This window comes from Janthinobacterium sp. FT14W (assembly GCF_009208755.1).
Classification (GTDB): domain Bacteria; phylum Pseudomonadota; class Gammaproteobacteria; order Burkholderiales; family Burkholderiaceae_D; genus Janthinobacterium; species Janthinobacterium violaceinigrum.
Window position 1 is genome coordinate 1 of sequence record NZ_WFLL01000011.1, and the last position, 115,343, is coordinate 115,343.

Consider the following 115,343-nt stretch of genomic DNA (forward strand, 5'->3'; position numbering starts at 1 on the left):
ATCAGAGTTAATCGGGCATTCTTATGGATGTTCATTCGGTTGGTTTCCTTGAGAACTGGGGGTTTGGCGATTTCCAGTGTCTCAAATCCAATCCGAATGAACCACAACAACCTATTGAAACATCACAGCTAGGCCACGTCCGCCTTCCCCTGCGGCGGGACGAAAAAAACCGGCACCCAGTGCCGGTTTTTTTATGCCTGCGTACCCCGTTTAAAACTTGTACGAGGCATTCAGGTAGCCCGTGCGGCCGCGCGGATCGTAATAGCGGTCGTCATAGCCGAACTGCTGGCCGCGATTCGCGCCCGCCGTCGATGGCACGAATGGCGGGCTCTTGTCGGTCAGGTTCAGCACGCCTGCGGTAAAGACCCAGCTCTTGCTTGGCGTCCACACGGTTTGCCAGTCAAGCGTCGAATAGAAACCCACTTGCATGCGGATCTTTTCCTGCCCCGTCACGGCGCCCGAAGCGTCAAGCACGTCGACCGTCGTTTCCTGGTCCTTGTAGCCGGACAGGAAGTTGACCGTCAGCGAGTTGGCCCAGTTACCCGTTTTCAAGGTATTCGTCCACTGGCCGCGCGTGCGGAAAGTTACCGTACCCAGATCGGCGAAGTTGCCCAGCGCCGAATAGTATTGGCCGTTGCGTTCCAGCTGCACATCCTCGCGCAGCATCCGCGTCGCGTTCAGCTGCGACGTGAACAGGCCGATGCCGGAGCGGTAGCGGCCGCTGATATCGATGTCGACGCCGGTGGCAAACGATTTACCGAGGTTCTGGTTATCGGCCAGGAAGGCCAGGTAGGTCGTCCCCGTGCCCACATCCTTGTTGACGCCCCAGGATTTCGGGAAGTTGGCCGGATTGGCGAACACCAGCTGTTCCGTCAACTGGCCGAAGGAATCGCGGATCTGCACATGCCACAGGTCCGCGCCCAGGGTGATAGCGCTGATGGGCTCGTAACGGAAGCCGATGGTGGCCTGTTTCGATTTCTCCGGCTGCAGGTCGCGGTTGCCGCCGGCCAGCTGGTCATATTGGCGATTGCCTGGCTGGCATTGGGCATTGAGGCGCGTGGCGATGGCTTGCAGGGCCGGCGTACACGTGTACTTGTCGCTGGTAACGCCATAGCCGCGCTGCAAGGCATTGACTTGCGGCACGGTCGGTGCGTGGAAACCGTTACCGACGGAACCGCGGATCAGCAAGGTGGGCGCTGGCGTCCACTTGAAGCTGGCCTTGGCCGTCGTGGCGCCGCCGAAGTCCGAGAATTCGTCGAAGCGCAGGGCCGCGCCCAGTTCCAATTCTTTCAGCACGGGTGCGATCAGTTCGCCAAACACGCCTTTCGACGTGCGGCTGGCGCTGTATGGCTGGCTGCTGGCCGCGTCGCCGAAACGCTGGTCGCATTCCAGACCCGTCGTGCCGCCGCACAAGGTGCCTTTTACGGGATCGGCCAGGATGCCCTGCGCAAACGGACTCGGCTTGGCGGAGAATTCCTCGCGGTTGATGTTGGCACCCACGCCCAGCATCATGGCCCCGCCCGGCAAGCGCCGCACTTCCGTCGACGCATTCAAATTGATGGTTTGCAGGCGCGACGTGCCGCCATCCCAGTAGCCGGAGAAGGTGGCCGCCTTGATCGCCTCCTGCGCTGCAGTCGATTGCTTGCCCGGGCCGACGAAGGGATCGAGCAAGCCGCTGGACGTGAGGTTATTGACGGCGATGGCGCCAGGATAGCCGGAAATACTGCCTTTTACGCGGCTTTCAGAGAAATTGTACGACGCATTGTAGTCCCAGCCGGCGGCCACGCCGCGCGTGCCGACCACCACGCTGGCGAAGTCCGCCGTATCCTTCGAGGTGCGCTGGCCCATGTCGAACAGCCGGTAAAAAGCCGTACTGTCGCCAGTAATGCCAATTGGCAATAAATATTTGTTATGCAGCGCCGTGCCCGCGTCGACGGCGATGGCACCCGGCACGGGCGCGATGCGCGACGTCTGCTTGGTGCGCGACAGCAACACGTCCGCATACACTTCCTGGCCGGCGATCTTGAAGGTGCCCGAGGCCATGAAGTTGTCGCGTTTGCGCTCCGGATAGATTTCCAGATCCTTCACAAAATCATAGCCGCAGTAATCGTCGACCAGGCCGCTGCCATCATTATATGGCTCGATCACGCGGAAGGTCTTGTCGGGGCAGGAGCCGTTGGTCTTCTGATAAGGGCTGATCAATTGTCCCTGGTCATCGGTGGCGTTGGCGGGAATCGGGCTGGCCGAGAATTGCTGTTTCTGATAGCGCTTGCCATTGGCCGAAAACTGCACCTTGCCCGTGCTGGCGAACGAGCGGTCGACCGAGCCCAGCTTGTCGCGCTCGTCGTGGCCGAAGGTCAGCACCACGTTGTAGCCATCGTCCTCCAGGTTGCCGAAGCCCTTGGTGGCGCTGATGCGTTTCTCGCGCGCGCCGTTTTTGGGCGCCGAATAGCCGATGCTCACGTCGCCTTCCGTCGTGTCGTGCTTGGTAATGAAGTTGACCACGCCGGCAATGGCGTCGGCGCCGTACAGGGCGGACGCGCCGTCGGTCAGCAGTTCAACGCGCTGAATGGCGGAAATCGGGATCGAGTTCAAGTCGAAACCGGCGGCAAAGCCAGTCAGGGTCTGGCCGCCGAACTGGGCCAGGCGCTTGCCGTTCAGCAAGACGAGCGTACGCGTCTCACCCACGTTATGCACGGAAATACCGGAGAAACCGAAAGTGCTGCCCCCGACCGAGGAGCTTTCCGTCGTTGCCCCTTGGGCGGACGAGAGTTTCTTGACCAGGTCGGTGACGGACGTGGCGCCCGAGGTACGGATGGCTTCGGCGGTCAGGATGGTGACCGGCAAGGCGCCTTCGGCGGCGATGCGCTTGATCGACGAGCCGGTGACTTCCACACGCTGTATCTGTGCATCGGCCCCTTGCGCATCCTGCGCGATCGCCGACTGTGACGCGACGGACAGCGCCGCTGCCACGCCACCGGCGCAGACGATGCGCACGGCGTGGGAAATGACGGTTTCTTTAAGCATGGTGAACCCTTCTCATTGTACGTTATACAAGCAGCGGATCTGGTGTCCGCACTGTTGTCGTTCACATCAAGGCACTCTTTGCACCGCACAGTTTTCAAGCCCGGGCTCCGGGCCGGAGCGCCACGCTACCTGTGCGGAAGGCAGACACTGGACAACTAAAAGTTAACTAGGGAATCACATGGAATCACAATGCCAATCTGAGTGTCAACAGAACTCAGCACCTGTATGGCGCGCATACAACATTGCAATAAATATAGAAGTCGGATAGGCATGCCACCCGGAGACGGCGCAAACGCAGGCGTGGTCAGCTGGCCAACGGCAGTCTGATCTGTATATGGCAGCCGGGCGTGCTGTCGATGGCGCACACCTGGCCGCCCAGTTGCTGCACGATCGTATAGACGATGTGCATGCCCAGGCCGGAGCCGCCCTGGCCCCGCTTGGTGGTGAAGAATGGCTCGAACATATGCTCGCGCACGGCTGGCGCCAGGCCGATGCCGTCGTCGGAAAACTCCAGCAGCAGCCAGCGCGCATCCGCGTCGTCGCCGTCCGCCTCGATGCGCGCGCGTATCGTGATGCGCCCAGGCCCGCCCTGCGGATAGCCGTGGCGGGCGCTGTTCATCAGCAGATTCGACAGGATTTGCGACAGCTTGCCGGCCGCCAGGCGCACCTGGCAATCGGGCGCGATATCGAGCTCCACGCCCAGCGCCGCCTTGCGCAGTTCCGGGCTGTGCGCCGAGACCAGGCCGTGCACATAGTCGTGCAGCGCCAGGTCGGCCACGTATTCGCTGACCTGGTCCACGGCCAGCTGCTTGAAATTGCCGATCAGGTCGGCGGCCCGCGCCAAGTTGCGTTCAATCAAGGCGGCCGCCCCTTTCAGCGATTCGGCCAGGTCGATCAGCTCGGCGCGGCTGACCTTGGCGCCGCCCAGCAGCTGCACCAGCTGGTCGGCATAGCTGCCCATGCTCGACGCGGCCGTGAGCGCCACGCCGATGGGCGTGTTGACCTCATGCGAAACGCCGGCCACCAGCGAGCCGAGGGCCGCCATCTGCTCCTGCTCGATCAGGTTGGCCTGCGCCGCCAGCAGCGATTCGGTGCGCACGCGCACGATCTCTTCCAGCTGCTGCGTGCGCTCCTGGTGCTGCAGCTCGGCCGCGCCGCGGGCCGAGAAGATCGACAGCAGCAGCAGCGCCAGCAAGCGCTTGTTTTCATCGATGGGACGCGTGTCGATGGCCGACAGGATGCCCAGGGTCTTGCCATCGGTATCGATCAGCGGCATGCCGACATAGCTTTCCGCCTGCATGTCGACAAGGAGGGTATCGAATGGAAAGCGACGCTGGATATCGCTGCCATGAAAACACATGCTTTGGCAGGTTACATCCTGGCAAGGCGTGTGCTGCAGGCTGTATTCGATATTCGGCTGGTAGCCGTCGCCGCCCCACAGGGCCAGGGTGCGGATGCCTTCGCTGCCATCGTCCATGCGCACCAGGCGCCCGGCGATCACATAGTGCACGTCGAGGGCTTCGGCCAGGTCCTTGACGAGGATGCGCAGGAAGTCGTCGCCACGGGCGTGCGCCGTCGAGGCGGTAATCGAGCGCAGGGCCGCCTCCGCCAGGGTGCGCCGCTGCTCGGCATCGAACAGGGGTTCTTGCGAATTCACATCAAACAACGGAATACTCATGAATGCTCCTGCACGGCACCGGCAGCACAGGCACACCTGCCGGCGCGGCGACTCTCAGCCATGGCCCGCCCCAGCGGACCTGCCGCGATTGTACCCCTGGACATTGTTCAATAATACAGATGTACAGGAATTTTTTACAGCCAGCCGGAACGCTTGAACAAGTAATACATATAACCGCAGACACAACTCATCAGTCCCACGGCGACCGGGTAGCCATAATGCCAGTCCAGCTCCGGCATGAACTTGAAGTTCATGCCCCATACGCCGGCAAACGCCGTGAAGACGGCGAAGATCGCAGCCCAGGCCGCCAATTGCTTGTTCACTTCGCTCTCATCGATGGCCACCATCGACAGATTCACCTGGATGGCCGTACTGATGGTATCGCGGATCGTGTCGAGCGTGCCGTTGATGCGCGCCAGATGGTCGTGCACATCGCGGAAATACTCCTGGGTATCGTGGCACAGGGGCGGCACGCGCCCGCCGTGCAGCTTGCCCACGGCTTCCATCAGGGGCGCCACCACGTGGCGCAAGACCATCACCTTGCGTTTCAACTGGTACAGCCGTTCGATATTGTCGCGCTCGGTGCCACGGTCGAAGATGCGGTCCTCGATCAGTTCCAGTTCCGATTCCAGCGCGTCGAGCACGGGAAAGTAGCGGTCGACGACGGCATCCATCAGTGCGTACAGCACGAAGGCCGAGCCCTGGCGCAGCAGGTGCGGTTCGCGCTCGGCGCGCGCGCGCACGCCGAGGAAACCTTGCGAGCTGTTGCTGCGCGACGAGAGCACGTAATTGGCGCCAACGAAAATGTCGACTTCGCCCAGCACCAGTTCGTTCTCGACCATTTCCACGGTTTTTACGACGGCAAACAGCGAATCGCCATATTCCTCGATTTTCGGGCGCTGGTGGCCCCGCTGCGCATCCTCGACGGCCAGTTCGTGCAGGCAAAATTCGTGCTGCATCTGTTTCAGCTCGTCCGGCGTGGCGTCGAGCAGGGCCACCCAGACGAAACAATCGGGGCGCTCGACGTAGTCGCTGATGTCGTCGATCGGCAAGTCGGCCAGTTTTTTGCCATCCTGGTAGGCCACGCAGTTTATGAGCATGCTATTCCACAGTTCAAGTTAACACCGGACGAAACAGTCCGGCAGGCGCCAGCTTACCTTATCGCCTGCAGTGCGTGTTGTGGCGCGCGAGGGACGCCGTGCGGAAAAGCGGACGGGGGAGTCCCCGTCCGTTCATGCGTCAATCGTCCTTGGCGCCGTCGATGCCCAGCTCGGAGATCTTGCGGGTGATGGTGTTGCGGCCGATGCCCAGGCGCACGGCGGCATCGTTCTTGCGCCCGTGCGTATGCTTGAGCGCCGTCTTGATCAGGGCCGACTCGAATTGCCGTCCCAGCACGGCCATGACTTCCTGCTGCCCCGCGCCCAGCATGCCGGCCGCCTGCAATTCCAGCAAGCCGATCCAGCCGGGCGGCGCGCCATTGGCGGGCGCGGCCGCTTCAAACACCTGGCCGCCGTGCGGATGGGCCACGGCCGCCGGCGCAGCTTCAGCGGAGACGGCAGCGGCGCCATCGCCCTGCCCTTGCGTCAATTCCAGCGGCAAGTCCTTGATTTCCACCGTCTGGCCCGGCGCCATGACGGTGATCCAGTTGCACAGGTTTTCCAGCTGGCGCACGTTGCCGGGCAAATCGAGACTGCTGAGGAACTGCATCGTCGGCTCGCTCATGCGCTTGGCTTCCACGCCCAGCTGGCGCGCGCTTTGCACCAGGAAGTGGCGCACCAGGATGGGGATATCCTCGCGCCGCTCCCTCAAACTGGGCAGGCGCAGGCGGATCACGTTCAGGCGGTGATACAAATCTTCGCGGAACAGGCCGTCGCGCACGCGCTGTTCCAGGTTCTGGTGCGTGGCCGTAATGACGCGCACGTTTGCCTTCATGGGCTGGTGGCCGCCGACGCGATAAAAATGGCCGTCGGACAACACGCGTAACAGGCGCGTCTGCAGGTCGAACGGCATGTCGCCGATCTCGTCGAGGAACAGGGTGCCGTTCTCGGCCTGCTCGAAGCGGCCCCGGCGCGTCGTCTGGGCGCCCGTGAACGCGCCCCGTTCATGGCCGAACAGTTCGGACTCCAGCAAATCCTTCGGTATCGCCGCCGTGTTCAGGGCGATGAACGGCTGCGCCGCGCGCGGGCTGTGCTTGTGCAGCGCGCGCGCCACCAGTTCCTTGCCGGAACCGGATTCGCCCGTGATCAGCACCGTCACATTCGATTGCGACAGGCGGCCGATGGCGCGGAACACTTCCTGCATGGCGGGTGCCTGGCCGAGGATTTCCGGCGTTTCGGACGGGCCTGACTCGACGCTCGTTTCGCGCAGGCTTTCTTCCAGCGCGCGGCGGATCAGCTCGACGGCCTTGTCGATATCGAAGGGCTTGGCCAGGTATTCGAAGGCGCCGCCCTGGAAGGCCGCGACGGCCGAATCGAGGTCGGAAAAGGCCGTGATGATAATGACAGGCAAGCCGGGAAAGCGCGACTTAACCGTCTGTAACAGTTCCAGGCCGGACGCGCCCGGCATGCGGATGTCGGACACGAGCACTTGCGGCGTGTCGAATTCCAGTGCGGCGATGGCGCCGCGCGCATTGGCAAAACTCTTGGTGGCGAGATTTTCCCGCGCCAGGGCTTTTTCCAGCACCCAGCGGATTGATTCGTCGTCGTCAACTATCCAGATTGGCTTCATTAGTGTGTGCGTCCCGCAATGGATTTCATGGGTGGGATACTGCCTCGCTTATGGCAAGGGGAGAACGATCCTGAAATCGGTGTATCCAGGCCGGCTTTCGCACTCGATCACGCCCAGGTGCTGTTGCACGAAGGTTTGCGCCAAGGTCAGCCCCAGCCCGCTGCCGCCTTCCCTGCCCGACACCAGCGGGTAGAAAATCCGGTCGCGGATCTGGGGTGCGATACCCGGTCCATTGTCAATGATATGCAAGTCTAATGCCAGGTTGTAACGGACCTTGGCCAGGGTCACCTGGCGCGCCACGCGCGTCTTGAAAATCAGCTCCGCATCGCCCGCCTCGATGCGCTCGGCCAGGGCCTGCGCCGCGTTGTGCGCGATATTGAGCACGGTCTGTATCAATTGTTCCTTGTCACCGCGAAACTCGGGGATCGAGGCGTCGTAATCGCGCGAAATGGTCAGGCCGCTGGGAAACTCGGCCAGGATCAGGCTGCGCACCCTTTCGCACACTTCGTGGATATTCACGTCGCCCACGATGTGCGGGCGGCGGTGCGGCGCCAGCAGGCGGTCGACCAAGGTTTGCAGCCGGTCCGCCTCCTTGATGATCACTTGCGTGTATTCGCGCAGCTCGCTCAGGTGCAGGGCCGGCAATTCCAGCTCCAGCAGCTGGGCCGCGCCGCGGATGCCGCCCAGCGGATTCTTGATTTCATGCGCCAGGTTGCGGATCAGCTCCTTGTTGACCTGGCTCTGGTCGAGGATGCGCTCCTCGCGGTCGAGCTTTAACTGCTGCACGTTCTCGCGCAACTCGATCAGCACGCCGTCGCGCGGCGCGTCGAGCGCGCTGATGATGCTGTGCACGCGCAGCGGCTCGCGCCCCAGGCGCTCCAGCGTCAGGTCCTGGCGCAAGTCGGAAAACTTGTGTTCGAGCGCCTGCGCGCAGATGCCGGCCAGCTCCTCGGGATTCAGGAACAGGGCCGTCAGCTTTTGCCGCGACAGCGCCTTCAACGAGCTTTCCAGCAGGTTTTCCGCCGCCGCATTGGCATAGCCGATGCGGCCATCGCCATCGAGCAGGATCACGGCCGAAGCGAGCAAATCGAGGCCGGCCAGGTGGGCGGGACGGGTGGAATGGTTGTCTATGGTCATGGTCTCGTCATCTGATATTGGCGATCTCGCGTTTCAGGGCCTCGACGTTCTGCTGCGTCCGGCTGATGTTGTCCTTCAACTGCGCCACTCTTTCCTGGTATTTCGCATAGTTGCGCTCGTTACCCTGGCGCTCAGGCTGGCCGCCGTTAAATTCCAGGCGCTGTGCCGCCAGTTTCTGCTCTTCGCTGCGCAACTCGTCCTGCAGGATCTGGCGCCGGTCCAGGTCGCGCGCGCGCTGCTCGGCGCCATCGACCTTGGGAAACGCGCCGGCGGCGGGCGCCGCCGTGGCCACCGCCTGCGTGGCGGGCCGTGCCGGCGCGCCCGCCAGCGGCGCCGTCTTGCGCGGCGGCTCCGTCATGGCGCCCGGCAAATCGAGCAGCTGGCAATGCTTGCCGGCACTCCTGTCCGTGTACGTCTTGTGTCCCTGCGCATCGGCGCACACATACAGCTGCCCGTGCGCCTGTGCGGCCGCGCCCAGCAATCCTGCCATCAGCGCCATTCTGTAATGCTTGCTCAATCTCCACTCCTGTCGGCGCATGCCGCAACGTTCCTGGGCCGACTATACAACACCGCCCTGGCGCCGCACTGGGCCGCGGCATAAAAAAACGCGGGCAAGACCATCGCCTCACCCGCGTTTCTTATTCACTACCGGCACCTTGCCGGCGTGGCGCCATTACAGCGAGTAGTACATGTCGAACTCGGCTGGATGCGTGGTCATGCGCATGCGCTGCACATCCTGCATTTTCAGTTCCAGGTAAGCGTCGATCATGGAATCGCTGAACACGCCGCCGCGGGTCAGGAACTCGCGGTCCTTGTCCAGGGCGTCCAGTGCTTCTTCCAGCGAGGCGCACACGGTAGGGATCAGTGCGTCTTCTTCCGGCGGCAGATGGTACAGATCTTTCGAGGCGGCTTCGCCCGGATGGATCTTGTTGGCAACGCCGTCCAGGCCTGCCATCAGCAGTGCGGCGAAGCACAGGTACGGGTTCGCCAGTGGATCCGGGAAGCGCGCTTCCACGCGGCGGCCTTTTGGATTGGCCACGTGCGGGATACGGATCGAAGCGGAACGGTTTTTCGCCGAGTAAGCCAGTTTCACCGGCGCTTCGTAGCCTGGTACCAGGCGCTTGTACGAGTTGGTGCCCGGGTTGGTGATCGCGTTCAGTGCCTTGGCGTGCTTGATGATGCCGCCGATGTAGTACAGGGCGAAATCGGACAGGCCGGCATAGCCGTCGCCAGCGAACAGGTTTTTGCCATCTTTCCATACGGATTGATGCACGTGCATGCCCGAACCGTTGTCGCCAACGATAGGTTTCGGCATGAAGGTGGCGGTCTTGCCATAGCTGTGCGCCACGTTCCACACCACGTATTTCAGGTTTTGCGTCCAGTCGGCGCGCTCGACCAGGGTCGAGAACTTGGTGCCGATTTCATTCTGACCGGCGCCGGCCACTTCGTGATGATGTACCTCAACCGGGATGCCCAGCGATTCCAGGATCAGGCACATTTCCGAACGCATGTCCTGGAAGCTGTCCACTGGCGGCACGGGGAAGTAGCCGCCCTTGACGGTAGGACGGTGGCCGCTGTTGCCGCCTTCGATGTCCTTGCCCGTCGACCACGAACCTTCGTCCGAACCGATTTTGACGAAGCAGCCCGACATGTCGATCTTCCAACGCACGCTGTCGAAGATGAAGAATTCCGGCTCAGGGCCGAAGTAGGCGGTGTCGCCCATGCCCGACGATTTCAGGTAGGCTTCGGCGCGTTTCGCGATCGAGCGCGGGTCGCGGTCGTAGCCCTTGCCGTCCGACGGTTCGATCACGTCGCACTGCATGAAGAGGGTCGTTTCTTCCATGAACGGGTCGATATTCGCCGTGTTTGGATCCGGCAGCAAGATCATGTCGGAGGCTTCAATGCCTTTCCAGCCAGCGATCGAAGAACCGTCGAAGGCGTGGCCCGACTCGAATTTGTCCATGTCGAAGTGCGACACGGGAACCGTCACGTGCTGCTCTTTACCACGGGTATCGGCAAAGCGGAAATCAACGAATTTGACTTCGTTTTCTTCTACCATCTTCAAGACTTCTGCGGCTGTCATTGCCATGCGTATCTCCTAAATGAATGTGGGGTGAGCCGACCTAAGTGCGTCCGGGCTGATGAAGCGAAGCAAACATTGCGTGCCACCAAAACTCATAAGGATCATAGCAGATTCCATGCCAGCTCCCGGAGCGCCCTGGGGCAGGCAGCAAAATTACGGCCATCCCAGTGAAAGTTTTCATGCCCGCGATTTCCACGCGGCGTTTGCGTCCAATCAAGAATGCACTAAGCAAGTGCAAAAAACGAATAACGCACCATTATCGTGCATTTTATGTGAATTCCTGAAAAACGCCTCCTTGTGGTGCAGGCGCCGTGCACCATGGATTCCCGTTTGCGGGGCGCGGACGGCGCACTATAATCGTACACACCTGCCCACTTTCACCGAGGACGCCATGACTACCGCCGCCGACATCCTGACCATCGCCCGCAGCCGGGCCAATGAAGGTACGCCGTATGCCGGCGCCGTCACGCCGCAGGAAGCATATGCGCTGCTGCAAGGCGATGCTGCCGTCAAGCTCATCGATGTGCGCACGAATGCCGAGCGCGACTGGGTCGGCCGGGTCGACATCGCCGATACCCAGCATGGCGCGGTGCAGTGGGCCACCTACCCGGGCGGCGTGCCGAATCCCGACTTCCTCACGCAACTGGCGGCCCAGGCGGGCAAGGACGAGGTGCTGCTGTTCCTGTGCCGCTCCGGCGTGCGTTCGCGCCATGCGGCCAAGCTGGCCACCGAGCACGGCTATATCAACTGCTTCGACATCCTCGAAGGCTTCGAAGGCGACAAGGACGCCGACGGCCACCGCAAGCAGATCGGCGGCTGGTGCAAGGCGGGCCTGCCCTGGCTGGGCGCCTGACGCTGGCCGCCTGACTATCTGAACAGTGTTTGATCTGGCGGGCCATGCTGCGGCCCGCCATCGGCTACAACCATCCATGCGCGCGCGATTTTCTCCAGAGCGGCGCAGATTTACCTTGCGAACATGTACCTTATATAGTACAACGTAGAGGTGCGTCATGGATGCTTCCGGCTTGCGGCAAATTACCCTGCTGTTCTATGCGAACGACCATGGCGGCGAACCCGTGCGCGACTGGCTCAAGTCTTTACCCATCGAAGAGCGCCATGTGATCGGGCAAGACTTGATGCATGCGCAATGGCGCTGGCCCGTGGGCATGCCCCTGTGCCGTCACCTGGGGCAAGACTTGTCGGAAGTGCGCAGCAGCTTGCCCGGCAACCGCATTGCACGCGTGCTGATCTGCCATCACGGCGATTGCCTGGTGGCACTGCACGGCTTTATCAAGAAAACCCGCGCCACGCCCTACGATGACTTGGCCATCGCCCGCAAACGCTTGAAGGAATTGACATGAACGCCACCGTTCCCCACCTCGGCAGCAGTCTCGACGACTTCCTCAAGGAGGAAGGCATCTTCGAGCAAACGCAAACCCGCGCCATCAAGGAAGTGATCGCCTGGCAACTGACGCAGGCGATGCAGGAACAATCGCTGTCGAAGACGCGCATGGCGGCCCTGCTGCAGACGAGCCGCTCGCAGCTCGACCGCCTGCTCGACCCCAGCAGCGACGTCACGCTCTCCACCCTGGAGCGGGCCGCCGCCCTGGTGGGCCGCAAGCTGTCGATCACCCTCGTTTAGGCGAGTTAAGCGCTCAGGCCGGCTCGCCTGCCTCGGGATGTTCGCCCATCAGGGTCAATATGCGCTTGCGCACGAAATTGATGTGGCTGCGCAAGCCGTACAGGCCGTCCGCAAACGACAGCGGTATCGAGATCTGGTTGACCATTTCCTCGATCTGGTCCAGCCGTCTTAATTGCTCGGCATACACGTGCGCGCGCTGCTCTTGCGGCACGTCTTCCAGCGCCTGCTCCACCGTGCGCAACTGGCCATACCAGCGGTACACGCGCGAGCGGATGCGCCACACGTACAGGGGCGGCACCACGCGCGACAGGGGCAGGATCAGGGCGCCCAGGGCCACCACCAGCACCCACATGCGGTCGAAGAAATTGGCCAGCCAGAAACTCATATAGCGCTGCAGCACGGGCGCGCCATCCTTGTAGAATTTCAGCGCTTCGGGCGCCACGGGAATTTCCGTGTAGCGCGCGGACGGGAACTGCCCCTGCTGCTGGAACCAGCCCGTGCCCCCGTGGATGCGGGCCGCCGCCTGCACGAACAGGTCGACCAGGGCCGGATGCAAGTCTTCGCGCGCCACCAGGGTGGCCGTCGGCGCGATCAGGTGATAGTCCTGCGGGGGGATGTTCTGTCCCAGGTCGACGATGCCACGCGGCAAGACGACATGCGTGAGGAAAGGCAGGCGCCGCGTGTACGCCTCTGCCTGCGAAAAATCAAACAGCTTGATGCCCGGCGTTTGCAGCAGCATCTGGATCAGCGGCGCTTCCGGCGCCGAGCTGAACACGAGGCCGTCGATGCGCCCTTCCAGCAGCTCCACCGTGGCGGGCGTGTTCTGCAAGTCGCTGACCGTCAATTCCTTCGCTTCCACGCCATTCACGGACAGCAACTGCCGGAACAGGCTGGGCACGCCCGTGCCTTCCGGCCCCAGGTTGATCTTCATGCCCTTCAATTGCGTCAGTTCCGTCACCGCCTTGTCTTCGCGCATGAACAGCCAGACGGGTTCCGTAAATAGACTCCCCAGCGAAATGAGGCCATGGCGCTCGGCATCCGCGTGTTCCGTCGAGCCGCTTTGCACGAAGGCGATATCGGTCTTGCCGCTGTTTAAGCGCTGCAGGTTTTCCTGCGAGCCCAGCGACGGCTGCAAGGTCACCTTGATGCCGTGCTTGGCCAGGGTGGCCGCATATTTCTTGCCGAACTCTTCGTACGCGCTGTTGTCCTGTCCCGTCGACAGGCTCACCTGGCGCGGCGGCGCCGGGTCGACCAGCCAGTACGCCAGCGCGCAAAATGCGCCCACCAGCAGCAAGGTAGGGCCGGCGGTGGCGAGGAAATCGCGCACGGAAAAGCGGCTGAACGCGAGGATTTTGGACATGTGATGGCGCATAGGTTTCATGGGTGGCTACGATGCCAAGAAAAGCGCAACTATGCAAGGCACTTTCACAGGCGCGGCGTGGCCAAATCCGCTACAGTGGCGGATCAACCACCTGCCCCCGGAGCCCTGCATGCTGAAAATTCTTGGAAAAGCCGCCTCGATCAATGTCCGCAAAGTCCTGTGGACGTGCGAGGAACTGAACCTGCCCTACGAACGCGAAGACTGGGGCAGCGGCTTTCGCAGCACGGACGACCCGGCCTTCCTGGCCCTGAACCCGAACGCCATGGTGCCCGTGCTGCTCGACGGCGACCTGGTGCTGTGGGAATCGAACACCATATGCCGCTACCTGTGCGCCCAGGCGGGCCGCGACGACTTGCTGCCAAGCACGCCCCGCGCCCGCGCGGAAGTGGAAAAATGGATGGACTGGCAAATGGGCGATTTGAACAACAGCTGGCGCTACGCCTTCATGTCGCTGGTGCGCCACAGCCCCGCCCACCAGGATGCGGCGCTGCTGGCGGCAGGTATTGCCGGATGGAACAAGATGATGGGCATCCTGGAGCAGCAGCTGCAGCGCACGGGCGCGTATGTGTGCGGCGAGCAATTTACCTTGGCCGATATCGTGCTGGGCCTGTCCGTCAAGCGCTGGCTGATGGCGCCCATGCAGCGTCCCGACTACCCTGCCATTGCCGCGTATCACGCGCGCCTGGCCGGCAAGACGGCAGAATTTGCCGGTTAATCGAGCTCCACAGCCTCGACCGTGCCGCCGATGACGTAGCAATCGCCATCGCGGCGCACTTCCTCCAGGGTCGCCGGATCATCGTACGTGTACGTGCCGTCGACATCGACGCACCAGACGTCGCCGAAACGCAGCAGCTTCACGCCGCAGCAGATGCGGTTGATGAAGTTGCCCGGCATCCTGACCAGCACTTCCCGCACGTCGCCCACCGTGATGGCCACCTGGCGCCAGACATTGCCTTCCAGCCCATGATTCCTCGCGTACAAGACGATGCGCACGGCCTGCACGCCCTGGTAACCATACACGTGCTCGAATGATACGAGCGCCCCATCGTCAAAACGGTGATATTGCGCAAAGAGCTGCTGCGTCCTGTCCATCGTCACGTTTTCCTCCATAAAAAAACCGGCCATGCAGGCCGGCTTTTAAGTTACAGCAACGATTTAATTCGTGCACTGCTTGGCCACGCCTTCGGCTGGCGCCTGCGGTTCGATCAGCGGCATCAGGCTCGGCGCCAGCGACACCAGCAATTGCACGGGCAAGGCGCTGGTGAAATCGTAGTGCTTCGATTCCGGCCCCCGCACGTACGCCGTCATGCTGCCATAGAAGCGCTCGCCGATATTGAAGACAAACGTGGCCGAACGGTTCACGTAGCGCGACTCGATCAGGCGGCCGCCCGCGCCATACACGTCGAAGCGCTGGTCGCCCGTGCCCGTCTTGCCGCCCATGGGAATGGGCACGCCGTCGGCGCCCACGAATGCCGTCTTGGCCCGTTTCGCCGTGCCGTCCGACACCACTTCGCGGATGGCCTTGGCCACGGCCTTGGCCACGTCCGGCGACAGCACTTGCTCCGCCTCCACCTTGGTGCCCCGCTTGAGCATGGTGTCGTACGGCGTGGCGGCAGCGAAATGCATGGAATCGATGCGCACGCTGGGCTTGCGCACGCCATCGTTGATGATGATGCCCATCAACTCGGCCAGCGCGGCGGGACGGTCTGCCGACGCGCCCAGGGTCGTCGCGTAGGACGGCACCAGCGAATCGAAGGGATAGCCCATCTTCTTCCACTGGCGGTGGATTTCCAGGAAACCCTCCACTTCCAGCAAGTTGGCGATGCGGCGGTCCTGCGCATGCTTGCGGTGCGTATTGAACAGCCATTTATACACTTCCTGGCGTTCCTTCTCGCTGGCCGCCACCATCTGCGACAGGGTGGAACCCTCGTGCTGGCGCAAGTACGCCACCATCCACAGTTCCAGCGGATGCACATTGGCCAGGTAGCCCCGGTCGGCCAGGGACCAGTTTTCCATCGCGTACTGCTGGTACATCTTGGCCACGCGCTCGGGCGGCACTTCGTTTTGCGACGGCAGGTTGGCGTTGAGGAAATCGCCAAATTCCGCCACCGTGCCCTTCGGATTGATGGTGCGGAAGATATTCGCCAGGCGCACGGGTGTCGGGCGGATACTGGCCAACAGGATCTTTTCCTGCTCGTCCACGCTCTTGCCGCGGTACTTCTGGTAGAAGCGGTGCAGGAATTCGCGCCCTTCCTTGTCGGCAAAACGGCTCAGGTACTGGGCGCGGCGCGGATCGTCCGCGTCCGCCAGCAAGGAAGCCGACGAATCGGGGCGCGAAAACATGTAGTAGCGGGCCACGTCGCGCATCAGGCGCACGAACACCAGGTTGGTCGACTGGCGCAGCGCCTGCTGCACCGTCATGATGCGGCTGTCGTCGAGCTTGGAGAAGTTGCCGAAATGGTGCAAACCGCCGCCCGTGAAGAAGCCTTCGCCCGGATTGCCCGAATATTTGCGCTCCATGGCGGCGGCCAGCATGGCGGGCAGCTTGCGCGCCTCGCCGAGCGGCAAAGGTTTCAAGTAGGCAATCGCCCACTGCGACAGCATGTCCTTGGGATCGACGGCGATTTTGTTCAGCTCGGCGGCGCCCATGCCGCTGTAGCGCTGGTGCAGCTGGTCGATGATGTCCAGGTAGGTGACCAGGGTACGCAGCTTGGCCGTGGAACCCAGGTCCAGCTTGGCGCCTTCGTTGATGTCCAGCGGCTGGTCAAAGTTATCCGTTTGCACGCGCAGCAAGTTGGCTTGCTCGCCCTTTTGCAACAGGGTAAAGCTGTAGACCACGTTGGCGGGGTCGCCATTGCCCAGCATGCCCTTGCCCGTCAAGCCGGCCGCTTTCGCCACTTCCGGGTCGCGCAGCTCGCGCAAGACCTTGGTGACGGCGTTTTGCGCCTGCGCATCGAGCGTGCTGACCACTTTCAGGTCCAGGCGGTCCAGGTTGTACAAACGGGGATCGCCCAGCATGCTGGCCAGGTGGTTGCGCACGGCATTCGACGCCTTGCGCGTGACGAACGAGGTGGACGCTTCCGATTGCACGCCCGAGGCCGTCGACGGACGCAGCTTCTCGGCGATGGCCGCATCGCGCAGCTGCGGCGAAATCACGCCCGCCTGCGCCAGCAGGCGCAGATGGCTGTTGGTCAGCACTTCCAGGTCGGCGCCGCCCGCCACCAGGTAATGCGAGGGACGGCGCTGCGCGATCAGCAGGCTCAGCGCCTGCTTGTAGGCCAGCGCACTGCCCGGCTGGTCCATATTTCCTTTGAGCAAAGTCTTCACGTCGGCAAACGGACGGCCATACCAGACCCACATGCCGTCGCCAATGCCGTTGACCTCGCCAAAACCGCTTTTCGCCGACAGCGGCACCGTATTGAGGTAGTTGACGACGATCTTGCGCCGCGCTTCCATGGTGTTTTCGCCATCCTGGTACGAGCGCAGGCTGGCCGACAGCATCTGCAGCAGCTTGTCCTGCATGGAGCTGGTGCGGCCGTCTTCCGAATGCCGGTATTTCTCGATCTGCGTGGCCAGGGTGCTGCCGCCGCCGCCGCGGTGGCCGCCGAACAGGTTCAGCGCCTTGTCCAGAATCGCCTTGCTCAGGCGGTCCCATTCCACGGCCGGATTGCGCCGGGGCGTGCCAGGGTCGAGCAATTCGCGGTTTTCGATGAACAGCAGGCTTTGCACGAGCGCGGGCGGCGCTTCGGCAAAGCCGTCGAACATGCGCTCGGGATAGCTGGCCGCGAACAGGGGCGCGGCGCGGCAATCGAGGATGCTCAGTCCCGCGCGGTTTTTCTCGTGATAGGTGGCAAAGATGCCCCGGTCTGCCAGTTGCACCATCTTCGGCGACATGCGCGCCTGCGCCGTGACGGCATAGTCGCGCGCGTTCAGCTTGGTGATGAAGTCCGGCAAGCTGGCATAGCCGAGCCGCTCGTCATACGGGCCGTGCTGCGGATAGCGGATGGCGCCCGCCGGGGCGGGACCTGGTTCGACCTTGAACGTCAGCTGGCGGTCCAGGCGCGTGAAAAACTCTGCCTGCAGGGCCGAGGTGCGCACTTCGCGCATGACGAACCACGCCACGCCGGCGATCAGCGCCAGCACAATGATGGCAAAGATGGGCCAGATGCGCGAACGGCGCTTCTTCGGCGGGCTCGCCGGCGGCGGCGCCTCGGCAGCTGGATCGGATGGGGGCCGCTCTTGCGCGGCCAGGTTGACGCCTGTGTCTTTCATGGGATGCTGGGGTAAGGTTGGTTTTGGACGGCGCGGAAAATGCGGCAGCGATACCGCTCCGCGCAGGGTAAGACGAGAGCCAGCCAGGGCCGGTCACAACAAAGCTTGCTTAACATGATGTCCATACCGGTAAATCGAAAAAACACGCTACTGCACAGGCAGGCGACCCCGCGTCTGACACGCAAGGCCCCTGTTCACCATTCCACCACATCGGCATGAAAACGACTGACGAGCGCGCACAAAAATCTTGCTTCATTAAAGATTTTCGCAAAAAAACAACGTCTTGGAACGTACGCTTGCGTGCATGGATGCACGGCAGGCGGGACGCCGGCGCAAAAGCCGCCGGCGCCGGGCCGGCAGCACCTCAGATGGTGGTGTATTGCGCCTGCATGGCGTCGAGCGTGGCGCACATGTCGGCAAAGGCGGCCGCCGCCTGCGCCGGCTCGCCCTTGACGCCCAGTTCGATATGCCGGCGCGTCTGCGCGTCGCCCACGCTGGGCAGGCTGAAAACCTTGATCAACGGAAACTCCGCTTCCAGGCGCACCATCAGCGGCGTCAGCAGGGATTCCGCCGTTTCATACACGAGCAAGGCGTGTTCCGCATGCGGCACCTGGTTGAACAGGTGCGCATAATGCGTGTCGAGCACCCATTCGATCATGGGCCAGGACATGATGGGAAAGCCCGGCACGAAATAATGCTCGCGCACGGCAAAGCCGGCAATCTTGTTGTACGGATTCGGAATCAGCTCGGCGCCTTGCACGAATTCCGCCATTTTCAGGCGGTGCAGGTTTTCCGGCGAGTGCAAGTCCGCCGGCACGCCCGCCTCCTCGCCCATTTCCGTGATGCGCTGCTGGATATTCTGCTTGCCCTGCGGATGCAGCACCAGCGGCAAGCCCAGCGCATCGGCCGCCGCCTGGCGCGTATGGTCGTCCGGCGTGGCGCCGATGCCGCCAAAGCTGAAAACGATGTCGCCGCTGGCAAAGCTGCGCTTGAGCAAGGCGACCAGGCGGGCCGGCTCGTCGCCCACGTATTCCGCCCAGCTCAGCTGCAAGCCCCGCGCCTTGAGCATGTGCACCACTTTCGGGAAATGCTGGTCCGTCCGCTTGCCCGACAGGATTTCGTCGCCGATGATGATCAATCCGATAGCCATGGAACTTCCTCGTTCGATTCAATTAATAAGGTCAGGCGTCCGCCGGCGCCACGTCGGTCATGCCGCGTACGCCCCGCAAACGCGCTAGTGCTTCCAGACAGTAATACTGGAACCACAGCCCCGTGAAGATAAAGATCAGTACGTACAGCCAGATGGCGAACGCCGCCAGGAAGGGGAAGAACACCACCGACATCACGCCGCCCATCCACAGCATGCCGGGTACGGCGCCGGCCGCGCCCGAGACCATGCCGATGGCCAGCAGGGGCCAGCGCTGCGTGCGCATGATGGCGTGGCGCTCGTCCACGCTGGCGTAATCGGCCATGGCGTCGTACGCCATCACGCGGTAGGTCAGCCAGCCCCACAGCAGGGCCTGGCCCACCAGCGCGGCGGGCGGGAACGCGTACAGGGGCAACATGAGCACCCAGACGATGATGAACAGCAGGAAGGTGGCCAGCGAGGTGCCCACGCTGCCCAGCAGGCTGCCGCCATGTTTCTTTTCCAGTTGCGGAAAATGCCGCCCGCCAATGTGGCGGCCGATGGCCGGCATGGCGAACAGGCCCATGAAAATGAGCGCCGTCAAGATCATCAGCGGCAACAGCATGAACATGGCGATCAGGGGCACGATCACGGCTTTCAGCACGCCCAGGCCGAAGGCGGCCAGCACCTGGCCGCTGGTGCGGAAGAAATCGTACTCGGTAAACAGCGCATGCAGGCTGTCGATCAGCGGCTGCAGGCCCACATACAGCAGGGCCCCCCACAGGATCAGCGACAGGATGAACGGCACGACGCTCAGCAGCAGTATCTTGCCGTGCAATTGCGACAGCAAGGCGCGGCCATACGAATTCAACACATTACGCATCAGCGGCGTCCTTTTCGTTTCAATCTTGCAAATTCCACCATGCGGCGCAGGCCCAGCCATTGCTGTTGCCAGAAGCCGCGGCCATAGTTGCGTCCCGGCCGGCCAATACCGTTGCTGTCGATGCGGGCCAGCTGGTCGCGCACGCCCGTGCGCGCATAGCCCGCCGAGAAGTTCGCGGTGCCCAGCAGCATATCCCAAATTGGCAGGACCACGCCGAAGTTGCAACCGCCCATGCTGCCCTTGCCTTTCGACTCATGCCCCACGCCGATGGCATGGTGCGTGCGGTGGAAACGGGGCGAGATCAGCAGCCGCTCGCCGATGCGGCCGAAGTGTATCCTCACATTTGCATGCTGCAAGCTTTGCAGGATGCGCGAAATCGACACCAGCAGCACATATTGCCCAGGCGGCACGCCGATACCGAGCGCCACCAGCGCCATCACCACGTCGCGCAGGAAGTCGTCGAGCAGATGGTTGCGGTCATCGCTCCACAAGTTCATGTTTTGCTGGCTGTGATGCAGGCTGTGCAAGCCCCACCACCAGCCGAAATGGTGCGAGGCGCGGTGGTAGCAATAGTCGACGAAGTCCAGTATCACAAAATAAATGATAAAACTGAGCAAGGGACTGATGCCGGGCAACAGCGACTCCAGGTTCAGGGGATGGATATTGTCGAAGCGCAAGGCGCCCGCCAGTGCATCCATCAGCGGATCGAGCGTGAAGAAGACCAGCACGGAAAACAGGCCGACCCGGTGCAGCACGGTATACAGAAAATCGTTCCAGCGGGCGCGCGGATCCGTGATCTTTTGCGCGGGAATCCAGGCTTCGAGCGGGCGCAGCACGAGAAACAGCAGCACCAGCTCGCACAGGCCGATCAGCAGCCACTCCGTGCCCTCGAACGCTTCTTCCGTGAATTCGCCAAAGCCCAGGTGGTACACGAGGGGATTGACCACGCTCTGGAACAGCCAGCCTTGCGCCACGCCAAAGGCGTCGACGACAGTGTCGATGGCGGCAGCGGCGAAGCTGGCGATATCGGCGGCGATCATGGCTGACCCTTCTTCTGCGCGTAGGCAGGATGCGCGCGCAGGGTGGCAAAGCAGAAACCCTGGTCCTGCAAGCCCGCGATCAGCGCGTCCAGGTTGGCGGGCGCCCACGCATCCTTGCGCGACCAGATGCCCATGTGTGCAATGAAGATGTCGCCGCTGCGCAAGTTCGCCAGCGCTTTCTTCAGCAGCATGGCGTTCGGATACTTATCGCTGGGCAACTCATCGCCCGAATAGCCGGCCGGCGCCCAGCCCGCGTGCTGGTAGCCGCAGGCGCTGCCGGCCGCCAGGGTGCGTGGCGACGTGTAGCCGCCCGGCGCGCGCCAGAACGGGTCGAGCTTGCGCCCGGTCAGTTCCTGGAAGCGCGTATCGACCCGGCGCAATTGCTCGCAGAACTGCTTATCCGTGAACGAGGCCAGCTTGCCCCCGTCCTTGCCGAACTGAGGCTTGACCTGGATCAAGCCGTTGGCCAGATCTTTCTTCCAGTACACGTGGTCAAACGTATGCGTGCCGAACGCATGGCCTTCGGCCACGCGGGCTTTCCAGTACGGCGCCCAGGACGGGTCCAGCGAATAGTCGCCGCGCGTGGTCTTTTCATTGGCCAGGAAAAACGTCGCCTTCACATGGCGTTTATTCAGCACGTCGGCAATCAGCTGCGCCTGCGACTGGCTGCCCGTGTCGAACGTCATGTAGATGGTGCCCTTGCAGGCGGCCGGCGCGGCCGCGGGGGTGGCAGAGGCGGCGGCAGGCGTGGCGGCAGACGCTTTGGCAGCTGCGGTGACAGGTGCAGCGACAGCTGCAGTGACAAATGCGGCGGCAGGCGCGCTCGCCTGCGCGGACGCGGGCGACCACATGGCGCTGGCGCACAGCAGCATGGCGGGCGCGTGGCCCGCGAGAACGAAGCGTGTCATCATCAATGGCGCATCACATGCGCGGCGAGTGGGTGGCGAAATACACGCCATGGGGCGAGCGGCCCACCGGTATGGTCTTGATCACCTTGCGCGTGGTCAGGTCGATCACGGCCACTTTCTTGATCCAGCGCAAGGTCACCCACATGGTCTTGCCATCGGGCGTGATTTCCATGCAGTCGGGGCCGCCGGGCACATTGATGGTGCCCACGTTTTCCAGGGTTTGCTGGTCGATGATGTTGATGGTGTTCGACACGCGGTTCGACACGAACGTCATGCGGTTGTCGCCCAGCGCGCGGAAATTATGCGTGCCGGCGCCCGCCTTGATGCGCTTGACGGTCTTTTGCGCGCGCCAGTCGATCACTTCCACGTAATCGCTGCCCATGATGCCCACCAGCAAATGCTTGCCATCGGGCGTCATCGTGATGCCGGCCGGCGCGGGGCCGACGGGCATGGTCCACTTCACCGTCTGCGTGGCCAGGTCGATGGCGCTGACCTGGTTGCTGCCCTGCTGCGTAATGAAGGCCATGGTGCTGTCGGCCGTGAACGCCATGTGGCTGGGCAGTTTCGGCAGCGGGATGCGCTTGGCCAGGGTCAGGTTCTTGCCGTCGTAGCGGTACAGGTCGATGCGGTCCAGGCGCAGCGAGTTTGAGATGAACCATTTCTGGTCCGGCGAAAAGCCGATCTGGTAGGGGTCGAGGATATTGCTGATGCGGCGCTGGATCTGGCCCGACACGGGGTCGAGGAAGATCAGCTCGTTGCCCACGGAACTGGCGACGATCAGCGACTTGCCGTCCGGCGTCTCCATCAGATGATGCGGTTCCTTGCCGACGGCAAAGGTGGACAGGGGCGCGTAGGTTTTCTGGTCCAGCAGTTGCACCGTAGCATCACGGGAATTGAGCACCACCACCACTTCGGCTTGCGCCGTCGATATTGCGGAAACCAGGCACAGCGAGGAAAAAACAAGGCGGCGTAGACTGCGGAACATGGGAGAAATCACTGTTAAATACAAAACATGCATTTTACGTGGAACACTGTATTTTTTGTATTAAATCCCCCCTTAAATGCGAGCAACAGTCACACATCGCCGTAATCGCCTCTTTTTCCCCGTCCGGGGCCTGGAATGGCGCTTTGCAACTCATTGCTCTACAATCTGAAGCTTTCATCGCCTACACAAGGATTATCATGACCACCACCACTACCGCTTCCGGCCTGCAATACATCGACACCACCGTCGGCGAAGGCGCTGAAGCGCAAGCCGGCAACAATGTTGTCGTGCATTACACGGGCTGGCTGCAGAACGACGACGGCAGCGCCGGTGCGAAATTTGACTCGAGCAAGGACCGCAACGACCCATTCGAATTCCCGCTGGGTGCCGGCCGCGTCATTCAAGGCTGGGACGAAGGCGTGCAAGGCATGAAAGTGGGCGGCAAGCGCCAGCTGATCATCCCGGCAGCCCTGGGCTATGGCGCACGCGGCGCCGGCGGCGTGATTCCACCGAACGCCACCCTGATTTTCGACGTCGAACTGCTGGGCGTATAAGAAACCGGCCGCGTTCGCATGACCGCGCCAGGCGCCGCCCCTCGTCACCGAGCGGCGGCGTTTTTGTTTTGAGTATGTCCTCTAATGCACGGCGCCCTTTTTTCACTATGATGTCAGGCATTGCAGCACGCACGGCGGCCACTCCGCCGGGCCTGCCGCACTTTTCCAGCGATTCCATCAGCACACAGGAGCCATCATGAGTTTACAAGAGCAATTCGAACAAGCGCAGCTCGATTCCAAGACCCTGTCCGAGCGTCCGGACAATATGACCTTGTTGAAAATCTACGCCTTGTTCAAGCAAGCGTCGAGCGGCGACGCCACGGGCGAGCGTCCTGGCATGACCGATTTCGTCAACCGCGCCAAGTTCGACGCCTGGGCGGCCCTGGCCGGCACCTCGAAGGACGAGGCGCAACAGCAGTACATCGACCTGATCGAAGACCTGAAGGACTGATGGCTCCCTGCCCCGGCGCCTGCCGGGGCAGTATAATTTCTGCATGACACCATCACCGATTCCCCAGGTTTCCCTGGCGCACGCCGCCGACCTGCCCCGCTTGTTCGACGTCTGGCACCTGTCCGTACGCGCCACCCACGATTTCCTCGCCGACAGCGATATCGGCGTCCTGATGCCCTTCGTGCGCGACGAGCTGGCCAGGGTCGCCGCCGAAGGCTTGCTGCACGTGCTGCGCGCTGCCGACGGTGTCCCCTATGCCTTCCTGTGCGTCGAGCACGCCAAGATCGAGATGCTGTTCGTCCATCCCGACCGGCGCGGCAGCGGCGCCGGCCGCACCCTGGTCCGGCATGCCATCGGCAGCCTGCACGCCACGGCCGTCGACGTCAACGAGCACAACACGCAAGCGCACGGCTTTTACCGCCACCTGGGCTTTATCGAGGAAAACCGCTCGGAACGCGATCCGTTTGGCCAGCCTTTCCCCATTTTGCACCTGAAACTGGCCAAAATGGCCTAAAAACTCACGAAAAACCACCAAAACAGGCCGTTAACGCAAAAGTGGCTACCGAATCGGTAGCCACTTCTTTCAAAGCCGGAGAGCGCTGAAACTTACTGCTTCGCTGCCGCCAGCGCTTGCGCGATCCAGCCGTCGAACGTCTGCTGGTGGAACTTGATCCAGCCGGCCGTATGGCGCGCGATATCGGCTTGCGTGTTTTCGCCGCGGCGCATGCGCTCGTTCTGCGCATTGATGTCGGCCACGGGCAGTTGCATCACCTCGAACAGCCTGGCCGCGGCAGGGTTCTTCTCCGCCCAGGCTTTATTCGACACGATGCGCGCCGTGTTGACGGCAAAGCCGTAATCGCTGCCATCGTCGAGGCGGGTATTCACCTTGTCCGGATTGGCCGAAAACGGCACTTTGAGCCAGATCACATCCTTGCCCGGCACCAGCACGCCGCTGACCCAGTACGGCGTCCACGTGTAATACAGGATCGGCTCGCCACGCTTGTAGCGGCCCAGGGTGTCGGCGATCAGGGCCGCATAGCTGCCCTGCACGTGCGTCACCGTTTCGCGCAGTTTATACGCATCCATGTGGTTCTCGATCAGCGCTTCGCAGCCCCAGCCGGGGTTGCAGCCCGTCAAGTCGGCCTTGCCGTCGCCATCGTGGTCGAACAGCTTGGCCAGGGTGGGATCGCGCAACTGGTCGATATTCGTGATGTTGTACTTTTCCGCCGTCACCTTGTCGATCAGGTAACCCTGCGCGGCAGGCCCCGCATACTGGCCCGTGCGCAGCAGCTTGGCGTCGCCGCCCGCATTGTTATAGAAATCCTTGTGCATGGGGTCCCAGTGCACGGCCATGAACGTGGCGTCGCCGTTGGCGATGGCGATATGCGCGGTCGGGTATTCCACTTCCTTGATCGGCTGCACTTCATAGCCGAGCTTTTCCAGCGCCTTGTCGACCAGCATGGTCTGGAAGGTTTCTTCCGCGATCGAGCTTTGCAGCGCCTGCACCTTGACGCCCTTGCCGGGCAGCGCATCGGCGGCCGGCGTCTGCGCCATGGCCAGGCTGGTGGTCAGGGCCAGGGCGGCAATCGCCAGGGCGGAATACAGCTGGAACTTGCGTTGCGATTTTTGCGTCGCTTTAAAATGTTCGATTTGATGCATGGGTATCCTTTATTGTGCGTTGGCCAGCGTAGCTTGCTGTTCAACATTATTTTTCTCCGCATTGCCGCGCACCAGGCGCAGCACGCAACCGACGGGCCCCGTCTGGTACCAGTGGCGCACGCCACGGCGTGGCTGGCCCATCGCCTGCGTCAAGCGGTCCAGGGTGATGGCCAGCAGCACGATGCCCAGGCCGCCCACGGTGGCCAGGCCCATGTCCAGGCGGCCAATGCCGCGCAATACCATCTGGCCCAGGCCGCCCACGGCGATCATCGAGGCAATCACCACCATCGACAGCGACAGCATCAGCGACTGGTTGATACCGGCCATGATGGACGGCATGGCCAGCGGAAACTGCACGCGGCTCAGCAACTGCCACGGCGAGGCGCCATACGCGCGGGCCGCTTCGATCAGGTCAGGACGCACCTGGCGGATGCCGAGGTTGGTCAAACGCACCAGCGGCGGCAGGGCAAAGATGATCGTCACGATCACGCCCGGCGCATTCCCGATACCAAACAGCATGACGACGGGCACCAGGTAGACGAAGGCCGGCGTCGTCTGCATGGCATCCAGCAGGGGGCGCAGGATGTTCTGCGCGCGGTCGCTGCTGGCAAGAAAGATGCCCAACGGCAAGCCGATGGCCAGGCAGAACGCCAGCGACGTCAAGACCAGCGACAGGGTCGTCATGGCTTCCGGCCAGATGCCCAGCATGGACACGAGCAGCAGCGCCAGCACGGTGCCGATGGCCAGGGTGCGGCTGGTAAATTGCCATGCCAGCAAGCCGATGATGGCGATCACCGTCAGCGACGGGGCGGCCAGCAGCACGCCTTCCACGCCGGACAGCACGCTGTCGATGGGCGCGCGCACGGCCTGGAAAAACGGGCGGAAATGCGCGACGACCCAGCCCAGCCCCTGGTTGATCCAGCTTTCCAGCGGCAGCGAGCCGTCGAAAATCTGCGTCAGGTGAAAGCCGGCCGCGTGTTCCGGCTGCACGGCAAGCGCGGCGGCATCGAGCCAGGCGGTGCTGGCGTCGGTGGGCGGCGTCAGCGCCCAGGGATTGATCTGGGCGGCCTGTTCAACAACAGGTTCTACTGTGGAAACGGTGCTTGGGTTCATGCTTGTCCTTTCTGTTGTTGTGGCTCGGCAATGGCTGGCGTATCGCGGTCGAGGAACTTCAGCAAGGTTGTCTTGCTGATGGCGCCGCGGAAGCTGCCGTCGTTGGCCACCACAGGGACGGCGTAAGGCAGTTGCGCCACCTGGCCGAACAGGCCGGCGACTGGCTCATCTGCATTGATGGTCTGCACGTCGGGCAGATAGGCATGCGCCAGGCCCAGCGGGCCCACATGGCCGTCGAGCGCATTGCGCAGCGAATCGGCCGAGACGACGCCGAGGAACTTGCGCTGCGGATTGACGACATACGCAAACGCGCGGTCCTGCTCTTCCAGCATCGACAGCGCGGCGCGCGAGCCGCGGCTCGGCGATTCCGACACCACGATCTGGCTCTTGCGGGCGATATCGCTGGCCTTGAAGACGGCCGCCGCATCGACGCCGCGCACGAAGTTGCGCACGTAATCGTTGGCCGGCTTGCGCAGGATTTCTTCCGGCGTGCCCACTTGCACCACGTGGCCGTCTTTCATAATGGCAACGCGGTCGCCGATGCGCATGGCTTCGTCGAGGTCATGCGAAATGAAGACGATGGTGCGGCGCTTGATCTGCTGCAAGCGCAGCAGTTCCGATTGCATTTCCGTACGGATAATCGGATCAAGCGCGGAAAACGCTTCATCCATCAGCAGGATCGATGGATCGCAGGCCAGGGCACGGGCCAGGCCCACGCGCTGCTGCATGCCGCCCGACAATTCGTCGGGATAGCTGGCGCCGTAGCCGTCCAGGCCCACCTGGGCCAAAGCTTGCTGGGCCAGCGCATGGCGCTCGGCCTTGGGCATGCCGGCCAGTTCCATGCCGAAGGCGGTGTTGTCGAGCACGGTAATTTGCGGCAGCAGCGCGAACGACTGGAACACCATGCTGATGTCCTTGCGGCGCAGGGCGCGCAACTGGGCGTCCGGCAGGGTATTGATGTCGTTGCCGTCGATCAGGATGCGGCCGGCGGTGGGCTCGATCAGGCGGTTCAGCATGCGCACCAGGGTCGACTTGCCCGAACCGGACAGGCCCATGATGACGAAGATCTCGCCCGCTTCAATGGTAAAGGTGGCGTCGAAAACGCCGATGGTGCAGTCGGTCTTGGCCAGGATGTCCTGCTTGCTGGCGCCCTGGCGGACGAGTTCAAGTGCTTCTTCTGGCTTGTCGCCGAACACTTTGAACACATGGTCGATAATGATTTTTTTTGCCACGATGTGGTTCTCCCTCGATTTGACGAATGGAATGAAACCCAGCAAGCTGCCAGCTTGCGGCGGGAATCAGCAAACCCTGTTGCGTCGGCTACGCCACGGCGCAACAAGCGCACGGGAGCGACAGAAAACAGGGGGTGACACGCGTGTGACCAGCGGATGGCCAAAGCCGGTGCCGGGGTGCCGTGTGCGTGCTAAAAGAGGCTGTGGTTCAGGACTTTTAACAACGCTAGCGCCATGCAAATACATGGCACCAAATGTATTTGACCGAAAAAAAATCGACCAAGCTACTTAACTGGATGCGGGTGCAAAACCCGAAGAATTATTCACCACTCAGCGAGTGGGAGTACTGCGAAGCAGAAGGTGAAACGCGGTGTAGCTGTTGTAAATATGACTCAAGTATAACGCAAAAAGCCACCAAAGTCCAATGGCTTTCCAAATAGAAATGTGCTAGCAATGTTCGCCAGCGTACCGTCAAGCGCAAAACAAGGGGGTAAAGGGGCGAAAAGCGACCTGCCTGCATCGTCTTTTCGCCCGCCACCCGAACACGATCCCTACCACCAAAAGCGGCGGCAGACAAGCGGGGGCAACGCCATCAAACGGACTCGGCAAACACCTTGCGCATCTTCTCGGCAATCTTGCCTTCGATCGTGGAAGCAAAGGCGCTGAGCATGAAGCCCAGCTTGATTTGCAGTTGCGCCTGCTCTTTTTCCAGGGTCAGCGAACCATCGACGCCGCTGCGCTCGAAGCGCAGCACATCGCCATCCCAGGCGCACGCCAGGTCATATTCCTGGGCCAGCTTGTCGGCCACCTGTTGCGCCGCTTCGCGCGCCTTTGCTGCTGTCAGCTTATGTTGCTGAACTATATTTATATCCGCCATCAAACGATCCTTTTATTAAAAACGGGGGCAATACGGCCAGCATCATACCAGCCGCCATGCGGCGGGCACGGCGGCAGCCGGTGCCGGGAGAACGAAAAAAACCGCATCTTCCCACGCGTCGTTTGCGCAAGATCAAACCGGACGTATCGAAGCAGTCCGACTATTTCAGTTCCAGTTGCGCGTTTTTGGAGAGCTACCATGGACCAGAAAGTCATCGTGCCAGTCGAAGCCGTGCTGACTAATGGCATATCCCTGCCAGTCGGCTATGTTCCCACCCCCTCGGCGCCATACCGGCAGCACCGCAAGAATGCGCAGCTGACCCTGCAGCCGGGGCCACCCCGCCTGCTTGACGCCGTTACCCGCAAGCTCGAAGCCGTGCCCGTCGGTTCGCGCGTGCTGATCTGGAAGCAGGACCCGTCCGTCACCGAACTGGGCACGCGCAAGGCCTTCCTGCCCGGGCTGATCCTGCAAGGCCCGCGCGACGCGCGCATCACGTTTGGCGCACCGGGCATTCCCCAGGTCAGCCCGAATGCCTTCGGCGACTTCATCGTCTCGCCCAACACGGACCAGTTCGACGCAGTCCACACGTTTTCCATCGTGCGCATGACGCTCACCATGTACCAGCGCGCACTGGCCAGCAACGACGCGGCACCGCCCCTGCCGTGGCAATGGAATGGCGCCAGCAACACGGCGCCCCTGAGCGTGTTTCCGCACGGTTTGCCCAATGTCATGAACGCGTATTACAGCCGCAGCGACAAGGCCCTCAAGTTCGGCGACTTCATTCCCAACGGCGCCACCGAACGCGTCTACACCTGCCGCTCGCTCGACATCGTCTCCCATGAAACGGGACACGCCGTGCTCGACGGCCTCAAGCCCAATTGGCTGCTCAGCAACAATCCGCCGCAAACGGGCGGCTTGCATGAATCGTTTGGCGACCTGACCGCCATCTTCCTGGCCCTGTCGCAGCTGGACCAGGTGGAAGCAGTCATTGCCCAAACGAAGTCCGACCTGCACGACAAGACCTTTCTGTCCGACCTGGCGGAGCAATTCGGCCTGGCCCTGGGCCGCCCCAACGGCTTGCGCAATGCGGACAACGACATCAAGCTGTCCGAGGCTGGCACGGAAGTGCACGCCATCTCGCAGGTATTCACGGGCGCTATCTACGACATCCTGGCCGACATCTTCGCCCACGAACGCCGGCCCCAGCTGGAAGATGACGCGGCCGTGCTGCACCGCTGCGGCGACTACCTGCGCAGCCTGGTCCTGCGCTCCCTGGTGGCGGCACCGGACCAGGCCGCCACGTATGCCGACGTAGCCGGCCAGATGCTGAGCATCGCCCAGGCCGACGGCAATACTGCTTATCTGGACTTCATCCGCAACAGCTTTACCGTACGCGAAGTGTTCAAGGCCAATGCCATGGTGACGGCGGACCAGATCACGTTTGCCGCCGACGTCGTCGACGAGGATGGCGCCGTGCAGGACAGGCGCGCCTGCTGCGGTACCATGAACCACGCAGAATACAGCAGCGAATCGGAACAATTGCTCGAGGAGGAGCGCGCTGCGCTGGCCGCCTGGTGCCGCAGTTACGGTCCCCGATCATAGACTAGACGCCGTGCGCTGCGGGCCCGCCCGCAGCCAGCCGCAGGCGACGGCATGCTGCATCATGTCCCCACCACCATCGACAGCAAGGAGCACCATGAAAATTTCAGCCCGCAGCAGCGGCGGCTTTGCCGGCCTGAGCGAACAATATGACATCGATACCCAAGCCCATCCGGCTGGTCCCGGGCTGGAAGCAACGCTGGCCAGTAGCGGTTTTTTCACGCACCAGCAAGCCACAGGTCCCCAGGTGGGCGCCGATATCCCCCAATGGCAGATCACCGTCGATGCGCCCACTGCACGCCGCACCATCACGTTTGCCGAGGATGGCAGTGCCGAAAATGCACACTGGCAACAGTTACTGAAGCAAATACGCGCCAGCGCCTGATGTTTCTGGCACTTATTTTGTACCGGTCTTGATTTGAGTAAAACAAAAACACCACACGACAAGACAGTCCCCCGCCCGCCCAGCCCCCCCGCTGCGGCGGGCGACTGTCGCTTTCTTGCCGCGTTCTTCATGGCAACGTCCCGGATAGTCGCTGAATTGCCCGCTCTGCGCGGCAAGGACAACGCGAAAAAATGAATTTGCTTATATGTATTGTATATAAGCGGGATTTGTGAGAAATAGCGAATTGCCTTAAAATACAATGCTTTGCTTTAGTATGCGCCGCCGAGGTTCCTGCAGGCGCTACAGCACCTCCCCCCATATTGATAGGACTGTTATGACCCACGTTGTCACCGAATCCTGCATCGCCTGTCGCTATACCGACTGCGTCGATGTCTGCCCGGTAGATTGTTTCCGGGAAGGCCCGAACTTCCTGGCAATCGATCCGGACGAATGTATTGACTGCGCAGTCTGCGTGGCAGAGTGCCCGGTGAACGCGATTTTCGCGGAAGAAGACGTGCCGGGCGACCAGCAAGCGTTCATCAAGATCAACGTCGATCTGGCCCGCAACTGGCCTTCGATCACCAAGACGAAGGCGGCCTTGCCGGAAGCCGAGCAATACAAGGACGTCAAGGACAAGCTCGACATGCTGGTGCGCTAAGCGCACGGCATCTGCCGCGGCCATTGCGGCGGGGACATCCGTCCCCGCAGGGGCGTAGCAGCAAAAAAGAGCCACAAAAAGCAGCGGAAACGCTGCTTTTTTACCTTTAAAACATCATTGCAGGTCTATCCACGCAAATGTGGCGCGCAGTCACAGCAATGCGCAAAGCGTGGACCTATGCGCGGTAAAGCACATTTTGTCCTCAACAAATATCGTAAAATTGGATTATGATATTTGAGCCGACATTGGCGCTTGGAATTAAACAAGGACTCTATATGCTTTACCAACTGCACGAACTGCAACGCTCTTTCCTCACTCCGGTGATGCAATGGGCAGACATGTCCTCCAAGTTATTTACCAACCCGGTTTCCCCACTGGCCCACACCCCGTTTTCGCAACGCATCGCAGCCGGCTACGAGCTGATGTACCGCCTTGGCAAAGACTACGAAAAACCACAATTCGACATCAAATCCGTTCTCGTCAAAGGCGAGAGCGTCGACATCCGCGAACACGTTGTCGTGACAAAACCGTTTTGCCGCCTGATCCACTTCAAGAAAGAAGCCACTGGCTTGCAACAGCCCAAAGTTTTGCTGGTTGCCCCCCTGTCCGGTCACCACTCGACCCTGCTGCGCGACACCGTGCGCGGCTTGCTGGCCGAGCATGATGTCTACATCACCGACTGGACGGACGCGCGCATGGTACCGCTGACGGAAGGCCCGTTCCACCTGGACGACTACATTTATTATGTGCAAGAGTTCATCCGCCTGCTGGCGCCTGATTTGCACGTCATTTCCGTCTGTCAACCGACCGTGCCCGTGCTGGCTGCCATCTCGCTGATGGCGACGGCAAAAGATCCGCACATGCCGAAAACCATGACGATGATGGGCGGCCCCATCGACCCGCGCCGCTCGCCTACGCAAGTCAACAACCTGGCGACGGAAAAGAAATTCTCGTGGTTTGAAAACACCGTGATCTACGCGGTGCCGCCGAACTATCCGGGCTTTGGCCGCAAGGTGTATCCCGGCTTCCTGCAACACGCCGGCTTCATCGCCATGAACCCGGGCCGCCACGCGCAAAGCCACCGCGAGTTCTACATGCACCTGGTGACGGGCGACGACGAGCCGGCGGAAGGCCACCGCCAGTTCTACAACGAGTACAACGCCGTATTGGACATGCCGGCCGAGTACTACCTGGAAACCATCAAGACTGTCTTCCAGGAATTCAGCCTGCCGAAGGGCACGTGGAAAGTGGGCGGCCAGCTGGTGCGTCCGCAAGACATCACGAATGTGGCGCTGTTCACCGTGGAAGGCGAACTGGACGACATTTCCGGTGCCGGCCAGACGCAGGCGGCGCATGACTTGTGTTCAGGTATCCCTGCCGACATGCAGCAGGATTTCGTGGCACCAAAATGTGGTCATTACGGCATTTTCTCGGGCCGCCGCTGGCGCGAAATCATTTGCCCGAAAATCGGCGAATTCATCCAGAAACATTCCTGATCCACAGTGTTTCCGTCAAAACGGCACGCCAGGCAACCCTGGCGTGCCGTTTTCTTTTATGCCTAGGTCATGCGCGCTCGATTTTCACCGTCGGGCGCGTATTGACAAAAATTTGCTCCACTCTCGGCTCGCCCGGCCCCGGCTTTTTCATCGCATAGCCATTCACGGGCTGCGAGCGGTTCACCCACAGCGCGTAATACAGGTGGTCGGCGCGGGGATCTTCCGTATTCGGGTGGATCAGGATCGTCAGCCCCAGGCTGTTCAACTGCAGCCACGGCACGATCACGGGCAACAAGTCATTGGTAAAGCCGAAATAAAACGAGGGCGTCACGTGCGGGCCCCGCGGTTCCAGGTTCCAGTCGCCCAGTTCGATCTGGAAGCGCTCGGCCGCCCATTTGCGTATCAGCGCCGCCTTCTGGTAGCTGTCTTCGTCAAAATAGATGTGCGCGTGATAGCTCTCGATATCCGTGTAGGCGCGCGGCTTCGAGGGCAAGCTTTCCTCGCCGGGCCGCACGCTGACGGGGCGCGGCGTGGGCGCCGTATCCGTATGTTCGCCCCACGGACTCTTGCCGGTTGCCGCTGGTTGTTCGTCTTTTACGCGTTTGACGGCGCCATCCTGCGCGAGGGCGGAGCCCGCCAAACCGGAAGCGGCCAATGCCGCCACCAGGCCGCCGCCGCGCAAGACCGTGCGGCGTTGCGGCGACAGCAGGTTCGCCCATTCCAGATCGATGGCCGCGTGTTGATTGTTGTCAGACATAGGATTTCCTGTTCTTGATTATCAGTATGGAGAGAAGGCAGATCAAAAGTGCACAGTGGCACGGGCGTAGTAATAGCCACCCAATACGCCGAGCGGGCCCGAGTTGTCATACGCGCCCGTGTACTGCGCCAGGCTGGCGGCGCTGCGCGCCTCGCGCGGCACCTGGCCCGGTTTCTGGTCGAAGACATTGTTGGCGCCCACCGTCACGTTGATGCGCTTGCTGATGTCGTAGCCGACGCTGACATCCGTCACGAAGGCCGCCTTCAGCTGGTAGTCGCCGCCCGTGATCGCGTTCAGGCGCTTGAGCTTGCCGTAGCGCGTCTCGCGCAGGTTGAACGTCCAGCCCGCCTTTTCATACGCCACAGTGACGATTTCCTTGTCGCGCGGCGCCCGGTACAGCAGGTCGTACTCGGCCGATTTACTCAGGGTGCCGATGTTCGGCAAGCCTTGCAGCACGGCGGGCAAGGCCGCCTTGCCCACCAGGCTCGTGTGGTTGAAATTCGCGGCCGCCGTCCAGCGCAGCTTGCCATCGGCCACGCGCAGCACATCCTCGGCCGTCAAGTCGATGCCGCGCGTGCGCGTGTCGCCCACGTTGGCAAAATAATGCGCTACCAGGCCATTGCCGACTGTCAATCCCGCCGAGCGCAGCAGGTTTTCAATCACCATGGCTTGCGCGGCCGTCAGCGGACGGCCGCTGCCGTCGAGCGCCACGCCCGAGCTGCGGTCGATGCCGATGTTCGACGACACGCCCAGGCGGTCGCTGACCTTGATTTGATACGCGTCAACGGCAAAGCGCAGGGTGGACGCAGGATTGAAGGTCAGTCCGGCCGACAGATTCGTCGATTTTTCCGGTTTCAACGCTTGCGCGCCCAGTGCCCGCGCGGCAGCCGAATTCGGCTGCGCCAGGGTATAGGGCACGCCCGCATGATCGGACGTATTCGAATACGATTGCGTCACCAGGCTGGGCGCATGGAAACCATTGCTGACGGTGCCGCGCACGGCCACGGCGGGCGTAACGTCATAACGGGCGGACAGCCGCCCCGTCGTCTTGCTGCCGAAATCCGAATATTTTTCGGCACGCAGGGCCGTATCGAGCAGCAATTGCGGCGTCAGTTTCGCGCCCAGGCCCACGTACGCCGCGTAGCTGTGGCGCGCCGTATCGGATGCATCGACGGGCAGGTAGCCGGCCAGCGCCGACGAGCCGCTGCCCTGCCAGGAAGCGGGTTCGCCGGGGCTGCGCTGCTGCGTTTCATGCGAGTACTCGAGACCGACGCTCAGGTCGGCCGGCTCGCTCAATCCCAGCGGTACGGGACGGCGCGCGTCGGCGTTGGTGGTCGAGCGGCTGTAGCGCTGATTGCCGATGCGGAAGTCGGTCTTGCCACCCGGATAGGTCAGCGAGTAATTGGCCGAGTTTTCCACGCCCACGTCGATATCGTCGCGGCCGTAGGTGCTGCTGACATCCCAGCTCCAGCCAGCCGTCTCGCCCTTGATGCCGCCCGTCAGCGCAAAATCGTTTTCGCTCGTCGTTTCATACGGCGTGAAGCCATCCGGATACACGGACAGCAAGCCCCGGTTGTTATTGAAAATGGTATTGGGCAGGCGGAAATTCTGCGCCGAACGGGCATTGCGGTGGGCGTAGGTACCGAAGCCGTACAGCTGCACCTCGTTCGACAGATCGTAGCCGAGGTTGGCGCTAAGAGAGGCGGTCGTGCTTTGCGGCACGCCCGTATTGCGCCACGGATTGCTGTTGCGGTTCGCTTCGGCCGGGTTCGGCGAAGCGCCCGCTGGCAAGCTGTTGTTCGCGCCCAATTTCACCAGCTGGCCATCGCTGTTGCGTACAGCCGGATACGACAGATAGCCGGGATTCAGGCCGAAGTTGCGCACGGCAATACCCTGGCGCTGGACTTCAGCGCCGAAGTGGGCAAAGCCATGCTCGCCCAGGCGCGTGCCGCCGTCGATGCGCGCGGAACCGTTGGTGCCGTCGCCATCGTAGGTGGAACCGAGCTGCGTGCTGAAACTGCCCTTGTCATCGGATTTCAGGATGATGTTGATGACGCCCGCAATGGCGTCGGAACCGTAGATGGCCGAAGCGCCATCGCGCAGGATTTCCACGCGGGCAATAGCGCCCGTGGGAATCAGGGCCAGGTCGGTGGCGACGGACCCGGGGAAGCCATCTTCGTTGACGATGGCCGTCGTATGACGGCGCTTGCCATTGACCAGCACCAGGGTATGCGAGGGGTCGAGGTTGCGCAGCTGCCCGGCGCGCACGATGCTGCCCAGGTCCGGTTGCACGCGTGCGGGCAAATTAAACGATGGCAAGGCCGTGTCCAGCGCGTCGAGCAAGTTCAGTTTGCCCGTGGCCAGCAGTTGCTGCGCGCTGATCACGTCGACGGGCGCGGCGCTGTTGGCCACCGTGCGGCCCGTGCCGCGCGCGCCCGTGACGATGACGGTATCGGGCGGGGTGCCGGCCAGCGCGCCAGCGCCGTCCGGCGCGGCTTGCGCATACGCTGCGCCTGGCACTCCCAGCAGCAGCACGGCGGCCGAGACGGTGTGCGCCAGTTGCCGCAGGCGCGGAGCAGGATCTTGCTTGTGAATCGGTTCCGGCATACGAAAACATCCTTTCAAAGTCGTCAACACAGTGGCTGCAGACTAAAGGATGGACAAACAAACAAGAACGAATGGTTTCGTATTTAGATATTTCGTTTTGGCAACTAACAACAGGGCGCGGGGTGTCAGGGACCGGGAGGAGCCGTCGCCAGGCTCTGGTCGAGCCGTTTCCAGTAGTCGCGCTCCAGCCTGGCCGTGTCGATATCGCGCGCCGCCTCGTTGAAGCGTTTTTGCTGCGCGGCACCTTCGTCATCGCGCTTGAAGCACACATGCACGGGGCGCTCCTTGAAGACGGTGTCGATGATGGCGATGCGCTCGCGCTCGGCCTTGCTGAAGTTGCGCCCCATCAGCAGGTGCTGCAGGACATGGCGCTCGATGACGATCACGCGGTAGCGCTTGATGAACAGCTTCTTCAGGTTCGTGGCGTCATTCAAGCCTTCTTCCGTCTTCAGCTCGCCGCGCGCCACCATGCCATCGAACTGTTCCCCGTTCGAATAGCCGGCCACGGTACCGATGCGCAGCTTGCCCAGTTCCGCCAGGGTAGCGCCGGGCGCGCCATCCTCTTTCAGGTAGGCCAGCACCCCCTGCGTGTTGCCAACGGGAGCAGAAAAGTGACAGAGCTTTTCCCGTTCCGGCGTGCGCCAGACGGCCAGGAAACCCGCATAGCGGGGACTGGCCAGGCCGAACTGCATGGCGCGCTTCCAGGGGAAATATTCATATTTGACCGTGTAGCCGAGACGCTCGAAGACGGCGCTGACCATGGCGCCCGACATGCCGTCGGCAGGCAGGCTGCGGGAAATGAAGGGCGGCCAGTCCTCCGCCGCGAAGCGGACGATGCGCGAGCCGGCCGCGCCCGGCGCCGCCATGGGAGAGCCAGCCTGCCCGTGCGCCACGGCAAGTGTAGAGTGCATGAACAAACAGAAGGGCAAACCAACTGTCCGGAGGAAACGCATGTTTTGCTCCTATGGCCTGGCGCGCCTTGCAATGCAAGCGCAGCAACAGGACTGGCGGTCGGCTTTTTGATTACAGACTTGATCAAAATCATGCTCCCACAAAAAAAAGGAATTGCAAAGTTGTTTATTTGCACTTTGACATTCCCGTAGGAAATAAAATACGATTGCGGCGCGCCTGCAACAAGCCTGCCACGGCAGGCGCTATCCCCTCTCAAAAAACAGGTTTTTACTTGTGCGCGGCCCAGATGGCCGATAATGACGTTTTACCGTATTGAAGATGACCGTGCCGCATCCCGCCTCTCCCTCACTTGCCGACCAGATCGAAGACTTGCTGCCGCAAACGCAATGCACCAAATGCGGCTACAACGGCTGCCGCCCGTATGCGGAAGCGATTGCCGCAGGCAGCGCCGACATCAACCAGTGCCCACCGGGCGGCGCGCAAGGCATCGTGCGCCTGGCCGGCTTGCTGGGCAAGAAAGTCATTCCGCTCAATCCCGTCAACGGCCTCGAACGTCCGCGATCGGTCGCCTACATCGACGAATCGCTGTGTATCGGCTGTACCCTGTGCATCCAGGCTTGCCCCGTGGATGCCATCGTCGGCGCCGCCAAGCAGATGCACACGGTGGTAACGAGCTTGTGCACGGGCTGCGACCTGTGCGTGGCGCCCTGCCCCGTCGACTGCATCGTCATGTACCCGGTCAGCGGCGACGCCACGGGCTGGGATGCCTGGAGCCAGGCAGAAGCCGACGACGCGCGCGCGCGCCACGATTTCCGCACGCAGCGCCTGCGCCGCGAAAGCGAGGCCAACGACGCCCGCCTGGCTGCCAAGGCCGTCGCCAAGATGCAGGAAGTGACGCAGGAAGTGCCCGTCACGCCAGATGCACTGGCCGAGAAAGAGCGCAAGCGCGCCATCATCGCCGCCGCCATGGAGCGCGCGCGCGCCAAGGCCGCTGCCGCGGCCCAGACCGAACCGCCCGCCCCCGCCACCCCGAAAAAAGACGCATGAACACCGCCAAACGCCTGGAAATCTTTACGCGCTTCCGCGCTGCCAATCCTTCCCCGAAAACGGAACTCGAGTACACGACGCCGTTCGAGCTGCTGATCGCCGTGCTGCTGTCGGCGCAGGCGACGGACGTGTCCGTCAACAAGGCGACCCGCTTGCTGTATCCGGTCGCCAATACGCCGGCCAAGATACTGGCCCTGGGCGTCGACGAGCTGGCCAGCTACATCCGCACCATCGGCCTGTTCCGCACCAAGGCCAAGAACGTCATCGCCACCTGCCAGATCCTGCTCGAACAGCACGGCAGCGAAGTGCCGCGCGACCGCGCCTCGCTGGAAGCCTTGCCCGGCGTGGGCCGCAAGACGGCGAATGTGGTCATGAACACGGCGTTTGGCGAACCGACCATGGCCGTGGACACGCATATCTTCCGCGTCTCGAACCGCACCGGCATCGCACCAGGCAAGAATGTCGATATCGTCGAGCAAAAACTGCTGAAATTCATCCCCAAGGAATTCCTGCACGACGCCCACCACTGGCTCATCTTGCACGGCCGTTACACGTGCACGGCGCGCAAGCCCCAATGCTGGAACTGCATGATTGCCGACCTGTGCGACTACAAGGACAAGTCGCCGATGCCGGCCGTGGTGTAAGGCAAAAAAAAACGGCCTGCAAGGGCCGTTTTTGTCATTCGCAGCAAGCGGACGCCTACAGCAAAACCATATTATCGCGGTGGATCAGTTCATGGCCTTCCATGTAGCCGAGAATCGCCTCGATCTCGGTGGAGGGCTTGCGCATGATGCGGCGTGCTTCGCCGCTCGTGTAGTTGGACAGGCCGCGCGCCACCGGATGCCCGTCGGCGTCCACGCAGGTGATCACGGCACCGCGGCCGAATTCGCCATTCACGCCCGTCACGCCGATCGGCAACAGCGACTTGCCTTCCTGGCGCAGCTTTTGCACGGCGCCCGCGTCCAGCACGACGGCGCCTGCCGTGTGCAGATGATCGGCCATCCACTGCTTACGCGCCGTCAACTGCCCCGTTTGCGCCCGCAACTCCGTGCCGATCGCTTCACCCTGGGCGAGCCGGCTGAGCACATCGCTATCGCGGCCCCAGGCAATGATCGTATGGGCGCCGGACTTGGCGGCGCGCTTGGCGGCGAGGATTTTCGTCAGCATGCCGCCACGGCCCAGGCTGCTGCCGGCGCCGCCGGCCATCGCTTCCAGGGCCGGATCGCCGGCGATGCCTTGCGTAATCAGGTAAGCGTTGGGGTCCTTGCGCGGGTCGGCCGAGAACAGGCCATGCTGGTCCGTCAGGATCACCAGCGCATCGGCCTCGATCAGGTTGGCCACCAGGGCGCCCAGGGTATCGTTGTCGCCGAACTTGATTTCATCGGTGACGACCGTGTCGTTTTCATTGATGATCGGCACCACCCCCAGGCGCAGCAGGGTCGTCAGGGTGGAGCGGGCGTTCAGGTAGCGTTCGCGGTCAGCCAGGTCGGCGTGCGTGAGCAGCACTTGCGCCGTGCCCAGCTGGTGGGCGCGGAAGCTGCTTTCATAGATTTGCGCCAGGCCCATCTGGCCAACGGCGGCGCAGGCCTGCAATTCGTGGATATCGGTGGGGCGCTGCTCGAAACCGAGGCGCAGCATGCCTTCGGCAATGGCGCCGGAACTGACCAGCACGACTTCCTTGCCCAGGGCGCGCAAACCGGCGATCTGCGCGGCCCAGCGGGCGATGGCGGCATGGTCGAGTCCGCGGCCATCGTTGGTGACCAGCGAGGAGCCGACTTTGATGATGATGCGGGTAGCTTTTTGAATCACGGAATCCATGGGGCGGCGCTCTTCACTTAATAGACGTCAGCGCGCAGGACGCAGCAGCAGCAAGGCCAGCCCCGCCGTCAGCTCCATCGCGCACATGAACAACACAAAACCCTGGGGCAAGCCGAAGCTGATGGCCGCGAACAAACGGCCGGCGGGCTGCGCCAGGACCAACATTGCAGTGATATCGCCGAGGACAGGCGGTTCGCCCTGCCGTGCTGCGAACAGTGCCAGCAGCGCGGTAGCGCCCCAGACACCGACATGGGAAGCGTAGAACTGGCTGTAGCCGTTGACGCCATTGAGGAAGATGCCCATGCCGGCCGCCATCTCATCGGCGAACAGCAAACAGGCGACCGCGCTCAGCCCGTAAGCATACGCGATCAGATGCAATACACGGCGCTGCCACGCTTGCTTGCGCGCTGACGCGACAGCGGCCGCCTGGTAAGACATCGGAGTAAAGCCTTAGTCGATGATCTTGAAACGCGGATCATCCGGGTCGATCGACGAGATACCGCGCGCTTCTTCGGTCATCTGCGTTTCTTCGGCACGGCTTTCGCTGTGTTTCTTCTCTTCCAGATGCTGGTAGATCGCATTGACCAGTTCCGGGCAGCCCTGATGGTTCAGCGCAGAGATCTCGAAGACAGGACCTTTCCAGGCGAAACGCTTGAGGAAGTCCTTGACGATCTTCTTGCGCTCGTCTTCCGGCACCATGTCGAGCTTGTTCAACACCAGCCAGCGGGGCTTGTCAGCCAGCGACTCGTCGTATTTCTTCAGCTCCTTGACCAGCGCCTTGGCTTCCTTGACAGGATCGACGTTGGTTTCGAACGGCGCCAGGTCGACGATGTGCAACAGCAAGCCCGTGCGCTGCAAGTGGCGCAGGAATTGATGGCCCAGGCCCGCGCCTTCGGAAGCGCCTTCGATCAAGCCAGGAATATCGGCGATCATAAAGCTCTTCTCGTGCGACACGCGCACCACGCCCAGGTTCGGGTGCAGGGTGGTAAATGGGTAATCGGCAATTTTCGGGCGCGCGTTCGACACGGCCGAGATGAACGTCGACTTGCCCGCGTTCGGCATGCCCAGCAGGCCCACGTCGGCCAGCACTTTCAGTTCCAGGCGCAGTTCGCGGCGTTCGCCTTCCTTGCCCTCGCCTTTTTGGCGTGGCGCGCGGTTGGTCGAGGACTTGAAGTGGATATTGCCCCAGCCGCCTTCGCCGCCCTTGGCCAGCAATTCGCTCTGGCCGTGTTCGGTCAAATCGGCCAGGATTTCGCCGCTCGCGTTGTCAATGATCAAGGTGCCCACAGGCATGCGCAGGTGGATGTCATCCGCGCCCTTGCCATAGCAATCTGCGCCACGGCCAGGCTCGCCATTGCGAGCCTTGTGCATTTTGGAAAAACGGAAATCGACGAGCGTGTTGATATTGCGGTCGGCGACAGCCCAGATGGACCCACCCTTGCCGCCATCGCCGCCATCGGGACCGCCGAAAGGCCGGAATTTTTCACGGCAGAAAGAGGCGCAGCCGTTGCCGCCATCGCCCGCGATGACTTCGATTTTTGCTTCGTCGATAAACTTCATAATTTTGCCGCCATAAAACTAAAAAGGCTCTACCTTGGGCAGAGCCTTTCGATTGAAGGCTTGCGCCTTACATCATGCGATCATTGCGGAGCGAACTGGCGCTCCGTGTATGAATTACGCTGGTACTGCTTCGTTTGGTACAACGGTCACGAATTGCTTCGAGCCAGCACCTTTGACAACGAACTTCACTTTGCCCGCGATCAGCGCGAACAACGTGTGGTCCTTGCCCATGCCTACGCCTTCGCCGGCGCGCACTGGGGTGCCGCGTTGACGAATGATGATGCCGCCAGCATTGATAGCTTGGCCGCCGTAGACTTTAACGCCCAGACGTTTTGATTCTGAATCACGGCCGTTTCGCGTTGTGCCGCCGCCTTTTTTATGTGCCATTTAAGACTCCTTGATAGCTGATTAATTCAAACAGCGGCGATTAGCCGTTGATCGAAACGATTTGGATTTCGGTAAAATTCTGGCGATGGCCTTGATGCTTCTGGTAGTGCTTACGACGACGCATCTTGAAAATTTTGACCTTATCATGGCGACCATGCGCCACAACCGTAACCAGTACCGTTGCACCTTCGACCAATGGAGCACCAAACTTGATGCTGTCGCCCGCGCCTACTGCGAGAACTTGATCGATGGTGATTTCGGAACCAATGTCTGCCGGTATCTGTTCTACTTTAAGTTTTTCGCCAGCGACAACTTTGTATTGTTTGCCACCGGTTTTTATGACCGCGTACATGATTTGAAACCTCATCAAATGTTGAAAGAATTTGTCCCTTTGCCGTGCAAAGCAAGCCGTACACAACAGGGGGAACCAGCGATTATACACGGCCTGAGAAATTGCGTCAAAAAGTATTCACAAAGCTTGACGATCGTGGTATGTCGACAACCTGACCATCGTGTCAGGCTTGCGCCAGGCGGACAGAAAAGCGCGCGCCAATGCCAACCAGGTCAATCAATTGCTCTACAGCCATAGGCAAACGTCACGCACGCGCAAGCCTTGTCGTATAATCGCGGCACCCACAATCTAATGCAGGTTCGCCTTGTCTGACGCTAACAAACACGTTAACCAAAACACCATCGTGCAAACGATTGCCGCCGATATGGACGCAGTCAATACGGTGATCCGCCAAAAGTTGCACTCCGATGTGATTCTGATCAATCAGATCGCTGAATACATCATCAGCGCAGGCGGCAAACGCATCCGTCCCGTGCTGATTTTGCTGGTGGCCAATGCCCACGCCTATCGCGGCACGGCGCACCATGAACTGGCCGCCGTGGTCGAATTCATCCACACCGCCACCCTGCTGCACGACGACGTCGTCGACGAATCGTCGATGCGCCGCGGACGCCAGACGGCTAACGCCCTGTTCGGCAATGCCGCCTCCGTGCTGGTGGGCGATTTCCTGCACTCGCGCTCGTTCCAGCTGATGGTCTCGCTGAACAATATGCGCGTCATGCAAATCCTGTCCGACGCCACCAACGTGATCGCCGAAGGCGAAGTGCTGCAGTTGCTGAACATGCACGATCCGGACGTGACGCAAGAGAGCTACCTGAACGTCATCCGCTCGAAGACAGCCAAGCTGTTCGAAGCGTCGGCGCAACTGGGCGCCCTGATCGCCGGCGCCAGCGAAGCCGATATCGAAGCGGCTGCCGAATACGGCCGCTCGCTGGGCACGGCCTTCCAGCTGATCGACGACGTGCTCGACTACGCAGGCGACGCCGCGGAAATCGGCAAGAACGTGGGCGACGACTTGCGCGAAGGCAAACCGACGATGCCGCTGATCTGGCTGATGGAAAATGGTACGCCAGAGCAACGCGAACTGGTGCGCAGCTGCATCGAGCAGGGCGACGAGCAGCATTTCGACGCCATCCTGGCGGCCATCACCAATAGCGGCGCCCTCGACTACACGCGCAAGCAGGCGGAAATCGCCGGCCAGCGCGCCGCCGACGCCATCGCCGGCTGGCCGGACAGTGTCTACAAGCAATCCATGCTGCAACTGTGCTCGTTTGCCGTGGACCGCAATCACTGATCGGGATTGATCTTGCAGCAAAGACAACGGCGCCGACGGCGCCGTTTTTTATGTGCTGCAGAAAAGCTAGGTGCGCTCGTGTTCCATTGCCGCGCCCGCCAATTCCTGCACGATGGCCGGCTCCGCTTCCAGCCGTTCGCTGTAGCGGCTGCCCAGGTAGTCGCGCCGGTCGCGCACCAGCAGAGTAAATTTGTAGAGTTCTTCCATCACATCCACCAGGCGCTCGTAATACGGCGACGGCTTCATGCGGCCGTCATCGTCGAACTCCTGGTACGCCTTGGCCACCGACGACTGGTTCGGAATGGTGACCATGCGCATCCAGCGTCCCAGCACGCGCAAGCCGTTGACGGCGTTGAACGATTGCGAGCCGCCCGACACTTGCATCACAGCAAGTGTTCGTCCCTGCGTGGGCCGCACGCTGCCCGTTTCCAGCGGCAACCAGTCGATCTGCGACTTGAACACGCCCGCGACGGCGCCATGGCGCTCGGGGCTGCACCAGACCTGCCCTTCCGACCACAGCGACAGCGCGCGCAGTTCCTGCACTTTCGGGTGTTCGGGCGACACGCTGTCGACCATGGGCAAGCCGTGCGGGTCGAACACGCGCGTGTCGGCGCCAAAGTGGCGCAGGATGCGTTCCGCCTCCAGGGTCAGCAGCTTGCTGTACGAGCGCTCGCGCAAGGAACCATACAGCAGCAGGATGCGCGGCGCATGGGTGGACACGCTGGCCGGCGCCAGCTTGTCCAGGTCCGGCACGTCCAGGTGCGCGGCGCTGATGTTGGGCAACTCGTTGGCAAGCTCTGCCATCTCAGGCCACCGGCTTGCCGTCGGCGCCCACCACGGCCTGGCCATCTTCCTTGGCAAATGCCCCTTGCTGCGGCAGCGGCAGGATCTCCAGCACCTTTTCCGATGGCCGGCACAGGCGCACGCCCAGTTCCGTGACGACGATGGGGCGGTTGATCAGGATCGGATGGGCTTGCATGGCATCGAGCAGGGCCGCGTCGGGCAAGTCCGGATTGGCCAGGCCCAGCTCGTCGTACAGGGCGCCCTTGTCGCGCATGACGGCGCGCACGGACAGGCCCGCGCGGGCGATCAGGTCCAGCAATTGCTCGCGCGTGGGCGGGTTCTTGACATAGTCGATGATGACGGGTTCGACGCCCGTGTTGCGGATCAGGGCCAGGGTATTGCGCGAGGTGCCGCACGCCGTGTTGTGGTAAATGGTGATCGTCATGTCGTGGTTTCCTTCGATAAAGTGGTGATGTCCGGCACGCAGCAAGGTGCGCCCGCGCAGCAGTTTTCCGTCAAGAAGGCCAGCAAGCCATTCATGCCCGCATAGTTGGCGGAGTAGATGATGGAGCGCCCCGCCTTGCTGGCCGCCACCAGGTTGGCATGCGCCAATTCCTTCAGGTGGAACGACAGCGACGACGGCGCAATGGCCAGCGCCTCTGCGATTTTCGTGGCGGCCATGCCTTCCGGCCCCGTCTGCACCAGCAGGCGGAACACGGCCAGCCGCGATTCCTGCGCCAGCGCCGCCAAGGCCGCGATGGCTGCCGTGCTCGTCAGAGGCGCAGCCTGCACTGCGCTTGTAGTTTCGTTTTCCATACTTCAATAATAATCGAATTATGGAATCAATGCCAGCGATCGCGCTGCGTACGTAACCTGGCGCACCGACCGATATGGCCTGTCGGTCTACCTTGATGAAAAATCACTGCGATCGGCATCCCATGACACGCTCGACACCCCTGAAGATCCTCGGCTGGAGCCTGGCCGCCCTGCTGGCCCTCATCGCCATCATGCTCATCCTTGTGCTGACCTTCGACTGGAACCGCGCCCGCCCCTATATCAACCGCACCGTTTCCGAAAGCACGGGCCGTAGCTTCGTCATCGGCGGCGACCTGCGGGTGCAATGGCGGCAGGGACTGACGACGGAACCGGGCTGGCGCCGCTACGTGCCGCGCCCCTTCATCAGCGCCCAGGACGTGCGCATGAGCAACCCGGATTGGGCGACGGCCGGCCCGCAGATGGCCAGCGCCAGGCGTATCGACGTGGCCATCCATCCCCTGCCCCTGCTGCAACACAGGGTGGTGCTGACGGACCTGGCGCTCGATGCCCCGCAGATCGCCCTGCAGCGGCGCGCCGACGGCAGCAACAGCTGGACCTTGAAGGACAACGGCCCCTCGCCATGGGAAGTGGAAATCCAGCGCATGGCCTTCGGCGACGGCGCCATCCGTTACCTGGACGAGGGCATCGCGCTGGACCTGCGCGCCAAGGTCAGCTCGACGGCGCCCGACGCCACACAAGGCGATGCGTCAGGCAGCGCGCCCATGGAAAAATACGGCATCGAATTCACCCTGGGCGGCACCTATCGCAAGGCGCCCGTGACGGGCGGCGGCAAGGCGGGCGCCGTCCTGTCCTTGACCAACAACAACACCGTGTATCCCGTGCAGGCGCACGCCGTGCTGGGCAAGAACAAGGCCAGCATAGCCGGCACCTTGACGGACCCGCGCTCGCTGTCCGGCATCGATTTGCAGCTGAGCCTGGCCGGCGCCAGCATGGCCGACCTGTACCCGCTGACGGGCGTGCTGCTGCCGGAAACGCCCGACTACGCCACCAGGGGCCGGCTGCTGGGCAGGAAGGACGGCGCCAGCTGGGACTGGACCTATCAGGATTTCAAGGGCAAGGTGGGCCAGAGCGACCTGGCCGGCACCTTGCAGTATTTACCGCGCCAGCCCCGTCCCCTGCTGCGCGGCGAAGTGACATCGCAGCAATTGCGCCTGGAAGACCTGGGCCCCACCATCGGCGCCGACAGCAATGCGCAGAAACAGGCGCGCGGCAAGGCTCCCGTGCAGCCGGACGATAAAGCGCTGCCCGTGGAACAGTTCAACACGGCCAAATGGGATGCGCTCGATGCCGACGTAAAGTTTACTGGCAAGAAACTGGTGCGCACGCACGACATTCCATTCAACGACATCGTCGCCAATATCCACATGAAAGACAAGGTGCTGAGTTTGACGCCGCTCAACTTCGGCGTGGCTGGCGGCGACATCACCTCGAATATCACGCTCGACGGCCGTCAAAAGAGCATCGCCGCGCAAGCCAAGGTGGCGGCGCGCCACCTGAAGATACGCGAACTGTTTCCCAAGCTGCAATCGATGCAAGCGAGTTTCGGCGAAGTGTATGGCGACGCGGCCCTCACGGGCCACGGCAACTCCGTCTCGGCCATGCTGGCCAGCGCGAATGGCGAACTGGCGGCCACCGTCAGCGAAGGCTCCGTCAGCCAGTTCATGCTGGAACTGGCGGGCCTGAACCTGGCCAATGCCGTCTTCGTGAAGATCTTCGGCGACAAGCAGGTGCACCTGAACTGCATGGCCAGCGATTTCGCCGTGACGAACGGCCAGGCCGACGTGCGCCGCTTCGTGCTCGACACGGACAGCGCCGTCGTCAACGTCACGGGCAACGTCAACCTGGCCCACGAAACCCTGGACCTGGACGTGCGCCCCCGCACCAAGGGCGCCCGCATCATCACCCTGCGCACGCCGCTGTATGCGAAAGGCACGTTCAAGAACCCGGACGTGGGTCCGCAAAAAGGCCCGCTGGCCCTGAAGGCGGGCGCCGCCGTGGCCCTGGCCACCGTCGTCACGCCGCTGGCCGCCCTGCTGCCGCTGGTCAGCGTCGACAAGGCCCCCGACACGGACTGCGCCGCCGTCATGGCACAAGCAAACGCCACGCGCAAGGCGCCCGCTTCGCCGGCGACGAATGCACCGGCGAAAAAAGTCAGCGAAGCGGACATCAGGAAGGCCCAGCAAGAAAAGAAGAAATAGACCTTGATGCCGCCGCTTGAAACCCGTTCCGCCATCTGCTGTAATGAAGGAAAGCGGGGTGTGGCTCAGCCTGGTAGAGCGCTGCGTTCGGGACGCAGAGGCCGGAGGTTCGAATCCTCTCACCCCGACCAAGAATTCCCTTATCAATCAAGGGTTTTTCAGGTTTCGACAAATGTGGTTTTGACAGTTTTTTGCCCAAATTAGTGGCAAATTAGTGGCAAAGCTTGCGGTTTCGCCGCAAAACATATAACCCCACGTCAATAGACTCTGTTCCATAACACCCAGGAGCACAATCTCATGGCATCTATTGAAAACCGGTCCCGCTTCATCGTCACTGTTCAAACTCGCGAAGACCTGACCCAAACCTTTGCTTGCAACCGCGAAAAGCAGCTGAAGCTCTACCTCGCGGAGCTGAAGGCAGGCAGCTACCAACCCAAACTGGGCCGCACCGACGACAGCTTCGCCATCCGCGTGCGCGAGGCCGTCCAGCGCCCCCAATGCCTCTGTGCGCTTAGCGAAAAGGAGGCCATCGACATCAAGCAGCGCCTGGAACTAGAACGTCGCAACGGTCTGTTCGTGGACTATGCCAAGGGCCGCAGCGTGACATTCGCCGACCTGCTGGCCCGATATCTTCGCGCGGTGTCTCCCCTTCACAAAGGCTTCAAGGTCGCAGGCTCCATAATCAATACCCTGTTGTCCGATGCAGGGCTTGCGCGAGTGGACATCGCCCAGGCATACGCCGACCATAAGAATCCGCACCCTAGCCTGGAAGGCAAGACGTTCCACAAGCCTTCGGGCAGGAAAATGCGCGTACCGTCACCTGCTTCGTGTTTCATTCGCAAGCCCTTCGCGGCTATAGTGCCAGACGATATTAGTCAGTGCGATGGGCTCAGGTGAACCCACAGTCAAGCACTGCAGATCATCTGCATTGGTCCTGAAAACTGAATTTTTGGCTAAAAAAAACCCGCCAACTGAGGGCGGGTTGAATCCAATTCTTGGAGGAGTTGGAGGAGACAGCTAAATTATGCTGCACTGCGCCATATTTCGCCAATCATCATTTGTAATGAGATGTATCACAGGTGGGAATGACACTCTAATCGGTGATGGCGAAGAACTCCATCCGCAGTTCTGTGAAGGTGCTGGGCGCATAAATGGCTATCGCCTGGGCCTTGATCATCGCCTCGTAAAGCTCACCACGGTTATCAATCGAAAAATAATAAGCGTTCGGACGGACCGGTACTTCCATCGGCACCTGGGCCATGTGCACCAGTTGCAGGCCGGGCAAGGCGCTGCGAATCAAGGCCTCAATATCATGCGGCGACGCGATTTTTAACTGACGTGGCACTTCCGCAACCAGATTGAGCGCCGGCATATTGGCGGTGACGGCGAGGTACAAGCCGGCTTTCCGGTCCGTCAAGGTGGCGTCGATTTTCCCCTGATGGTAAGGGCTTAGGTCCTTGTCAAAAGTAAGGGGAATGACGACGTATCTGGACGACACCACCGTATCGAGCAGTTCGCAAATGATGGCGTTCAGCGCGTCGAAACCGGGAGCCGGATTCTCATGGTCGTAGGCGGGTAAATCTGATACCGAATACTTGCGGGAAAACGCCATCAGGCCGCCCGCGAGCACCATCAGTTTGTCGAACAGCCGCTCCGGATGGCAGTGTCCCGACTTGGCGCAATGGGCCAGGGACGCGTTCGCGGCGCTGACCGTGCTGAGCATCCAGAATGAAGACACGTCGCCACTGTGCGCCTCAATGGCGCTTCCCCGCGGCTGCCGTTGCAGACGGTAGAGTGCCTCGGCTTTCGCGGCCAACTTGCCGAGCAAGCCGCGCAGCATTTCCCGCATGGCCGGGTCAACGTCGACCGACAGACTCGGTGCCATGAACGTCGGGTCGATTTCAAAGGTGCTGTCCTCCTTGCGGCGCACCTTGACTAGCGGGATGCAGTCGTAGGCATCACGCACATCGAGATGCGACAGCAGCCGCAGTTTTTTTCTCATATAGGAAACGTTGGTGCTGAGCGCGTCGGTGTAGAGGTCCAGCGTTTGCGCATCGAATGGCGAGTACCGGGTGTCATCGTACGGAGCCTCGCCGCTGGCCAAATTGCCGCCATGTGCCTTGACGACAGGCAGGGCCGCATAAAAGACAAAGCTTTGCTCATCCGCGGGCAGCTTGCCCAAGTCTATCGCCAAGGGCAATTCATCGGCCAGCGGTGCCTGGTAGATTTCTCCGTCCTTGAAAATCAGGGTCAGCGCCTGCGCATACAACGTGTTGCTCGTTACGCCTTCAATGCTCCAGCGTGCAAGCTGGACGCCCCAGGTGTAGGGATTGATGGCAGAGGCGATGTGCCGCAAGCGGGCCTCGTGATACCGGTCCAACTGCTGGAAATGCTGCGCATCGAGCGTGAGACCTTCGGCCCACAAGACTTTTAATGAGATGCTCATGTCCTCTCCCTTGAAATGCATTGCTCGTCGATAGAGTTTGACGCTGCATTTAGGAAACTCATTGAGTTTTCACAAGAAAGGTCCCAAGCCCGGTCGTTGCCACGATGACGAGCACAAGCCGCCACTGTCACCAGTATTGCGTAACCGCAACATATTCGCCATCGCTTGATTAATACTTGAACATCTGCACACGGCTTTCGTCCGTGAGGGGCAAGGAGAGCTTGATGGAAGACCTGCTGCCGTATTTCGAGCGTGAACTGGTGTATCTGCGCCGCCTCGGCCGCGAATTTTACGAGCGCTATCCCAGGGTGGGCGGCGCCCTGCAGCTGGGCGACGACACTTGCCCGGACCCGCATGTCGAACAATTGATACAGTCCGTCGCGCTGCTTTCCGCGCGCGTGGCGAAGCGGCTCGACGACAGCTATCCTGAATTGACCGAAGCGCTGCTGGAGACACTGTTTCCGCACTACCTCAGGCCCTTCCCCTCCTGTTCGATAGTGCGCGCCACGTATCCTTCCATCAAGTCGGCGGGCGAGGCGCCGGTGATGGCCATCCCGCGCGGCACCGAGATGGACTCCAGCGCCGTCGACGGCGTGCGCTGCAGTTTCAAGACCGCCTACGGCATCGTGCTCTCGCCGATGACGCTGGCCGCCGCCCGCTTCGACCCGGTAGTACGCGCGCCCTCCTGCGTCACCTTGCCGGCGTCTGCCAGCGCCGTACTGAGCATCGTCATCGACGGCGCCGCGCCGACGGACCTTCCCGCCCTGCGCGTGTTCATCGACGGCGAACCCTCGTTTTGCGCGGCCCTGCGCGACGCGCTTTTCATGCACGCCGTGTGCGCCTATGTTGAAACCGAGCCGGGGCGCTGGACGGCGTTGCCGGCCGTGCCACTGGCGCCGGTCGGTTTCGCCGAGGACGAGGCGCTCATCCCGTTTGACGCCCGCTCGCACGTGGCATACCGGGTGCTCAGCGAGTATTTTGTCTTTCCGGAAAAGTTCAATTTCTTCGACATCGACCTGGTGGCGTTGCGGGCCCTGCTGCCACAGGGATGTCGTCGCTTTACGCTCCATGTGGTCTTGGCCGGACTGCGGCCGGATTCCTCGCGCGCCCGTATGCTGGCGAGCCTGTCGGAGACGAATTTGCTGCTCGGTTGCAGCCCGGTGGTCAACCTGTTCCAGCGGCCGGGCCAGCCGATATCCGTGACGCAGTTGACTGCCGACTATGCGGTGGTGGCCGATGCCGCGCACGCCAAGTCGTTCGAGGTGTACACGATAGACTCGGTCAAGATGGTGCGCCGGCGCGGGCAGCAGGAGGCAGTGACCGAATTCCGGCCGTTTTATTCGCTGCGCCACGGCGAGGACGCGTCCACAAAGAACGGGCATTACTGGATGCTGCGCAACGATGCCGAATTGGCCACCCTCAGCCCCGGCCATGAAAAGCGCATCACGCTGATTGACGGCGACTTCAATCCCATGGAGGTCGAAAAGACCAGCCTGTCGATTGCGCTGAGCTGCACCAACAGAGACTTGCCCAATGCGCTGAAGTACGGGCAGGCCGGCGGCGACTTGACACCCTTGCGCGACGCCGACAGCTACTCGGTTCGTCTTCTGCGCCGGCCGACCCGCACCTGCCGTTTTGCCAAAGGGAGCCAGCAATGGCGTCTGATTTCCCATCTGACGGTGAACCACCACGCGCTGTCGCAAGGCGGACTCCCGGCTTTCCGCGAAATGCTGGCCCTGTACGACCTGCCGCACTCGCCGATTTCGCGGCGTCAGATAGAAGGCATCACTGACTTGCAACAAGCGGCGACGGTGACCTGGATGCGGCACAAGCATGGCGCCGCGCTGGTGCACGGAACCGAGATGCGCATGACACTCGACGAAGAAGCGTTTGTGGGCAGCGGCTTGCTGCTGTTTGTGGAGGTCATCGACCAGTTCCTGGGCCTGTATGTGCAGGTGAACAGCTTCATCGAATTGGTTGTTCTATCCAAACAATCCGACAAGGAACTCATGCGATGCAAGCCAAGAAGCGGCTACCTGACGTTAGCGTAATCCAGGGTTTAATGGATGAACCCCAGCGGTTCCATTTTGTCCAGGCTGTGCGCATCCTGGTACGCTGGCTGCGCCAGGCCGGCCTGTCTTACGATGACGAGCAGGCACTGTCCCAGGTACTGCGCTTTCAGAACAGCCTGTCGCTGAGCTTTCCTGCCAGCCAAATCGAGGCGCTGGGGCCGCAGCCGGCGACGTGCGAGACCGATATCGAGTTGCTGCGGGCCATGCGGGAAGCGCCGGGCACGAAGATATTCCTGACGCCCGCGTTCCTGGGACTCCTTGGCGTGAACGCTGGCCTGCCTTTACATCACACGGAGCGGATGAGCGCCGCGCAGCGCTGGGACGGGGACGACAGCGCCCACGCGTTTATCGACCTATTCTCCCAGCGCATGGTGGCCATGTTTTTTCAAGCCTGGGGCAAGTATCGCCTGGAGCACCGGCTCGACATGGGTGGCGAGGATGGCCAGTTGGCGCTGTTGACGGCATTGGCGGGTATTCGCCGTGACGCGCTACCCGGCGGCGCAGACGATGCCGCCTGCGATATGGCGGGATTCCATGCCGCATTGTTGCGCACCCGGCCGGTGGCGGCAAGCTCGGTCTCGCGCGTGTTGACACATCACTTCGGGGTGCAGGTCGAGCTCGAACCTTTCGTCGAAGTCTGGGACGTCATCCCGAAAAACAAACGCAGCAAGCTCGGCGGAAGGGTCGCCAGGCTGGGTTTTGGCGCGGCGCTGGGCGGGCGCTTGCGGCGCAAGGACCTGCGCGTCCGCTTGAACATCGGCCCCATCGACAAGGCCGATGCCGAGCGTTTTCTGCCACGCGGCAGCGCCGCCGTGGGGCTGGCGCAAAGGTTGGCAATGTTCGGACTGCCCAATCTGCAATTCGAGGTGCGGATCTTATTCAAGCCGTCATGCCTGCAACGCCTCATCCTGACGAGCAAACCCGGCGCGGGACGGCGTCTGAATTGGGACGCCTTTTTGTTGCGACAAGATGGCAAAGTCTCCAGAGACACGGCCGGCTACCTGTTGCGGTCCATGGATGCAGGCTCCTGCGGCGATAGTGCACGCGGACCGGTTCACTAGTGATGAGCTCCCTTGACTCCCCTCAATACACTCACCCCGACACGCACCTACAGTGGCGGATACAGGATAAATAACGACCCATCTCATCCGCCGTCGGCGGGAAGCACATCGGAGGCTGCATGATACGCAACATCGTCGACGCTGGCATGGCGGCGCTATCCGTATTCGGCACCCAATCGCAAGCCAACCGCCTGATGCGCATGGATTTCCCGCAAAAAGATGGTCCCGCGAACACCGTCATGCTGGTCAACAAGGTGCGCATGGGCGAAGAGTTATCGCGCGACTTCCGCATCGAGGCCGAGGTGCTGTCGGATGACGCCGGCATCCCCCTCAAAAGCATGATGGGCAGGATGATCACCATTTCGCTGGTGCGCGAGAACGGCAGCCTGCGCTACATGAACGGCTACGTCGGCAGTTTCCGTTTTGTCCGCACCGACGGCGGCTTCGCCTACTACCAGATGCTGCTGTCGCCTTGGCTGGCCTTCGCCAGGCTGCGCAAGGACAACGTCTCCTTTCACCACCGCAGCACCATCGAACTGACCGAAACCACCTTCGCGTACTACCGCCAGCGCGACTGGAAGACCAGGCTGGAGCCCGGTTACGACGATAAAAAACTGAGCTGCGCCAACCAGCACAACGAGACGGACTACAACCATCTGCACCGCCGTTGGGAAGACGCGGGACTGTATTACCACTACGAGCACCGGGCCGATGGCCACACGCTCATTCTCAGCGACAATTCCACCCTCGCCGAAGCCATCGACGACGCGCATGTCGCGGATGGCGCAGACCAGATGCACTTTCACGCCCAGGCCGGGTCCGAGGAGGCGGACGGGATTGACGACTGGCAAGCGGTGCGGGAACTCGGCTCCGGCAAACTGACACTGGCCAGTTTCAACTACAAAAGCCCGCATCCGCAACGGGTCCAGGGCAGCTCCCTGAACGCGCAGGGCGACGTGGACGGCTACGAACTCTACGAAAACACCGGCGCCTACGGCTACCCGAATCTGCGTGACGGCGAGAGCCTGGCGCAGCGCCGCATGGAAGAACATGACCAGCGCACCCAGTATTTCGAAGCGGGCGGCAACGACCGCGCCGCGCAGCCAGGCCGCACGTTCAAGCTGAGCGGCCACTTCAGTGCGCAAGTCAAGGCGCCGGCACCAGGCGAAGACAGGAAACCGGGCATCGCTGCGCGCGACTACCTCATCGTGTCGGTTGAACATGTCGCGAGCAACAATTATCCCGCCGGCCCGGACGGCAAATCGGAATACAGCAACAGCCTCGTCTGCATACGCCGCGACATACGCTGGCGTCCAGGTCGGCACTACAACAGCGAGCCGTGTGACAATCCCGGCGTGCAGACGGCCATCGTCGTCGGCCCGCCCGGCGAAGACATTTATACCGACGCGCTGGCCCGTATCAAACTGCAGTTTCACTGGGACCGGCTGGGCACATTCGACCAGGCCAGCTCACCGTGGATACGCGTCATGATGCCCATGGCCGGCCAGTACTTCGGCCAGATGTGCTTGCCGCGCGTCGGCCAGGAAGTGCTGGTGCAGTTCCTCGATGGAAATATGGACCACCCCATCGTCGTCGGCGTCGTCTACAACCGCGACAACATGCCGCCCTGGCATTTGCCGGCACAACGCTCGCTGGCGGGATTGCGCAGCCGCGAATTGAACAGCGGCGGCGACGGCAACAGCAACCATCTGGTGCTGGACGATACCAAGGGTGCTCTGCAGGCCCAGCTCAAGAGCGACCACGAGCACAGCCAGCTGTCGCTGGGTAGTATCACCCGTATCGACACGTCCGACGGGCGCATGGACGCGCGCGGCGACGGCTGGGAGCTGGCGACCAATGCCTGGGGCGTGGCGCGCGCGAACCGGGGCATGCTCCTCACCACCGAGGCGCGGCCGAACGGCGCCTCGCACATGAAGGACATGGGGGAGACACAGCTGCGTCTGAAGGCCGCTCATGCCCGGCAAGAGGCGCTGGCCGGGCTGGCCGCGCAATCGGGCGCACAGGACGGCGAGGACCAGGCCAGAGCAGTGGCCGCCATCAAGACGCAGAACGACAGCATCACGGGCGGCGCGGGCGCCAAGGGCAGCTTTCCGCAACTGGCCGCGCCGCACCTGGTACTGGCCAGCCCGGCCGGCATCGAGACCACGACCCGCGGCAGCACCCATCTGGCCAGCGACCAGCATACGGCAATTACCACCGGACAAGACCTTTCCATCGCCAGCGGCGCCAGCCTGTTCGCCAGCGTGCGGCAAGCATTGCGCCTGTTCGTGCAGCAGGCCGGCATGCGGCTGGTGGCGGCAGCCGGCGATATCGATGTGCGGGCGTTGAAGGACAGCATCAACATCCTTGCCAAGCTCAACATCACGCATACGGCCAACCGCATCACCATCAGCGCCAAGGAGGAGGTGCTCATCAACGGCGGCGGCAGCTACGCCAGGTTCAGCGCCGGCGGCATCGAACAAGGCAGCAACGGCACCTTTGTCGCGCACGCAGTGAGCCACAGTTTGCTCGGCCCGAAGAACATGCAGATAGCCCAGGTGCAACCGCCACAAGCCCAGCTAAAGGGCGCGGGCACGTTTCATTTGAACAGTCATCCGGCGGCGGGCGGCGCCCTCAATGCCGGCTTGCCCTACAAACTCTATAAGGATGGCGCGCTGACGGAGCAAGGGGTGTTTGACGACGATGGCAACATGACTTTCCAGCACGAGCTGGAAAAGCAGTCCACCTACGAGTTGGAGCTTCCCAACGGCAACCGCTATACCGTCGCGTCGAACCCACATGACGAGAAACAGGAAATGAGCGCTGGCATCGGCTACCACGGGTACGCCAATTCGGGCGGGGCTGCCAACGAGGGCTACGCGACGCTGGAACAGAGTCGTGTGCTGTCAAATCCTGCATTGGACGACGGCGAAGAGTCATCCGAAGCATGACGCCATCGCTGACTTTTTAAGGACTGCACCATGAGTGGCATGAACAGCAACGTAGACCTCTACAAGCAAACTCTATCCTATCGCGACAACGACGCGCCCTACCAATGCCTCGCTCAGCCTTGGTTTGTTCATGTTCCATATCCCGTCCATCCGCCACGTTATCGCTGTTTTATTGAACCATTGATTTGCGGAGAAACGGTCTTTAGGAAAATAGCGAAGGACTTGGAAAGCGCCAAGCATAGCGTCGACATCATCACATGGGGATTCGACCCCGGCATGGTGCTGGTGCGCGGGAAGAGCGCCGAGGATGGCATACGTTATGGAGATTTGCTGAAGAAGATTGCCTCGCGCACGCCCAATCCGGTCAAAGTTCGTTTGCTGGTATGGCACGACAGCGCCGTGACGCAAAAGTTAATGAAAAATAATCCAGGCTACTACGGCAGACGATTTCCATATATCGGATGCGCCATGGGCGGTTATTTTAGCGAATCGCACCAAGCCTATAACGCAGAATGGTATGCGCAGGTTTGCGGCGACGCGATACCGAATATTCATTTTCATGTGCGCAAAGTTCCTATCGCTTTGTTAGAAAAGTCATTATCGGGAGAGCTGGCGCCCACTGGTTTTATGGCACAGGTAACCCAAGCGTTTGCCACGCACCACCAGAAAATGCTGTTGATAGACTATGAAAATCCGGTCAGTGCAATAGGTTATGTGATGGGACACAATTCCGTCACCGACTTCTGGGACACGTCGGCGCACCACTTCCGCGACGTCAGGCGCGAGCGCATCTACCACATGGAGCATGTGAAGCTACAGAAGGCCGCTTGGAAGGAAGGCGAGTGTTATGACAGTGCTGGTCCAGGATACCAATTGAGCTCGCAGCAACAGGCGGCCAAGGAGCGGCTTGTCCAATCATACATCGACAAGAATAGCCATGTGGTCAAACCGTATCAGGATGTGTCCTGCCGCTTGCATGGTCCGATTCTCTACGACCTCAATCATAATTTCTGCCAAGCGTGGGGAAAGTCAACCAGGCCTACCTCTCTCTTCATGGACACGGCTTGGTTTTTTAATCCGCCAATCAAGCGTATCGTTAAGAAAGCTGGAGACTGGCTTCATGATGAGATGGACCCGGAGTTCATCGCGCGGCGCGCGAAGATACCATTGAGCGCGTTCAGACTACAAAACGGCTTGCACAATGTACAACTGCTGCGCACCGAGCCGCAGCATACAGAGAAGACCATTAAGGAATGCTACGCCAATCTGACCCGGCAAACTCTTCGCTACATCTTCATACAGAACCAATATATCCAGTATGAGCCTTGGGCGGAGCATCTCATCGAATGCGTCGGGCGCCTGCGCTCGGCCGGCTACCTGAAGCCGATATATGTGTTCATCCTGACCTCCACCCCGGAAAATGATGGCATGGATGTGCCGACCTACGATGTAGCCAGCAAAGTGGGCAGGAGTGAGGCAATGAAGGTGGAGCACGAAGAGGCATTGAAGCTGGCGCGGGAGAAAAAGAGCAAACCGCCGATTACCACAGAAGAACTGGCCGAGCGTGGCATCAACGTTTTTATGGGGTCGCTTTGGACTTGCGCCAGGGACAAAGACAGGCTGCAAGCGACGGACTATGAAGAAATCTACATCCACGCCAAGGTGGCGATTGTGGATGACGCCGCGTTCACGATAGGCTCGGCCAACCTGAATCTCCGCAGCATGGCACTAGACAGCGAGCTTAACGTGTTGAGCGAGGCGAAGGAGGTTGCGTTTCAATTGCGCTGTGATTTGTTCAGCCAGTGCTCTGGGATGGCGGGGCCGGCGCAGTTTGGCGATATGAAGAACACGTTCGAAAAATGGCTAGCAAGCGCTTCTAAAAATGTAGAACATAAGGGCGAGGGGGCTCAATTGGACAGTCAATTGTTACCCTTCTATGTTGACCGAAAGCCCGGCGTGCCTGTCGTCTAGCTATGAACAATTCGCGACTGCAGCAGCTAGTTTATGGCTTGTGCCTGCTAACAGTGTTAACGGCGAGCACATTTTTCCTCAATATCTATTTAAAGGAGAGAGTCTTGCACGACCTACCATATGGGTTTAAGAAATTTAGCTTGGACGACCCGCTACCAGCGTGTGCCCGTTGGAAGGAACACATGCCGGCCAGCCGCGACCCGGCAGCATACCGGCTCTACATCGAGGCGCGCAAGGTGTGGCGTAGCAAAATAGGGTGGCAATTCACGCGTGAGGAGGCCACGCGCATCCTCACCGATGTGAAAAAAGCGGCCGACTTGGGCGACTGGGGAGCACGAGCACTGATGGCGCATTTTTATCTGCGTGGGCTCGGTGTTCTCGAATCCAATCACGTACTTGATGCAGATCCCGACAAGAGCGTAGAAATCGTCCGCATGGCAGCCAAGGCGATGCAACCCTGGGGACTGTATGACCTCGGTGTCGCGTACGAGCATGGCTACGGAGAAGCACACTATGATGTCGATTTGGCTTGGGCATACTATCTGAGGGCAGCCCAGCTCGGCAGCCCCGAAGCACAGATGGCGTTGGCACAAGCCTATAGCGCAGCAGGTCGTCGGGGTGATGAGGTAATTATGCTGCAATGTGCATATCAGCAAGGGCACGGGCCAGCAGCTTATAAGTTGGCTGTAAAAGCGGGAGTGAATGGCAGGTATCAGGAAGGGATACGGATATGCCAAGAAGGAGTGAAGTTTGGAAGTTCGGAGTGCGCGCGCGACCTTCGGATTATGTTCAACCAAGGGTATTGGGATAGAGACTCCGACGAGGAGAAAGATGCACTAAGACCGTTGGGAATTAAAGTAGACGCTGAGCGAGAGAGGCGCTACAGCGCCATCTACGACGCATTAGAAATCAATCCCGACCTGAAGCTGAGCAGGCTCGACCTAATACTTCCGTTACCTCCTGCGAAGTTGCCACCCTGGTCCGGTGTGGAGGACGCGGTCGAGCCAGAGTCATACGACAAACCTACGTACTGACCTCACCTGAATGTCCGCCACATCTCACGCGCTTGCAGACGGCTCTCGTCGACGATGGCTATATCGCCTTATTCTGCTGGCGTCGCTCGTCGCTGCGGCTTTTTTCCTCTCAAGCTACTTACAGGAGAGAGACTTGCATGCCTTGCCATATGGATTCAAGAAGTTCAGTATGTCCGCCCCGCTACCCGCATGCGCGCGCTGGAAGGAGCACATGCCGGCCAGCCGCGACCCGGCTGCATACCGGCTCTATATCGAGGCTCGCAAGATATGGCGCAGCAAGATAGCGTGGCAATTCACGCGAGAGGAGGCCACGCGCATACTCACCGATGTGAAAAAGGCGGCCGAGTTGGGCGACTGGGGAGCGCGTGCATTAATGGCGCATTTTTATCTGCACGGACTCGGCGTTCTCGAATCCAACCACGTACTTGATGCAGACCCTGTCAAGAGTGTCGAAATCGTCCGCCTGGCAGCCAAGGCAATGCAACCTTGGGGATTATACGACCTCGGTGTCGCTCACGAGCATGGTTATGGAGGGGCACCATACGATGTCGATTTGGCGTGGGCATATTACCTTAGAGCTGCACAGCTTGGTAGCCCGGAAGCTCAGATGGCTTTGGCCGACGCCTATGCTGGAGAAGGTAGGTTAAATGATGAAGAAATCATGTTGCAATGTGCCTTTCAACAAGGCCATGGTCCCGCAGCCTATCGGTTAGGTCTCAAAGCTAGAATCCAAAAGGAGTATCTATCGGCCTTTAAGATTTATCAGCAGGGAGTGAAGTTTGGAAGTCAAGAATGCGCATCATCTCTGTGGCTATTATTCGATGGTGATGGTAGCTGGCCCAGTTCCAGTGAGGAGGAGAAGATTAATCTCAAGCTGCTTGGGGTCGCGGCGGACTCGGATCGAGGCAGCCGATACAGGGCCATTTTCGAAGCATTGAAAATCAATCCTGACATGAAACTAAACAGGCTCGACCAAGTGCTTCCGCTGCCTCCTGAAAAATTGCCACCCTGGTCCGGTGTGGAGGACGCGGTCGAGCCAGAGTCATACGACAAACCCACGTACTGAGCCAACGAGGAGAACCCCATGACCCTGAAAATCATCACCGTCGGCGATGCCACCGACCATGGAGGGAAAGTCATCAGCGGCTCACCCACGCACGATATCGGTGGCAAGGCAATTGCGCGACTGGGCGACGACGTCATGTGCCCACAACGCTATCCCGGTGGCGCGCCGCATGGCGTCAATAAAATTGTAACCGCCCACGAGACCCTGACCGCAGGAGGTATTCCGGTGGCCGTACATGGCTGCAAGACGGCTTGCGGTTGCTCGCTCATCGGCAGGGTCAACGCGACAGTGGGATAGCTGGCCATTGGCATCTTTACCCACCAGCGCATCTGCCTGCGCCGGGCAATCCTTGACCTGCGTGTTGGCGCCCTGTTGAAAAGCATGATATTAATTGAGCAATTAATTAAATACCTACTTTGCGCAAGGATCAGTTCGATATGTCTTTCCTGATAGTCCTGGCCGCACTGGCCTTCCTGATGCTGGCCGCCTACCGCGGCTACAGCGTGATCCTGTTTGCACCCGTCGCCGCGCTGGGCGCCGTGCTGCTGACCGATCCATCGGCCGTGCCGGCCGTCTTCAGCGGCATCTTCATGGAAAAGATGGTGGGCTTCATCAAGCTGTATTTCCCCGTCTTTTTGCTCGGCGCCGTGTTTGGCAAACTGATCGAGCTGTCCGGCTTTTCCCAGTCCATCGTCGTGGCGGCCATCCGCTACATCGGCAGTTCGCGGGCCAATGCCGTGATCGTTGCCGTCTGCGGTGCCCTCACCTATGGCGGCGTGTCGCTGTTTGTGGTGGTGTTTGCCGTGTATCCGTTTGCGGCTGAGCTGTATCGCCAGAGCAATATCCCCAAGCGGCTGATGCCGGGCGCCATCGCCCTGGGCGCGTTCTCGTTCACCATGGATACCTTGCCCGGCACGCCGCAGATCCAGAACATCATCCCCACCACCTTTTTCAATACAACGGGCTGGGCCGCGCCATGGCTGGGCACCATCGGCGCCGTGCTGACGGTGGCCATGGGACTGGCCTTCCTCGAATGGCGCCGGCGCTCCGTCATGGCGACGGGCGAAGGCTATGGGGCCGAAGCCGAACAGGCCACGGCCGGCGCGGGCGACTTGCCCCATCCGCTGCTGTCGGTGGCACCGCTGCTGCTCGTCGGCGTGGCCAACTACGCGCTGACCCGGCTGATCCCCCACTGGTACGGCGCCAGCTACTCGCTCACCGCCGAAGCATTGCCAGGGCTGCATGCGCCCGTGACCACGTCGATCGCTTCCGTCACCGGTATCTGGGCCGTGGAAGGCGCCTTGCTGCTGGGCATCTTGCTCGTCTGCGTGACGGCCTTCGGACGTATCCGCGCCGCCTTTGCGGAAGGTACCAAGGCAGCCGTGGGCGGCGCCCTGCTGGCAGCCATGAATACGGCGTCCGAATACGGCTTCGGCGGCGTCATCGCGGCGCTGCCCGGCTTTCTTGCCGTCAGCAACACCTTGCGCAGCGTGCCCGATCCGCTCGTCAACGCGGCCGTTTCCGTGACGACCCTGGCCGGCATTACGGGTTCGGCCTCGGGCGGCATGAGCATCGCGCTGGCCGCCATGTCCGACAGTTTCATCCAGGCAGCGCAGCAGGCGCACATTCCGCTGGAAGTCATGCACCGCGTCGTGGCCATGGCCAGCGGCGGCATGGATACCCTGCCGCACAATGGCGCCGTGATCACCCTGCTGGCCGTCACGGGCCTCACGCACCGCCAGTCCTACCGCGACATTTTCGGCATCACCATCATCAAGACCGTGGTCGTGTTTTTCGTGATCGCCATCTATTACATGACAGGACTGGTGTAAGGGCGGGTACCCCCTACGGCCGTGCGGACGACGCCAGCTTGACGTCCCCTTGCGCCGGCTTGAGCAGGTGACTGATGCCCATGCTCAGCAGCGGACCGGCCAGCGCCAGATAGGAACTGTCCACGCCGTACGGATTGCCCGCGAGAAACCAGCCTATCGTGGCGATCACCGAGACGATCACGCCGACAAAGGCGCCGCGCGGCGTGCCGAATTTCGGCGCATAGAAGGCCATCAGCACCAGCACGGCCAGGGTGGCGCGCAGGGCCTTGCCCAGGAAGGCGATCATCAGGAGTTTTTCCGCATACAGCGCCAGCACCAGCGGCAGCAAGCCTGCCACGACGATGGCGATGCGCAGGAACATCAGCGATTTCGCGTCGTTCTTTGCCTTGTTGTACCAGGGATCATAAAAATCCTTCATGGCCAGGGTCGCCGATGCCAGGGTGGTGGCGGAAATGCCGCCGAACAGGGCGCCGGCCAGGCCGACGATCATGATGCTGGCGGAAAAAGCCGGCATGTGGGCGATCAGCGTGGGAAACGCGTCGATCGACTTCATGCCCGGATACAGCACGGCGCTGCACATGCCGATCAGCGCGGCCATCAGGCCGAATGGAATCATCAGCGAAGACACGTAATAGCAGGCGCGCCTGGCCACGGCCGGGTTGTCCGTGCTGACCAGCGCCTGGATCACGTATTGCGTGGCGAAGATGGAACCGATGCCGCCGATCATCCAGGCGATGATCTGGCCCCAGCCGATCTCCACCCAGTTGAACATCTTGGCCGGCAACTGCGCCTGCAGCGCGCCAATGCCGCCGCTCGCTTCCAGCGCATACGCAAGCGCCAGGATCACGCCCAGGTATTTGACGATGGAGTGGGCGAAGTTGGTGTACACGACCGAACGCATGCCGCCCAGGCTGACATAGATCACGGTGATGGCGCCCACCAGCAGGATGGCCACGGTTTTATTGATGTGCAGCACGGCCGCCAGCACGGCGCCGCCGCTCGCGTACAGGGCCACGGCCACGATGCCCAGCGCGACGATGGTGAGGATGGACGCCGCATAACGCACGGGTTCGCCATACGTCTGCGCCAGGATGCCGGAAATCGTCGACTGTCCGCTTTCCTTGTATTTTTTCACCAGCACGATGGCCAGCAGCAAAAAACCCAGCGACAGCGCCACCAGGTTCCAGGCGGCGGAAATGCCCAGCTCATAGCCCTTTTGCGCCGTGCCGATGCTGACGGAACTGCCGATGAATTCCGACAATAACAGTGCGCCGATCAAGTAGGCGGGATAGTTGCGCCCGCCCGCCGTCATGCCTTCGGCGCTGTTGGCGTGCTTGCGCACGCTATAGGTAATGTACGACATGAGGGCGAAATAGCCCACCGTGATCGCCGCGATGATGATCAATCTGTTTTCCATCTGTCTACTCCAAGTTTGCTTTTTTTCTTATTATTTTTTCAAAAAAGCTTCCCCTGCCGCGTGCCGGCCTTGCCGGTGGCGGTGCTCAGGGGCAAAGCGAAATCTTACCCTGCCGGCGGCGATACAAAGGCGCGCAGCCGGGCCGTGAAGGCTGGCGCCGCCTCGACATTCGACAAATGCGACGCGGGCACTTGGGCCAGTTGCGCACCTGTCACCTGCCGCTGCAGCCAGCGCGCATCGTCCACCGTGGTGACGGGATCGTGCTCGCCGGCGATGAGCAGGGTGGGCACCGCAATCGTGGCCGCCTGTGCGCGCAAGTCCGCCTGCGCCAGCGCCGCGCAGCAGGCTGCGTAGCCTTCGGCATCCTGCCCGCGCAAGGTGGCGATCATGCGCGCCACCGTGGCCGCTTCCCGCGCGATGAAGGCTGGCGTGAACCAGCGCGCGGCGGCGCCGTCGGCCACCGCGTCCATGCCGTCGCGGCGCACCTGCTCCGCACGCGCCAGCCACGCGTCGGCCGCGCCGATGCGCGCCGCCGTATTTGCCAGCACCAGATGCGTGAGGCGCTGCGGCTGGTGGATGCCCAGCCACTGCCCCGTCAAGCCGCCCATCGAGATGCCGCAGAACGCGGCGCGGGCGATCTCGAGGTGGTCGAGCAGCGCCACCACGTCCAGGCCCAGGCGTTCGATGCCGAACGGCGCACTGCCGCTGGCCGAGCGGCCATGGCCGCGCGTATCGTAGCGCACGACATAGAAGTCGCTGGCCAGGTCTGCCGCCTGGGCATCCCACATGGACAGGTCCGTGCCCAGGGAATTCGACAGCAGCAGACATGGTTTGCCCCGCTCGCCATCGGTGCGGTAATGCAGCAGCGTATCGTCCCCGTTCCAGGTGGTCACGACGATTCCCGTATCCGTGTGTTTCATGGCTTGGCTCCTTTGCTTGTGCCGCAGCGCGGGTCAGGCATCGCCGTCGCGCACGGACGAAGGATGGCGGCACAGCGGCATCACGTCGATCTGCATGTAGGGAAACAAGGGCAGCGAAGTGAGCAAGTTATGCAGCTCGTCCACGCTGTCCACATCGAAAACGCTGATGTTGGCGTACTGGCCGGCGATGCGCCACAGGTGGCGCCACTTGCCCTCGTGCTGCAGGCGCTGGGCCAATTCCTTTTCCGTCTGTTTCAGCTGCGCTGCCTGTTCCGCCGGCATGCTGACGGGCAGGTTCACGTTCATGCGTACATGGAATAACATGGTGTCTCCTTTATTGACGCTGCAGGGAACGCAGCTTGTCGGTATCGATCTCCACGCCCAGGCCCGGTCCCGTCGGCACCTGCAGCATGAAGTCGCGGTACACGAGGGGCTCGCGCAAGACTTCCTGCGTCAGCAGCAGTGGCCCGAACAGTTCCGTGCCCCAGGCCAGTTCCGCAAACGTGGAACAGACATGGGCCGTGGCTGCCGTGCCGACGCCGCCCTCGAGCATGGTGCCGCCGTACAGGCCGACGCCGGCCAGGCGCGCCACGGTGGCCACTTCCAGCGCGGGCAGCAAGCCGCCCGACTGCGTGATCTTCACCGCGTACACGTCGGCCGCATCGGCCTGCGCCAGCGCCAGCGCATCGGCGGGACCGTGCAGGGCTTCATCGGCCATGATGGCCACGTCGAAGCGCTGCTTCAGGCGCGCCAGCGCGGCGCGGTTGCCCGCCTTGACGGGCTGCTCGATCAGGTCGATGCCGCCCGCTTCCAGCGCGGCGATGCCGCGCACGGCGTCCGTCTCGCTCCAGGCCTGGTTGACATCGACGCGCACGCTGGCGCGCTCGCCCAGCGCCCGCTTGATCTCCAGCACATGGGCCACGTCGTCCATCACGTCGCGCAAGCCGATCTTCAGCTTGAAGATGCGGTGGCGGCGCAGTTCCAGCATTTTTTCCCCTTCTGCGATATCGCGCGCGGTGTCGCCGCTGGCCAGCACCCAGGCCACGGGCAGCGCATCGCGCACCCGGCCGCCCAGCAATTCCGACAGCGGCACGCCCAGGCGGCGCGCCTGCGCATCGAGCAGCGCCGTCTCGATCGCGCACTTGGCGAAGCGGTTGCCCTGGATGACCTTGCGCACCCTGGCCATGGCCTTGGCCACCTGGCTCGCTTCCATGCCGACCAGCAGGGGCGCGATATAGGTATCGATATTCGTCTTGATGCTTTCCGGGCTTTCGCCGCCATAGCTCAAGCCGCCGATGGTGGTGGCTTCGCCCCAGCCCGTGATGCCGTCGGCGCAGCGCAGCCGCACCAGTACCAGCGTCTGCGTATTCATGGTGGCGACGGACAGCTTGTGCGGACGGATGGTGGGCACATCGACCAGGAAGGTCTCGATATTTTGAATCATATTTATTCCGTATAATTCTGTGGAGTGGTGACACGATATGCCCCCAAAGTCCCCACGTCCAACACCGAGTTGGTATGGAACCTATACCTGAAAGGTATGAAGATGGAATTACGCCACTTGCGCTACTTCGTTGCGGTTGCCGAAGAAAAGAACTTCACGCGCGCCGCCACGCGCCTGCATATCGCGCAGCCGCCGCTCAGCCGGCAGATGCAGCAGCTGGAAGAAACCCTGGGCGTGGCGCTGATCGAAAAGGGTTCGCGTCCCTTGCGGCTGACGGAGGCGGGCGAGTTTTTCCTCGCCCACGCGCGCCCGCTGCTCGACCAGGTGCGCGACCTGAAGGCGATGACGCAGCGCATCGGCAAGCTGGAACGCACCCTGTCGATCGGCTTCGTCGCCTCGACCCTGTACGGCGAATTGCCCGATGTCGTGCACCGCTATTGCGAACGCCATCCCGAGGTCGACGTGACCCTGCATGAAATGACGACGGTGGAGCAGATCAAGGCCTTGAAGGAAGGCCGCATCGACGTGGGTTTCGGGCGCCTGAAAAGCGAGGACCCCAGCATCCGCCGCATCCTGCTGCGCGAAGAGCGCCTGGTGGTGGCCCTGCCGCCCGGGCACCGGCTGGCCCATGGCGAGGGCGGCCTGCGCCTGGCCGACCTGACGCATGAAACCCTGCTGGTCTACCCGAAAGCGCCGCGCCCCAGCTTTGCCGACCAGGTGCTGGCCATGTTCAGCGACGGCAACGTCACGCCCGGCCCCGTCACGGAAGTGCGCGAGCTGCAGATTTCCATGGGACTGGTGGCGGCCGGCCAGGGCATTTCCATCGTACCCGAAAGCGTGCAGGCCATGCATCACCGCAACGTGGTGTACCGCAAGCTGGACGACAAGCATGCGTTCTCGCCCATCCTGTTCAGCATGCGGCACATGGACCGCTCGCCCGAGCTGGAAAACATTCTCGCTGCCGTGTATTCGATTTACGATGAACACGGCATTGCGCACGTCAAGGAAAGCCTGTAACAGCCGCCTGCTACAGCGGCGCGTCGGCCAGCAGTTCGGGCCGCAGCGCGCGGATGCGCAGTTCCGTGAAGTAGCCGCCCGCCTCGTTGTAGCGCAGATAGTGGCGGCCGCAATTCAGGCAGCGGGCCACCTGGCTCAGGTTGGCGGGATAGAAGCGCGGCGCGATGGGCGCGTCCACGCTGTCGTAGCGCGTGCCCTGCGGGTGGTACTCGTCAAACGTGGGTTCTTCGTACGGGTCTTCGCGCAGGGTGCCGACTTCTTCGAAGCGGTCCAGCTCCAGCGAGGTGGGCAGGCGCTGCCAGGCGTCCAGCGGGACGGCGCAGCAGCTGCATTTCTGGGTAACCGAGGCCGACGCAGCGGCCAGGGTGGACAGGGCGGGAAAATCGATGAATACCATGGTTCAGCCTATGCAAGGGGCGGCCCATGGCAACGAGCCTGGCCGCGCCCTTGCATTCTAGCCCAGCCAGCGCCAGGCCATGTGGTCCTTCATCGCGCAAGCCGGCGCCGGCGGCCATGGCGCGCCAGTCCCAGCTCCAGCAGCATCAGCAGGCTGCCGGACAGGAGCAGCAGCGGCATCAGCGCGCACATGCCCGCCGCCGTCAGCCAGGCCAGGGCCGAGGGCGACGTCCAGGCGCCCGGCAGCAGCTTGGGCAAGCCCAGCGAACCTGGCAGGCGCCGCTTGAAGAACATCACCCAGCCCGATACCAGCGAGAACAGCACGCTGGCGCCGAACACGAGCAACAGCGCCTGGTTCCACCAGCCGAATTCGCCCCGGTGGAAGGGGATGCCGATGGCCGTGGCCTTGCCGAACGCCGTCTGCGCATCCCAGCCCGCGTAGTACAGGGGCTTGCCGCTGTAGGCGTCGAACTGCAGGTCGAAGCGCAAGGTGGGCCGGCTGCGGTCGGCCATGGTGGCGCGCCACACATCGTCCTGGCTGGCGGGCGCCGTCAATTGCACGGCGATGGCGGGCGCATGGCTGCGCGCCACCTGCCAGGCGCCCTGCCAGTCGAGCGGAGCACCTTCCTCGGTTGACTGCAGGCCGCGCGGCGCGGGCGGCGATGCCTGGCCGCTGACGTCGCGCAGCGCGCGGATGCGCGCGCCCGCCTGCTGGCTCCACGTCAGCCCCGTCGTCAGAATCACCACACTCACCAGCCCCAGCGCCACGCCCAGGAAGGCATGCCACTGGCGCCAGCCATTGCGCCCGCGCGCGCCCCGCTTCGGCAAGCCCGCTTGCGCGCCGCGCGGCCACCACAGGACCACGCCCGTCACTAGCATCACCATCAGCCAGCTGGCCGCCAGCTCGATCATCCAGCGCCAGCCGTCGTCTTGCAGCAGCCGCGAATGCAGCTTCTTCGCCCAGTTGCCGAAGCGTTCGCTGCTGGCCAGGCTGCCCAGCACGCGCGCGTCATACGGATTCACATACACGACGACGGCTTGCGCGGGCAAGCCGAATTTCGGCCTGGCGGCAGCATGCCCGCCGTGGCCCCCATGTTCAGCATGTTCGCCTTGCGCGCCGCCGGGCGGCGCAAACGCCACCTGCACCGCGTCATCCTTTTCAAACGGCGGCACCACGTGCTGCACTTCCCAGCCACGCGGCGCCGCCCGTTCCGCTGCCGCCACGGCGGCGTCCAGCGGCCGCATGGCGCCCTGCGGCGCCACATGGTCGAGGTGGGTGTACAGCGCCGTTTCGATCTGCGGCGTGAACACGTACAGGATGCCCGTCAAGGTCGCCAGCAAGGCGAACGGCGAGGCGATCAGCGCGGCCCAGAAGTGGATGCGCCAGTACAGGCTCTTACGCCGGGCGATGAGAAAGGTGAGATCGTCCATGGTCATCCTCACAGTGCGTTGTAGGTGTAGGACAGGCCCAGCATCACGCTGCGCGGCGCGCCGGGCGTGTACTGGTTCTGCGTATTGGCCGCGTAGCTGCCCGCGCCCGAATAGCTGCTGCTGGCCGAATCCGCATAACGCCGGTCCGTCAGGTTGCGCACCTGCGCCCATGCCTCCAGCCCGCGCGCAATCCGATAGCTGGCGCGCAGGTTGAACAGCGCGTGTCCGCCATACTCCACCGTGTTGGCATTGTTCATCCAGTAGCGGCCCTGGTGCACGGCTTCGAGCGCCACCCTGGCGCCGGCCACGGGCTTGTAGCCGACCTCGAACGAGGTGATGTCGCGCGGCGCCTGCGGCATGTCGCGCCCGCTGTAATCGAGGCTGGCGGACACCTGGTAGCGCAGGTAGCGGTGGCGCGCGATGGCCGTCGCAAAGCGCGCGTCGAACGGGCCGCTGTCGTAGTTCAGGCCCAGCTCCAGCCCCTCGCTGCGCGTGCGCCCCGCGTTGCGGTTTTCGCTGTTCCCCGGCGACAGCGTGTAGCTGACGATGGTGTCGCGCCCGTCGAGCCGGTACACGGCCGTATCGAGTTTCAAGCGCCCCTGCAGGAAGGCCCAGCGCAGGCCCAGTTCATAGTTGTTGTAGACCGACGGCTGCAGGTCGGCGATGCCTGTCTTGCCATACAGCTGGCTTACTTCGGGCGGCGTGAATCCCTGGCTGACATTCGCATACACGCTGCCCGCATGGCCGATGGCGTAGGTGGCGCCCAGCTTCGGGCTGGCGTGGGAAAAACTGCGCGACTCGTCGGGCGCGCCGTAATTGACGCTGCCGCCGGGCGCCAGATTGTTATGGTAGTCGTAGCGGATGGCGTCCGAACGTCCGCCCAGCACCACGCGCGTGCCCGCCAGCGGAGAAAATTCCCATTGCGCGAAGACGGCGGTGTTCAGGATGTCCGTCTGGTAGTCGCGCACGCCCAGCGGATTGGCGGCATTGGCCAGGGTGTAGCGCAGGTAGCGGCCCGTGGCGGCATCGCGCACGATGGACAGGTTATCGCTGACAAAAGGATTGTCGCTCTTGTCCACATACACGCCGGCGATCAGGCGCGAGTTCAGCCACGCAAAATTCTGCTGGTGTTTCACGTCCAGGCCCAGCGAATCGACATGGTTGTTGTTGATGACGCCCTTGCACAGCATGCCCGTGCAGTTGCCGATGGAATAGGCGGGAATCTGCCCATGGTCGTTCTTGCGCGTAAACACGGTGACGGTGCTCGTGCCATTGGCCGTCGTCTCGCCTTCCCACGCCAGATTCATGCGCGTGGTCTTGTCCTTGCGGTAGGTGAACGCGTTCAGGCTCTTGCCCGGGTCATTGCGGTAGTCGTTCTCGAACAGGCTGCCCGTCATGGCCGCATCGAGATCCGTGTGGACGATGGTGGCGCGCAGCTGCGAAACGGGACTGAGCGCATAGTCGGCACGCAGCGAAAACGAGTCCTTGTCGCCGTAGCTGTACTCTTGCCAGTTGTCGCGCGAACGGCGCGAACTGTAATGGGAAAAGCGCAGTCCCAGCGGCCCCCACGTATCGCTGGCGGCAGTGTCGTAGCGCGTGTAGCCGCCCACATTATCGCGCCGCACGCCCACCGTGGCCGTCGGCGTGGCGCTGGCGCCGGCCGTGAGGAAATTGACGGCGCCGCCCACGGCATTGCTGCCATACAGCGAGGAGGCGGCCCCCTTCACCACTTCCACGCCGCTGGCCCCGGCCATGTTCATCTCGTTGAGCGAGTTGTGGTTGAAGACGCCCAGCGGCCGGATGGGAATGCCGTCCTCCAGATACTGGTACACGGCATTCGTGCCGATGGGCTGGCGGATGCTCATGCTGTGTTGTTCGTTGCCCAGGTCATTCCAGTACACGCCGGCGATGCGGTTGAGGATATCGCCCATGGTCTTGGGCTTGTCGCGTTCCAGCATTTTGGCATTGACGACGCCGATGGCCTGCGGCGTTTCGGACAGCCACGACTGCGCGCGCGAGCCGGAAACGACGACGGTGTCGATGGTGTGATCCGATTGCGCCTGCGCGCAGGGGTAAGCCACGGTGATGGCCGCGGCCAGCACCAACAGTTTCTTGTTCATGTGATTCTCGTTTAAGTGTGCGGATGCGGCGTGTCGCACCGCAAGGCGGACAACGCCAACATTGAAAATGCAAGGACTTAGACGAGCGCGGGCGGCGCGCGCGATTGCGCGGTGGACCAGATGAACAGCGGAGACGGCGACTGGTAGTACAGGGCCGGGAAAATGGCCGTGCCGCCGGCGACGGGCAGCGGCAGCACGGGACTGGGCGGCAAGCCCACGGAACCCGCATGCGTGGAACAGAAGGCGCAATGCTCCATCTGCATGGCCTTGCCGCCGGACTTGCCGTCGGCGCCGCCATCCTCTTCGACCTGGACGAAACGGATGCCGGCCACCGAGCAGATTTCCGCCCAGCCGGAGCCGGACTCCTGCTTGGCATTGGCGACGGCCTGGGAAACCGATGGCGCGAGCGCCGCCAGCAGGATCGCGAAACAGGCGATCCAGGCGGCGCAGCGGCGTGTGAAAGAGGTCATTCCCATGACCGCATTTTACCAGCGGCCGCCGGGACTGGGTAGCGGAAAGCGGCTCAGGCGGCCGGACAGGCGGCGTTGCCGGCGTCAAAGCCACGCACGACGCTCGCCGTATCGGCGGCGATGCGGCCGACGGCGCGGCGGTGGCCCAGCACCAATTCATCGTAGCCCGCGCCCACCTTTTCATTGGCTATCGTGCGGCAAGTCACCACCTTGTTGCTGGCCAGCTGGCGCACGCTCCATACGGCATCGATCAGCGCATACTGGCCCATCACGGACTCGAAGCGCTGCACATTGGTGCTGATGCGGTACACGGGCAGGTTGTCCGGATGCGGCGTGCGGAACACATCGATGGCGCCCAGCTCGTTCGTCACGGCCGTCGACAAGGCCTGGCCGATCTCGCCGGCCAGCGGCCCGGCCCAGCGCTGCTGCTCCAGCAATTCGATGCGGCCCGACGGCGCCGTCACGACGAACTGGTTGCGGCTCACCTGCTGCGGCACGCTGACGGCCAGCACCTCGACATAGTATTTCACGGGCTTGGCCGGCTGCGCGTCGGCGCCGCCGCTGAGCGTGTAGAAATGCTCGGGCTGGGGCGTGGAACACCCGCCCAGCAGGATGGCTGTCATCAAAAGCGCACGAATTGGCTGCTTCATTTTTTCTCATCTCCTTTTTTACCGCGGATCAGGGACTCCGGATGACGTTCCAGGTAATCCGACAGGGCATTGAGCGATTGCAGGGTTTGCGTCAGCTGCTGCAAGGCCTGGCGCACGTCCGACTGCAGCGGCGAATCCTTTTGCAGCACCTGTTCGGCCGTGCCGAAGGTCTGTTTCGCCGCCGTCAGGGTATCGCGCATTTCCGGCACCACCTGGCCATCGAGCTGCTTGAACAGGATATTGGCCTGCTTGATGGTGGCATTCAGGTTGTTGCCGATCTCCGCGTACGGCACCTGGTCCAGCTTGCGGGCGATGCTGGCGATCTGCGTCTGCAATTCGTCGAGCGTGTTCGGCACGGTCGGCACTTCCAGCGGATATTTGTTCAGCTCCAGCGCCACCTTCGGCGCTTTCGGGAAGAAGTCGAGCGCGATGTACAGCTGGCTGGTCAGCAGGTTGCCCGTGCGTAGCTGGGCGCGCAAGCCACGGCTGACCATGCGTTCGAGCAGCTGGTGGCCGGCCGAACCTTCCGCATCGTCGACGGCCGTCTTGAAACGCATGCCCAGGCGGGCCGGATACAGGCTGACGGTGACGGGCATGCGGAAGTTCTTCTTCACGGGATCGAATTCGATGCCCACCGAGCGCACCTCGCCCAGCACGATGCCGCGGAAATCCACTGCGGCGCCGGGCTGCAAGCCACGCAGGGACTGGTCGAAATAGAACACGGTGGTAATGGCTTCGCCATCGGGCTCGCGCATGGCGCTGGCCTCGTCGGCGGCCAGGCGGTAGCTGGTGCCAGCCGGCGCCGGATCTTCCGGCTTGCGGCCATTTTCCGCCTCGAAGGCGATGCCGCCCACCAGCATGGCGGCCAGCGACTGCGTGTTCAGCTTGAAACCGTTCGAATCGAGGCGCACGTCGACGCCGCTGGCATGCCACCAGCGCGCATTCTTGCCGACGAACTGGTCGTACGGCGCGTTCACGAACACCGACATGGTGATGCCGTGGCCATCCTTGTCCAGCGCGAAGCTGACCACCTTGCCCACCCGCAGGCGGTGGAAGAACAGGGGCGAGCCGACATCGACGGATCCCAGGCTGTCCGCATGCAGGGTGTACAGCTTGCCCTTCTGGTCGCCGGCCACGGCGGGCGGGTCTTCCATGCCGACGAAACTATCCTTTTTGGCTTCCGACTTGCCCGTGTCGACGCCGATGTAGGCGCCCGACAGCAAGGTACCCACGCCCGTCACGCCGCTGGCGCCGATCTGCGGGCGCACCACCCAGAAGCGCGAATCGGCGGTGGCGAATCGGCGTGCTTCCTTGCTCATGTCGATCGTCACCAGCACCTTGCTCAAGTCGTCGCCGAGGGTGATGGCGCGCACCTGGCCGATATCGACGTCCTTGTACTTGACCTTGGTCTTGCCCGGCTCCAGGCCTTCTGCGCTCTTGAAACTGACCGTCACCGTGGGTCCCTGGTCCAGGATGGACTTGGCGGCAAGACCCGCGCCGATCAGCGCGGCGAGCAAGGGTATGAGCCACACCAGCGACGGCAGCCAGCGCCTGCCCTGTTCCACGTCGGGCTCGGGCAATGGCCGGCCCCCCGTTTCGGCAAGGTCGCCCGCTTCTTTGTCAGACATGCTGTTCTCCAATCACTGTATTGTTTCCGGTATGTGCCGTCACCACCACGGGTTCTTCCTCGCCTGGCACCTGCTCGTCGACGGGGTCCCAGATCAGGCGCGGGTCGAACTGCATCGCCGCCAGCATGGTCAGCACCACCACGGCGCCAAAGGCCAGCGCGCCGGGACCGGCCGTGATCACGGCCAGCGACTTGAAACGCACCAGCGCCACCGTCAGGGTGACGACAAAGATATCGAGCATGGACCAGCGGCCGATGAATTCGACCATGCGGTACAAAACGGTGCGCTGGCGCGGCCGCCAGCGCGAACGCCGCTGCGCGGTGAACGCCAGCAGCGCCAGCACGCCCAGCTTGAGCATGGGTACGACCACGCTGGCGATGAAAATGATGATGGCCAGGCCTTTCGAGCCGCTGCTCCAGAACAGCACCACGCCGCTCATGATGGTGTCGTCCTGCGCGCCGAACAGCGACTGCGTCACCATCACGGGCAGCAGGTTGGCGGGAATGTAGAGGATCATGGCGGCGATCAGCAAGGCCCAGGTGCGGCTGATGCTGTTTGGTTTGCGCACATGCAGGGCCGAGCCGCAGCGCACGCAGCGCAGATGTTTTCCATGGCCCAGGGGCGGCGCCACCAGGCCGCAGGCATGGCAGGGCAGCATCTTCGCGCCGGGCGCGAACGCCTTGTAGCGGATGCCGGGCAGCGCTTGCCGGGTCAGGTCGTCGCCCAGGTTCCACAAGGCCTTGGGGTCGAACGAAACGACGATGGCCAGCAGCAGGGTGAGCGCGCCAAACGCGAACAGGCCAGGTTGCGGCAGCACGGTGGCCAGGCTGGTCATCTTGACGACCGTGATCAGGATGCCGATCATCAGCACTTCCGTCATGCCCCATTCGCGCGCCGTCTGCACGGCGCGCAGCACGCGGTTAAAGCCGGGCACCTTGACGCCGCCGCGCAAACCCAGCGCCACATACAGCAGGGAGCCCAGTTCGATGGCGGGAAAGAGGATGGTAAACAGGAAAACCATCGTCGCCACCACCTGCATCTGCTCGGACCACAGCACGCGGATGGAACCGAGCAAGGTGGCGCTGGAAGTCAGGCCATTGACGTCGAGTTCGACGATGGGGAAGAACTGGGCGATCAGGAAGACCAGGGCGGCGCCCAGGGTCAGCGCCACGACCTTGTCCAGGCCAGCGGAAGCGCCGCGGCCCGAGGCGGCCCGGTACAGCACCGAGCGGCAACGGACGCAGCGCGCCTTTTCGCGTGGAAGCAGCGGACGTTTGCGGTACAGCACGCCGCAGTCATGGCAGCTGATCAGGTCGTATCGGTGCACAGTGTGAAGTTTGCCGGCGCGCAAGCGCGACTATCCCATGTCAATGCCAGCCATCATGACAGAGTTGGCATTTTCCTGCACTACAGCATTATTCTTTTGCATTCCCCCGCAGCAGCGCTTCCACGGCGCGGCCGATTTGCAGCACCTTGTCGTCGGCGCCCGCCAGGCCGCAGATGGCCAGCCCCACGGGCAGTTCGCCGTCCGCATGGCACGGCAGCGACAGCGCGCAGCCGTCGAGGAAGTTGATCACGCTGGCATTGCGCAGCACCAGGCCATTCGTGGCGAAGAAGGTGGCGTCGTCCGCTTCCAGCGGCGCCACTTCCGGCGCCACGATGGCCACGCTGGGCATCAGCCACGCATCGAATGGCGCCAGGCGCCGCCGGGCGACGCCGATCAGGCGCGCGCGCGCATCGAGCAAATCGATGTAGTCGGCCGCGCCCTGCTGCTGGCCGCGGCGGATGCGCGCCGCCACGCGCTGGTCGTATTGCGCGCCCTTGTCGTCGAGCAGCGCGCGGTGCCAGTGCCACGCTTCCGCCGCCACCAGGCCGCCGCCGCCATTGATCGTCGGCAGCTCCAGCAGTTCCGGGAAATCGAACTGTTCCACCTGCGCGCCGGCTGCGCGCAGTTCGTCCAGTGCGCGCGCGAAAGCCTGCTGCACCTGCGGCTCGACATTGGCGCCCACGTAGTCCAGGGTAAAGCCGACGCGCAAGCCTTTCAGCGCTGGCGCGTGAGCGGCAATCGCGTGGCCGGACAGCGCCGCATGCAGGATGGCGCAGCAATCGACGCTGTGCGCGATGGGACCGGCCGAGTCGAGGGAGCGCGACAGCGGCACCGTGCCCGCCAGCGACACGGCAGCCGCCGTCGGCTTGAAGCCCGTCAAGCCGCAAAAGGCGGACGGGATGCGGATCGAGCCGCCCGTGTCCGTGCCCAGCGCGCCGGCCGCCATTCCCAGCGCCACCGTGACGGCGCCGCCCGAGGTGGACCCGCCCGCCACGCGCGTGCGGTCGTGCGGATGGCACGGCGTGCCGTAATGGGGATTGAGGCCCAGGCCGGAAAACGCGAATTCGCTCATGTTGGTGCGACCCAGCAGGATGGCGCCAGCCGCGCGCAGGCGCGCCACGGCACCGGCATCGGCAACGGCGGGCGGCGCCTCGGCCAGCGCCAGCGAAGCAGCGCTGCTGACCTGCCCCTTGACGTCGAACAGGTCCTTGATGGACAGGGGAATGCCCGCCAGCAGCGAAGGCACCAGGCCGGCCGCGCGCGCTGCATCGCTGGCGCGCGCTTCCATCAGCGCCTGTTCGCCATCGAGGCTGACATACGCATGGCCGCCCTGCGCCCGGTGCGCCTCGGCGCGCGCCAGCATCTGTTCGGTCAGTGCCACGCTGGTGGTACGGCCGGCGGCCAGGTCGGCCGCCAGGTCGCGGATGGTCTTGGTCAACTGGGTCATGCTCTTATCCTTCCACGGGCAGGGTTTGCACGGCATAGCGGTGCTGCAGGCGGCGCTGCAAGGCAGGATCATACAGCTCCAGCTCGAACGCGTCGCCATGGCCCATTTCACCGATGACCGGCTGCGTGCCGCAGAACATGGCACTGCCCACGGGCAGGCTGGCCTGCCCCGTGTAGCGCAGGATCAGGTCTTCCGGCGACAGCATGCGCGTCACGGGGCCATCCTGGTACAGCGCCGGCACGCCGGCCCGTTCACGCCAGGAGCGCATCTGCAGCTGGTCCCAGTGGCCGGCCACGTCGGCATGGCGCCACAGGGTGTCGCCCACGGGCTTGCCGCACATCTGCTTCGAGACCGTCACGCCATAGCTTTCCACCTTGCGGTCCGTGTGGTCGGAGCCGATGCCCACCAGCAGGCCGTATTCGGTGGAGAACAGCACGAATTCGGCCTCGCCGGACGAATCGCGGCCCGGCACTTCGATGGCCGCATCGCTGGACAGCAGCGCCGCCGCCACGCGGTAAAACGTCGGCACGCTTTTGGGACGCGCCACGCCGATGGCTTCCAGTTCGGCGATATGGTGCTCCACCATCGCCATGTCGCGGCCCGTCCAGCCGGCGATGATCAGATTGTCGATGTCGAAGGTGACGGGGCCGTAGCCGGCCAGGTTGAAGGTATGGGTGCTCATGATTTCCTTATTCCTCAAGGGGGCCGCGGCCCGTTTCTCTGGCCGCAAACACGGCGGCGCCGGTGATCAGCAAGGCCGCCGCCACGTACAGCGAGACGGCCATGGTGCTGTTGTACGAGCGGTACAGGCTGGCGATGACGAGGGGCGCGAAGCCGCCGCCGATGACGCCGGCCAGCGTGTAGGCCAGCGAAGACCCCGCGTAGCGCACCTTGGTGGGAAACTGTTCGATGACGAAAGCCGCCTGCGGACCGTACATAATGGCGTGGATGACCAGGCCCACGACGACGGCGACGACGATGGCGGCAGGGCTGGCCGTATCGAGCAAGGTGAAGAAGGCAAACGCCCACGCCAGGCCCAGGGTAGCGCCCAGCGCATACACGGGACGGCGGCCGATCTTGTCCGACAGGGCGCCAAAGACGGGTACCGACAGCGCATTGCAGGCCGTGCCGATCATGATGGCGGTGAGCGCCAGGGTCGACGACAGGTGCAGCACCGTCGTCACGTACGTCAGGGTAAACACCACCACCAGCGCATACAGCACGTCCGAGCCGATGCGCACGCCGCCGGCGATCAGCAGACGGCGCCAGTAGATGCGCAGCACGTCGCCGATCGGCGCCTCCGCCTTCGCATCCTGCTGGTCGAGTTCCTTGAACAGCGGGGTTTCCTCGATGCCGCTGCGTATCCACATGCCGAAGGCCACCAGCAGCAGGCTGGCGATGAATGGCATGCGCCAGCCCCAGTCCATGAATGCTTCATGCGGCAGCAGATACGTGATCAGGCCGATGCAGCCCGTCGCCAGCAGGGTGCCGAACGATGGCCCCACCTGCGTCCACGAGGCATTGCGGCCCCGCTTGTCCGCTGCCCCGTGTTCGACGGAGATCAGCACGGCGCCTGCCCATTCGCCGCCCAGCGCGATGCCCTGCACGAAGCGCAGCGCCACCAGCAGGACCGGGCTCCAGATGCCGGCCGTCGCGTACGTGGGCAGGAGGCCCATCAGGCCCGTCGTCACGCCCATCAGCATCAGGGTCACCACGAGTACCCAGCGGCGTCCCAGCTTGTCGCCCAGGTGGCCGAAGATCACGCCGCCGATCGGGCGCGAGATATAGCCCACCGCATACGTGGAAAAGGCCAGGATGGTGCCCATCAGGGGATCGAACGAGGGAAAGAACAGGTGATTGAAAATCAGCGCCGCCATGGTGTTGTAGACGGTGAAGTCATACCATTCCAGGGTCGTGCCGACCATGCTGGCCGTGGCCAGGCGTCCCGTCTTGGGCTTCCCGCCCGCTGCGGGCGCATGCGATTCTCTCCGCGCAGTGGCGCGCGCCGTGGTGTGTGTGGTCATAGCCTACCTCTCTCGTCAGTTTTATTGCAGGCCCGGCGCAGGATGCTTTGCCCTGCGCCGTGGCCCGTGTCTCGTGTTATCGGTGCCGGCAAGATGCGCGTGCCCGCGTCAGGCCGCTTGCAGGTCCGCCTCGCGCAGCTGCCAGGACAGCTGCAGGATGGCCGCCTGTTCGCCGTCGAGGCCCAGCGCCGCGCCGGCTTCGTTTGCCGCCGCCACGGCGGCGCTTTCCGACGACGCATCGATCAGGAAGATGGGATCGAGCACACGGCCTTCCTTCTGCTCCGCCGGCAAGGGGCCGGACAGCCTGGCGTCGGGCGTGAGCAGGCGCGTGGAAATCACGCCGTCGATCTGCAGCAGCTTCGTCCCCAGCGCCGCCATGCCGGCCACCGCCTGCGCGTCCTGGCCGATGGCTGGCGCCCCCAGGCGCAGCACGGCCAGCCAGGCGCCCGTGCCCATGCCCGTTTCCGCCTCGATGGCACAGACCCGGCGCATCGGATCACGCATGCGCTGCAGGTTCGCCACCGACCATGGCGTCTGCTGGCCGAAGGCCTTGAAGTAGTCCGGCGTCTGGAAGGCGTCGAGCGAGACGGTGCGATACAGGCCCAGGTATTTGCGGGGACCGCGCACGCTCTGGTAGCGCGTGCCGCTGACAAAACCGGGAATGCGCACGCGTTCTTCCACGTGCTCGCGGTCATACCAGCGGTTGAAATCGAGTTCGTGTTCAGGGTCGGCGCTGGTCCAGACAAACAGGATGCCGGGCAAGGTGATGGTGGACGTCGTCATGATGGTTCCGTTGTGCGTTGTAAGTGGTGTGCCAACCCAGAATAGGCGGCACGCCATCACTTGGCAAACGGGTTATTCTGAACGCGACTGATAAGTTTTTCTTGTGGGTCGCGGCGATTACAACAACTTAATTGTCACATTAATGGTCACGCTAACTGTCACGTCCGCGCACCGGCGCCATATTCCCCGCCCAGCCCCAGGGTGAACCTGGCCGCCTCCTCGCACGCCAGCATGGCCACCAGCTGGATCGCTTCCGTGGTGATGTCTTCGCTGTAGCTGATGACGATGCGCTGCGGCGCCAGGGCGCTGGCGCACGGAATCAGCGCGATGTTGCCCTGCTCGATTTCCTCGCGCAGGGGCGCCAGCGGCAGCACGGCGATGCCGAAGCCCGCCTTCACGAGGCGCACGATGGCCGAGATCGAGCTGACGCAGTGCACCCTGCCCAACTGCACGCCCTCGTCCTGGCACAGCGCTTTCAATGCGGAATGGGGCTGCGAGCCCCGGTTCATGGTGATGATCGGATGCTGCGCCAGTTGCGCCACGGTGAACGGTTTGCCCGTGTCGGGCCAGTCGGCCTTCCTGCCCGCCCAGCCCATGGCGATGGCGCCGCTGCCCGTGCTGCGGATATGGTCGCCCGTCAGCATGTCCGTCTGCAGCGCGATATCGAGTTCGCCCTGCTGCAGCTGTTCGTGCAGGCGCCGCGTCGATTCGGACGTCAATTGGATCTCGATGCCCGGATAGCGCTCCTGCACGCGCTGCAGGAACGGGATCAGCCAGGTATGGACGATGGTTTCGATGACGCCGATGCGCACTTCGCCCGTGATGTGCGCGGGCGAGGAATTGGCCGCATACATGTCGCGGCACAGTTCCAGCATGCGCTCGGCGTACACGAGCAGGTTGCGCCCGGCGAAGGTCAGGCGGATCTCACGCGCGTCGCGGTCGAACAGCCGCGTGCCGAAGTCCTGCTCCAGCGAGGCGATGCGGTTTGAAATGGCCGCCTGCGTGATGTGCAGCTTGTCGGCCGCCGTGCGGAAGCTGCCCAGCCGCGCAGCCCAGACAAACGCTTCGAGAAAACGGGTATTCAATGGAGCTCTTCTTCACCTAGAGTGTGGTCGGCCCATTGTAAGCCAAACTGCCTTGCCTTATTTCCCGCCCTATTTCTTGCCCAGGAAATCGAGCAAGGTCAGGGCGACGATCTTGCTGGCCTTGCGCAAGTCATCCAGCGCCAGGCGTTCATCGGCCTTCTTCGCATTCGATTCGGGCACCGTGCGCGGGCCGGCGCCATACAGCACGGCAGGGATGCCCCGTTCGCCATACAGGCGCGCATCCGCATACAGGGGCGTGCCGACGGCGGGAATCGTCTCGCCGAGGATGGCTTGCGCGTTCTTTTGCAGGCTGCCCACCAGCTGCTCGGAACCGGGCAAGGGGCGCAGCGCGTGCGACAGCAGCAGGCGGCGGATCTCGAGGCGGATGCCCGGCTCGCCCCGCACGGCGTCTTCGATCAGCGCGCGCACCTGCGCTTCCACCGCCACCGGGTCTTCTTCCGGGATCATGCGGCGGTCCATCTTCATGACGACTCTTCCCGGCACCACATTGGTATTCGTGCCGCCGTCGATGCGCCCCACCAGCATGGTGGGAGAGTCGATGCCGGCGACCTTGGACTTGATCTTTTTCAGCTCCGGCAGCTGGCCGTAGATGGCGTTGAGGATCTTGTTGGCCGCCTGCAGCGCGTCATGCCCCGTCTCCGGCATGGAGCCGTGGCCAGCCTTGCCGTGCACGGTGATTTCCAGCTGCAGGCAGGCGTTGTGCGCGGTGACGATGCCGTAGCTGAAACCGGCCGCGATGACGAAATCGGGCTTGGTCAGCTGCTGCTCCAGCAGCCAGCCCGGCCCCAGCAAGCCGCCGAATTCCTCGTCGTACGTGAAGTGCAGTTCCAGCTGGCCTTGCAGTGGAATGCCCAGCGCTTCGAGCGCGCGCGCGGCAAACACATAGGTGGCGAAATCGCCCTTCGACACGGCCGTCGCGCGGCCGTAGATATAGCCGCCGTCGATCTGGCCGCCATACGGCGGATACGTCCAGTTGTCGCCGGGCGGCACCACGTCGCCATGCGCATTCAGGGCCACCGTCGGACCGCCTGCCGCATACGGGCGGCGCACGATCAGGTTGGTGATGCTCTGCATGCCATACGCCTCCACCTGCTCTTTTGGCACGGCATGCTGTTCCGCCTGCCAGCCGTAGGCCTGCAGCAGCCGCGCCACCAGTTCCGCGTGGGGCGCGTTGTTGCCGGGCGGCGTATCCGTCGGCTGCTGCACCACCGTCTGTAAAAATGCGACTTCCTCGTCGAAGTGTTCGTCGATCCAGGCCGTGATGCGTTCTGCGTGCGTTGTCATTTTGTTCCTTGCATGGTCTGTTGCAGCCAGACGCCCAGCTCACTGCGCTCGGCGTCCGTCATATTGGTCAGGTTCCCGATCGGCATGGCTTTGAGCTCGATGGCCTGCTTGTAGATTTGCGCCGCATGCTGGCGGATTTCCGTTTCATTATCCAGCATCATGCCGGCCGGCGCCGTGGCGAAGCCCGGCTGCGTGGGCTGGGCCGAATGGCAGGTGGCGCAGCGCTGGGCGATGATGGCATGCACGGCCTTGAATTGCGCTGCGGGGTCCGCCGCTGGCGCGGCCGCCACGGCCACGGGCGCTTTCGGCGCGATGGCCACGGCGACGGCCACCAGCAAGGCCACGCCCAGGACCGGATAGCGCCACTCGACCCGGCCCTTGTGGCGCAGGTTGAAGAAGTGGCGGATGAAGACGCCCGCCGCCATGATCAGCGCCAGCACCAGCCAGGCGTGATCGTTGCGGTAGGTCATCGCGTAGTGGTTGCTGATCATGATGAACAGCACGGGCAAGGTGAAATAATTGTTATGCACGCTGCGCTGCTTGGCTTTCAGGCCGTGTTTGGGGTCGGGCAGCTTGCCGGCGGCCATGGCTTCGACCATCTTGCGCTGGCCGGGAATGATCAGCATCAGCACATTGGCCACCATGATGGTGCCGATCATGGCGCCCACGTGGATGTAGGCGGCGCGCCCGCTGAGCAGGTGCGTGAGCACATACGCGGCGCCGACGATCAGCGCAAACACGGTCACGCCGAACCACAGCTCGTATTGCGCCAGCTTTGATCGGCACAGCAGGTCGTACACGCTCCAGCCGATGACGAGGGTGGCGATGCCGATGCCGATCGCCTGGCCGCTGCTGATGTCGGCCACGGATTTGTCGATCATCATGGCCTGCGCATTGAAGTAATAGGCAATCGTCAGCAACGCAAAGCCGGACAGCCAGGTGGAATACGCTTCCCACTTGAACCAGTGCAGTTCCTTCGGCAGTTCGGCGGGCGCCACCAGGTATTTTTGCGGGTTATAGAAGCCGCCGCCGTGCACGGCCCACAGTTCTCCCGACACGCCTTTCTTCGCCAGCTCGGAGCCGGGCGCGGGCGGGCGGATCGAGTTGTCGAGCCAGACGAAATAAAAGGAAGCACCGATCCAGGCGATGCCCGTGATGACGTGCAGCCAGCGGACGATCAGGTTCAGCCACTCCAGGCCGTACGGAATCAGGTAGGCAAATACTTCCATAAATTTCCTCTAGTCAGACCGAACCAATATTCGTGCCAATCTACACAAGATAAACGGATTTACCGCCCATCACATGAAAAATATCGTATATTTGACATATTCAAATCGATATACAACAGAGCCGCCGCCACATGTCCAGCCTGCCGCAACACCTCGACCTGCACTTGATCCGCATCCTCTATCTGCTGCTGGTGGAAAAGAATGTCTCGCGCGTGGCGCTCAAACTCAATCAGCCGCAGCCTTCGATTTCCGCTTCCCTGCGCAAGCTGCGCGAACTGACGGGCGATCCGCTGCTGGTGCGCGGTGCGCGCGGCATGGTGCCCACCCAGCATGGCGAAAGCCTGCTCAATCCGGCCAAGCGCATCCTCGACCAGACGGAAAGCCTGTTCGTCAAAAAGACGCCATTCGTGGCGCAGGAAGAGGCGCGCACCTTCCACATCGCCGCGCCCGACTACCTGGACAGCCAGTTCCTGCCCAACGTGGTGGCCCTGCTGCGCCGCGGTTCGCCGAAGAGCCGCGTGGTGCTGCACAGCCTGGGGCCGGGCATCGACCATATCCGCCAGCTGTCCGACGGGGGGCTGGACCTGGTGATCGCCAACTGGGACGAGCCGCCCGCCCATCTGCACATCTCGAAGCTGTTCGAAGACCCCATCATCTGCGCCATGCATGCGGAAAACGCGTATGCGCGCCGCACGGCCAGCGACGCCATGACGCTCGACGATTATCTGAACCTGCCCCATGTGGCGCCGTCGCAGATGATGCCGGGCTACCACGGCGTGATCGACTCCTTTCTGGAGCGCCAGAACCTGCAGCGCAACGTGGTGGTGGAATCGGCGTATTTCGGCCTGATTCCCTACATGCTGACGCAGACCGACCTGGTGCTCACCACGGGCCGGCAATTCATGCGCTTCTATGAAAAGACGCTGCCGCTGAAAACGTATACCGTGCCATTGAAATTCCCGCCCATGCGCTTTTACCAGCTGTGGCACCAGCGCGTGCACCAGGCGCCCGAGCACAAATGGCTGCGCGACCAGGTCAGCGCGGCCGCCAAGGCGCTGGTGCAGCGATAGCCGCTATCAGCGCGCGCATATAATGGATGCCGGAACAGGGCGCTATCATCACCGCTTGCATGATCGGAAAACCATGACCACCCTTTCAGACCTGAACGCCGGCAGCCAGGCCGATTTTATCGCGCACCTGCATGGCATCTATGAACATTCGCCCTGGATCGCCCAGCGCGCGGCCGCCGCCCGGCCGTTTGCCAGCCTGACGGCGGTCAAGACGGAGCTGCAGCGCGTGCTGGCGCAAGCCTCGCCCGAAGAGCAGCTGGGGCTGATCCGCGCCCACCCGGAGCTGGCCGGCAAGGCCGCCATCGCGGGACAGCTGACGGCGGAGTCGACGCGCGAGCAGGCCAAGTCCGGCCTGAACCTGTGCAGCGCCGACGAATTCGCCACCTTGCAGCGCCTCAATAGCGAGTACAACGCCAGGTTCGGCTTTCCCTTCATCCTGGCCGTCAAGGGCCCGACGGGCGAAGGATTGACGCGCCAGGACATCATCGCCACGTTCGCGCGGCGCCTGAAAAACCGCCACGCCGACGAACTGGCCGAATCGCTGCGACAGATCAAGCGCATCGCCGAGTTGCGCCTGAACGACCTGTTCGACGTGCGCCTGGATTTCGGTCCAGGCATCATGCAGCAGGCGGAAATACTGGCCGGCTGGAGCGACAGCGATTACAACCTGACGTGCGCCTACCTGACGCCGGCGCACCGCAAAACGGCGGCGCAGCTGGCCGAGTGGATGCGGGACGCAGGCATGCAGGTGCATATCGACGCCGTCGGCAATGTCGTCGGCCGCTATCTGTCCGACGTCCCCGGCGCAAAGACCCTGATGACGGGATCGCACTACGACACGGTGCGCAACGGCGGCAAATACGATGGCCGCCTGGGCATCGTGCTGCCGATTGCCGTCGTGCGCCACCTGCATGAACGGGGCGAAAAACTGCCGTTCCACCTCGAGATCGTCGGCTTCGCCGAGGAGGAAGGCGTGCGCTTCAAGAGCACGTTCCTGGGCAGCACGGCCGTCACGGGCAAGTTCGACGTCTCGCTGCTGGAGCAGCTCGATACGGATGGCGTGAGCATGCGCGAGGCGCTGGCCGCCGCCGGCCATGCAGCGGCCGACATCGGCGCCATCGCGCGCGATCCCGCCGATTTGCTCGGCTACGTGGAAGTGCATATCGAACAGGGCCCCGTGCTGCTGGAGCGCGACCTGCCGCTGGGGATCGTCACGGCAATCGCCGGCAGCTCGCGCTACCTGGTCAATCTTGGCGGCGTGGCCAGCCATGCGGGCACCACGCCCATGAACATGCGCAAGGATGCGGCCAGCGCGGCCGCCGAGATCATCCTGCTGGTGGAACGGCGCTGCAACCAGGGCGAGGCGCTGGTGGGTACCGTGGGGCAGCTGCACGTGCCGAACGGCTCCGTCAACGTGATCGCCGGCGCCTGCGCCCTGTCGCTCGACATCCGCGCAGCCGTTGATGCCGTGCGCCAGGCGGCCGTCGACGATATCCTGGACGGCATCGCCGCCATCTGCGCGCGGCGCCAGATCGACTACCAGCTGGAACTGCTGCTGTCGGCGCGTGCCGCGCCGTGTGCGCCATGGCTGATGGCGCAGCTGGCGCAGGCCGTGGAATCGGTCGGCGTCGAACCGTACGCGCTGCTGTCGGGCGCCGGCCACGACGCCATGGCCATGGCCGCCATCACCGACGTGGCGATGCTGTTTACCCGCTGCGGCAATGGCGGCATCAGCCACAACCCGCTGGAAACCATGACGGCCGACGACGCCGACATCGCGGCACGCGCGCTGTTGGCCTTCCTGCGCGAGTTTCAACAAAAAGAAGTTTAGTCCGCACGCCCTTGCTATCGATAACAAGATCGAACGAAACCATCACGGACTGAAAAGGCAGGCTGTCATGACATGGCAGGCGTTGCAGCTCGCCCGCACTCCAGGCATGACAATCCGAGAAAGGGAGCAGGTGCACCGGCAAGAGAATACCGTTGCCCAGTAACAACAATGGCTTGTTGAAGTGTGCCTCAGGCGGAGGCGTGCGCCGCCCCAAAGGACTGCGGCACCTGGGTCAAGCTGCCACAGCGCACGTCTTCCAGCGACAACCATTCTTTCTGCTTATCGCTACCTCTAGCAATATCTAGCCGTGGCAATTAAAGGACATTCGGACATATGGCACCTGATGTGCCTGAAGCTGATCACTGTTACCCATGGAAGGTGGCTGGTGATCGCCCACGACGTATGCCTCGGTACAACCGAGTTGAGGCTTATTACTCAAGGCCGCCACCAACGTTCCCACGGCATTGCGCGCGACAATTTGAGACTCGTTCACCGCATGTATATTCTGAAAATACTGCGTTGACATATGCAGCATGGAAGACGCCACGGGTTCATGGCTCGACAGCGATAACATATATAAAAACACCTTGTCTTTCCCGGCAATCACGTCAACACCATACCGAATCAGCTCCTCGTCGCAAATACCAGAGAAACGTCCTGGACACGTCTTCAACTGATTCAAATCCGTCCGGAAGTAAGAATTATCGATGCCCAACTCTTTCCAAACAGACTTTCTGGCATAAAACATCTGCAGATAACCGTGCAAACCCAATACCTCATAGCCTTTTTTCTTCATGTAGGCCGGAGCACAATCACCAGAAAATGAAGAGAAATTTGGGCGAGCATCCAGCTTGATATATTGAGAACATAATTCACGGACTTCTCCCTGCAGGGTCGATCCGTGATAATCAGTAAAACCTGCCTCAATAATATTGCCACCATTCTGCACGATGTTTTTCTTCACCTCAGACAGGGAAGCCTGACTCTCTCCCCACGACTCAACCACCATCAAGACGATCTTGGCCGGAACTTCACGGGCGCTCGTGAGATGGTTTAAAAATGTCGGTGCATTTGTCGGACCCAGGAACTTATTATCTTTAGATTGAGCATCAAGCACCAGCACCTTGAATACAAATGGCGATGATGCAATGATATTTCTCCTTATCATGCCATCACTCTGGCCAAGAACAGGCATCATGAATTTCATAAAAATGAAACATCCGCCGATGATCAGGATACTTTTTTTAAATCCGGCAGAAGTCTCTCTATAAGGCGCCGAAAACAAAAAAATACACATCAAAAAAACAAAAATACAACAGGCAAATACAACCTGAAGAGGAGCCCCTCCCATCAGGATCAAAAAATAAAAATGATACGCTGCCGGGTAGATATTCCAACTAGCCAGCATTGCTATCAAGAAAACAAATATCCAGAGAATCTTGAGCCCAAATGACACTTTTGGATTGAGTCGCTTTTCGATAAAAGGAAAAACAAAAGGCTCGGCACAAAAATAGAAACCACCGAAAACAAAACTCCATATCACACTTGGCAACAACAACCATAAAAGGCAGCGAATATAGACAGCTTTTCCTGACAAAAACGAGAAATGCGGCGATTCTTTATATGCAGAAAATACATTCATGAATTGAAACATAGGAGCTATGAAATCCGGCAATCGGCAATAAACCAGAGGGGATCGGGGAAGGTTTTATGTTGAATTATTCTTTCATGCATTTTAACACGTAGCCCACGGCCCTCTGCCAGTACTCTGAGAGAGTCCCCATATGCAAGGACAAGCTACATAAAAGCATAAAAGTATTTTCAATGTCATTCAGTCAATAATTTGTTTGAGGCGGTCATGTAGTAATAATAATTACCATGCCGGCACGACCTGCGATAAGTCGTAGGGATTGCTAACTCCGTGGTAGCGCTTGGTCCAGCAGCCAGCGATCATGATTGAGGCAGTCCAGGCCTGACTCCAGCAGCTGCGCTGGAAGGGGAAACTGGAGGCATCGTTGAGCGAAAAGAGCGGTATGCGGCAGTCCCCAGGGAAGGCATGCGCTGGCACTTGCATAAAGTAGCCGGCGCTACACGCACCAGCCTCCCGTCGAACGGCGCGGCTGACAGTACGGCAAGCACGATTTGCGCGCACGTCAATCAAAACACATGATGGCGAACACGCACCGCGATGCCGCCGCCCGGCAGCGCCAGTGCATGGCCGCCTCCCGTCTCCACAACGCCGGCAACAAGCCTGCATGCAGTTTGAGTCAGCGTGTCCGGGAAACCCGAAGCGTTCAGGCGACTGAGCGCCCTACACAGCCACGGCCCGCTCCAGCATCGCGTGCAGCAGCACATTGCAGCCCGCTTCCAGGTGCTCGGGCTTGGCGTCCTCGATTTCATTGTGGCTGATGCCATCCTTGCACGGCACGAAGATCATGCCGGCCGGTGCCAGCCGGGCCGCATAGATGGCGTCGTGGCCGGCGCCGGAGACCACGTCCATCACGGAGTAGCCCAGCTTTTCAGTCGCGTTGCGCACGGCGCCCACGCAGTCGGGGTGGAACGGGCATGGAGGATAATAGGAGACGCGCTCCAGCGTGATGCCCAGCCCAGTCTTTTCACGCGTGGCATCGATGAAGGCCGTGATCTCGCCATGCATGGTGTTGAGCAGTTCGTCGTTCACATTGCGCAGGTCGATGCTGAATTTGACTTCGCCGGGGATCACGTTGCGGCTGTTCGGGAACACCTGCACCATGCCCACCGTACCGCGCCCGTACGGCGGGTAGCGGTTGGCAATGGCCACCACTTCCTGCATGATGGCGGTCGCCACCTGCAGCGCATCCTTGCGCAAGCCCATGGGCGTGGGGCCCGCATGCGCTTCCATGCCCGTCACCACGCAGTCGTACCACGACAGCCCCATCACGGCCGGCACCACGCCGATCACCTTGTCCGCGTCTTCCAGCACGGGGCCCTGCTCGATATGCGTCTCGAAGTAGGCGCCGATGGGATGGTCGCCCGGCACCTGGTCGCCACGATAGCCGATGCGCGCCAGCTCCTCGCCCACCGTTTTGCCTTCCGTGTCTTTCGCCGCGTAGGCGGTTTCGAGCGAAAAGGCGCCGCAGAACACGCCCGAGCCCATCATCACGGGTACGAAGCGCGAGCCTTCCTCGTTGGTCCAGAAAGCCACTTCGATGGGGGCCTGCGTCTTGATCTTCAGATCGTTCAGGGTGCGCACCACTTCCAGGCCCGCCAGCACGCCGTAATTGCCATCGAACTTGCCGCCCGTGGGCTGCGTGTCGATATGGCTGCCCGTCATCACGGGCGGCAGGGTATTGTCCACGCCGTCGCGGCGCATGAAGACATTGCCGATCTGGTCGATGGTGATGCTCATGCCCGCTTCACGGCCCCAGCCCACCACCAGGTCGCGGCCCTGCTTGTCCAGGTCCGTCAGGGCCAGGCGCTTGACGCCGCCCTTCGCTGTCGCGCCGATCTGCGCCAGTTCCATCAGGGCTGCCCACAGGCGCTCGCCATTGATACGCAATTCATCCATCGTCAACTCCTTATGCGGTGGTGGCGGAAAACGCGGGGCGCTCGATATAGCGCCCCGCGCCCTCGACAGCCGTCAGCTCGCCCTGGTGGAACACCACCTTGCCGGCGGCAATCGTGGTGCGGGGGATGCCGCGCACGGTGCGTCCTTCGAAGACATTGAAGCCTCCCTTGGCGAACTGCGTGGCGGCGGAAATGGTGCGCGTGCCCTGCGGGTCCCACAGCACGATGTCGGCGTCGCTGCCCGCGGCGATGACGCCCTTGCGCGGATACATATTGAAGATCTGCGCCGCATTGGTGGACGAGACCTTGACGAATTCGGACGGCGTCAGCATGCCGGAATTGACGCCCGCATCCCACACCACGGCCATGCGTTCCTCGACGCCGCCGCAGCCGTTCGGGATGCGCGTGAAGTCGTCTTTGCCAGCCGCCTTCTGTTCCGCGCAAAAAGTGCAGTGGTCGGTGGCCGTCGTGTGCAGGTTGCCGCTTTGCAGGCCGTGCCACAGCGCCGCCTGATGGTGCTTGCCGCGGAACGGCGGACTCATGACGTGGCCCGCCACGTAGTCGAAGTCGTCGCTCCGGTAGACGCTGTCGTCGATCACCAGGTGGCCCGCCAGCGCTTCGCCGTACACGCGCTGGCCGTTCGCACGGGCCCGCGTGATGGCGTCCAGCGACTCGGCGCAGGACACGTGCACGATGTACACGGGGGTATTGAGGACGTTGGCGATGGCGATGGCGCGGTTGGCCGCCTCCGCTTCCACGGCAGGAGGGCGCGACAGCGGATGCGCCTGCGGCCCCGTGATGCCCTTTTTCAGCAAGGCTTGCTGCAATTGAAAAACCAACTCGCCGTTTTCCGCATGCACGGTGGGCAGCGCGCCCAGTTCCAGCGAGCGGGTAAAGCTTTTGACCAGGGTTTCATCGTCGGCCATGATGGCGTTCTTATACGCCATGAAGTGCTTGAAGCTGTTCACGCCATGCTCGCGCACGAGGGTGCCCATCTCTGCATGCACCTGCTCGCTCCACCAGGTGATCGCCACGTGGAAGGTATAGTCGCCGGCCGCCTTGGCCGACCATGCGCGCCACTGGTGATAGGCCTCGATCAGCGACTGCTTGGGTGCGGGGATGACGAAATCCATGATGGTGGTGGTGCCGCCCGCCAGCCCCGCCGCCGTGCCCGTGAAAAAATCGTCAGACGTCACCGTGCCCATGAAGGGCAGATTCATGTGCGTGTGGGTGTCTATCCCGCCCGGCATCACGTACAGGCCGCCCGCATCGATCACGGTGGCGCCGGATGGCACGGCGAGGTTCTCGCCGACGGCGGCGATCGTGCCGCCCTCGATCAGCACGTCGGCGCGGAAGGCGCGGTCGGCGTTGACGACGGTACCGCCACGTATCAGTGTAGTCATCTTGTCTCCTTTACTCGAACAGACCCGAACAGCTCAGGATTGCGGCGCCTGCTGCACGCGCGCCGTCACCTTGCCCTTCATCATGATGCCGTAGACGACGGCGGCGATGGCCACGCCCACGAACCAGGCGTAGGTATAGATGGTTTTAAAGCCTGCGGCCACGTCGGGGAAGACCGCAGGAAACGCTGCATTCAAAAAGCCCGGGATATTCGGCAGCACGGCGATGAGAAAGGCGATCAGCGCCGCCATGTTCCAGCCGCTGCCATACGAATAGACGCCATCGTCGCGGTACAGCTGCCTGACGTCGAGCTGCGTCTTGCGCACGAAGTAGTAGTCGACGATGAGAATACCGGCGATGGGACCCAGCAGGGCCGAGTAGCCGATCAGCCAGGTGAAGATATAGCCCTGCGTCGATTCGAGCACCTTCCACGGCATCATGACGATGGCGATGAAAGCCGTGATATAGCCCCCCATCTTGTACGAAATCTGCTTCGGCGCCAGCGAGGAAAAGTCGTAGGCGGGGCCCACCAGGTTGGCCGCCAGGTTGACGCTGACCGTGTCGATCAGCAGGATGATCAGGGCGATCAGCACGGCGGCGCCCGTCATGCGGCTGGCCAGGTCGACGGGGTCCCAGATGGCCTTGCCGTACATGACCACGGAACCGGCCGTGACGATGACGGCCAGCATGGCGAGCAAGCCCATGGGCATGGGCAGGCCGATCGACTGGCCGATCACCTGGTCGCGCTGCGTCCTGGCGAAGCGCGTGAAGTCGGGAATGTTCAAAGCCAGGGTCGCCCAGAAACCCACCATGGCCGTCAACGATGGCCAGAAGACGCTCCAGAACTGGCCCGCCTTCTTGCCGCCCGGGATGAACTGCGATGGCTGGTCCAGCAGGCTGGCCACGCCGCCTGCCTTGCTGTGCACCCAGTACAGCAGCACGAAGCAGATGAGGATTTTCAAGGGAGCCGTGTAGGTTTCCAGTTTGCGGATCGACTCCATGCCGTGCAGGATGTAATAGAACTGGATGGCCCAGAAGGCCAGGAAGCACAGCAGCTGGCTGCCATTGATGCCCAGACCCGCGATCTTCTCGCCGCCCAGTTCATGGCCCATCAATACGCCCATCAGGGTATAGATCATCTGCCCGCCGAACCACGTCTGGATGCCGTACCAGCCGCAGGCGACGATGGCGCGCATCAGGGCCGGCAAGCGCGCGCCCATGGTGCCGAACGAGGCGCGCGCCAGCACCGCATACGGAATGCCGTACTTGGTGCCCGCATGGCCGATCAGCAGCATGGGCAGGAGCACGATGGCGTTGGCGAGAAATACCGTGAGCACGGCCTGGTAGCCGGACATGCCGCTGTCGATCAGGCTGGCCGACAGGGTGTAGGCGGGAATGCACATGACCATGCCGACCCACAGCGCGGCGAAGTGATACCAGCGCCAGGTGCGCTGCGCCGCCGTGGTGGGCGCCAGGTCTTCATTCCAGAGTTGCGTGTTGCCAGAGTAGTCGTGGTTCACAGGGTTGCTCCATCGGTTAGACCGCTGGCGCGCAAAGGCGCCAGGGATACGGCAATGTGGAAACGGCTCGGCTTTTAAGTAATCTAGCTTACTGCAAAGACGCACCGCTGTTTATAAAATAAACGCACGCAATAACCGTGCCCTATGCCGTCTCCGCCAACGCGCGGGGATTCCTGGGATCCTGCGTCCAGTTCATGTACGGCTTGCCCGTGGCCTGCGGCACCATCGTGATGCAGCCCTGCACCGGACAGGTGATTTCGCACAGGTTGCAGCCCACGCATTCTTCCTTGATCACCTCATAGGTGCGCATGCCGGCGGCGTCGATCAATTGGGCGATCGACTGGTGCGACGTGTCTTCGCAAGCCACGTAGCACTTGCCGCATTTGATGCAGTCGTCCTGGTTGATGTGCGCGATGACCTGGTAATTCATGTCCAGGTATTTCCAGTCCGTCGTGTTGGCCACGGCCTTGCCGGCAAAGTCGCCGATGCGTTCATAGCCCTTTTCATCCATCCAGCGCGACAGCCCATCCTTCATCTCTTCGACGATGCGAAAGCCATGCAGCATGGCGGCCGTGCACACCTGCACGCAGCCGGCGCCCAGGGCGATGAATTCGGCCGCGTCGCGCCAGTTGCCGATGCCGCCGATGCCGGATATGGGCAAGCCACGCGTCTGCGGATCGCGGGCGATTTCCGCCACCATGTTCAGCGCGATGGGTTTCACGGCCGCGCCGCAATAGCCGCCGTGCGTGCTGGCGCCGCCCACGATGGGCAAGGCCACCATGCGGTCCAGGTCCAGCGAGGTGATGGAATTGATGGTGTTGATCAGCGAAACGGCATCCGCGCCGCCCGCCTTGGCCGCGCGCGCCGGCATGCGCACGTCCGTGATGTTGGGCGTGAGCTTGACGATGACGGGCAATTTGCTGTGCTTCTTGCACCAGGCTGTGACCATCTGCACGTACTCGGGCACCTGGCCCACGGCCGCGCCCATGCCCCGCTCCGGCATGCCGTGCGGGCAGCCGAAATTGAGCTCGATGCCGTCGGCTCCCGTGGCCTCGACCTTGGGCAGGATATCCGCCCAGTAGTGCTCTTCGCACGGCAGCATCAGCGAGACGACGATGGCGCGGTCCGGCCAGTCCTTTTTCACCTGCGTGATTTCGCGCAGGTTGATGTCCAGCGAGCGGTCGGTAATCAGTTCGATGTTATTGAAGCCCACCACTTCGCGGTTCTTGCCATACAGGGCGGAATAGCGCGACGAGACGTTGACGGCGGCCGGGTCTTCACCAAGCGTCTTCCACACGACGCCGCCCCACCCCGCCTCGAACGCGCGCACCACGTTATAGGCCTTGTCGGTGGGCGGCGCGGACGCCAGCCAGAAGGGGTTCGGCGACTTGATGCCGCAAAATTCGATGCTGAGATCAGCCATTATGCAGCCTCCACTTTGGAAAGAAGATCGGCATGGATGGCCAGTGCGGCCAGCTTGCCATGCTGGACGGCCTGCACCGTCAAGTCCTGCCCCGGCGCCACGCAGTCGCCGCCCGCGTAGATCCCCGGCAGCACCGTGCGAAACAGCGCATCGACGGCGATCTTGTCGCCCTCGCGCCGCAACAGCGACGCCATCGGGTCGTGCAGCACTTCCGTGTCGAGGCTCTGGCCGATGGCCTTGAAGATGGCGTCGGCGGCCACGTCGAACGTCTCGCCCGTGCCCGCCAGACGCGTGCCCTGCATGGAGGTTTTTTCGAAGCGCATGCCAGTCACCTTACCCTCGCTATCGAGCAATACCTGCTGCGGCTGGGCCCACGTCAGCATGCGCACCTGGTTGGCCTTGGCGATTTCCTGTTCATGGTGGGTGGCCGTCATGGCGTCGAAGCCGCGCCGGTAGACCAGGGTGACTTCCTCGGCGCCCAGGCGCTGGATCTGCACGGCCATGTCGATGGCCGTATTGCCGGCGCCAATCACGATGGCCCGTTGCGGCACGGGCAGCGCGGCCAGGTCGTCGGCCTGGCGCAGCGCGGCGATGTAGTCGACGGCGGCCAGGAGACCCGGCGCATCCTCGCCCGTCAGGCCCAACTTGCGGCTGGCACCCAGGCCCAGGCCCAAAAACACGGCATCGTACTGCGCGTGCAGGTCGCGCAGCTGCAGGTTCTCGCCCAGCACCTGGCGACATCGGATCTCGATGCCGCCTATCTGCAGCAGGAAGTCGATTTCCTTCTGCGCGAAGTCGTCCGTCAGCTTGTACTTGGCAATGCCGTATTCATTCAGGCCGCCCGCCTTGCCTTCCTTTTCAAACACCACCACGTCGTGGCCCAGCATGGCCAGGCGGTGCGCGCACGACAGGCCGGCCGGTCCCGCGCCGACGATGGCAATCGTCTTGCCCGTGGCGGCCGCGCGCCGGAACGGGTGCTGCGCAAAATGCATGTGGTCGACGGCATAGCGCTGCAGCAGGCCGATCTTCACGGGCTGGCCTTCGGCATCGTGGTTGCGCACGCAGACGTCCTCGCACAGGATTTCCGTGGGGCAGACGCGGGCGCAGCTGCCGCCCAGGATATTCTGCTTCAGGATGCCGGCGGCGGCGCCGTTGATGTTCTTGTCGTGGATATTGCGGATGAAGCTGGCCACGTCGATTTCCGAGGGACAGATGCGGCTGCACGGCGCGTCGTAGCAGTACAGGCAGCGGGCGCTTTCGATGGCGGCCTGGCGCGCGGTCAAGGGCGGCGCCAGGTCCGTGAAATGGCCCGCCAGTTCCTCGTTGGGCAGGGTGGGATGCGGCAAATAGTTCAGGGACTCGATCATCGCTGTTTCCTTCTTTGATCCTGCGGTGGATTTGTCGTGTGAAACCGTCACTTCATCTGGGGAAAAGCAAATTCCACACCAGCGCTTGCCGTGTTGGGCCAGCGCTGCATCACGGCCTTGTGGCGCGTGTAGAAACGCACGCCTTCGGGGCCATAGGCGTGGTGGTCGCCGAACATGCTGCGCTTCCAGCCGCCGAAACTGTTGAAGGCCATCGGCACGGGCAAGGGGATGTTGACGCCCACCATGCCGACCTGGATCTGGCGCACGAATTCGCGCGCCACGCCGCCGTCGCGCGTGTAGATGGCCACGCCGTTGCCATACTCGTTGGCGTTGATCAGCTCCACCGCCTGCACCACGTCAGGACAGCGCAGCACGCACAGCACGGGACCGAAAATCTCTTCCTTGTAGATGCTCATGTCGCGCGTCACATGGTCAAATAAAGTACCGCCGACGAAGAAGCCGCTCTCGCGGCCCGGCACCACATGGTTGCGGCCATCGACGACGAGGGTGGCGCCCTGCTCCACGCCCGAGGCGATCAGTTTTTCGATGCGCTGCTTGGCGGCCAGCGACACGACGGGCCCCATTTCCGCACCATCTTCCATGCCGTCGCGCACTTTCAGTGCGGCCGTGCGCGCTGCCAGTGCATCGATCAATCTGTCGCCCGCGTCGCCCACGGCCACGACGACGGAGATGGCCATGCAGCGCTCGCCCGCCGAACCGTAGGCGGCGCCGATCAGCGCATCGACCGTCATGTCCATGTCCGCGTCGGGCATCACCACCATGTGGTTCTTCGCGCCGCCCAGGGCTTGCACGCGCTTGCCGCTGGCGCTGCCGCGCGCATAGATGTATTCGGCAATCGGCGTGGAGCCCACAAAGCTGATCGCCTGCACGACAGGGTGGTCGAGCAGGGCGTCGACCGTCACCTTATCTCCCTGCACCACGTTGAAAACACCGTCAGGCAAGCCCGCTTCCTGCAGCAGCTTCGCGTGCAGCAAGGAGGCCGACGGATCGCGCTCGGACGGTTTCAGGACGAAGGTATTGCCGCAGGCGATGGCGACGGGGAACATCCACATCGGCACCATCACGGGGAAATTGAATGGCGTGATGCCGGCCACCACGCCCAGTGCCTGGCGCATGGACCAGGCGTCGATGCCGCGCGAAATCTGGTCCGTGAATTCGCCTTTTAATAATTGCGGAATGCCGACGGCAAATTCCACCATCTCGATGCCGCGCGCCACCTCGCCCTGCGCATCGGCAAAGGTCTTGCCATGTTCGCGCGTGAGCATGGCGGCAAAGTCGTCCGTGTGCTGCTGGCACAGCTGCAGGTAGCGGAACAGGACCCGCGCGCGCGTCAATGGCGGCGTGGCCGACCAGGCTGGAAAGGCGGCGGCCGCCGCCTGCACGGCTGCGTCCACGTCGTCGCCGGTACCCAGCGCCACCCTGGCGACGGGCACGCCCAGGGCGGGGTTGTAGACGTCGCCATAGCGGCCGCTTCGGGTGTCGACTTTGGCGCCGTTGATGTAGTGGGTGATGGTGTCGAGATCGTTCATGGTGTTCCTTAGTCGAGATTCTTTAATACCTTGGCCAGCTTGCCGAACAGTTCGTCGACATGCTGTTTTTCCAGCACCAGCGGCGGCGACAGGGCGATGATGTCGCCCGTCGTGCGTATCAGCGCGCCGTCGGCAAATGCCTGCTTGAAGGCGTTGAAGGCGCGCGTGCCCGGTTTGCCGGCGATGGGATCGAGTTCGATGCCGGCGATGAGGCCGATGCTGCGCAAGTCGATCACGTGCGGCAAGCCTTTCAGCGAGTGCACGGCATCGCTCCAATACGCCTGCATCGCTTTCGCGTGGCCCAGGATGTCCTGTTCCTCGAACACTTGCAGGGTCGCCAGCGAGGCGGCGCAGGCCAGCGGGTGGCCGGAATACGTGTAGCCGTGGAACAGTTCGATCCCGGTCGGCGCGTCCATGAAGGCGTCGTGGATATACTGTTTGCTGAAGACGGCGCCCATGGGCACCATGCCGTTGGTCAAGCCCTTGGCCGTCGTCATCAGGTCCGGCTCGACGTCGAAATAGTCGGCGGCGAACGGCGTCGTCATGCGGCCGAAACCCGTGATGACTTCATCGAAGATCAGCAGGATGCCGTGCTTGGTGCACAGCTCGCGCAAGCGTTTCAGATAGCCTTTCGGCGGGATCAGCACGCCCGTGGAACCGGCCACCGGTTCGACGATGACGGCGGCAATCGTCGATGCGTCGTGCAGGGCGACGATGCGTTCCAGTTCGTCGGCCAGGTGGGTGCCGTATTCGGGCTCGCCCACCGTGTAGGCGTTCTTCTCCAGGTTGTGCGTGTGCGGCAGGTGGTCCACGCCCGGCAGCAGGGGGCCGAAGGTCTTGCGGTTGCCGCCGATGCCGCCCACGGAAATGCCGCCGAAGCCCACGCCGTGATAACCGCGTTCGCGGCCGATCAAACGCGTGCGGCTGCCCTCGCCGCGCGCGCGGTGATACGCGAGCGCGATCTTCAGTGCCGTGTCGACGGCTTCGGAGCCGGAATTGGTATAGAAGACATGGCCGAACTTGTGGCCCGTGTAGTCCATCAGTTTTTCGGCCAGGTCGAAGGCGGCCGGATGGCCCATCTGGAAGGTGGGCGCAAAATCGAGCTGGCCCACCATCTCGCGGATGGCGCCGACGATTTTCGGCTGCGCATGGCCGCAGGGCACGCACCACAGGCCGGCCGTGCCATCGAGGATGCTGTTGCCGTCGACGTCCTTGTAGTACATGCCTTCGGCCGAGACCAGCAGGCGCGGATGAGCCTTGAAATCGCGGTTGTTGGTAAACGGCATCCAGAATGCCGACATCGATTCCGGCCTAGTTTCGTTCATGACCTTCTCCTTGGGATGGGCTGGCGCGGCGCCAGGATCGTTTTTGACGAAGCGTAAAATAATTTACCAGTTGGCAAAAAGCTGATGTAATAATAGACAGGCCATCCCCAACGGCACAGATACACAAACGGCAAAGTGTCCCAACCGTACAGGTCGAAAAACCACTACAGTTTTTTTGTGCAAGGCAGCATAAGGAGCCACCGGTGACGCACAACGTGAAGCAGGACGAAGGCGAAGCTAACGCCAGCGGCTGGCCCGTGCTGGACATCGACCGCCAGAAAAAAGGCGGCCTGGTCGAGCAGATCGTCGTCGCCATCAGCGTCATGGTGGGCAGCCGCGCCTTGCGCATCGGCACGCGCATGCCATCCGTGCGCCAGTTCGCCCGCTGCAATGGCGTGTCGACGTTTACCGTCGTCGAATCGTATGACCGCCTGGTCAACCTGGGCTTGCTGTCGTCGCGGCGCGGCTCCGGCTATTTCGTCGCGCGCCACGATATCGCCGCCTCGCCGCAATTGGCTGTGCACGCCAGCCCCAGCGCCATCGACGCCCTCACGCCGGACCTGTATTCGGGCGTGTCGGATGCGCTGCCCGTGGGGGCGGGCTGGCTGCCGCCCGAGATGTATGGCGAAGCGACCGTGCTCGATGCCGTGCGCCAGGCCATGCGCATTCCCGCCAGCCGCCTGCGCGGCTATGGCCACCCGCTGGGTTTTCCTTCGCTGCGCCAGCACCTGGCGACAAGCCTGTCGGAAGAGCTGTTCCAGGTGGAGCCGGACCAGGTCTTGCTCACGCATGGCGCCACGCACGCTTTTGACCTGGTCCTGCGCAGCCTGACCAAGCCGGGCGACACGGTGCTGGTGGAAGACCCCGGCTACAGCAACCTGCAGTCGCTGATCCGCCACCACGGCTGCATCCCCGTGGGCGTGAACCGCGGCGAAGCGGGCCTCGATCTCGATGCGCTGGCTGCGGAAGCGGCCCGCAGCCAGCCCAAGCTGATGTTCGTCAACACGGTGCTGCAAAATCCCCTGGGCACTTCGCTCAGCCAGGCGCAGACGCACCGCCTGCTGGCACTGGCCGAACAATTCGATTTCTGGCTGGTGGAAGACGATATCTACCGCGAACTGGCGGCGCGCGGCGAAGCATCGCTGGCGGCGATGGATGGCTTGCGCCGCGTGATCCGCGTGGGCAGCTTCTCCAAGACCCTGTCGCCCGTGCTGCGCGTCGGCTCCATCTGCGCCTCGCCTTCTCTGGTGGCCGAACTGGTGCGCGTGAAAATGCTGGCAGGGCTGACGACGTCGGAAATCAACGAGCGCGCCGTCTACCACGCCATCTCCGCGCGGCCCTACAAGCGCATGGTCGAGCGGCTGGTGGCGCAGCTCGATGCGGCCCGCGAGCGCAGCATCGACTGCCTGGCGCAAGCGGGCATGGCGCCCGTGGCGCGGCCCCGCGGCGGCATGTTCGTCAGCGCCGGCTGGCCCGACATCCAGACGCCGGAATGGAACGGCAAGATCATCGCCGACATGGCATTGAAGGCGGGCATCCTGCTGTCGCCGAACGAATTTTTCATGCTGCGCGCGCCCGAGACGGTGTGGTTCCGCTTCAACGTGGCCTACACCGATACCCCCGTGCTGCACACCTTCCTGCAATCGATACGTCCACGCTAAAGAACCCGCCATGGCCAGCGACAAATCCCCTGCCCTTCCCGTGAAAAATGCCGGCGGCCGGCGCCTGCAAAACCGCGACCGCCTGGAAGCGGACATCCTGGAGCAAGCCGTGCGCGTATTCGCGGAAAGCGGCTACGAGGGCGCGTCGATCGCCACCATCGCCGAACGGGCCGGCCTGTCGAAGCAAAACCTGATGTATTACTTCCCGTCCAAGCAGCTGCTGTACCAGCGCGTGCTCGACGATGTGCTCGACGACTGGCTGGCGCGCATGGAATCGCTGGCCAATGAACACGATGCGCCGCGCGACGTGCTGCGCGCGTATATCGGCGCCAAGCTGCGTTTTTCGCGCGAACAGCCATGGGCTTCGCGCGTGTATGCGCTGGAAGTGATCAATGGCGCGCCCCTGTACGGCAACCAGATACGCGACCGGGTCGTGCCCCTGCTGCGCAAGGATATCGCCGTCTTCGAAGCCTGGATCGCCGCCGGCAAGATGGCGCCCGTCAACGCCACCCACCTGATGTTCGCCATCTGGGCCATGACGCAGTCGTATGCGGATTTTTCAGCGCAGATGGCCCTGGTGCTGGAACGCAAGCAGCTCACGCGCAAGGATTACGAGGACGCCGAAATCCTGATCGCGCACATGGTGCAGGCCGCCATCGCCCTGCCGGCGGCAGTGCCCGGCACGTGATGAAATTTCCAACGAACAAACGAGCAGTGATAGCATGGCGCGCTGGAGCGTTTGCACGGGCGGCGCGATACCCACAGGATAAGGAACAGGCATGAAACAATGGTCATCGGCGCGCACCGCGTCATTGCTGGGCAAGGCGGCCTGCGCGGCGCTGCTGGCAGTGGCATCCACGGCACAGGCGCAGACAGTCGGCATGATAGACAACCAGCCGCTCAGCGAAACCTGGCTCAACGCGGGTTTTTATTCGTATCACTTTCAGCGCGACAAGAACCTGAACGACAGCAATCCGGGCCTGGGCGCCGAATACCGTTTTTCCACGGTCGCGTCGGCCACGGCCGGCCGCTTCTACAATAGCGACCGCGCCTATTCGAACTACCTGGGCGTGTACTACCAGCCCATCAAGGTGGGCCCGCTGCGCGTCGGCGCCGTCGTTGGCGGCTTCAGCGGCTATCCGAAGATGCGCGACGGCGGCTGGTTCCCGGCCCTGGTCCCCACCATCAGCTATGAATACCAGCGCGTGGGCGTGAATATCGCCATCGTGCCGTCCTACAAGGACCGCCTGTACGGCGCCCTCAGTTTCCAGCTGAAACTCAAGGTATTCGAATAACCGCTTGTCCCGGCCTGTCGCCGTTCGCTCCGCCATTTCTGCCATTCGTCGCATACGCCATGGTCGGCGGCCAGGTTTTGCCTATAGTGGACACATCGCCAGCCTGCATACGGCAGCGGCATCCACGACAGGAGAACAGCATGAAAGACATCAATCCGGCACCGGGCAGCAATTCCTTCAGCGCTTTCTGGAGCGAGCTGTGCGCTTACGCACGCGAGGGCATGGCAGCCTTGCGCGCCATGTCCTGGCCCATGCTGCTGGGATGCTGCCTGGGCCTGGCGTTCCTGATCACCATCCTGCCGCTGGCCATCATGCTGTTTGCCCTCGTCATGCTGCTGCGCTGGGCCAGCAACAGCGACGATACCAGCACGGACACGGAAGCGGCGAACTCGTCCCGGTCACCGCAATAAATTTGCGCCGTGGCAAGAGTGCAACGATGGTTCTATGGCACTATGGATGGGCGCAGCATTGACGGGCATCAATACCATCCCGATGGATGGTATTGATACGGAACACCGCGCACCATAGACGATCGAAGCTACTCCCCATCTGCCATAGGAGTTTTCTGATGACCACGACAGCAAAAGCCACAACAGGCACGACCATTCCCTGCCTGCGCTACCGCGACGCCCCCGCCGCCATCGAATGGCTGTGCAACGCACTCGGTTTTGAAAAACAATTGATCGTGCCTGACGGCAACGATGGCGTAGCTCATGCGCAACTGAGCTTCGGCAACGGCATGGTCATGGTGGCGCCGGCCCTCGACAGCGACTATGGCCGCCTGATGAAACTGCCTGGCGAACTCGGCGGTGCCAACACGCAAAGCTGCTACCTGGTCGTCAGCGATGCCGATGCCGTCTACCGCAGCGCGCGCGAAGCGGGCGCCGAGATCATGCTCGACATCAAGGATGAGGATTACGGTGGACGGGGCTTTACCTGCCGCGATCCGGAAGGCCACATATGGAGCCTGGGCACCTACGACCCATGGTAAAACGGAGAACAATGATTATCGGTACCCTCGCCGCCGCCAGCCTTGCGCTGGCTGGCGGTTTCCTGTCCGCTCCCGTCCTCGTCGACGAGCATCTCAACCGCGTGCATGCGCCGTCCGGCAAGGCGCCGTCGGCGGCCACCCTGGCCCTGCACCAGAGCCTGTGGATCGCCGACCTGCACGCGGACAGCCTGCTGTGGCAACGCAAGCTGGCGCGCGACAGCCAGCGCGGCCATGTCGACTTCCCCCGCCTGCAGCGGGGCAACGTGGCGCTGCAAGCCTTTTCCGTCGTCACCAAGACGCCGCGCAAGATGAATATCGAGCGCAACGGCAGCGATACGGATAACATCACGGCGCTGGTGATGGCCCAGGGCTTACCGCCCGCCACCTGGAACAGCCTGCTGGCGCGCGCCACCTACCAGGCCGGCGAATTGCAGCAGCAGGCGGCCGGCAGCCATGGCAAGGTCCGCGTGATCGGCAGCCGCGCCCAGCTGCGCAGCTTCCTCGCCGCGCGCGAACAGGACCCCGGCCTGCTGGCCGGCTGGCTGACCCTGGAAGGCGCGCATGCGCTCGAAGGCAAGCTGGACAATCTCGATACCTTGTACCGGGCGGGCTTCCGCATGGCCGCGCCCACGCATTTCTTCGACACGGAGCTGTCCGGCTCCCAGCACGGCATGCAAAAAGGCGGCCTGACGCCGCTGGGCAGGCAATGGCTGCGCGCCATGGAGCAGCGCAAGATGATCGTCGACCTGGCGCACGCCTCGCCGGCCACCATCGACGACGTCTTGAGCATGGCGAAGCGCCCCGTGATGGTGTCACACACGGGCGTGCGCGGCACTTGCGCCAACGGGCGCAACCTGAGCGACGCGCAATTGAAACGCATCGCCGCCCAGGGTGGCCTGGTGGGCATCGGCTTCTGGAATACGGCCGTCTGCGGCAAGGACGTGGCGTCGATCGCGCGCGCCATCAAGTACACGGTCAACCTGATCGGCGCCGAACACGTGGCCTATGGTTCGGACTTCGACGGCGCCGTCACTACCGCCATCGATGCGGCCGGCCTGCCGCGGTTGACGCAGGCGCTGCTCGACGCGGGCCTGTCGGAAGCGCAGATCCGCCGCGTCGCCGGCGAAAACGTGCGCGACTTTTTATTGAAAAACCTGCCCGACGACGACGCCTAGGCCAGTGCGTCGATCAACGCCCGGTCCGCCACCTGGCGCGGCCGGATCCGGATCAGCTTGCGGTACAGGGGCGGCATGGCGTCGCACAGCGCCAGCAGCGCGTCTTCCGCCATGGCCGGGCGCACGTACTGGAATTGTGCGGGGTTATTTTCCGGCAGCGCCCCCTCCATCGTGGAGCCATAGGCGCCCAGGGTCATGAAACTGGCGGCGCTGTCGTCCGGGCCCATGGCCAGCACGAAGGTGCCATGCTTGGGGTGGCCCAGATAACGCTTGATGTCTTCCTGCAGCGCCGGCTCGGCGCCGGCCATCAATTCATAGCGCAATTGCGCGTACTGGCGCGTGCATTCCATGAACGGCGTGCGGATGAGGGAACGCGCCAGCTGGCCCGGCATGCACAGCAGCAGGTTGCCAAAGGCATCGAGCAAGGCGGCCGCGTCGCCCTGGCCGCCGTCGCGCGCGTCCTGCTCCATGGCCGCCTGCAGGAATGGCGCCAGGCCAGCATCGGGCGCATGCGGGTCGCAGCGGTAGGTCAGCGCGTCGGGATAGCGGCGGCGCAAGGCGCGCACCACGGCGTGCTCGGACGGCAAGGTGGCCGGATCGCGCAGCTGCACGTCGTCGCCCGCGTTCAGCAGCTGCATCACCTGGGCCGATGTCGCTTCGAACACCAGCGAGCACAGTGCCTGCGTCGCCTCGTGGATGCTCTTGCCGATGAAAAAGGACCTGGGCGCGGCGCCGGACGGCGCGCGCGCATACTCGGTGGCGCCGCGCACGGCCGGATAGCAAAAGCTGCGGCCCGCCTGCGCCCGCAGCGGCACCGGCAAGGCCGTGAAACTGGCGGCGCCATCGTAATTGATGCCCGCCTTGACATCGGGTGCGGCCACCACCACGTTGAAACCGGCCGCCAGGATGGCGCCCGTGCACATGCAGCACGGGTCGAGCGAGGTGACGATGGTCAGTTCGCCCGGCGGCGGCAAGGGCGTGCCCTTGGCCCGTTCGGCAAAATACCAGTCCACCAGCTGGCGCTCGCCATGCGCGGTGGGGTCGAACACCAGCCCCTGGCGCACGACGTTGTTGTGCATCGATTGCAGCACGTTGCCGGCGCCATCGAGCAGCACGCCGCCCACGCCGAAGGTGCCCTGCGTCTTGGCGGCCATGGCTTCGGCCGCGGCGATCGCCACGGCGGCCTGGATGTCGATCGTCTTGTTCAAACCAGCCCTATGGTTTCATGTCCAGGTCGGAACTGCCGAAACCGTGCGGCAGCAGCCAGCCCGCCGTCACTTCCATGACATCGTTTTTCAGGTTCGTCAGGATCACGGGCAGGTCGGCGCCGCCCATCTCGAATATCACCTGGCGGCAGGCGCCGCACGGCGAGATCGGTTCGGCCGTATCGCCCGTGACAGCCAGCCTGGCGAAATCGCCCGGCTTGCAGCCATGCGCGATGGCGCTGAAAAACGCCGTGCGCTCGGCGCAATTGCACAGGCCATACGCGGCGTTTTCCACGTTACAGCCACGGAAGACGCGGCCATCCTTGCACAGCAGCGCCGCGCCCACTTTGAAGCGCGAGTATGGCGCATAGGCCAGTTCACGGCCGGCGTTGGCTTCGGCGATCAGTTCTTGGTTGTTCATTTTTTCTGCAATACCTTTGAAATCATTAAGGCCGGGGTCAGACCCTCAACACCGCCGACACATAGTTCAGCGCTATCGCAAACGGGGCCTGACCCCAGTTGTACATTACGGACGAATGGTACGGTAAATCACCGGATTGGCCGTCAACGCCACCGCGCTGATGGCATACGCATCCTGGATTTCCTTGACGGCTTGCTGCGCCGCCGCTTCCGTGCGCGCGTGCACCATGGCCAGCGGCTGGCCTACGGACACTTGCTCGCCCAGGCCCACGAGGTCCGTCAGGCCGACGGCGAAATCGATGCTGTCGCTCGGGCGGCGGCGGCCACCGCCCAAGGCGACCACGGCCAGGCCGATGCCGCGGCAATCGCGCACGTTGGCAAAACCGGCGGACAGCGCCGGCGCCGGCACGATGAACGGCGCCTTTTCCAGGTGTTTGTCCGGGTTCTCGATCAGATCCGCCGGGCCGCCCAGGGCGGACACCATGCGCGAGAAGCGCTCGGCCGCCTCGCCCGAATCGAGGGCCGCCGTCAGCTTGACGCGCGCCTCTTCTTCGGTGGCAGCCAGGCCGCCCAGCACCAGCATCTCGGCGCACAGCGCCAGCGTGACTTCGTGCAGGCGCGCGGGACGCGAACGGCCCGTCAGGTAATCCATGGCGCCCCGCACTTCCAGCGCATTGCCGGCGTACGGCGCCAGCGATTCGTTCATGTCCGTCAGGATGGCCGACGTCTGCATGCCCGCGCCGTTGCCGACGGCGACGATGCTCTCGGCCAGTTCCACCGATTTGTCGTAGGTCGGCATGAAGGCGCCCGTACCCACTTTCACGTCCATCACCAGCGCATCCAGGCCCGCCGACAGTTTCTTCGACAGGATGGAGCCGGTGATCATGGCCACCGATTCCACCGTGGCGGTCACGTCGCGGATGCTGTAGAAGCGCTTGTCGGCCGGCGCCAGCTGCGCCGTCTGGCCGATGATGGCCACGCCGATCTCCTGCACCACCTTGCGGAACAGTTCATTGTCCGGCACGGTGCAGTAGCCGGGGATGGCGTCGAACTTGTCGAGGGTACCGCCAGTGTGGCCCAGGCCGCGGCCCGAGATCATCGGCACGTAGCCGCCGCACGCGGCCACCATGGGGCCCAGCAGCAGGGACACCACGTCGCCCACGCCGCCCGTCGAATGCTTGTCGACGACAGGCCCCGGCAGGTTCAGCGCGCGCCAGTCCAGCACGTGGCCGGAATCGCGCATGGCCAGGGTGAACGCCACGCGCTCGTCCATGTTCATGTCGTTGAAAAAGACGGCCATGCCCAGCGCCGCGATCTGGCCTTCGCTGACGCTGCCGTCAGTAATGCCGCGCACGAAAAACTGGATTTCCTCGGCGCTCAGCACGCCCTTGTCGCGCTTCTTGCGGATGATTTCTTGGGTTAAAAACATGATAGCTCCCGATATGAGGTACTGTTCCAATCCAGCGGCGCCCGCGATGCCTGCGCCCTGCTGGTGAAAGCAACTTGGGGCCGGCGCCCCGGCGCATCGCTGCGCGGAAGATCCGGCCCCACCGTCCTGCTCTACAACCTTAGACGCCGTAAGGAATCCACACGTTTTTCACTTGCGACGCATGCGCCAGCACGGCGCGGCCGCCGCTTTGGGCCGCACTGTACCAGTCGCGGCCCTTGGCGCCGCCGACCCAGGTGCGCTTCAGGGTGCCGGCGGACAGGCGCTCGACTTCCGCGCAGCCTTCGGCGGAGCCGTCATGGCGCCACACGGCGTCGATGTCGGCGTGCGTGGCCAGGGTGCGCGCCAGCTCATCGGCGTTGCCGCTGATGATGTTGACGACGCCGCCCGGCAAGTCGGACGTATCGAACACCTGGTACAGGTCCAGCGCGGAGAGCGGATGCGCTTCCGACGGCACCACCACCACGCGGTTGCCCAGCGCGATGGCCGGCGCCACCAGCGAAATGAAGCCCAGCAAAGGCGCTTCGTTCGGGCAGACGATGCCGATCACGCCAACGGCTTCATTGAGCGCGACGGTGATGCCCTTGGTTGGCGGCTGGTGCGCCAGACCATCGTACTTGTCGGCCCAGGCCGCGTAGTAGAACAGGCGTTCGATCGATGCCTGCACTTCCTTCTCCGGGTTCTTGTTGCCCGTCATGGCGGCGATGCGGGCGGCGAATTCGTCGGCGCGCGCAGCCAGGTTCTCGGCGATGTAGTACAGCACCTGCGCGCGGTTGTGCGCCGTGGCGCCGGTCCAGCCGGATGCCTTGTGCGCCGCTTCGACGGCGTTGCGGATGTCCTTGCGGCTGCCCACGCCCACTTCGGCCAGCAGGGCGCCGTTTGCGCCGAACACGGGAGCGCTGTAGGCGCTGTCAGGGCGCGCCTGCTTGCCGCCGATGTACATCTTGGCCGTGCGGTCGATGGCGAAGGGATCGGCGGCTGCCGGTTTCGCATTGCCCTTGGCTTTCGCTTCCACCACCGGCAGGGCCGGACGCGCATCTTCGGCCAGGGCCGTCATGTATTCCAGCATGCCTTCGCGGCCGCCTTCCCGGCCGAAGCCCGATTCGCGGTAGCCGCCGAAGCCGCAGGCCGCGTCAAACTGGTTGGCGCTGTTGATCCACACCACGCCGGCCTTGATGGCGGGAGCGATGTCCAGCGCCAGGCTGATCGACTCGGTCCACACGCTGGCGGCCAGGCCGTACACCGTGTTGTTCGCCAACTGCACCGCTTCAGGCGGCGTGCGGAAGCTCATCGCCACCAGCACGGGGCCGAAGATCTCAGCCTGCGCCACGGCGGCCGATGTCGACGCGCCCGTGATCAGGGTCGGCGGGAACCACGAACCGTCCGCCGGCAATTCGCACGCGGGCTGCCATACGTCGCAGCCTTCGGCACGGGCCGAATCGACCAGCGCGGCGATGCGCTGGCGCTGGACCGGGTCGACCAGCGCGCCCACGTCCATCGATTTGTCCAGCGGCGAGCCGAGGCGCAGGTTTTCCATGCGCGCGCGCACCTTGTTCAGGAAGCGCTCCTGGATCGATTCCTGCACCAGCAGGCGCGAACCGGCGCAGCACACCTGGCCCTGGTTGAACCAGATCGAATCGACCAGGCCTTCCACCGCGCCGTCCAGGTCCGCATCTTCAAAGACGACGAATGGCGACTTGCCGCCCAATTCGAGGGACAGTTTCTTGCCGCTGCCGGCCGTCGCCTCGCGGATCAGACGGCCCACTTCCGTGGAGCCCGTAAACGCGATCTTGTCGACGCCAGGATGGTTGACGATGGCCGAGCCCACGCGGCCGTCGCCGGTGACGATGTTGACCACGCCGGCCGGCACGCCCGCCTGCACGCACAGTTCGGCGAACAGCATGGCGGTGAGCGAGGTGAATTCGGCCGGCTTGAAGACCACCGTGTTACCGGCGGCCAGGGCCGGGGCGATTTTCCACGACAGCATCAGCAGGGGGAAATTCCACGGCACGATCTGGCCCACCACGCCCACGGCGCGGTAGTCGGCGAATTCTTCCGATTGCAGCTGCGCCCAGCCCGCGTGATGGTAGAAGTGGCGCGCGGCCAGCGGCAGGTCGATATCGCGCGTTTCGCGGATGGTCTTGCCGTTGTCCAGGGTTTCCAGCACGGCGAACAGGCGCGAATGCTTTTGCAGCAAACGGGCCAGCGCGTACATGACCTTGGCGCGGCCATGGCCGCCCATGCCCTGCCACACGGGCAGCGCGCGGCGCGCCGCTTCCACGGCGCGCTCCACGTCAGCATCGGTCGCCTGCGTCAGTTCGGCCAGTTGCGCGCCGTCGGCAGGATTGGTCGAGGCGAACAGCTCGGCCGGCTCGCTCCAGGCGTTGTCGATAAACAGGCCGAACTTGCGCTGGTGGCCGTCGAGCCACGCCTGTGCTTCTTTTTGACTTTCGGGAGCTGGGCCGTAGTCCATAGTAGTGAGAATCTCGTTAATTGTAGGCATGACGAATGTTCTTTAAGGTTGTGCGTGACGATGATTGGCCGAGTAGCTGCCGGTGACGTAGTGCTCGAGCTGGCGCTCGATGTCGGTCAGCAGGCTGGAAGCGCCGATGCGGAACAGGTGCGGCTGCAGCCATTCATTGCCCAGTTCTTCCTTCATCAGGGTCAGGTATTGCAGCGCGCTCTTGGCCGAGCTGACGCCGCCGGCCGGCTTGAAGCCCACCTGGAAACCCGTCTGCTCGTGGTATTCGCGGATCGTGCGCACCATCGTCAGGGCCACGGGAATGGTGGCGTTCACGCCTTCCTTGCCGGTGGACGTCTTGATGAAATCGGCGCCCGCCATCATGCAGACCCACGACGCCTTGGCCACGTTTTCCATCGTCAGCAAGTCGCCCGTGGCGAGAATCGCCTTCACGTGCGCTTCGCCGCAGGCCTTGCGGTAGGCAAGCATTTCGTCGTACAGCACTTGCCAGTTGCCGTTCAGGACGTGCTGGCGCGTGATGACGATATCGATTTCCGAGGCGCCCGCAGCGACCGACAGTTCGATCTCGCGCAGCTTCGTTTCCATGCTCGTCAGGCCGGCCGGGAAACCCGTCGACACGGCGGCGATGGGCAAGCGGCCCTGGATGACCTGCACGGCCGGCTGGATCATTTCGTGGTACACGCACACGGCGCCGGTGCTCAGTTCCGTCAGGCCCAGTGCGGCCATCAGGTCGGCGCGCAAGGGGCGCATGGCCTTCATGCACAGGCGTTCCACGCGGCCCGGGGTATCGTCGCCGCCCAGGGTGGTCAGGTCGATCATCTGGATGGCTTTCACCAGCCAGGCGGCCTGGTATTCCTTTTTCACCGTACGGCGGTTCGCCAGGCTGGCCGCGCGGCGGTCCGTCGCGGCGCGGTTGACGCGGACCTGGTTGATCCAGCCCAGGTCGAGGCCGACGGCCTCGTTACGCTTGAATTCGGGGTGCATGAGTGTCATAACAAGCTGGTTCCATTAGCAAGTGGTGGTACGCCAAGGTGCTTGGCGAGGGTTTGGCCAATATCGGAGAAGGTCTCGGAGATACCCAGTGCGCGCGGGGCGACGCCGGGGCCGAAGAAGATCATCGGAATGTGTTCGCGGGTGTGGTCGGAGCCGTGCCAGGTGGGGTCGCAGCCATGGTCGGCGGTGATCACGACCAGGTCGCCTTCCTTCAGCTTGGCCATGAATTCCGGCAGGCGCGCATCCATTTCGCGCAGCGCATCGGCATAGCCCTCGACGTTGCGGCGGTGGCCGAAAGCCTGGTCGAAATCGACGAAGTTCACAAAAGTGAGCGACTTGTCCTGCACTTCATCGGCCGTCTTCAGCAGCGCCTCGAACAGCACCATATTGTCGACGCCCTTCACGACGCGCGAGATGCCCTGGGTAGCGAAGATGTCGCTGATCTTGCCCAGGCCGACCACTTCGCCGCCCGCATTCTTCACGTGGTCGAGCAGGGTCGGCGCGGGCGGCGCGACGGCGTAGTCGTGGCGGTTGGAAGTGCGCGTGTAGTTGCCGTTGCTGCCCGTGAACGGGCGGGCGATGACGCGGCCGATGTTGTACGGCTCGACCAGCTTGAAGGCCATTTCGCACACCTGGTACAGGCGCTCGAGGCCGAACGATTCTTCGTGCGCGGCGATCTGCATCACCGAGTCGCCCGAGGTATAGATAATCAGCTTGCCCGTGGCGACGTGTTCGTCGCCATGCTTGTTGATGATGTCCGTGCCCGAGGCGTGGCAGTCGCCCAGGAAGCCCGGCACGCCCGACATGGCTTTCAGCTTGTCGGTCAGGTCGGCGGGGAAGGACGGCGTCGTGCGGGGGAAGTAGCCCCAGTCGAATTCGACGGGCACGCCGGCGATTTCCCAGTGGCCGCTCTGCGTGTCCTTGCCGGTGGAGCGCTCGCGCGCCGCACCGTAGGCGCCGGTAAAACCATCGCGCTGGTCGAAGCCCGTGGCCCATTCGCCGCTGGCCAGGTGCGCGGCGGCGCCCAGTCCCAGGCGTTCCATGTTAGGGAGTTTCAAGGTCTTGCCGCTTTTGGCGACAGTGCTGGCAATGTGGCCAAAGGTATTGGCACCTGCGTCGCCATACTTTGCGGCGTCTGGCGTCGCGCCAAGGCCGAAGGAATCAAGCAGGAGGATAAATGCGCGTGACATGATAAGGCTCGCTCTATGAAGGTAATGCGGGATGATGCGGACAGTGTAGGCCGGATTTCCCCGGCCTGCTGCGCGGCAGCGCCGGTGGCTGGCGCGCCGCTACTACAAAAAAAGCAGTGCTTAGGCTTGCGGTTTGGTGGCAACGGTGGCCAGGAAAGCCAGGATCAGCTTGACCAGGTCTTTCGCGCCGATGGCCGCGTACTTCAGGGTTTGTTCGTGCGACAGGGCGAATGGCGACATGCCTTCGGCCAGGTTGGTGATGACGGACACGCCCACCACTTTCAGGTCGCAATGGCGGGCCGACACCACTTCCGGCACCACCGACATGCCGACCGTGTCGGCGCCCAGGCGGGCCATCATGCGGATTTCGGCGGCCGTCTCGAAGTTCGGGCCAGGGTAGGCGACGAACACGCCTTCGTGCAGGGTGATGCCGTTCGCGGCAGCCGTGTCCTTGACCAGCTTGCGCAGGTCCGCATCGTAGGCGTTGGCCATGCTGAAGAAGCGCGGGCCGAAGCGGTCGTCGTTCGGGCCGACCATCGGCGTGCCTGGCAACAGGTTGATATGGTCACTGATGGCCACCAGGCTGCCGGCGTCCACTTTAGGGCGCAGGGAACCGGCAGCGTTGGTGACGAACAGCATTTCGCAGCCCAGCAGTTTCAGGGTGCGGATGGCGCTCGTCATCACGCCCATGCCATAGCCTTCATAGAAGTGGCCGCGGCCCTTCATGCAGACGACGGCGACGCCCGACAGGGTGCCGACCACCAGTTCGCCGGCATGGCCGTGCACGGTGCTGATCGGGAAACCTGGCAACTCGTCAAAGCTGATGCTGACGGCGTCCGTCATCTGCTCGGCCAATACGCCCAGGCCGGAGCCGAGGATCATCGCCACGCGCGGCTTGAAATTTTCTGGGGCGCGGGCACGGATGATTTCGGCGGCGTGGAAAGGGGCGTTGTTCGACATGGTTATCCTCTGAGTGACTAATGATGATGGTTGCTGCCTGCGCGATCGTGTCCGGGTGGGGACTGCGGCCCAGGTATCGGGTATGCATGGGTGTTGCTGGACTATCCAGATGCGTATTGCCATTAATTGCCGCCACTATGCATCAAACGGAATATGTATGGCAAATACCATTTTTCTTGCCCATTTATACAATTCAAATATAAATGGCCGATATTATAGTCCAGGCAAGCGCTCGCCCGCCAGCGGCGGCCACGCCCTTGCCATGCCCCGTAAATCCATGCATACAAGCTCCATACGAGCACTTTTCGCGCACGCCCGGCATGCGCTTGACACGACCAAGACAAATGTTTACAGTTTCAGACAAATGTTTAAACCTCCTGCGAACACCTTGTGACCGATACCAATAAAAAAGACCAGTTGTACACGCTGATCCGCAACAACCCCTTCATCTCGCAGCAGGACCTGGCGAACGAACTGGGCTTGTCGCGCTCGGCCGTCGCCGGCCATATCGCCGGCCTCATACGCGAGCGGCGCCTGCTGGGACGCGCCTACGTGCTGCCCGACAGCCGCCCCGTGCTGTGCATAGGCGCCGCCAACCTGGACCGCAAGATGCGCACCCTGGCCACCTTGCAGATGGGCACCTCGAATCCCGTGCGCTCGGAAGAGGTGTTTGGCGGCGTGGGCCGCAACATCGCGGAAAACCTGGCCCGCCTGGCCATCCCCGTGGCCCTGCTGACGGCCCTGGGCGACGACGCGGCCGGCCACGCGCTGCAGACGCACGCGGAAGACGCGGGCATCGACATGCGCGGCAGCTTGCATTTGAGCAACACCAGCAGCGGCACCTACACGGCCGTGCTCGACGAGCATGGCGAAATGCTGCTGGCGATGGCCAACATGCAACTCTACGAACAGCTGACCCCCGCCTTCCTGCACAGCCGCCAGCCCCAGCGCGCGGCCGCCGCCCTCACCGTCTGCGACCTGAACCTGGGCCACGACAGCGTGCAGGCACTGCTGGCCGATGCGCGCCAGGACGTTGCCCACGCGACGCCGCTGGTCATCGTCGCCGTCTCGCAGCCGAAGATGGCGCACCTGCCGCAGGACCTGGCGGGCTTGCACCTGCTGATCCTCAACCGTGGCGAACTGGAAACGCGCGTGGCGCGGGCCTTGCCGACGGCGTTCGACGTGCGCGCCGCCTGCCGCGAAGTGCAGCGCCAGGGCGCGCGCCAGGTGATCGTCACCTGCGGCGGCGAAGGCGTGTATTTCACGGACGGCGACGGCGTGGACGCGCCTGTCGGGCACCTGGCCGCGCGCGAAGTGGACGCCGTCGACGTGACGGGCGCCGGCGACGCGTTTTCCGCCGCCGTCTGCTGGTCGCTGTACCACGACAGCGGCGACTTGAAACTGGCGTGCCGGCGCGGCCTGAAGCTGGCCGCCATGACCCTGGAATCGGCTGCCACCGTTTCCCCCCAGATTTCCGCCGGCGCGCTCGACGACATCGACGACGCCGACCTGGCGCCACCTCCCCCTACCCTCTTTCAACAGGACTGACACATGACGCAATTGAATACCTTCCTCTCGTTCTCGCAAGAAGTGCTAGCCGCGCGCGCCGCCGGCAAGGCCATCGTGGCGCTGGAATCGACCATCATTTCGCACGGCATGCCGTATCCGCAAAACGTGGAAATGGCGCGCGAAGTGGAACAGATCATCCGTGACGGCGGCGCCGTGCCGGCCACCATCGCCATCATCGACGGCAAGATCTGCGTGGGCCTGTCGCCCGAGCAGCTGGAATTGCTGGGCACCTCGCCCGACGCCATGAAGGTCAGCCGCCGCGACCTGCCGTTCGTCTTGTCGCAAGGCAAACTGGGCGCCACCACCGTGGCCGCCACCATGATCTGCGCGGAACTGGCCGGCATTGCCGTGTTCGTCACGGGCGGCATCGGCGGCGTGCACCGGGGCGCGGAAACGAGCTTCGACATTTCCGCCGACCTGCAGGAACTGGCGCACACCTCCGTGGCCGTCGTCTGCGCGGGCGTCAAGTCGATTCTCGACATCGGCCTGACGCTGGAATACCTGGAAACCCATGGCGTACCCGTCATCAGCGTGGGCCAGGAAGGCTTTCCTGCCTTCTTCACGCGCGAAAGCGGCTACAAGGCCGATTTCCGCCTCGACACGCCAGCGGAACAGGCTGCCTTCATCGGCACCAAGTGGCAGCTGGGCTTGAAAGGCGGCGTGGTCGTCAGCAACCCCGTGCCAGCCGCGCAAGCGATGCCCAAGGAAGAAATCGACGCGATCACGACGCAAGCGCTGCAGGAAGCGGACGCGGGCGGCGTGAAGGGCAAGCAAGTCACGCCATTCCTGTTGTCGCGCATCAAGCAACTGACGGATGGGCGCAGCCTGGCGACGAATATCGCGTTGGTCAAGCACAATGCGCAAGTCGGCACCGCGCTGGCCATTGCCATGCAGGCAGTGGTGGCACGATAATAGGACTGCTGTAAAGAAGCGCGCGGCCGTTCACGGCGACGCGCCGTTCCCGCTTAGCATCAGGTAATGCAAGGAAAGCATGTCCATCGATCTGAAACAGTTAAAGTATTTTCTTGCCGTTGCCGAGGAGAAAAGCTTCAGCCGCGCCGCCGAGCGCCTGCATATCTCGCAGCCGCCGTTGAGCCAGCAGATCATGAAACTGGAAAGCGAACTGGGCGTGCGCCTGTTTGCGCGCACCACGCGCACGTTCGAGCTGACGGTGGCGGGCAAGGCCCTGATGAACGAGGCGGCCGACCTGCTGGCCAAGATGCGCATGACCATCGACACCATCCGCCAGATCGACCGCGGCGAAGTGGGCCGCTTGCGCGTGGGCATCGTGGGCTCGGCCATGTGGGGCCCCATTCCCAGCCTGCTGGAAGAATTCCAGACCAAATTCCCCCGCGTCACCTGGACCATCCATGAATTCGGTCCCACGGTGCAATACGAAGCCTTGCGCGCCAAGCAGATCGACGTGGGTTTCTGGCGCGAACCCAAGCTCAACGACGACGACTTGCGTCACGATAATTTACGCCAGGAACTGTGCTTCCGCGAAAACGTGTGCGTGGCCGTCAATGAACACCATCCGCTGGCGAAAAACACGGCCATCGAACTGATCGACATCGCCCACGAACCGATGCTCAGCCTCAACCTGGACAAGTCCGCGTTTCCCCGCTACCTGGTGCAATGCTGTATCAATGCGGGTTTCGAACCCGTGATCTTCCAGGAAGCGAGCGAGCCGCAAACCCTGCTGGCCATGGTGGGCGCGGGCCTGGGCGTGACCCTGGTGCCGGAAACGACGAGCCGCATCGGCTGGCCCGGCGTCGTGTTCCTGCCGATCAAGACCAATCCCCCCTCGGCCAATCTGTACATCAGCTACACCACGCTCGACGACGCCCCCGTCGTGCGGGCCTTCTTGAATATCCTGAATCCTCCCGCCGCTTGAAGCCGAATTTATATGGCTTTCATATAAATAGTTAAACAAAAACGTATTTGTCATACATATCTGGCATGATGCATAGTGATTCGGACGCCCATCGTGGCGCCGGTCCTGTGCCTGCCCTGCCCGTCCACTGACGGCGCATCCCAGCCCGTTCCGGCACCGCCATTCGATGTTGTAAGCATAAAAGAGACGCGGCGCGACTGTTGCATGAGCATCACACTGACGACATAAAATCATACAAGGCCAGCAATGATCTTGTGCAATACAGTGCAATGTTGATAAGGAATTATCACCTCGTGCATCAAAAACAGGCTAAATCGGCCCCAAATTATATGTTTCACCTATAAAAAATATACAATATCGATCTTCCAGGAGCCAATTCATGAAACTTACACAATTTAGTTTGACGATCGCAGCCGTATTTCTGACTGCTCAAGCGT

At 62.7% G+C, this 115,343-nt stretch carries 101 protein-coding genes and 1 tRNA gene (1 of these 102 running past the window's edge); 38 read left to right on the forward strand and 64 right to left on the reverse strand.

The genetic code is table 11. The features are described 5' to 3' along the window. Window positions 1–210 precede the first annotated feature (210 nt). The 7 genes from GCN74_RS09895 to glnA all read right to left on the reverse strand — a co-directional run bounded on the left by GCN74_RS09895 (window position 211) and on the right by glnA (window position 10,658). Entirely contained in the window at window positions 211–3,027 is a 2,817-nt protein-coding gene (locus GCN74_RS09895; RefSeq protein WP_152256523.1) for a TonB-dependent receptor plug domain-containing protein, read from the reverse strand. Window positions 3,028–3,331: 304 nt separating this feature from the next. Then, window positions 3,332–4,705 carry a GAF domain-containing sensor histidine kinase gene (locus GCN74_RS09900; RefSeq protein ID WP_152256524.1) on the reverse strand — a complete coding sequence of 458 codons (1,374 nt, stop codon included), beginning with the start codon at window positions 4,703–4,705 and terminating at the stop codon, window positions 3,332–3,334. A 134-nt stretch (window positions 4,706–4,839) separates the two neighbouring features. After that, complete coding sequence (gene corA, locus GCN74_RS09905) at window positions 4,840–5,805, reverse strand: magnesium/cobalt transporter CorA (protein ID WP_131374183.1); 966 nt, start codon at window positions 5,803–5,805, stop codon at window positions 4,840–4,842. 139 nt (window positions 5,806–5,944) lie between these two features. Further along, entirely contained in the window at window positions 5,945–7,432 is a 1,488-nt protein-coding gene (ntrC, locus tag GCN74_RS09910) for a nitrogen regulation protein NR(I) (protein ID WP_152256525.1), read from the reverse strand. 48 nt (window positions 7,433–7,480) lie between these two features. After that, on the reverse strand, window positions 7,481–8,569 hold the full coding sequence (gene glnL, locus GCN74_RS09915) for a nitrogen regulation protein NR(II) (protein WP_152256526.1): 1,089 nt from the start codon (window positions 8,567–8,569) through the stop codon (window positions 7,481–7,483). Window positions 8,570–8,576: 7 nt separating this feature from the next. Beyond that, complete coding sequence (locus tag GCN74_RS09920) at window positions 8,577–9,059, reverse strand: DUF4124 domain-containing protein (RefSeq protein WP_152256619.1); 483 nt, start codon at window positions 9,057–9,059, stop codon at window positions 8,577–8,579. Window positions 9,060–9,242: 183 nt separating this feature from the next. Then, window positions 9,243–10,658 carry a type I glutamate--ammonia ligase gene (gene glnA / locus GCN74_RS09925; protein WP_029496182.1) on the reverse strand — a complete coding sequence of 472 codons (1,416 nt, stop codon included), beginning with the start codon at window positions 10,656–10,658 and terminating at the stop codon, window positions 9,243–9,245. Window positions 10,659–11,043: 385 nt separating this feature from the next. Between glnA and GCN74_RS09930 the strand changes: the two genes are divergently transcribed. The 3 genes from GCN74_RS09930 to GCN74_RS09940 all read left to right on the forward strand — a co-directional run bounded on the left by GCN74_RS09930 (window position 11,044) and on the right by GCN74_RS09940 (window position 12,294). Next, window positions 11,044–11,505: a rhodanese-like domain-containing protein gene (locus tag GCN74_RS09930; protein WP_152256527.1), complete on the forward strand. Its 462-nt coding sequence runs from the start codon at window positions 11,044–11,046 to the stop codon at window positions 11,503–11,505. A gap of 157 nt (window positions 11,506–11,662) precedes the next feature. Continuing rightward, window positions 11,663–12,013, forward strand: a complete 351-nt coding sequence (locus GCN74_RS09935) for a type II toxin-antitoxin system RelE/ParE family toxin (RefSeq protein ID WP_152256528.1) — start codon at window positions 11,663–11,665, stop codon at window positions 12,011–12,013. Further along, a complete protein-coding gene (locus GCN74_RS09940) occupies window positions 12,010–12,294 on the forward strand; it encodes an XRE family transcriptional regulator (protein ID WP_152256529.1) in 285 nt (94 codons plus the stop codon). Before GCN74_RS09935 ends, GCN74_RS09940 begins: the two co-directional genes overlap by 4 nt. Before the next feature lie 13 nt (window positions 12,295–12,307). Here the strand turns inward: GCN74_RS09940 and GCN74_RS09945 are convergent, their stop codons facing one another. After that, window positions 12,308–13,654, reverse strand: coding sequence for a TAXI family TRAP transporter solute-binding subunit (locus GCN74_RS09945; protein WP_152256530.1), 1,347 nt, complete (start codon window positions 13,652–13,654; stop codon window positions 12,308–12,310). 130 nt (window positions 13,655–13,784) lie between these two features. On the opposite strand from GCN74_RS09945, the gene GCN74_RS09950 reads away from it, so the two are divergent. Then, window positions 13,785–14,390, forward strand: a complete 606-nt coding sequence (locus GCN74_RS09950) for a glutathione S-transferase family protein (protein WP_152256531.1) — start codon at window positions 13,785–13,787, stop codon at window positions 14,388–14,390. On the opposite strand, the gene GCN74_RS09955 is transcribed toward GCN74_RS09950, so the two are convergent. The 7 genes from GCN74_RS09955 to GCN74_RS09985 all read right to left on the reverse strand — a co-directional run bounded on the left by GCN74_RS09955 (window position 14,387) and on the right by GCN74_RS09985 (window position 22,889). Continuing rightward, window positions 14,387–14,800 carry a hypothetical protein gene (locus GCN74_RS09955; RefSeq protein ID WP_152256532.1) on the reverse strand — a complete coding sequence of 138 codons (414 nt, stop codon included), beginning with the start codon at window positions 14,798–14,800 and terminating at the stop codon, window positions 14,387–14,389. The two genes, GCN74_RS09950 and GCN74_RS09955, sit on opposite strands and share 4 nt — an antisense overlap. 30 nt (window positions 14,801–14,830) lie before the next feature. Then, window positions 14,831–17,947 carry a transglycosylase domain-containing protein gene (locus tag GCN74_RS09960; RefSeq protein WP_152256533.1) on the reverse strand — a complete coding sequence of 1,039 codons (3,117 nt, stop codon included), beginning with the start codon at window positions 17,945–17,947 and terminating at the stop codon, window positions 14,831–14,833. Window positions 17,948–18,311: 364 nt separating this feature from the next. Continuing rightward, window positions 18,312–19,097, reverse strand: a complete 786-nt coding sequence (locus tag GCN74_RS09965) for a competence/damage-inducible protein A (protein ID WP_152256534.1) — start codon at window positions 19,095–19,097, stop codon at window positions 18,312–18,314. 31 nt (window positions 19,098–19,128) lie between these two features. Then, on the reverse strand, window positions 19,129–19,956 hold the full coding sequence (locus GCN74_RS09970) for an EI24 domain-containing protein (protein ID WP_152256535.1): 828 nt from the start codon (window positions 19,954–19,956) through the stop codon (window positions 19,129–19,131). Continuing rightward, window positions 19,956–20,996 carry a sterol desaturase family protein gene (locus GCN74_RS09975; RefSeq protein WP_152256536.1) on the reverse strand — a complete coding sequence of 347 codons (1,041 nt, stop codon included), beginning with the start codon at window positions 20,994–20,996 and terminating at the stop codon, window positions 19,956–19,958. Before GCN74_RS09975 ends, GCN74_RS09970 begins: the two co-directional genes overlap by 1 nt. Next, window positions 20,993–21,907, reverse strand: coding sequence for a polysaccharide deacetylase family protein (locus GCN74_RS09980; protein ID WP_264372879.1), 915 nt, complete (start codon window positions 21,905–21,907; stop codon window positions 20,993–20,995). The genes GCN74_RS09975 and GCN74_RS09980 overlap by 4 nt, the downstream gene beginning before the upstream one ends. 10 nt (window positions 21,908–21,917) lie before the next feature. Further along, window positions 21,918–22,889, reverse strand: a complete 972-nt coding sequence (locus tag GCN74_RS09985) for a cytochrome D1 domain-containing protein (protein WP_152256537.1) — start codon at window positions 22,887–22,889, stop codon at window positions 21,918–21,920. 197 nt (window positions 22,890–23,086) lie between these two features. On the opposite strand from GCN74_RS09985, the gene GCN74_RS09990 reads away from it, so the two are divergent. The 3 genes from GCN74_RS09990 (at window position 23,087) to GCN74_RS10000 (ending at window position 24,408) form a co-directional block, all read left to right on the forward strand. Then, window positions 23,087–23,443, forward strand: a complete 357-nt coding sequence (locus GCN74_RS09990) for an FKBP-type peptidyl-prolyl cis-trans isomerase (RefSeq protein ID WP_034782471.1) — start codon at window positions 23,087–23,089, stop codon at window positions 23,441–23,443. Window positions 23,444–23,639: 196 nt separating this feature from the next. Continuing rightward, entirely contained in the window at window positions 23,640–23,894 is a 255-nt protein-coding gene (locus GCN74_RS09995; protein WP_152256538.1) for an acyl-CoA-binding protein, read from the forward strand. 43 nt (window positions 23,895–23,937) lie between these two features. Further along, window positions 23,938–24,408, forward strand: coding sequence for a GNAT family N-acetyltransferase (locus GCN74_RS10000; RefSeq protein ID WP_152256539.1), 471 nt, complete (start codon window positions 23,938–23,940; stop codon window positions 24,406–24,408). 92 nt (window positions 24,409–24,500) lie between these two features. On the opposite strand, the gene proX is transcribed toward GCN74_RS10000, so the two are convergent. The 4 genes from proX to GCN74_RS10020 form a co-directional block, all read right to left on the reverse strand. After that, complete coding sequence (gene proX / locus GCN74_RS10005) at window positions 24,501–25,553, reverse strand: glycine betaine/L-proline ABC transporter substrate-binding protein ProX (protein ID WP_152256540.1); 1,053 nt, start codon at window positions 25,551–25,553, stop codon at window positions 24,501–24,503. Between the two features lie 9 nt (window positions 25,554–25,562). Further along, window positions 25,563–26,666 (reverse strand): glycine betaine/L-proline ABC transporter permease ProW, encoded by a 1,104-nt coding sequence (gene proW, locus GCN74_RS10010; protein ID WP_152256541.1) that lies wholly within the window; start codon window positions 26,664–26,666, stop codon window positions 25,563–25,565. Then, complete coding sequence (gene proV, locus GCN74_RS10015; protein WP_152256542.1) at window positions 26,663–27,898, reverse strand: glycine betaine/L-proline ABC transporter ATP-binding protein ProV; 1,236 nt, start codon at window positions 27,896–27,898, stop codon at window positions 26,663–26,665. Before proV ends, proW begins: the two co-directional genes overlap by 4 nt. Window positions 27,899–28,490: 592 nt before the next feature. Next, window positions 28,491–28,775, reverse strand: coding sequence for a polyhydroxyalkanoic acid system family protein (locus GCN74_RS10020; protein ID WP_099379371.1), 285 nt, complete (start codon window positions 28,773–28,775; stop codon window positions 28,491–28,493). 198 nt (window positions 28,776–28,973) lie between these two features. Here GCN74_RS10020 and GCN74_RS10025 point away from each other — a divergent pair, with 198 nt between their 5' ends. From GCN74_RS10025 to GCN74_RS10040, 4 genes are all read left to right on the forward strand, one after another. Next, entirely contained in the window at window positions 28,974–30,377 is a 1,404-nt protein-coding gene (locus tag GCN74_RS10025; RefSeq protein WP_152256543.1) for a hypothetical protein, read from the forward strand. Between the two features lie 94 nt (window positions 30,378–30,471). Further along, window positions 30,472–30,759, forward strand: coding sequence for a protealysin inhibitor emfourin (locus tag GCN74_RS10030; protein ID WP_152256544.1), 288 nt, complete (start codon window positions 30,472–30,474; stop codon window positions 30,757–30,759). Between the two features lie 334 nt (window positions 30,760–31,093). Beyond that, a complete protein-coding gene (fdxA, locus tag GCN74_RS10035; RefSeq protein ID WP_010395176.1) occupies window positions 31,094–31,417 on the forward strand; it encodes a ferredoxin FdxA in 324 nt (107 codons plus the stop codon). Window positions 31,418–31,692: 275 nt separating this feature from the next. After that, window positions 31,693–32,913 (forward strand): polyhydroxyalkanoate depolymerase, encoded by a 1,221-nt coding sequence (locus GCN74_RS10040; protein WP_152256545.1) that lies wholly within the window; start codon window positions 31,693–31,695, stop codon window positions 32,911–32,913. 67 nt (window positions 32,914–32,980) lie between these two features. Here the strand turns inward: GCN74_RS10040 and GCN74_RS10045 are convergent, their stop codons facing one another. The 3 genes from GCN74_RS10045 to GCN74_RS10055 all read right to left on the reverse strand — a co-directional run bounded on the left by GCN74_RS10045 (window position 32,981) and on the right by GCN74_RS10055 (window position 37,188). Beyond that, a complete protein-coding gene (locus tag GCN74_RS10045; RefSeq protein ID WP_152256546.1) occupies window positions 32,981–33,670 on the reverse strand; it encodes a DOPA 4,5-dioxygenase family protein in 690 nt (229 codons plus the stop codon). A 42-nt stretch (window positions 33,671–33,712) separates the two neighbouring features. Continuing rightward, window positions 33,713–36,277: a TonB-dependent receptor plug domain-containing protein gene (locus GCN74_RS10050; protein WP_152256547.1), complete on the reverse strand. Its 2,565-nt coding sequence runs from the start codon at window positions 36,275–36,277 to the stop codon at window positions 33,713–33,715. A 125-nt stretch (window positions 36,278–36,402) separates the two neighbouring features. After that, window positions 36,403–37,188: a substrate-binding periplasmic protein gene (locus GCN74_RS10055; RefSeq protein WP_226938970.1), complete on the reverse strand. Its 786-nt coding sequence runs from the start codon at window positions 37,186–37,188 to the stop codon at window positions 36,403–36,405. Between the two features lie 319 nt (window positions 37,189–37,507). Here GCN74_RS10055 and rsxB point away from each other — a divergent pair, with 319 nt between their 5' ends. Together rsxB and nth are read left to right on the forward strand one after the other, a co-directional pair. Beyond that, complete coding sequence (gene rsxB, locus GCN74_RS10060; RefSeq protein ID WP_152256548.1) at window positions 37,508–38,236, forward strand: electron transport complex subunit RsxB; 729 nt, start codon at window positions 37,508–37,510, stop codon at window positions 38,234–38,236. Continuing rightward, entirely contained in the window at window positions 38,233–38,880 is a 648-nt protein-coding gene (gene nth / locus GCN74_RS10065; protein WP_152256549.1) for an endonuclease III, read from the forward strand. Before rsxB ends, nth begins: the two co-directional genes overlap by 4 nt. Before the next feature lie 55 nt (window positions 38,881–38,935). Here the strand turns inward: nth and proB are convergent, their stop codons facing one another. From proB to rplU, 5 genes are all read right to left on the reverse strand, one after another. After that, entirely contained in the window at window positions 38,936–40,054 is a 1,119-nt protein-coding gene (proB, locus tag GCN74_RS10070) for a glutamate 5-kinase (RefSeq protein ID WP_152256550.1), read from the reverse strand. 27 nt (window positions 40,055–40,081) lie between these two features. Beyond that, on the reverse strand, window positions 40,082–40,492 hold the full coding sequence (locus GCN74_RS10075) for a hypothetical protein (protein ID WP_152256551.1): 411 nt from the start codon (window positions 40,490–40,492) through the stop codon (window positions 40,082–40,084). Window positions 40,493–40,504: 12 nt separating this feature from the next. Continuing rightward, on the reverse strand, window positions 40,505–41,614 hold the full coding sequence (gene obgE / locus GCN74_RS10080) for a GTPase ObgE (protein ID WP_152256552.1): 1,110 nt from the start codon (window positions 41,612–41,614) through the stop codon (window positions 40,505–40,507). A gap of 114 nt (window positions 41,615–41,728) precedes the next feature. Then, window positions 41,729–42,001: a 50S ribosomal protein L27 gene (gene rpmA, locus GCN74_RS10085; protein WP_070219281.1), complete on the reverse strand. Its 273-nt coding sequence runs from the start codon at window positions 41,999–42,001 to the stop codon at window positions 41,729–41,731. 40 nt (window positions 42,002–42,041) lie between these two features. Then, window positions 42,042–42,353, reverse strand: coding sequence for a 50S ribosomal protein L21 (gene rplU, locus GCN74_RS10090; protein WP_034754730.1), 312 nt, complete (start codon window positions 42,351–42,353; stop codon window positions 42,042–42,044). Window positions 42,354–42,657: 304 nt separating this feature from the next. Between rplU and ispB the strand changes: the two genes are divergently transcribed. Then, window positions 42,658–43,647 (forward strand): octaprenyl diphosphate synthase, encoded by a 990-nt coding sequence (gene ispB, locus GCN74_RS10095; RefSeq protein WP_152256553.1) that lies wholly within the window; start codon window positions 42,658–42,660, stop codon window positions 43,645–43,647. Window positions 43,648–43,713: 66 nt separating this feature from the next. On the opposite strand, the gene arsH is transcribed toward ispB, so the two are convergent. Genes arsH through GCN74_RS10110 form a run of 3 tightly spaced genes read right to left on the reverse strand, consistent with a single transcriptional unit; the run spans window position 43,714 to window position 45,246 of the window. Continuing rightward, complete coding sequence (gene arsH, locus GCN74_RS10100; RefSeq protein WP_152256554.1) at window positions 43,714–44,451, reverse strand: arsenical resistance protein ArsH; 738 nt, start codon at window positions 44,449–44,451, stop codon at window positions 43,714–43,716. A gap of 1 nt (window position 44,452) precedes the next feature. Next, on the reverse strand, window positions 44,453–44,875 hold the full coding sequence (gene arsC / locus GCN74_RS10105; RefSeq protein ID WP_152256555.1) for an arsenate reductase (glutaredoxin): 423 nt from the start codon (window positions 44,873–44,875) through the stop codon (window positions 44,453–44,455). Beyond that, window positions 44,872–45,246, reverse strand: coding sequence for an ArsR/SmtB family transcription factor (locus GCN74_RS10110; protein WP_193317032.1), 375 nt, complete (start codon window positions 45,244–45,246; stop codon window positions 44,872–44,874). Before GCN74_RS10110 ends, arsC begins: the two co-directional genes overlap by 4 nt. A 122-nt stretch (window positions 45,247–45,368) precedes the next feature. Here GCN74_RS10110 and GCN74_RS10115 point away from each other — a divergent pair, with 122 nt between their 5' ends. The 3 genes from GCN74_RS10115 to GCN74_RS10125 all read left to right on the forward strand — a co-directional run bounded on the left by GCN74_RS10115 (window position 45,369) and on the right by GCN74_RS10125 (window position 48,362). Next, window positions 45,369–47,465, forward strand: coding sequence for an AsmA family protein (locus tag GCN74_RS10115; RefSeq protein ID WP_152256556.1), 2,097 nt, complete (start codon window positions 45,369–45,371; stop codon window positions 47,463–47,465). Window positions 47,466–47,519: 54 nt separating this feature from the next. Next, window positions 47,520–47,596 (forward strand) — tRNA-Pro (locus tag GCN74_RS10120). Window positions 47,597–47,762: 166 nt separating this feature from the next. Then, entirely contained in the window at window positions 47,763–48,362 is a 600-nt protein-coding gene (locus tag GCN74_RS10125) for an integrase (protein WP_152256557.1), read from the forward strand. 196 nt (window positions 48,363–48,558) lie between these two features. Here GCN74_RS10125 and tssK read toward each other — a convergent pair whose 3' ends face one another. Then, on the reverse strand, window positions 48,559–49,911 hold the full coding sequence (gene tssK, locus GCN74_RS10130; RefSeq protein WP_152256558.1) for a type VI secretion system baseplate subunit TssK: 1,353 nt from the start codon (window positions 49,909–49,911) through the stop codon (window positions 48,559–48,561). 224 nt (window positions 49,912–50,135) lie between these two features. On the opposite strand from tssK, the gene tssF reads away from it, so the two are divergent. From tssF to GCN74_RS10170, 8 genes are all read left to right on the forward strand, one after another. Next, complete coding sequence (gene tssF / locus GCN74_RS10135) at window positions 50,136–51,962, forward strand: type VI secretion system baseplate subunit TssF (protein ID WP_152256559.1); 1,827 nt, start codon at window positions 50,136–50,138, stop codon at window positions 51,960–51,962. Next, complete coding sequence (tssG, locus tag GCN74_RS10140; RefSeq protein ID WP_152256560.1) at window positions 51,926–53,044, forward strand: type VI secretion system baseplate subunit TssG; 1,119 nt, start codon at window positions 51,926–51,928, stop codon at window positions 53,042–53,044. The genes tssF and tssG overlap by 37 nt, the downstream gene beginning before the upstream one ends. Before the next feature lie 119 nt (window positions 53,045–53,163). After that, entirely contained in the window at window positions 53,164–55,995 is a 2,832-nt protein-coding gene (locus GCN74_RS10145) for a type VI secretion system Vgr family protein (protein ID WP_226938971.1), read from the forward strand. Between the two features lie 39 nt (window positions 55,996–56,034). Beyond that, window positions 56,035–57,966 carry a phospholipase D-like domain-containing protein gene (locus GCN74_RS10150; protein WP_319633458.1) on the forward strand — a complete coding sequence of 644 codons (1,932 nt, stop codon included), beginning with the start codon at window positions 56,035–56,037 and terminating at the stop codon, window positions 57,964–57,966. 182 nt (window positions 57,967–58,148) lie between these two features. Beyond that, a complete protein-coding gene (locus GCN74_RS10155; RefSeq protein WP_226938972.1) occupies window positions 58,149–59,000 on the forward strand; it encodes a tetratricopeptide repeat protein in 852 nt (283 codons plus the stop codon). 211 nt (window positions 59,001–59,211) lie between these two features. Next, window positions 59,212–60,066 carry a tetratricopeptide repeat protein gene (locus GCN74_RS10160; protein ID WP_226938973.1) on the forward strand — a complete coding sequence of 285 codons (855 nt, stop codon included), beginning with the start codon at window positions 59,212–59,214 and terminating at the stop codon, window positions 60,064–60,066. Window positions 60,067–60,084: 18 nt separating this feature from the next. Further along, window positions 60,085–60,363 (forward strand): PAAR domain-containing protein, encoded by a 279-nt coding sequence (locus GCN74_RS10165; RefSeq protein ID WP_152256561.1) that lies wholly within the window; start codon window positions 60,085–60,087, stop codon window positions 60,361–60,363. Window positions 60,364–60,503: 140 nt separating this feature from the next. Beyond that, window positions 60,504–61,898, forward strand: coding sequence for a GntP family permease (locus GCN74_RS10170; protein WP_152256562.1), 1,395 nt, complete (start codon window positions 60,504–60,506; stop codon window positions 61,896–61,898). A 13-nt stretch (window positions 61,899–61,911) separates the two neighbouring features. Here the strand turns inward: GCN74_RS10170 and GCN74_RS10175 are convergent, their stop codons facing one another. From GCN74_RS10175 to GCN74_RS10190, 4 genes are all read right to left on the reverse strand, one after another. Next, on the reverse strand, window positions 61,912–63,315 hold the full coding sequence (locus tag GCN74_RS10175; RefSeq protein WP_152256563.1) for a sodium:solute symporter family protein: 1,404 nt from the start codon (window positions 63,313–63,315) through the stop codon (window positions 61,912–61,914). A gap of 104 nt (window positions 63,316–63,419) precedes the next feature. Further along, on the reverse strand, window positions 63,420–64,235 hold the full coding sequence (gene pcaD, locus GCN74_RS10180; RefSeq protein ID WP_152256564.1) for a 3-oxoadipate enol-lactonase: 816 nt from the start codon (window positions 64,233–64,235) through the stop codon (window positions 63,420–63,422). Between the two features lie 33 nt (window positions 64,236–64,268). Continuing rightward, window positions 64,269–64,559, reverse strand: coding sequence for a muconolactone Delta-isomerase (catC, locus tag GCN74_RS10185; protein WP_152256565.1), 291 nt, complete (start codon window positions 64,557–64,559; stop codon window positions 64,269–64,271). 10 nt (window positions 64,560–64,569) lie between these two features. Then, on the reverse strand, window positions 64,570–65,679 hold the full coding sequence (locus GCN74_RS10190) for a muconate/chloromuconate family cycloisomerase (RefSeq protein WP_152256566.1): 1,110 nt from the start codon (window positions 65,677–65,679) through the stop codon (window positions 64,570–64,572). 102 nt (window positions 65,680–65,781) lie between these two features. On the opposite strand from GCN74_RS10190, the gene GCN74_RS10195 reads away from it, so the two are divergent. After that, window positions 65,782–66,696, forward strand: coding sequence for a LysR family transcriptional regulator (locus GCN74_RS10195; RefSeq protein WP_152256567.1), 915 nt, complete (start codon window positions 65,782–65,784; stop codon window positions 66,694–66,696). Between the two features lie 10 nt (window positions 66,697–66,706). Here GCN74_RS10195 and GCN74_RS10200 read toward each other — a convergent pair whose 3' ends face one another. From GCN74_RS10200 to GCN74_RS10265, 14 genes are all read right to left on the reverse strand, one after another. Beyond that, window positions 66,707–67,093, reverse strand: a complete 387-nt coding sequence (locus GCN74_RS10200; RefSeq protein ID WP_152256568.1) for a hypothetical protein — start codon at window positions 67,091–67,093, stop codon at window positions 66,707–66,709. Window positions 67,094–67,182: 89 nt separating this feature from the next. Further along, window positions 67,183–68,523: a PepSY-associated TM helix domain-containing protein gene (locus tag GCN74_RS10205; protein ID WP_152256569.1), complete on the reverse strand. Its 1,341-nt coding sequence runs from the start codon at window positions 68,521–68,523 to the stop codon at window positions 67,183–67,185. 8 nt (window positions 68,524–68,531) lie between these two features. Further along, on the reverse strand, window positions 68,532–70,643 hold the full coding sequence (locus tag GCN74_RS10210; protein WP_226938974.1) for a TonB-dependent receptor family protein: 2,112 nt from the start codon (window positions 70,641–70,643) through the stop codon (window positions 68,532–68,534). 77 nt (window positions 70,644–70,720) lie between these two features. Then, entirely contained in the window at window positions 70,721–71,113 is a 393-nt protein-coding gene (locus GCN74_RS10215; RefSeq protein ID WP_152256570.1) for a DUF2946 domain-containing protein, read from the reverse strand. A gap of 53 nt (window positions 71,114–71,166) precedes the next feature. Continuing rightward, window positions 71,167–71,736 (reverse strand): membrane integrity-associated transporter subunit PqiC, encoded by a 570-nt coding sequence (locus GCN74_RS10220; RefSeq protein WP_226938975.1) that lies wholly within the window; start codon window positions 71,734–71,736, stop codon window positions 71,167–71,169. 23 nt (window positions 71,737–71,759) lie between these two features. Next, a complete protein-coding gene (locus GCN74_RS10225) occupies window positions 71,760–73,391 on the reverse strand; it encodes an intermembrane transport protein PqiB (protein ID WP_152256572.1) in 1,632 nt (543 codons plus the stop codon). Then, window positions 73,384–74,718, reverse strand: coding sequence for a paraquat-inducible protein A (locus tag GCN74_RS10230; RefSeq protein WP_152256573.1), 1,335 nt, complete (start codon window positions 74,716–74,718; stop codon window positions 73,384–73,386). Before GCN74_RS10230 ends, GCN74_RS10225 begins: the two co-directional genes overlap by 8 nt. 88 nt (window positions 74,719–74,806) lie before the next feature. Next, complete coding sequence (locus GCN74_RS10235; protein WP_152256574.1) at window positions 74,807–76,165, reverse strand: amidase; 1,359 nt, start codon at window positions 76,163–76,165, stop codon at window positions 74,807–74,809. A 4-nt stretch (window positions 76,166–76,169) separates the two neighbouring features. Next, window positions 76,170–76,847: a DUF2848 domain-containing protein gene (locus GCN74_RS10240; RefSeq protein WP_152256575.1), complete on the reverse strand. Its 678-nt coding sequence runs from the start codon at window positions 76,845–76,847 to the stop codon at window positions 76,170–76,172. A 7-nt stretch (window positions 76,848–76,854) separates the two neighbouring features. Beyond that, window positions 76,855–78,189 (reverse strand): MFS transporter, encoded by a 1,335-nt coding sequence (locus GCN74_RS10245; protein ID WP_152256576.1) that lies wholly within the window; start codon window positions 78,187–78,189, stop codon window positions 76,855–76,857. A gap of 108 nt (window positions 78,190–78,297) precedes the next feature. Then, window positions 78,298–78,972 (reverse strand): DUF4286 family protein, encoded by a 675-nt coding sequence (locus GCN74_RS10250; protein ID WP_152256577.1) that lies wholly within the window; start codon window positions 78,970–78,972, stop codon window positions 78,298–78,300. Window positions 78,973–79,130: 158 nt separating this feature from the next. After that, window positions 79,131–80,057 (reverse strand): LysR family transcriptional regulator, encoded by a 927-nt coding sequence (locus tag GCN74_RS10255; RefSeq protein ID WP_152256578.1) that lies wholly within the window; start codon window positions 80,055–80,057, stop codon window positions 79,131–79,133. Between the two features lie 69 nt (window positions 80,058–80,126). Then, entirely contained in the window at window positions 80,127–81,362 is a 1,236-nt protein-coding gene (locus GCN74_RS10260; protein WP_152256579.1) for a M20/M25/M40 family metallo-hydrolase, read from the reverse strand. Further along, on the reverse strand, window positions 81,359–82,591 hold the full coding sequence (locus GCN74_RS10265) for a urate hydroxylase PuuD (RefSeq protein WP_152256580.1): 1,233 nt from the start codon (window positions 82,589–82,591) through the stop codon (window positions 81,359–81,361). Before GCN74_RS10265 ends, GCN74_RS10260 begins: the two co-directional genes overlap by 4 nt. A 131-nt stretch (window positions 82,592–82,722) precedes the next feature. Between GCN74_RS10265 and GCN74_RS10270 the strand changes: the two genes are divergently transcribed. Both GCN74_RS10270 and GCN74_RS10275 read left to right on the forward strand, forming a co-directional pair. Further along, window positions 82,723–83,661 (forward strand): LysR family transcriptional regulator, encoded by a 939-nt coding sequence (locus GCN74_RS10270; protein ID WP_152256581.1) that lies wholly within the window; start codon window positions 82,723–82,725, stop codon window positions 83,659–83,661. Window positions 83,662–83,734: 73 nt separating this feature from the next. Further along, the gene (locus GCN74_RS10275; RefSeq protein ID WP_152256582.1) at window positions 83,735–85,492 is read left to right on the forward strand and encodes an allantoate amidohydrolase; all 1,758 of its coding nucleotides are present in this window, start codon (window positions 83,735–83,737) and stop codon (window positions 85,490–85,492) included. Between the two features lie 301 nt (window positions 85,493–85,793). Here the strand turns inward: GCN74_RS10275 and GCN74_RS10280 are convergent, their stop codons facing one another. The 8 genes from GCN74_RS10280 to GCN74_RS10315 all read right to left on the reverse strand — a co-directional run bounded on the left by GCN74_RS10280 (window position 85,794) and on the right by GCN74_RS10315 (window position 97,624). Beyond that, window positions 85,794–87,134 (reverse strand): sulfatase-like hydrolase/transferase, encoded by a 1,341-nt coding sequence (locus GCN74_RS10280; protein WP_152256583.1) that lies wholly within the window; start codon window positions 87,132–87,134, stop codon window positions 85,794–85,796. Window positions 87,135–87,803: 669 nt separating this feature from the next. Then, the gene (locus GCN74_RS10285; protein WP_152256584.1) at window positions 87,804–89,039 is read right to left on the reverse strand and encodes a Zn-dependent hydrolase; all 1,236 of its coding nucleotides are present in this window, start codon (window positions 89,037–89,039) and stop codon (window positions 87,804–87,806) included. Window positions 89,040–89,049: 10 nt separating this feature from the next. Then, window positions 89,050–90,441, reverse strand: coding sequence for a dihydropyrimidinase (gene hydA, locus GCN74_RS10290; protein WP_152256585.1), 1,392 nt, complete (start codon window positions 90,439–90,441; stop codon window positions 89,050–89,052). 33 nt (window positions 90,442–90,474) lie between these two features. Beyond that, window positions 90,475–91,959, reverse strand: coding sequence for an NCS1 family nucleobase:cation symporter-1 (locus GCN74_RS10295; protein ID WP_152256586.1), 1,485 nt, complete (start codon window positions 91,957–91,959; stop codon window positions 90,475–90,477). 142 nt (window positions 91,960–92,101) lie between these two features. Beyond that, window positions 92,102–93,382, reverse strand: a complete 1,281-nt coding sequence (gene preA / locus GCN74_RS10300) for an NAD-dependent dihydropyrimidine dehydrogenase subunit PreA (RefSeq protein WP_226938976.1) — start codon at window positions 93,380–93,382, stop codon at window positions 92,102–92,104. Next, window positions 93,382–94,749 carry an NAD(P)-dependent oxidoreductase gene (locus GCN74_RS10305; RefSeq protein ID WP_152256588.1) on the reverse strand — a complete coding sequence of 456 codons (1,368 nt, stop codon included), beginning with the start codon at window positions 94,747–94,749 and terminating at the stop codon, window positions 93,382–93,384. The genes preA and GCN74_RS10305 overlap by 1 nt, the downstream gene beginning before the upstream one ends. Window positions 94,750–94,796: 47 nt before the next feature. Beyond that, window positions 94,797–96,299 (reverse strand): CoA-acylating methylmalonate-semialdehyde dehydrogenase, encoded by a 1,503-nt coding sequence (locus tag GCN74_RS10310; RefSeq protein WP_152256589.1) that lies wholly within the window; start codon window positions 96,297–96,299, stop codon window positions 94,797–94,799. An 8-nt stretch (window positions 96,300–96,307) separates the two neighbouring features. After that, on the reverse strand, window positions 96,308–97,624 hold the full coding sequence (locus GCN74_RS10315) for an aspartate aminotransferase family protein (RefSeq protein ID WP_152256590.1): 1,317 nt from the start codon (window positions 97,622–97,624) through the stop codon (window positions 96,308–96,310). A 203-nt stretch (window positions 97,625–97,827) separates the two neighbouring features. Here GCN74_RS10315 and GCN74_RS10320 point away from each other — a divergent pair, with 203 nt between their 5' ends. From GCN74_RS10320 to GCN74_RS10345, 6 genes are all read left to right on the forward strand, one after another. Next, window positions 97,828–99,285 carry a PLP-dependent aminotransferase family protein gene (locus tag GCN74_RS10320; RefSeq protein WP_152256591.1) on the forward strand — a complete coding sequence of 486 codons (1,458 nt, stop codon included), beginning with the start codon at window positions 97,828–97,830 and terminating at the stop codon, window positions 99,283–99,285. 10 nt (window positions 99,286–99,295) lie between these two features. Further along, window positions 99,296–99,973 carry a TetR/AcrR family transcriptional regulator gene (locus GCN74_RS10325; protein WP_152256592.1) on the forward strand — a complete coding sequence of 226 codons (678 nt, stop codon included), beginning with the start codon at window positions 99,296–99,298 and terminating at the stop codon, window positions 99,971–99,973. Between the two features lie 91 nt (window positions 99,974–100,064). After that, window positions 100,065–100,580 carry a hypothetical protein gene (locus GCN74_RS10330; protein ID WP_152256593.1) on the forward strand — a complete coding sequence of 172 codons (516 nt, stop codon included), beginning with the start codon at window positions 100,065–100,067 and terminating at the stop codon, window positions 100,578–100,580. Window positions 100,581–100,720: 140 nt separating this feature from the next. Continuing rightward, window positions 100,721–100,990 carry a hypothetical protein gene (locus GCN74_RS10335; RefSeq protein ID WP_152256594.1) on the forward strand — a complete coding sequence of 90 codons (270 nt, stop codon included), beginning with the start codon at window positions 100,721–100,723 and terminating at the stop codon, window positions 100,988–100,990. A 158-nt stretch (window positions 100,991–101,148) separates the two neighbouring features. Beyond that, window positions 101,149–101,571, forward strand: a complete 423-nt coding sequence (locus GCN74_RS10340; protein WP_152256595.1) for a VOC family protein — start codon at window positions 101,149–101,151, stop codon at window positions 101,569–101,571. A gap of 11 nt (window positions 101,572–101,582) precedes the next feature. Then, entirely contained in the window at window positions 101,583–102,746 is a 1,164-nt protein-coding gene (locus tag GCN74_RS10345; RefSeq protein ID WP_152256596.1) for a dipeptidase, read from the forward strand. Here the strand turns inward: GCN74_RS10345 and GCN74_RS10350 are convergent. From GCN74_RS10350 to xapA, 7 genes are all read right to left on the reverse strand, one after another. Beyond that, window positions 102,743–103,954, reverse strand: coding sequence for a nucleoside deaminase (locus tag GCN74_RS10350; protein ID WP_152256597.1), 1,212 nt, complete (start codon window positions 103,952–103,954; stop codon window positions 102,743–102,745). The genes GCN74_RS10345 and GCN74_RS10350 overlap by 4 nt on opposite strands. A 7-nt stretch (window positions 103,955–103,961) precedes the next feature. Then, on the reverse strand, window positions 103,962–104,372 hold the full coding sequence (locus GCN74_RS10355; protein ID WP_152256598.1) for a cytidine deaminase: 411 nt from the start codon (window positions 104,370–104,372) through the stop codon (window positions 103,962–103,964). Window positions 104,373–104,477: 105 nt separating this feature from the next. After that, window positions 104,478–105,800, reverse strand: coding sequence for a thymidine phosphorylase (gene deoA, locus GCN74_RS10360; RefSeq protein ID WP_152256599.1), 1,323 nt, complete (start codon window positions 105,798–105,800; stop codon window positions 104,478–104,480). Between the two features lie 139 nt (window positions 105,801–105,939). After that, a complete protein-coding gene (locus tag GCN74_RS10365) occupies window positions 105,940–108,321 on the reverse strand; it encodes an aldehyde dehydrogenase family protein (RefSeq protein WP_413541535.1) in 2,382 nt (793 codons plus the stop codon). A gap of 12 nt (window positions 108,322–108,333) precedes the next feature. Continuing rightward, window positions 108,334–109,293: a deoxyribose-phosphate aldolase gene (gene deoC / locus GCN74_RS10370; protein WP_152256600.1), complete on the reverse strand. Its 960-nt coding sequence runs from the start codon at window positions 109,291–109,293 to the stop codon at window positions 108,334–108,336. Beyond that, a complete protein-coding gene (locus tag GCN74_RS10375) occupies window positions 109,290–110,483 on the reverse strand; it encodes a phosphopentomutase (protein ID WP_152256601.1) in 1,194 nt (397 codons plus the stop codon). The genes deoC and GCN74_RS10375 overlap by 4 nt, the downstream gene beginning before the upstream one ends. 120 nt (window positions 110,484–110,603) lie before the next feature. Then, complete coding sequence (gene xapA, locus GCN74_RS10380) at window positions 110,604–111,443, reverse strand: xanthosine phosphorylase (protein ID WP_152256602.1); 840 nt, start codon at window positions 111,441–111,443, stop codon at window positions 110,604–110,606. 390 nt (window positions 111,444–111,833) lie between these two features. Here xapA and GCN74_RS10385 point away from each other — a divergent pair, with 390 nt between their 5' ends. The 4 genes from GCN74_RS10385 to GCN74_RS10400 all read left to right on the forward strand — a co-directional run. After that, entirely contained in the window at window positions 111,834–112,991 is a 1,158-nt protein-coding gene (locus GCN74_RS10385) for a carbohydrate kinase (protein ID WP_152256603.1), read from the forward strand. A gap of 3 nt (window positions 112,992–112,994) precedes the next feature. Beyond that, the gene (locus GCN74_RS10390; protein WP_413541536.1) at window positions 112,995–113,924 is read left to right on the forward strand and encodes a pseudouridine-5'-phosphate glycosidase; all 930 of its coding nucleotides are present in this window, start codon (window positions 112,995–112,997) and stop codon (window positions 113,922–113,924) included. 79 nt (window positions 113,925–114,003) lie between these two features. Next, a complete protein-coding gene (locus GCN74_RS10395) occupies window positions 114,004–114,906 on the forward strand; it encodes a LysR family transcriptional regulator (protein WP_152256604.1) in 903 nt (300 codons plus the stop codon). Window positions 114,907–115,285: 379 nt separating this feature from the next. Beyond that, window positions 115,286–115,343, forward strand: partial view of a BMP family lipoprotein gene (locus GCN74_RS10400; RefSeq protein ID WP_086145103.1) — the beginning only. The gene runs 938 nt beyond the window's last position; 58 of the gene's 996 nt are visible here — the first part of the coding sequence; its start codon is at window positions 115,286–115,288; its stop codon lies off the right edge, out of view.

Bases quoted from the DNA above. Each gene is read 5' to 3' on its own strand.
- GCN74_RS09950 (WP_152256531.1), top strand. From the start codon at position 13,785: ATGCTGAAAATTCTTGGAAAAGCCGCCTCGATCAATGTCCGCAAAGTC.
- GCN74_RS10305 (WP_152256588.1), bottom strand. From the start codon at position 94,749: ATGATCGAGTCCCTGAACTATTTGCCGCATCCCACCCTGCCCAACGAG.
- rpmA (WP_070219281.1), bottom strand. From the start codon at position 42,001: ATGGCACATAAAAAAGGCGGCGGCACAACGCGAAACGGCCGTGATTCA.
- GCN74_RS10250 (WP_152256577.1), bottom strand. From the start codon at position 78,972: ATGACGACGTCCACCATCACCTTGCCCGGCATCCTGTTTGTCTGGACC.
- GCN74_RS09975 (WP_152256536.1), bottom strand. From the start codon at position 20,996: ATGATCGCCGCCGATATCGCCAGCTTCGCCGCTGCCGCCATCGACACT.
- GCN74_RS10330 (WP_152256593.1), top strand. From the start codon at position 100,065: ATGAAACAATGGTCATCGGCGCGCACCGCGTCATTGCTGGGCAAGGCG.
- GCN74_RS09980 (WP_264372879.1), bottom strand. From the start codon at position 21,907: ATGATGACACGCTTCGTTCTCGCGGGCCACGCGCCCGCCATGCTGCTG.
- GCN74_RS10390 (WP_413541536.1), top strand. From the start codon at position 112,995: ATGACGCAATTGAATACCTTCCTCTCGTTCTCGCAAGAAGTGCTAGCC.
- GCN74_RS09900 (WP_152256524.1), bottom strand. From the start codon at position 4,705: ATGAGTATTCCGTTGTTTGATGTGAATTCGCAAGAACCCCTGTTCGAT.
- GCN74_RS09945 (WP_152256530.1), bottom strand. From the start codon at position 13,654: ATGTCCAAAATCCTCGCGTTCAGCCGCTTTTCCGTGCGCGATTTCCTC.
- corA (WP_131374183.1), bottom strand. From the start codon at position 5,805: ATGCTCATAAACTGCGTGGCCTACCAGGATGGCAAAAAACTGGCCGAC.
- GCN74_RS10375 (WP_152256601.1), bottom strand. From the start codon at position 110,483: ATGTCACGCGCATTTATCCTCCTGCTTGATTCCTTCGGCCTTGGCGCG.
- GCN74_RS09895 (WP_152256523.1), bottom strand. From the start codon at position 3,027: ATGCTTAAAGAAACCGTCATTTCCCACGCCGTGCGCATCGTCTGCGCC.
- GCN74_RS09940 (WP_152256529.1), top strand. From the start codon at position 12,010: ATGAACGCCACCGTTCCCCACCTCGGCAGCAGTCTCGACGACTTCCTC.
- GCN74_RS10195 (WP_152256567.1), top strand. From the start codon at position 65,782: ATGGAATTACGCCACTTGCGCTACTTCGTTGCGGTTGCCGAAGAAAAG.
- catC (WP_152256565.1), bottom strand. From the start codon at position 64,559: ATGTTATTCCATGTACGCATGAACGTGAACCTGCCCGTCAGCATGCCG.
- GCN74_RS10200 (WP_152256568.1), bottom strand. From the start codon at position 67,093: ATGGTATTCATCGATTTTCCCGCCCTGTCCACCCTGGCCGCTGCGTCG.
- proB (WP_152256550.1), bottom strand. From the start codon at position 40,054: ATGGATTCCGTGATTCAAAAAGCTACCCGCATCATCATCAAAGTCGGC.
- GCN74_RS10030 (WP_152256544.1), top strand. From the start codon at position 30,472: ATGAAAATTTCAGCCCGCAGCAGCGGCGGCTTTGCCGGCCTGAGCGAA.
- GCN74_RS10325 (WP_152256592.1), top strand. From the start codon at position 99,296: ATGGCCAGCGACAAATCCCCTGCCCTTCCCGTGAAAAATGCCGGCGGC.
- GCN74_RS10245 (WP_152256576.1), bottom strand. From the start codon at position 78,189: ATGACCACACACACCACGGCGCGCGCCACTGCGCGGAGAGAATCGCAT.
- GCN74_RS09995 (WP_152256538.1), top strand. From the start codon at position 23,640: ATGAGTTTACAAGAGCAATTCGAACAAGCGCAGCTCGATTCCAAGACC.
- GCN74_RS10170 (WP_152256562.1), top strand. From the start codon at position 60,504: ATGTCTTTCCTGATAGTCCTGGCCGCACTGGCCTTCCTGATGCTGGCC.
- GCN74_RS10055 (WP_226938970.1), bottom strand. From the start codon at position 37,188: ATGCACTCTACACTTGCCGTGGCGCACGGGCAGGCTGGCTCTCCCATG.
- obgE (WP_152256552.1), bottom strand. From the start codon at position 41,614: ATGAAGTTTATCGACGAAGCAAAAATCGAAGTCATCGCGGGCGATGGC.
- deoC (WP_152256600.1), bottom strand. From the start codon at position 109,293: ATGACACTCATGCACCCCGAATTCAAGCGTAACGAGGCCGTCGGCCTC.
- hydA (WP_152256585.1), bottom strand. From the start codon at position 90,441: ATGACTACACTGATACGTGGCGGTACCGTCGTCAACGCCGACCGCGCC.
- arsC (WP_152256555.1), bottom strand. From the start codon at position 44,875: ATGACGATCACCATTTACCACAACACGGCGTGCGGCACCTCGCGCAAT.
- GCN74_RS10115 (WP_152256556.1), top strand. From the start codon at position 45,369: ATGACACGCTCGACACCCCTGAAGATCCTCGGCTGGAGCCTGGCCGCC.
- fdxA (WP_010395176.1), top strand. From the start codon at position 31,094: ATGACCCACGTTGTCACCGAATCCTGCATCGCCTGTCGCTATACCGAC.
- GCN74_RS09990 (WP_034782471.1), top strand. From the start codon at position 23,087: ATGACCACCACCACTACCGCTTCCGGCCTGCAATACATCGACACCACC.
- GCN74_RS10150 (WP_319633458.1), top strand. From the start codon at position 56,035: ATGAACAGCAACGTAGACCTCTACAAGCAAACTCTATCCTATCGCGAC.
- proW (WP_152256541.1), bottom strand. From the start codon at position 26,666: ATGAACCCAAGCACCGTTTCCACAGTAGAACCTGTTGTTGAACAGGCC.
- GCN74_RS10125 (WP_152256557.1), top strand. From the start codon at position 47,763: ATGGCATCTATTGAAAACCGGTCCCGCTTCATCGTCACTGTTCAAACT.
- GCN74_RS09920 (WP_152256619.1), bottom strand. From the start codon at position 9,059: ATGGCAGGATTGCTGGGCGCGGCCGCACAGGCGCACGGGCAGCTGTAT.
- GCN74_RS10225 (WP_152256572.1), bottom strand. From the start codon at position 73,391: ATGTCTGACAAAGAAGCGGGCGACCTTGCCGAAACGGGGGGCCGGCCA.
- GCN74_RS09965 (WP_152256534.1), bottom strand. From the start codon at position 19,097: ATGGCTATCGGATTGATCATCATCGGCGACGAAATCCTGTCGGGCAAG.
- GCN74_RS10395 (WP_152256604.1), top strand. From the start codon at position 114,004: ATGTCCATCGATCTGAAACAGTTAAAGTATTTTCTTGCCGTTGCCGAG.
- GCN74_RS10175 (WP_152256563.1), bottom strand. From the start codon at position 63,315: ATGGAAAACAGATTGATCATCATCGCGGCGATCACGGTGGGCTATTTC.
- proX (WP_152256540.1), bottom strand. From the start codon at position 25,553: ATGCATCAAATCGAACATTTTAAAGCGACGCAAAAATCGCAACGCAAG.
- GCN74_RS10275 (WP_152256582.1), top strand. From the start codon at position 83,735: ATGACCACCCTTTCAGACCTGAACGCCGGCAGCCAGGCCGATTTTATC.
- GCN74_RS10110 (WP_193317032.1), bottom strand. From the start codon at position 45,246: ATGGAAAACGAAACTACAAGCGCAGTGCAGGCTGCGCCTCTGACGAGC.
- xapA (WP_152256602.1), bottom strand. From the start codon at position 111,443: ATGTCGAACAACGCCCCTTTCCACGCCGCCGAAATCATCCGTGCCCGC.
- GCN74_RS10165 (WP_152256561.1), top strand. From the start codon at position 60,085: ATGACCCTGAAAATCATCACCGTCGGCGATGCCACCGACCATGGAGGG.
- GCN74_RS09970 (WP_152256535.1), bottom strand. From the start codon at position 19,956: ATGCGTAATGTGTTGAATTCGTATGGCCGCGCCTTGCTGTCGCAATTG.
- GCN74_RS10155 (WP_226938972.1), top strand. From the start codon at position 58,149: ATGCCGGCCAGCCGCGACCCGGCAGCATACCGGCTCTACATCGAGGCG.
- GCN74_RS10270 (WP_152256581.1), top strand. From the start codon at position 82,723: ATGTCCAGCCTGCCGCAACACCTCGACCTGCACTTGATCCGCATCCTC.
- GCN74_RS10285 (WP_152256584.1), bottom strand. From the start codon at position 89,039: ATGGATGAATTGCGTATCAATGGCGAGCGCCTGTGGGCAGCCCTGATG.
- glnL (WP_152256526.1), bottom strand. From the start codon at position 8,569: ATGACCATAGACAACCATTCCACCCGTCCCGCCCACCTGGCCGGCCTC.
- GCN74_RS10240 (WP_152256575.1), bottom strand. From the start codon at position 76,847: ATGAGCACCCATACCTTCAACCTGGCCGGCTACGGCCCCGTCACCTTC.
- GCN74_RS10265 (WP_152256580.1), bottom strand. From the start codon at position 82,591: ATGGAAGTATTTGCCTACCTGATTCCGTACGGCCTGGAGTGGCTGAAC.
- GCN74_RS10075 (WP_152256551.1), bottom strand. From the start codon at position 40,492: ATGTCTTACCAGGCGGCCGCTGTCGCGTCAGCGCGCAAGCAAGCGTGG.
- tssG (WP_152256560.1), top strand. From the start codon at position 51,926: ATGCAAGCCAAGAAGCGGCTACCTGACGTTAGCGTAATCCAGGGTTTA.
- GCN74_RS10020 (WP_099379371.1), bottom strand. From the start codon at position 28,775: ATGGCGGATATAAATATAGTTCAGCAACATAAGCTGACAGCAGCAAAG.
- GCN74_RS10235 (WP_152256574.1), bottom strand. From the start codon at position 76,165: ATGACCCAGTTGACCAAGACCATCCGCGACCTGGCGGCCGACCTGGCC.
- arsH (WP_152256554.1), bottom strand. From the start codon at position 44,451: ATGGCAGAGCTTGCCAACGAGTTGCCCAACATCAGCGCCGCGCACCTG.
- GCN74_RS10280 (WP_152256583.1), bottom strand. From the start codon at position 87,134: ATGAATGTATTTTCTGCATATAAAGAATCGCCGCATTTCTCGTTTTTG.
- GCN74_RS10040 (WP_152256545.1), top strand. From the start codon at position 31,693: ATGCTTTACCAACTGCACGAACTGCAACGCTCTTTCCTCACTCCGGTG.
- GCN74_RS10335 (WP_152256594.1), top strand. From the start codon at position 100,721: ATGAAAGACATCAATCCGGCACCGGGCAGCAATTCCTTCAGCGCTTTC.
- GCN74_RS10210 (WP_226938974.1), bottom strand. From the start codon at position 70,643: ATGAACAAGAAACTGTTGGTGCTGGCCGCGGCCATCACCGTGGCTTAC.
- GCN74_RS10045 (WP_152256546.1), bottom strand. From the start codon at position 33,670: ATGTCTGACAACAATCAACACGCGGCCATCGATCTGGAATGGGCGAAC.
- GCN74_RS10215 (WP_152256570.1), bottom strand. From the start codon at position 71,113: ATGACCTCTTTCACACGCCGCTGCGCCGCCTGGATCGCCTGTTTCGCG.
- GCN74_RS10310 (WP_152256589.1), bottom strand. From the start codon at position 96,299: ATGAACGATCTCGACACCATCACCCACTACATCAACGGCGCCAAAGTC.
- nth (WP_152256549.1), top strand. From the start codon at position 38,233: ATGAACACCGCCAAACGCCTGGAAATCTTTACGCGCTTCCGCGCTGCC.
- ntrC (WP_152256525.1), bottom strand. From the start codon at position 7,432: ATGAAGCCAATCTGGATAGTTGACGACGACGAATCAATCCGCTGGGTG.
- GCN74_RS09955 (WP_152256532.1), bottom strand. From the start codon at position 14,800: ATGGCCGGTTTTTTTATGGAGGAAAACGTGACGATGGACAGGACGCAG.
- deoA (WP_152256599.1), bottom strand. From the start codon at position 105,800: ATGTTTTTAACCCAAGAAATCATCCGCAAGAAGCGCGACAAGGGCGTG.
- GCN74_RS10355 (WP_152256598.1), bottom strand. From the start codon at position 104,372: ATGAACAACCAAGAACTGATCGCCGAAGCCAACGCCGGCCGTGAACTG.
- GCN74_RS10160 (WP_226938973.1), top strand. From the start codon at position 59,212: ATGCCGGCCAGCCGCGACCCGGCTGCATACCGGCTCTATATCGAGGCT.
- GCN74_RS09935 (WP_152256528.1), top strand. From the start codon at position 11,663: ATGGATGCTTCCGGCTTGCGGCAAATTACCCTGCTGTTCTATGCGAAC.
- rsxB (WP_152256548.1), top strand. From the start codon at position 37,508: ATGACCGTGCCGCATCCCGCCTCTCCCTCACTTGCCGACCAGATCGAA.
- GCN74_RS10145 (WP_226938971.1), top strand. From the start codon at position 53,164: ATGATACGCAACATCGTCGACGCTGGCATGGCGGCGCTATCCGTATTC.
- GCN74_RS10260 (WP_152256579.1), bottom strand. From the start codon at position 81,362: ATGACAACGCACGCAGAACGCATCACGGCCTGGATCGACGAACACTTC.
- GCN74_RS09985 (WP_152256537.1), bottom strand. From the start codon at position 22,889: ATGTTCCGCAGTCTACGCCGCCTTGTTTTTTCCTCGCTGTGCCTGGTT.
- GCN74_RS09960 (WP_152256533.1), bottom strand. From the start codon at position 17,947: ATGAAAGACACAGGCGTCAACCTGGCCGCGCAAGAGCGGCCCCCATCC.
- GCN74_RS10025 (WP_152256543.1), top strand. From the start codon at position 28,974: ATGGACCAGAAAGTCATCGTGCCAGTCGAAGCCGTGCTGACTAATGGC.
- pcaD (WP_152256564.1), bottom strand. From the start codon at position 64,235: ATGAAACACACGGATACGGGAATCGTCGTGACCACCTGGAACGGGGAC.
- GCN74_RS10340 (WP_152256595.1), top strand. From the start codon at position 101,149: ATGACCACGACAGCAAAAGCCACAACAGGCACGACCATTCCCTGCCTG.
- tssF (WP_152256559.1), top strand. From the start codon at position 50,136: ATGGAAGACCTGCTGCCGTATTTCGAGCGTGAACTGGTGTATCTGCGC.
- GCN74_RS10190 (WP_152256566.1), bottom strand. From the start codon at position 65,679: ATGATTCAAAATATCGAGACCTTCCTGGTCGATGTGCCCACCATCCGT.
- GCN74_RS10050 (WP_152256547.1), bottom strand. From the start codon at position 36,277: ATGCCGGAACCGATTCACAAGCAAGATCCTGCTCCGCGCCTGCGGCAA.
- GCN74_RS10220 (WP_226938975.1), bottom strand. From the start codon at position 71,736: ATGACAGCCATCCTGCTGGGCGGGTGTTCCACGCCCCAGCCCGAGCAT.
- GCN74_RS09930 (WP_152256527.1), top strand. From the start codon at position 11,044: ATGACTACCGCCGCCGACATCCTGACCATCGCCCGCAGCCGGGCCAAT.
- GCN74_RS10000 (WP_152256539.1), top strand. From the start codon at position 23,938: ATGACACCATCACCGATTCCCCAGGTTTCCCTGGCGCACGCCGCCGAC.
- glnA (WP_029496182.1), bottom strand. From the start codon at position 10,658: ATGGCAATGACAGCCGCAGAAGTCTTGAAGATGGTAGAAGAAAACGAA.
- tssK (WP_152256558.1), bottom strand. From the start codon at position 49,911: ATGAGCATCTCATTAAAAGTCTTGTGGGCCGAAGGTCTCACGCTCGAT.
- GCN74_RS10205 (WP_152256569.1), bottom strand. From the start codon at position 68,523: ATGGACGATCTCACCTTTCTCATCGCCCGGCGTAAGAGCCTGTACTGG.
- preA (WP_226938976.1), bottom strand. From the start codon at position 93,382: ATGGCTGATCTCAGCATCGAATTTTGCGGCATCAAGTCGCCGAACCCC.
- GCN74_RS10315 (WP_152256590.1), bottom strand. From the start codon at position 97,624: ATGAACGAAACTAGGCCGGAATCGATGTCGGCATTCTGGATGCCGTTT.
- GCN74_RS10345 (WP_152256596.1), top strand. From the start codon at position 101,583: ATGATTATCGGTACCCTCGCCGCCGCCAGCCTTGCGCTGGCTGGCGGT.
- rplU (WP_034754730.1), bottom strand. From the start codon at position 42,353: ATGTACGCGGTCATAAAAACCGGTGGCAAACAATACAAAGTTGTCGCT.
- GCN74_RS10365 (WP_413541535.1), bottom strand. From the start codon at position 108,321: ATGCCTACAATTAACGAGATTCTCACTACTATGGACTACGGCCCAGCT.